119 protein-coding genes, 1 tRNA gene and 1 pseudogene (1 of these 121 running past the window's edge) are annotated in these 108,653 nt (G+C 67.8%); 58 read left to right on the top strand and 63 right to left on the bottom strand.

What is annotated here, in order from left to right; genetic code table 11:
- A partial coding sequence (locus tag ASF25_RS02990; protein ID WP_056303179.1) for a terminase gpA endonuclease subunit occupies positions 1-1,433 on the bottom strand: 1,433 nt, incomplete at its 3' end.
- Positions 1,417-2,019 (bottom strand): hypothetical protein, encoded by a 603-nt coding sequence (locus ASF25_RS02995; RefSeq protein ID WP_056303181.1) that lies wholly within the window; start codon positions 2,017-2,019, stop codon positions 1,417-1,419. The genes ASF25_RS02990 and ASF25_RS02995, both read right to left, overlap by 17 nt.
- Positions 2,020-2,241: 222 nt before the next feature.
- Between ASF25_RS02995 and ASF25_RS03000 the strand changes: the two genes are divergently transcribed.
- The gene (locus ASF25_RS03000) at positions 2,242-2,559 is read left to right on the top strand and encodes a hypothetical protein (RefSeq protein WP_056303182.1); all 318 of its coding nucleotides are present in this window, start codon (positions 2,242-2,244) and stop codon (positions 2,557-2,559) included.
- A gap of 92 nt (positions 2,560-2,651) precedes the next feature.
- Here the strand turns inward: ASF25_RS03000 and ASF25_RS03005 are convergent, their stop codons facing one another.
- Positions 2,652-3,263: a hypothetical protein gene (locus tag ASF25_RS03005; protein WP_056303184.1), complete on the bottom strand. Its 612-nt coding sequence runs from the start codon at positions 3,261-3,263 to the stop codon at positions 2,652-2,654.
- A complete protein-coding gene (locus tag ASF25_RS22500) occupies positions 3,260-3,523 on the bottom strand; it encodes a hypothetical protein (RefSeq protein ID WP_156368842.1) in 264 nt (87 codons plus the stop codon). The genes ASF25_RS03005 and ASF25_RS22500 overlap by 4 nt, the downstream gene beginning before the upstream one ends.
- On the opposite strand from ASF25_RS22500, the gene ASF25_RS03010 reads away from it, so the two are divergent.
- From ASF25_RS03010 to ASF25_RS03020, 3 genes are all read left to right on the top strand, one after another.
- The gene (locus ASF25_RS03010; RefSeq protein ID WP_056303185.1) at positions 3,517-4,377 is read left to right on the top strand and encodes a toll/interleukin-1 receptor domain-containing protein; all 861 of its coding nucleotides are present in this window, start codon (positions 3,517-3,519) and stop codon (positions 4,375-4,377) included. The genes ASF25_RS22500 and ASF25_RS03010 overlap by 7 nt on opposite strands.
- Positions 4,378-5,015: 638 nt before the next feature.
- Complete coding sequence (locus ASF25_RS03015; protein WP_056303187.1) at positions 5,016-5,297, top strand: type II toxin-antitoxin system RelE/ParE family toxin; 282 nt, start codon at positions 5,016-5,018, stop codon at positions 5,295-5,297.
- Positions 5,294-5,602, top strand: coding sequence for a HigA family addiction module antitoxin (locus ASF25_RS03020; protein WP_056303189.1), 309 nt, complete (start codon positions 5,294-5,296; stop codon positions 5,600-5,602). Before ASF25_RS03015 ends, ASF25_RS03020 begins: the two co-directional genes overlap by 4 nt.
- A 254-nt stretch (positions 5,603-5,856) precedes the next feature.
- Here the strand turns inward: ASF25_RS03020 and ASF25_RS03025 are convergent, their stop codons facing one another.
- The 8 genes and pseudogenes from ASF25_RS03025 to ASF25_RS03050 all read right to left on the bottom strand — a co-directional run bounded on the left by ASF25_RS03025 (position 5,857) and on the right by ASF25_RS03050 (position 10,874).
- A complete protein-coding gene (locus tag ASF25_RS03025; RefSeq protein WP_056303191.1) occupies positions 5,857-6,063 on the bottom strand; it encodes a hypothetical protein in 207 nt (68 codons plus the stop codon).
- 354 nt (positions 6,064-6,417) lie between these two features.
- A pseudogene (locus tag ASF25_RS22505) lies at positions 6,418-6,543 on the bottom strand (IS1595 family transposase); the annotation flags it as partial.
- 38 nt (positions 6,544-6,581) lie between these two features.
- Positions 6,582-7,313, bottom strand: a complete 732-nt coding sequence (locus tag ASF25_RS03030; protein ID WP_056303192.1) for a transcription termination/antitermination NusG family protein — start codon at positions 7,311-7,313, stop codon at positions 6,582-6,584.
- A 31-nt stretch (positions 7,314-7,344) separates the two neighbouring features.
- Positions 7,345-8,271 (bottom strand): DUF1376 domain-containing protein, encoded by a 927-nt coding sequence (locus ASF25_RS23160; RefSeq protein ID WP_056303194.1) that lies wholly within the window; start codon positions 8,269-8,271, stop codon positions 7,345-7,347.
- A 5-nt stretch (positions 8,272-8,276) separates the two neighbouring features.
- The gene (locus ASF25_RS03040; protein ID WP_056303197.1) at positions 8,277-9,668 is read right to left on the bottom strand and encodes a DnaB-like helicase C-terminal domain-containing protein; all 1,392 of its coding nucleotides are present in this window, start codon (positions 9,666-9,668) and stop codon (positions 8,277-8,279) included.
- A 53-nt stretch (positions 9,669-9,721) separates the two neighbouring features.
- Positions 9,722-9,913: a hypothetical protein gene (locus ASF25_RS03045; RefSeq protein WP_056303198.1), complete on the bottom strand. Its 192-nt coding sequence runs from the start codon at positions 9,911-9,913 to the stop codon at positions 9,722-9,724.
- A 180-nt stretch (positions 9,914-10,093) separates the two neighbouring features.
- Positions 10,094-10,240 carry a hypothetical protein gene (locus ASF25_RS22510; protein WP_156368843.1) on the bottom strand — a complete coding sequence of 49 codons (147 nt, stop codon included), beginning with the start codon at positions 10,238-10,240 and terminating at the stop codon, positions 10,094-10,096.
- Between the two features lie 409 nt (positions 10,241-10,649).
- Positions 10,650-10,874, bottom strand: a complete 225-nt coding sequence (locus ASF25_RS03050) for a hypothetical protein (RefSeq protein WP_056303200.1) — start codon at positions 10,872-10,874, stop codon at positions 10,650-10,652.
- Between ASF25_RS03050 and ASF25_RS03055 the strand changes: the two genes are divergently transcribed.
- The 3 genes from ASF25_RS03055 to ASF25_RS22515 are packed head-to-tail and all read left to right on the top strand — an operon-like array spanning position 10,873 to position 11,635.
- Positions 10,873-11,115 (top strand): hypothetical protein, encoded by a 243-nt coding sequence (locus tag ASF25_RS03055; RefSeq protein ID WP_156368844.1) that lies wholly within the window; start codon positions 10,873-10,875, stop codon positions 11,113-11,115. The genes ASF25_RS03050 and ASF25_RS03055 overlap by 2 nt on opposite strands.
- A gap of 39 nt (positions 11,116-11,154) precedes the next feature.
- Positions 11,155-11,433, top strand: a complete 279-nt coding sequence (locus ASF25_RS03060; protein WP_056303204.1) for a hypothetical protein — start codon at positions 11,155-11,157, stop codon at positions 11,431-11,433.
- 52 nt (positions 11,434-11,485) lie between these two features.
- A complete protein-coding gene (locus ASF25_RS22515) occupies positions 11,486-11,635 on the top strand; it encodes a hypothetical protein (RefSeq protein ID WP_156368845.1) in 150 nt (49 codons plus the stop codon).
- 295 nt (positions 11,636-11,930) lie between these two features.
- On the opposite strand, the gene ASF25_RS21720 is transcribed toward ASF25_RS22515, so the two are convergent.
- Positions 11,931-12,143: a Cro/CI family transcriptional regulator gene (locus tag ASF25_RS21720; protein WP_348271319.1), complete on the bottom strand. Its 213-nt coding sequence runs from the start codon at positions 12,141-12,143 to the stop codon at positions 11,931-11,933.
- A gap of 93 nt (positions 12,144-12,236) precedes the next feature.
- Here ASF25_RS21720 and ASF25_RS21725 point away from each other — a divergent pair, with 93 nt between their 5' ends.
- From ASF25_RS21725 to ASF25_RS03105, 10 genes are all read left to right on the top strand, one after another.
- Positions 12,237-12,968, top strand: coding sequence for a helix-turn-helix domain-containing protein (locus ASF25_RS21725; RefSeq protein WP_210168818.1), 732 nt, complete (start codon positions 12,237-12,239; stop codon positions 12,966-12,968).
- Positions 12,969-13,134: 166 nt separating this feature from the next.
- Positions 13,135-13,497 (top strand): hypothetical protein, encoded by a 363-nt coding sequence (locus tag ASF25_RS03065; RefSeq protein WP_056303206.1) that lies wholly within the window; start codon positions 13,135-13,137, stop codon positions 13,495-13,497.
- Positions 13,498-13,596: 99 nt separating this feature from the next.
- Positions 13,597-15,528: a hypothetical protein gene (locus ASF25_RS03070; RefSeq protein ID WP_056303209.1), complete on the top strand. Its 1,932-nt coding sequence runs from the start codon at positions 13,597-13,599 to the stop codon at positions 15,526-15,528.
- Positions 15,525-15,989, top strand: a complete 465-nt coding sequence (locus ASF25_RS03075) for a hypothetical protein (RefSeq protein WP_056303210.1) — start codon at positions 15,525-15,527, stop codon at positions 15,987-15,989. The genes ASF25_RS03070 and ASF25_RS03075 overlap by 4 nt, the downstream gene beginning before the upstream one ends.
- Positions 15,986-16,249 (top strand): hypothetical protein, encoded by a 264-nt coding sequence (locus tag ASF25_RS03080; RefSeq protein WP_056303212.1) that lies wholly within the window; start codon positions 15,986-15,988, stop codon positions 16,247-16,249. The genes ASF25_RS03075 and ASF25_RS03080 overlap by 4 nt, the downstream gene beginning before the upstream one ends.
- Positions 16,239-16,856 (top strand): hypothetical protein, encoded by a 618-nt coding sequence (locus ASF25_RS03085; protein WP_056303215.1) that lies wholly within the window; start codon positions 16,239-16,241, stop codon positions 16,854-16,856. The genes ASF25_RS03080 and ASF25_RS03085 overlap by 11 nt, the downstream gene beginning before the upstream one ends.
- Entirely contained in the window at positions 16,853-17,194 is a 342-nt protein-coding gene (locus tag ASF25_RS03090) for a hypothetical protein (protein ID WP_056303217.1), read from the top strand. Before ASF25_RS03085 ends, ASF25_RS03090 begins: the two co-directional genes overlap by 4 nt.
- Positions 17,195-17,235: 41 nt before the next feature.
- Positions 17,236-17,748 (top strand): hypothetical protein, encoded by a 513-nt coding sequence (locus ASF25_RS03095; protein WP_056303219.1) that lies wholly within the window; start codon positions 17,236-17,238, stop codon positions 17,746-17,748.
- Positions 17,748-17,948, top strand: coding sequence for a hypothetical protein (locus ASF25_RS03100; protein WP_056303221.1), 201 nt, complete (start codon positions 17,748-17,750; stop codon positions 17,946-17,948). Before ASF25_RS03095 ends, ASF25_RS03100 begins: the two co-directional genes overlap by 1 nt.
- A 296-nt stretch (positions 17,949-18,244) precedes the next feature.
- Positions 18,245-19,075 (top strand): tyrosine-type recombinase/integrase, encoded by an 831-nt coding sequence (locus ASF25_RS03105; protein WP_244472882.1) that lies wholly within the window; start codon positions 18,245-18,247, stop codon positions 19,073-19,075.
- Here ASF25_RS03105 and ASF25_RS03110 read toward each other — a convergent pair.
- From ASF25_RS03110 to ASF25_RS03120, 3 genes are all read right to left on the bottom strand, one after another.
- A tRNA-Ile gene (locus ASF25_RS03110) sits at positions 19,032-19,107 on the bottom strand. The genes ASF25_RS03105 and ASF25_RS03110 overlap by 44 nt on opposite strands.
- Before the next feature lie 160 nt (positions 19,108-19,267).
- Complete coding sequence (locus ASF25_RS03115) at positions 19,268-20,152, bottom strand: NAD(P)H-hydrate dehydratase (protein ID WP_056303223.1); 885 nt, start codon at positions 20,150-20,152, stop codon at positions 19,268-19,270.
- Between the two features lie 29 nt (positions 20,153-20,181).
- Positions 20,182-20,943: a histidine phosphatase family protein gene (locus ASF25_RS03120; RefSeq protein WP_056174028.1), complete on the bottom strand. Its 762-nt coding sequence runs from the start codon at positions 20,941-20,943 to the stop codon at positions 20,182-20,184.
- Positions 20,944-21,291: 348 nt separating this feature from the next.
- Here ASF25_RS03120 and ASF25_RS03125 point away from each other — a divergent pair, with 348 nt between their 5' ends.
- Positions 21,292-21,801, top strand: coding sequence for a ferritin-like domain-containing protein (locus tag ASF25_RS03125; protein ID WP_056303224.1), 510 nt, complete (start codon positions 21,292-21,294; stop codon positions 21,799-21,801).
- A gap of 307 nt (positions 21,802-22,108) precedes the next feature.
- Here ASF25_RS03125 and ASF25_RS03130 read toward each other — a convergent pair whose 3' ends face one another.
- The 4 genes from ASF25_RS03130 to gntA form a co-directional block, all read right to left on the bottom strand.
- Complete coding sequence (locus ASF25_RS03130; RefSeq protein ID WP_082502457.1) at positions 22,109-23,065, bottom strand: alpha/beta hydrolase; 957 nt, start codon at positions 23,063-23,065, stop codon at positions 22,109-22,111.
- A gap of 1 nt (position 23,066) precedes the next feature.
- Positions 23,067-24,080: an SDR family oxidoreductase gene (locus ASF25_RS03135; protein WP_056174024.1), complete on the bottom strand. Its 1,014-nt coding sequence runs from the start codon at positions 24,078-24,080 to the stop codon at positions 23,067-23,069.
- A gap of 131 nt (positions 24,081-24,211) precedes the next feature.
- Positions 24,212-24,823, bottom strand: coding sequence for an urea carboxylase-associated family protein (locus ASF25_RS03140; RefSeq protein WP_056303226.1), 612 nt, complete (start codon positions 24,821-24,823; stop codon positions 24,212-24,214).
- Positions 24,816-25,517, bottom strand: a complete 702-nt coding sequence (gene gntA / locus ASF25_RS03145; protein ID WP_056174018.1) for a guanitoxin biosynthesis heme-dependent pre-guanitoxin N-hydroxylase GntA — start codon at positions 25,515-25,517, stop codon at positions 24,816-24,818. Before gntA ends, ASF25_RS03140 begins: the two co-directional genes overlap by 8 nt.
- Positions 25,518-25,801: 284 nt before the next feature.
- On the opposite strand from gntA, the gene ASF25_RS03150 reads away from it, so the two are divergent.
- Both ASF25_RS03150 and ASF25_RS03155 read left to right on the top strand, forming a co-directional pair.
- A complete protein-coding gene (locus tag ASF25_RS03150; protein ID WP_056174180.1) occupies positions 25,802-26,170 on the top strand; it encodes a hypothetical protein in 369 nt (122 codons plus the stop codon).
- 146 nt (positions 26,171-26,316) lie between these two features.
- Positions 26,317-26,874 carry a metallophosphoesterase gene (locus tag ASF25_RS03155; protein WP_056174015.1) on the top strand — a complete coding sequence of 186 codons (558 nt, stop codon included), beginning with the start codon at positions 26,317-26,319 and terminating at the stop codon, positions 26,872-26,874.
- Positions 26,875-26,939: 65 nt separating this feature from the next.
- Here ASF25_RS03155 and ASF25_RS03160 read toward each other — a convergent pair whose 3' ends face one another.
- The 3 genes from ASF25_RS03160 to ASF25_RS03170 all read right to left on the bottom strand — a co-directional run bounded on the left by ASF25_RS03160 (position 26,940) and on the right by ASF25_RS03170 (position 28,887).
- Positions 26,940-27,335 carry a hypothetical protein gene (locus ASF25_RS03160; protein WP_056174012.1) on the bottom strand — a complete coding sequence of 132 codons (396 nt, stop codon included), beginning with the start codon at positions 27,333-27,335 and terminating at the stop codon, positions 26,940-26,942.
- 141 nt (positions 27,336-27,476) lie between these two features.
- Positions 27,477-28,136, bottom strand: coding sequence for a 3-oxoacid CoA-transferase subunit B (locus ASF25_RS03165; protein WP_056174007.1), 660 nt, complete (start codon positions 28,134-28,136; stop codon positions 27,477-27,479).
- 22 nt (positions 28,137-28,158) lie between these two features.
- Positions 28,159-28,887 carry a CoA transferase subunit A gene (locus ASF25_RS03170; RefSeq protein WP_056174004.1) on the bottom strand — a complete coding sequence of 243 codons (729 nt, stop codon included), beginning with the start codon at positions 28,885-28,887 and terminating at the stop codon, positions 28,159-28,161.
- Positions 28,888-29,136: 249 nt separating this feature from the next.
- Here ASF25_RS03170 and ASF25_RS03175 point away from each other — a divergent pair, with 249 nt between their 5' ends.
- Positions 29,137-31,086: an AsmA family protein gene (locus ASF25_RS03175; protein ID WP_244472880.1), complete on the top strand. Its 1,950-nt coding sequence runs from the start codon at positions 29,137-29,139 to the stop codon at positions 31,084-31,086.
- A 60-nt stretch (positions 31,087-31,146) separates the two neighbouring features.
- Here the strand turns inward: ASF25_RS03175 and ASF25_RS03180 are convergent, their stop codons facing one another.
- The 4 genes from ASF25_RS03180 to ASF25_RS03195 are packed head-to-tail and all read right to left on the bottom strand — an operon-like array spanning position 31,147 to position 34,620.
- Complete coding sequence (locus tag ASF25_RS03180) at positions 31,147-31,935, bottom strand: ABC transporter permease (protein WP_056303228.1); 789 nt, start codon at positions 31,933-31,935, stop codon at positions 31,147-31,149.
- Positions 31,932-32,828: an ABC transporter permease subunit gene (locus ASF25_RS03185; protein ID WP_056362103.1), complete on the bottom strand. Its 897-nt coding sequence runs from the start codon at positions 32,826-32,828 to the stop codon at positions 31,932-31,934. Before ASF25_RS03185 ends, ASF25_RS03180 begins: the two co-directional genes overlap by 4 nt.
- A 13-nt stretch (positions 32,829-32,841) precedes the next feature.
- On the bottom strand, positions 32,842-33,930 hold the full coding sequence (locus ASF25_RS03190; RefSeq protein WP_056303229.1) for an ABC transporter ATP-binding protein: 1,089 nt from the start codon (positions 33,928-33,930) through the stop codon (positions 32,842-32,844).
- A 3-nt stretch (positions 33,931-33,933) separates the two neighbouring features.
- Positions 33,934-34,620 (bottom strand): Crp/Fnr family transcriptional regulator, encoded by a 687-nt coding sequence (locus ASF25_RS03195; RefSeq protein WP_056092281.1) that lies wholly within the window; start codon positions 34,618-34,620, stop codon positions 33,934-33,936.
- 294 nt (positions 34,621-34,914) lie between these two features.
- Here ASF25_RS03195 and ASF25_RS03200 point away from each other — a divergent pair, with 294 nt between their 5' ends.
- The 3 genes from ASF25_RS03200 to ASF25_RS03210 all read left to right on the top strand — a co-directional run bounded on the left by ASF25_RS03200 (position 34,915) and on the right by ASF25_RS03210 (position 38,379).
- On the top strand, positions 34,915-36,789 hold the full coding sequence (locus tag ASF25_RS03200) for an ABC-F family ATP-binding cassette domain-containing protein (RefSeq protein WP_056173992.1): 1,875 nt from the start codon (positions 34,915-34,917) through the stop codon (positions 36,787-36,789).
- Between the two features lie 265 nt (positions 36,790-37,054).
- A complete protein-coding gene (locus tag ASF25_RS03205) occupies positions 37,055-37,924 on the top strand; it encodes a tetratricopeptide repeat protein (protein WP_056173988.1) in 870 nt (289 codons plus the stop codon).
- A 188-nt stretch (positions 37,925-38,112) separates the two neighbouring features.
- On the top strand, positions 38,113-38,379 hold the full coding sequence (locus tag ASF25_RS03210) for a YARHG domain-containing protein (RefSeq protein WP_056173985.1): 267 nt from the start codon (positions 38,113-38,115) through the stop codon (positions 38,377-38,379).
- An 18-nt stretch (positions 38,380-38,397) separates the two neighbouring features.
- On the opposite strand, the gene glpX is transcribed toward ASF25_RS03210, so the two are convergent.
- The 3 genes from glpX to ASF25_RS03225 all read right to left on the bottom strand — a co-directional run bounded on the left by glpX (position 38,398) and on the right by ASF25_RS03225 (position 41,682).
- Positions 38,398-39,390 (bottom strand): class II fructose-bisphosphatase, encoded by a 993-nt coding sequence (glpX, locus tag ASF25_RS03215; RefSeq protein ID WP_056303231.1) that lies wholly within the window; start codon positions 39,388-39,390, stop codon positions 38,398-38,400.
- A gap of 113 nt (positions 39,391-39,503) precedes the next feature.
- Positions 39,504-40,826: a homoserine dehydrogenase gene (locus ASF25_RS03220; RefSeq protein ID WP_056173980.1), complete on the bottom strand. Its 1,323-nt coding sequence runs from the start codon at positions 40,824-40,826 to the stop codon at positions 39,504-39,506.
- Positions 40,827-40,977: 151 nt separating this feature from the next.
- Positions 40,978-41,682, bottom strand: coding sequence for a ceramidase domain-containing protein (locus ASF25_RS03225; RefSeq protein WP_056303233.1), 705 nt, complete (start codon positions 41,680-41,682; stop codon positions 40,978-40,980).
- A 107-nt stretch (positions 41,683-41,789) separates the two neighbouring features.
- Here ASF25_RS03225 and xth point away from each other — a divergent pair, with 107 nt between their 5' ends.
- Together xth and ASF25_RS03235 are read left to right on the top strand one after the other, a co-directional pair.
- Positions 41,790-42,578, top strand: coding sequence for an exodeoxyribonuclease III (xth, locus tag ASF25_RS03230; protein ID WP_056303236.1), 789 nt, complete (start codon positions 41,790-41,792; stop codon positions 42,576-42,578).
- 90 nt (positions 42,579-42,668) lie between these two features.
- Complete coding sequence (locus tag ASF25_RS03235; RefSeq protein WP_056264214.1) at positions 42,669-43,295, top strand: glutathione S-transferase family protein; 627 nt, start codon at positions 42,669-42,671, stop codon at positions 43,293-43,295.
- Positions 43,296-43,325: 30 nt separating this feature from the next.
- Here ASF25_RS03235 and ASF25_RS03240 read toward each other — a convergent pair whose 3' ends face one another.
- From ASF25_RS03240 to mnmA, 4 genes are all read right to left on the bottom strand, one after another.
- Positions 43,326-44,222, bottom strand: a complete 897-nt coding sequence (locus ASF25_RS03240) for a tetratricopeptide repeat protein (protein ID WP_056303238.1) — start codon at positions 44,220-44,222, stop codon at positions 43,326-43,328.
- A complete protein-coding gene (ilvD, locus tag ASF25_RS03245) occupies positions 44,209-45,939 on the bottom strand; it encodes a dihydroxy-acid dehydratase (protein ID WP_056173966.1) in 1,731 nt (576 codons plus the stop codon). The genes ASF25_RS03240 and ilvD overlap by 14 nt, the downstream gene beginning before the upstream one ends.
- Positions 45,940-46,330: 391 nt before the next feature.
- On the bottom strand, positions 46,331-46,984 hold the full coding sequence (locus ASF25_RS03250) for a class I SAM-dependent methyltransferase (RefSeq protein ID WP_056173964.1): 654 nt from the start codon (positions 46,982-46,984) through the stop codon (positions 46,331-46,333).
- A 37-nt stretch (positions 46,985-47,021) separates the two neighbouring features.
- Positions 47,022-48,170, bottom strand: a complete 1,149-nt coding sequence (gene mnmA / locus ASF25_RS03255) for a tRNA 2-thiouridine(34) synthase MnmA (protein ID WP_056303240.1) — start codon at positions 48,168-48,170, stop codon at positions 47,022-47,024.
- A gap of 334 nt (positions 48,171-48,504) precedes the next feature.
- Here mnmA and ASF25_RS21730 point away from each other — a divergent pair, with 334 nt between their 5' ends.
- From ASF25_RS21730 to ASF25_RS03295, 8 genes are all read left to right on the top strand, one after another.
- Positions 48,505-50,067, top strand: a complete 1,563-nt coding sequence (locus ASF25_RS21730; protein ID WP_082502458.1) for a flagellar hook-length control protein FliK — start codon at positions 48,505-48,507, stop codon at positions 50,065-50,067.
- Between the two features lie 13 nt (positions 50,068-50,080).
- Positions 50,081-50,758 (top strand): flagellar hook capping FlgD N-terminal domain-containing protein, encoded by a 678-nt coding sequence (locus ASF25_RS03265; RefSeq protein WP_056173954.1) that lies wholly within the window; start codon positions 50,081-50,083, stop codon positions 50,756-50,758.
- Positions 50,759-50,859: 101 nt separating this feature from the next.
- Positions 50,860-51,135: a DUF1153 domain-containing protein gene (locus tag ASF25_RS03270; protein WP_018044452.1), complete on the top strand. Its 276-nt coding sequence runs from the start codon at positions 50,860-50,862 to the stop codon at positions 51,133-51,135.
- Positions 51,136-51,366: 231 nt separating this feature from the next.
- Positions 51,367-52,980 (top strand): flagellar basal-body MS-ring/collar protein FliF, encoded by a 1,614-nt coding sequence (gene fliF / locus ASF25_RS03275; RefSeq protein ID WP_056264277.1) that lies wholly within the window; start codon positions 51,367-51,369, stop codon positions 52,978-52,980.
- 44 nt (positions 52,981-53,024) lie between these two features.
- Positions 53,025-54,077 carry a flagellar motor switch protein FliG gene (gene fliG / locus ASF25_RS03280; protein WP_056173951.1) on the top strand — a complete coding sequence of 351 codons (1,053 nt, stop codon included), beginning with the start codon at positions 53,025-53,027 and terminating at the stop codon, positions 54,075-54,077.
- Positions 54,074-54,661 (top strand): FliH/SctL family protein, encoded by a 588-nt coding sequence (locus ASF25_RS03285; RefSeq protein ID WP_056173948.1) that lies wholly within the window; start codon positions 54,074-54,076, stop codon positions 54,659-54,661. The genes fliG and ASF25_RS03285 overlap by 4 nt, the downstream gene beginning before the upstream one ends.
- An 18-nt stretch (positions 54,662-54,679) precedes the next feature.
- Positions 54,680-55,024: a flagellar motor switch protein FliN gene (fliN, locus tag ASF25_RS03290; RefSeq protein ID WP_056173945.1), complete on the top strand. Its 345-nt coding sequence runs from the start codon at positions 54,680-54,682 to the stop codon at positions 55,022-55,024.
- 55 nt (positions 55,025-55,079) lie between these two features.
- Positions 55,080-56,447, top strand: coding sequence for a sigma-54 dependent transcriptional regulator (locus tag ASF25_RS03295; protein WP_056303244.1), 1,368 nt, complete (start codon positions 55,080-55,082; stop codon positions 56,445-56,447).
- A 105-nt stretch (positions 56,448-56,552) separates the two neighbouring features.
- Here the strand turns inward: ASF25_RS03295 and ASF25_RS03300 are convergent, their stop codons facing one another.
- Both ASF25_RS03300 and ASF25_RS03305 read right to left on the bottom strand, forming a co-directional pair.
- On the bottom strand, positions 56,553-56,828 hold the full coding sequence (locus ASF25_RS03300; RefSeq protein WP_056174174.1) for a hypothetical protein: 276 nt from the start codon (positions 56,826-56,828) through the stop codon (positions 56,553-56,555).
- Between the two features lie 109 nt (positions 56,829-56,937).
- Positions 56,938-58,251 carry a hypothetical protein gene (locus tag ASF25_RS03305; protein WP_056174171.1) on the bottom strand — a complete coding sequence of 438 codons (1,314 nt, stop codon included), beginning with the start codon at positions 58,249-58,251 and terminating at the stop codon, positions 56,938-56,940.
- Positions 58,252-58,493: 242 nt separating this feature from the next.
- On the opposite strand from ASF25_RS03305, the gene ASF25_RS03310 reads away from it, so the two are divergent.
- Complete coding sequence (locus tag ASF25_RS03310; RefSeq protein ID WP_200918879.1) at positions 58,494-58,898, top strand: hypothetical protein; 405 nt, start codon at positions 58,494-58,496, stop codon at positions 58,896-58,898.
- 70 nt (positions 58,899-58,968) lie between these two features.
- Entirely contained in the window at positions 58,969-60,015 is a 1,047-nt protein-coding gene (locus ASF25_RS03315) for a lysylphosphatidylglycerol synthase domain-containing protein (RefSeq protein ID WP_056303246.1), read from the top strand.
- A gap of 1 nt (position 60,016) precedes the next feature.
- Here ASF25_RS03315 and gmk read toward each other — a convergent pair whose 3' ends face one another.
- From gmk to ASF25_RS03365, 11 genes are all read right to left on the bottom strand, one after another.
- Positions 60,017-60,661 carry a guanylate kinase gene (gene gmk, locus ASF25_RS03320; protein ID WP_056173937.1) on the bottom strand — a complete coding sequence of 215 codons (645 nt, stop codon included), beginning with the start codon at positions 60,659-60,661 and terminating at the stop codon, positions 60,017-60,019.
- A gap of 11 nt (positions 60,662-60,672) precedes the next feature.
- The gene (locus ASF25_RS03325; RefSeq protein WP_056303248.1) at positions 60,673-61,551 is read right to left on the bottom strand and encodes a YicC/YloC family endoribonuclease; all 879 of its coding nucleotides are present in this window, start codon (positions 61,549-61,551) and stop codon (positions 60,673-60,675) included.
- Positions 61,552-61,819: 268 nt separating this feature from the next.
- Positions 61,820-63,181, bottom strand: coding sequence for an endolytic transglycosylase MltG (gene mltG, locus ASF25_RS03330; RefSeq protein WP_056303250.1), 1,362 nt, complete (start codon positions 63,179-63,181; stop codon positions 61,820-61,822).
- A gap of 149 nt (positions 63,182-63,330) precedes the next feature.
- Positions 63,331-64,965 carry an AAA family ATPase gene (locus tag ASF25_RS21735; protein ID WP_162239244.1) on the bottom strand — a complete coding sequence of 545 codons (1,635 nt, stop codon included), beginning with the start codon at positions 64,963-64,965 and terminating at the stop codon, positions 63,331-63,333.
- A 140-nt stretch (positions 64,966-65,105) separates the two neighbouring features.
- Positions 65,106-66,368, bottom strand: coding sequence for a beta-ketoacyl-ACP synthase II (gene fabF / locus ASF25_RS03335; RefSeq protein WP_056303252.1), 1,263 nt, complete (start codon positions 66,366-66,368; stop codon positions 65,106-65,108).
- Between the two features lie 99 nt (positions 66,369-66,467).
- Positions 66,468-66,704, bottom strand: coding sequence for an acyl carrier protein (locus tag ASF25_RS03340; RefSeq protein WP_018044468.1), 237 nt, complete (start codon positions 66,702-66,704; stop codon positions 66,468-66,470).
- Between the two features lie 309 nt (positions 66,705-67,013).
- Positions 67,014-67,754 (bottom strand): 3-oxoacyl-[acyl-carrier-protein] reductase, encoded by a 741-nt coding sequence (gene fabG, locus ASF25_RS03345; RefSeq protein WP_056261911.1) that lies wholly within the window; start codon positions 67,752-67,754, stop codon positions 67,014-67,016.
- Positions 67,755-67,768: 14 nt separating this feature from the next.
- Positions 67,769-68,707: an ACP S-malonyltransferase gene (gene fabD, locus ASF25_RS03350; protein WP_056261914.1), complete on the bottom strand. Its 939-nt coding sequence runs from the start codon at positions 68,705-68,707 to the stop codon at positions 67,769-67,771.
- Positions 68,708-68,798: 91 nt separating this feature from the next.
- The gene (locus tag ASF25_RS03355; protein ID WP_056303254.1) at positions 68,799-69,515 is read right to left on the bottom strand and encodes a carbonic anhydrase; all 717 of its coding nucleotides are present in this window, start codon (positions 69,513-69,515) and stop codon (positions 68,799-68,801) included.
- Between the two features lie 299 nt (positions 69,516-69,814).
- Complete coding sequence (locus ASF25_RS21740) at positions 69,815-70,969, bottom strand: BLUF domain-containing protein (RefSeq protein ID WP_082502459.1); 1,155 nt, start codon at positions 70,967-70,969, stop codon at positions 69,815-69,817.
- A 33-nt stretch (positions 70,970-71,002) separates the two neighbouring features.
- On the bottom strand, positions 71,003-72,619 hold the full coding sequence (locus ASF25_RS03365; RefSeq protein ID WP_244472881.1) for an EAL domain-containing protein: 1,617 nt from the start codon (positions 72,617-72,619) through the stop codon (positions 71,003-71,005).
- 486 nt (positions 72,620-73,105) lie between these two features.
- Between ASF25_RS03365 and rpoZ the strand changes: the two genes are divergently transcribed.
- From rpoZ to ASF25_RS03385, 4 genes are all read left to right on the top strand, one after another.
- Positions 73,106-73,510 carry a DNA-directed RNA polymerase subunit omega gene (gene rpoZ / locus ASF25_RS03370; RefSeq protein ID WP_056092390.1) on the top strand — a complete coding sequence of 135 codons (405 nt, stop codon included), beginning with the start codon at positions 73,106-73,108 and terminating at the stop codon, positions 73,508-73,510.
- A gap of 250 nt (positions 73,511-73,760) precedes the next feature.
- Positions 73,761-75,998 (top strand): bifunctional (p)ppGpp synthetase/guanosine-3',5'-bis(diphosphate) 3'-pyrophosphohydrolase, encoded by a 2,238-nt coding sequence (locus ASF25_RS03375; RefSeq protein WP_056261919.1) that lies wholly within the window; start codon positions 73,761-73,763, stop codon positions 75,996-75,998.
- Positions 75,999-76,041: 43 nt separating this feature from the next.
- On the top strand, positions 76,042-76,632 hold the full coding sequence (gene pyrE, locus ASF25_RS03380) for an orotate phosphoribosyltransferase (protein WP_056303258.1): 591 nt from the start codon (positions 76,042-76,044) through the stop codon (positions 76,630-76,632).
- 411 nt (positions 76,633-77,043) lie between these two features.
- Positions 77,044-77,721, top strand: coding sequence for an NYN domain-containing protein (locus ASF25_RS03385; protein WP_056262215.1), 678 nt, complete (start codon positions 77,044-77,046; stop codon positions 77,719-77,721).
- Here ASF25_RS03385 and ASF25_RS03390 read toward each other — a convergent pair.
- The 3 genes from ASF25_RS03390 to dapA form a co-directional block, all read right to left on the bottom strand.
- Positions 77,718-78,305 (bottom strand): peroxiredoxin, encoded by a 588-nt coding sequence (locus ASF25_RS03390; RefSeq protein ID WP_056303260.1) that lies wholly within the window; start codon positions 78,303-78,305, stop codon positions 77,718-77,720. The two genes, ASF25_RS03385 and ASF25_RS03390, sit on opposite strands and share 4 nt — an antisense overlap.
- A 71-nt stretch (positions 78,306-78,376) precedes the next feature.
- On the bottom strand, positions 78,377-78,850 hold the full coding sequence (gene smpB / locus ASF25_RS03395) for an SsrA-binding protein SmpB (protein WP_056092401.1): 474 nt from the start codon (positions 78,848-78,850) through the stop codon (positions 78,377-78,379).
- Between the two features lie 81 nt (positions 78,851-78,931).
- Positions 78,932-79,831, bottom strand: a complete 900-nt coding sequence (gene dapA / locus ASF25_RS03400; RefSeq protein ID WP_056303263.1) for a 4-hydroxy-tetrahydrodipicolinate synthase — start codon at positions 79,829-79,831, stop codon at positions 78,932-78,934.
- Positions 79,832-80,014: 183 nt separating this feature from the next.
- Here dapA and ASF25_RS03405 point away from each other — a divergent pair, with 183 nt between their 5' ends.
- Positions 80,015-82,342, top strand: a complete 2,328-nt coding sequence (locus ASF25_RS03405) for a lytic transglycosylase domain-containing protein (protein WP_056303265.1) — start codon at positions 80,015-80,017, stop codon at positions 82,340-82,342.
- Positions 82,343-82,350: 8 nt separating this feature from the next.
- Here ASF25_RS03405 and ASF25_RS03410 read toward each other — a convergent pair whose 3' ends face one another.
- The 6 genes from ASF25_RS03410 to ASF25_RS03435 all read right to left on the bottom strand — a co-directional run bounded on the left by ASF25_RS03410 (position 82,351) and on the right by ASF25_RS03435 (position 87,674).
- A complete protein-coding gene (locus tag ASF25_RS03410) occupies positions 82,351-82,626 on the bottom strand; it encodes a hypothetical protein (protein WP_056303267.1) in 276 nt (91 codons plus the stop codon).
- A 10-nt stretch (positions 82,627-82,636) separates the two neighbouring features.
- The gene (locus ASF25_RS03415) at positions 82,637-84,586 is read right to left on the bottom strand and encodes a hypothetical protein (protein ID WP_082502460.1); all 1,950 of its coding nucleotides are present in this window, start codon (positions 84,584-84,586) and stop codon (positions 82,637-82,639) included.
- Between the two features lie 104 nt (positions 84,587-84,690).
- Complete coding sequence (locus tag ASF25_RS03420) at positions 84,691-86,517, bottom strand: ATP-binding cassette domain-containing protein (protein ID WP_056303324.1); 1,827 nt, start codon at positions 86,515-86,517, stop codon at positions 84,691-84,693.
- A gap of 64 nt (positions 86,518-86,581) precedes the next feature.
- The gene (locus tag ASF25_RS03425; RefSeq protein WP_056303269.1) at positions 86,582-86,791 is read right to left on the bottom strand and encodes a hypothetical protein; all 210 of its coding nucleotides are present in this window, start codon (positions 86,789-86,791) and stop codon (positions 86,582-86,584) included.
- Positions 86,792-86,866: 75 nt separating this feature from the next.
- Positions 86,867-87,181, bottom strand: coding sequence for a polyhydroxyalkanoic acid system family protein (locus ASF25_RS03430; RefSeq protein ID WP_056303271.1), 315 nt, complete (start codon positions 87,179-87,181; stop codon positions 86,867-86,869).
- A gap of 145 nt (positions 87,182-87,326) precedes the next feature.
- Positions 87,327-87,674 (bottom strand): septal ring lytic transglycosylase RlpA family protein, encoded by a 348-nt coding sequence (locus ASF25_RS03435; protein WP_056173892.1) that lies wholly within the window; start codon positions 87,672-87,674, stop codon positions 87,327-87,329.
- Between the two features lie 609 nt (positions 87,675-88,283).
- On the opposite strand from ASF25_RS03435, the gene ASF25_RS03440 reads away from it, so the two are divergent.
- The gene (locus ASF25_RS03440) at positions 88,284-89,477 is read left to right on the top strand and encodes a site-specific DNA-methyltransferase (RefSeq protein ID WP_280137318.1); all 1,194 of its coding nucleotides are present in this window, start codon (positions 88,284-88,286) and stop codon (positions 89,475-89,477) included.
- A 63-nt stretch (positions 89,478-89,540) separates the two neighbouring features.
- Here ASF25_RS03440 and mutY read toward each other — a convergent pair whose 3' ends face one another.
- Positions 89,541-90,839, bottom strand: coding sequence for an A/G-specific adenine glycosylase (mutY, locus tag ASF25_RS03445; protein ID WP_056303328.1), 1,299 nt, complete (start codon positions 90,837-90,839; stop codon positions 89,541-89,543).
- A 195-nt stretch (positions 90,840-91,034) separates the two neighbouring features.
- Between mutY and ASF25_RS03450 the strand changes: the two genes are divergently transcribed.
- The 10 genes from ASF25_RS03450 (at position 91,035) to ASF25_RS03495 (ending at position 98,266) form a co-directional block, all read left to right on the top strand.
- Entirely contained in the window at positions 91,035-91,532 is a 498-nt protein-coding gene (locus ASF25_RS03450) for a DUF721 domain-containing protein (RefSeq protein WP_056303272.1), read from the top strand.
- Between the two features lie 93 nt (positions 91,533-91,625).
- A complete protein-coding gene (locus tag ASF25_RS03455; RefSeq protein WP_056261939.1) occupies positions 91,626-92,282 on the top strand; it encodes a thioredoxin domain-containing protein in 657 nt (218 codons plus the stop codon).
- Positions 92,283-92,454: 172 nt separating this feature from the next.
- Entirely contained in the window at positions 92,455-92,829 is a 375-nt protein-coding gene (locus ASF25_RS03460; RefSeq protein ID WP_056173881.1) for an AtpZ/AtpI family protein, read from the top strand.
- 85 nt (positions 92,830-92,914) lie between these two features.
- The gene (locus tag ASF25_RS03465; protein ID WP_056173877.1) at positions 92,915-93,670 is read left to right on the top strand and encodes a F0F1 ATP synthase subunit A; all 756 of its coding nucleotides are present in this window, start codon (positions 92,915-92,917) and stop codon (positions 93,668-93,670) included.
- A 110-nt stretch (positions 93,671-93,780) separates the two neighbouring features.
- A complete protein-coding gene (locus tag ASF25_RS03470) occupies positions 93,781-94,008 on the top strand; it encodes a F0F1 ATP synthase subunit C (RefSeq protein ID WP_018044493.1) in 228 nt (75 codons plus the stop codon).
- A 130-nt stretch (positions 94,009-94,138) separates the two neighbouring features.
- The gene (locus ASF25_RS03475; protein ID WP_056173874.1) at positions 94,139-94,702 is read left to right on the top strand and encodes an ATP synthase subunit B; all 564 of its coding nucleotides are present in this window, start codon (positions 94,139-94,141) and stop codon (positions 94,700-94,702) included.
- A gap of 111 nt (positions 94,703-94,813) precedes the next feature.
- Positions 94,814-95,299: an ATP F0F1 synthase subunit B gene (locus tag ASF25_RS03480; protein WP_200927267.1), complete on the top strand. Its 486-nt coding sequence runs from the start codon at positions 94,814-94,816 to the stop codon at positions 95,297-95,299.
- Positions 95,300-95,585: 286 nt separating this feature from the next.
- The gene (locus tag ASF25_RS03485) at positions 95,586-96,509 is read left to right on the top strand and encodes an ABC transporter ATP-binding protein (protein ID WP_056303277.1); all 924 of its coding nucleotides are present in this window, start codon (positions 95,586-95,588) and stop codon (positions 96,507-96,509) included.
- Positions 96,506-97,267, top strand: coding sequence for an ABC transporter permease (locus ASF25_RS03490; RefSeq protein ID WP_056303279.1), 762 nt, complete (start codon positions 96,506-96,508; stop codon positions 97,265-97,267). The genes ASF25_RS03485 and ASF25_RS03490 overlap by 4 nt, the downstream gene beginning before the upstream one ends.
- Before the next feature lie 33 nt (positions 97,268-97,300).
- Positions 97,301-98,266, top strand: coding sequence for a hypothetical protein (locus ASF25_RS03495; protein ID WP_056303281.1), 966 nt, complete (start codon positions 97,301-97,303; stop codon positions 98,264-98,266).
- Between the two features lie 10 nt (positions 98,267-98,276).
- Here the strand turns inward: ASF25_RS03495 and ASF25_RS03500 are convergent, their stop codons facing one another.
- A complete protein-coding gene (locus ASF25_RS03500) occupies positions 98,277-99,041 on the bottom strand; it encodes an alpha/beta hydrolase (protein WP_056261962.1) in 765 nt (254 codons plus the stop codon).
- Positions 99,042-99,197: 156 nt separating this feature from the next.
- Between ASF25_RS03500 and ASF25_RS03505 the strand changes: the two genes are divergently transcribed.
- Entirely contained in the window at positions 99,198-100,028 is an 831-nt protein-coding gene (locus ASF25_RS03505; RefSeq protein WP_056173858.1) for an FkbM family methyltransferase, read from the top strand.
- Between the two features lie 104 nt (positions 100,029-100,132).
- Here the strand turns inward: ASF25_RS03505 and sfsA are convergent, their stop codons facing one another.
- Positions 100,133-100,843 (bottom strand): DNA/RNA nuclease SfsA, encoded by a 711-nt coding sequence (gene sfsA / locus ASF25_RS03510; RefSeq protein WP_056261965.1) that lies wholly within the window; start codon positions 100,841-100,843, stop codon positions 100,133-100,135.
- 216 nt (positions 100,844-101,059) lie between these two features.
- Here sfsA and ASF25_RS03515 point away from each other — a divergent pair, with 216 nt between their 5' ends.
- The gene (locus ASF25_RS03515; protein ID WP_056303283.1) at positions 101,060-101,890 is read left to right on the top strand and encodes a DUF937 domain-containing protein; all 831 of its coding nucleotides are present in this window, start codon (positions 101,060-101,062) and stop codon (positions 101,888-101,890) included.
- Between the two features lie 30 nt (positions 101,891-101,920).
- Here the strand turns inward: ASF25_RS03515 and ASF25_RS03520 are convergent, their stop codons facing one another.
- The 3 genes from ASF25_RS03520 to ASF25_RS03530 all read right to left on the bottom strand — a co-directional run bounded on the left by ASF25_RS03520 (position 101,921) and on the right by ASF25_RS03530 (position 103,520).
- Complete coding sequence (locus tag ASF25_RS03520; protein ID WP_056173845.1) at positions 101,921-102,148, bottom strand: Flp family type IVb pilin; 228 nt, start codon at positions 102,146-102,148, stop codon at positions 101,921-101,923.
- 106 nt (positions 102,149-102,254) lie between these two features.
- A complete protein-coding gene (locus tag ASF25_RS03525) occupies positions 102,255-102,509 on the bottom strand; it encodes a DUF3072 domain-containing protein (protein ID WP_056303330.1) in 255 nt (84 codons plus the stop codon).
- Between the two features lie 123 nt (positions 102,510-102,632).
- Positions 102,633-103,520 (bottom strand): branched-chain amino acid aminotransferase, encoded by an 888-nt coding sequence (locus ASF25_RS03530; protein WP_056173844.1) that lies wholly within the window; start codon positions 103,518-103,520, stop codon positions 102,633-102,635.
- A 276-nt stretch (positions 103,521-103,796) separates the two neighbouring features.
- Here ASF25_RS03530 and ASF25_RS03535 point away from each other — a divergent pair, with 276 nt between their 5' ends.
- The 4 genes from ASF25_RS03535 (at position 103,797) to ASF25_RS03550 (ending at position 106,687) form a co-directional block, all read left to right on the top strand.
- On the top strand, positions 103,797-104,255 hold the full coding sequence (locus ASF25_RS03535) for a MarR family transcriptional regulator (RefSeq protein ID WP_244472884.1): 459 nt from the start codon (positions 103,797-103,799) through the stop codon (positions 104,253-104,255).
- Complete coding sequence (locus tag ASF25_RS03540; protein WP_056173838.1) at positions 104,255-104,980, top strand: response regulator; 726 nt, start codon at positions 104,255-104,257, stop codon at positions 104,978-104,980. Before ASF25_RS03535 ends, ASF25_RS03540 begins: the two co-directional genes overlap by 1 nt.
- A gap of 76 nt (positions 104,981-105,056) precedes the next feature.
- The gene (locus tag ASF25_RS03545) at positions 105,057-106,382 is read left to right on the top strand and encodes an ATP-binding protein (protein WP_082479300.1); all 1,326 of its coding nucleotides are present in this window, start codon (positions 105,057-105,059) and stop codon (positions 106,380-106,382) included.
- Between the two features lie 119 nt (positions 106,383-106,501).
- On the top strand, positions 106,502-106,687 hold the full coding sequence (locus ASF25_RS03550) for a hypothetical protein (protein WP_056173834.1): 186 nt from the start codon (positions 106,502-106,504) through the stop codon (positions 106,685-106,687).
- 433 nt (positions 106,688-107,120) lie between these two features.
- Here ASF25_RS03550 and ASF25_RS03555 read toward each other — a convergent pair whose 3' ends face one another.
- On the bottom strand, positions 107,121-108,653 hold the 3' end of the coding sequence (locus ASF25_RS03555; protein WP_056303287.1) for an efflux RND transporter permease subunit. The gene runs 1,605 nt beyond the window's last position; the window shows 1,533 of its 3,138 coding nt (coding positions 1,606-3,138); its start codon lies beyond the right edge, outside the window; its stop codon occupies positions 107,121-107,123.

Here is a 108,653-nt window from a genome sequence, read left to right on the forward strand (position 1 = left end):
CCTGCCGTAGCTTGGCAACGATCTCCTCGGGCTTCGGGTGCTTTGCCATCTTGTCCGTCCTCCAGGCTCAAAAGCCATACCAAAGAGCGGACCACTTCAATGGGGGCTGACCAGAGCTCGCGCCAGGCGTGCCCCTCGTTGGTGTTGCCCCAGATGATGAAGTGGCCGAGCGCGTAGGCGACGCTGTCGCGGTCCCAGCCGTAGATCGAAATTTCCAGGCGGTCCGGCTGGACGTCGACGCCGGCCGTCAGCAGCAGCACCGCCTCGGGGATGGTCAGCATCCGCTTGCCGCCCGGCGCGTCCGGGTCCGGCACTTCGATGTTGAGGCCGAACGCCTCGACCCGGTCGGCCAGGGCGTCAGCGGTGGTCTGGTCGACGCTCTCGGACCAGCCCTCGCCGAGCTTCGTGTTGTGGAACGCGCGCAGCAGGTCGGGCTGGCCGGAGGCCGCAACGTACTCCGCCGCCAGTTCGGCCCAGGACGCGTTGACGTGGGGCGAGATCAGCGCCGACAGGGCGAAGCCCGCGTGGCCCTTCACCTCCGGCCGGAGGGCGCGCCACCGGCCGTTCGCGACCATCTCGGCCTTGCGCCGCTCGGGGATGCAGACCCCGCATTTCGGGCAGGCCCATTTCGCGGTCTCGGTCAGGTGCCGGATAGTTCTGCCCTGCGCATCCTTTTCCTTGTCCCACTCCATGTGGGACCATTTCGGCTCCGAGAACTCGCCGCACTCGACGCACCGCATCTCGTAGATGCGGCGGTCGCTGGCGTCGTACTCCCGGCAGATCGTCGAGGTGTCCTCGTCCTTCGGCGTCGAGCCGCGGACGATCTTGCGGTTGGGGAAGGTCAGCGTCCGGTTGATCGCCAGCGTGAGGGCGTCGCCCTCGGCCGTGACCTCGATCGCGTCCTCTTCATCGATGAGCAGGACGCGCACCGTGTGGGCGCGCAGGTTGCGCGGCGACCGGGCCGCCTTGATCTTAAGCGAGCCGCCAGGGAAGCGGCGGTACATCATGTTGTTGCGGCCGGTCTCATCGGCCTCAGTCGAAAGGAGTTTGGCGACGACGGGGCTCGAATCGAAGATCGGTTCGAGGTCCGACACCACGAAGTCGCGGCAGCTGTCATCGGCGGGCAGCAGCACCATGATCGGCGCCGGCTCATTGACGACGTGGCCCGCGATGGCACCGACCAGGATGGTGGTGTAGCCGACGCGGACGCACTTCTTGACGGTCACCCGCGGGATGGTCGGATCGCCGATGGCGTCCGCGATCTCCCGCTGGAAGGCCCAGAGCCGGACGGGACCGGGATCGGCCACCAGCCCCTCGGGCAGGCACAGGCCTTTCTTCTTACCGCCCTCGATCCACTGCGACAGGGGGAGGCGTGGCGGCGGCCGGACCTTGTCGAGGGCTTTGGCGACGGTGCGGTCAAGCAGCGTCGACATCGTCTCCCGCCGCGTCCGACATTGCGTCCCGCACCACCTGATCGATCTCCTGCACTTCGTGCGGCGTGAGGTGGGTCAGCTTCATGGCGACCTTGCCGGAGATGGCGAGAAGCCGAGCGCGGAGCTTGACCATCTCGTCGGCCCAGCGGCGTTCAGCGGCGCCGGCATCGATCATCCGGCCGGCGGCCTCGGCGTGCGCGCGGTCGCGCTCCCAGGTCTGGACGATCTTCTCGGCCGTCCGCGCCTGGTTGAAGGAAAGCTCCTCGCCGTCGGCGATCACCACGCCTTCAGCGGCGAGGATCTCGCGGATGCGCGTCCGGGCCAGGTGGGCCTCGACATTGGCTTGAGCGGTGGCGGCGACCAGCGCGGCCGGGCGTTCACCGTTCTCCGTTCCGTGAACGCTCGTGAACGCACCCGGCTGTCGGGCAGGGTCGGTGTTGGCGGCGAGGGCCGCGCGAACTTCGGCCTCGTCGAATTTGCCGTCGGCCCCCTTCGGAATCTGCCCGGAGGCCACGAGCTTGTGGAGGCCCGACTTGGCCCGGCCGAGGCGCCGAGCGAGCTCGCTCAGGCTGATGCGTTCGGCCATTTCGTTCTCTCGTTCACCTATAAAATTGGACCTGCAGGGAGGGAGAAATCGGGAGCAACTCTGCCCGCAGTGAGGTCAGATCGGCCGGAGGACCCGTTGCTGCGGTGCGGTGGTGCGGTGCCGCATCGGGGTGGGGTCGGAGGTCCGAGATGCGGTCCTCAGTCCGTAGCTGCCTTGGCCGGCAAGACGCCCTATGGTCGCCCTGCGGAAAAGGAGAGCGCTATGGGTATCGGGTACGCTTGGGAAAAGACGATGGTGGCCGTCACGTCGATGGCCAGTAATCCTGACAGCATCCAAGAGAGGGTGGCTGCCGCTTACGTTGACAGCTTGATGCACATCGAGCCCGAAAGGGATTTGCCGGATGATCTCCGCCCCTTGCTGGCCGAGATCAAAGCGGCTCTGACCGACACCCCTGCCGTCGGGGATGAGGGTCGAGTTGCTGCTTCAGCCCGTGCGATGGGGCGCGAGAAAGCCACTGATGTCGCTCGAAAGATTGTGGATCTCTACGATAAGGTCTGCGTCGCCCGCCCCGAGCGTTGAGCTCAGGATCTCAGGATAAGCGTTGATCGACCTGAGCGCGCCGAGCGGGGCTCTCCCATTCGGCCGCTTCGAGATAGGGCCACTCCAGCTGCTTATAGTCCCGGCATGCTCATCAGCAGCCCGATCTCGTGGGTCACGCGGGCCTCAAGCTCGCTGCCCATGATCCGGTCGAAGGCGGCGGCAGTGGCGCCCTGCAGCATCTCGTCGGGGATGTAGACGCCCGAGTTCTCCAGCCGCACCTTGCCGCGCCAAGCGTGGCCCATGCTCACGTTGGTGAACACGTGGCCGCCCATGACCGGGCCTTTGCGGTTGGGGAAGCGGCCGCCCTTGGTGAAGGTGCCGTGGAACAGCTGGCGGCGACCGCGGGGCGCAGCCGAGACGCCGGCCTTGGTCTCCTTCGGCTCAAAGAACTTGAGGCTGATGTCGCCGCCGGTGGTCGTCAGCGTGTAGGTCAGCCGGTCCGTGTTGCGGGCCTTGAACTGCTCGTTGCCGTGACGCGCGCCCTGGACCTTCACGGCCCGAACGATGGTCGAGCGCTTCAATCCGGTCTGGATCACGAGGCTGCGGATGACCGCTGTCTTGGCCTTGGCGCCGGTGTGGTTGAGGGCGCGGGCCAGGGCGACAGGCGCGCGGGCGCCGAGTTCGCCCAGCTGGTTCGAGAAACGCTGGAGCAGCCCGTCGCCGGAGAATGTCAGGCCGGTCATCGTGCATCCTGCGACGACGTTGGCACTTGAGGCACGACACGCACAATACGAGTCGATCCCGCATCCATGAGTTCGATCTTCAGCCGCGGCGCACTGGCTCCGATATCCGCCGATCGCACCAGCAGCTCCACCTCATCATCGTTCCGGTTCTCAAGGGAACCAATGATGCTGTAGCCTTGCGGCAGCGAAAGAATTGCTAGGGCCAAACCGGCCGCCGGGACGGCCAACACGGCAACACCATGAGCGGGGTCAGATGACATCTTATACGTCCAACATTTCCAGCCTGGAACGGAGCATTGTCGATCTCCAACGTCAGGATGCTACCGAAGCTAAGAAGGAGGCCGATCTCACATCAAAGCATTACAAGGCCGTGGAGGCTGCCGGTCGCGCTTCCAGTACATCGACAATGACTTCAAAGCTTAAGGACGCAGAGCGTGCTTCTCATGACCTTGCGAGCGTTAAAAAGAAAAGGGCGGATCTGAGCAGCCAGATGGCCTCAAAGAGTAAGGACTTGCGCTCATATCTTGAGAAGCAGGCAAAGGAGGATCAATCTGCGCTCAAGAAAGCCGCTGACACACAGAAGAAGATGGCTGACGAGCAAAAGCGCATGATTCGCGAGCGAGAGGACCATGATCGCCGGGTCCGCTCAGACCTTCATCGGCGCGCCATCTCATTCCCAACCTCTGCGACCGACCCGAACACCGAGGGATTCGACTTCTTCATTTCTCATGCGAGCGAGGACAAGGAGAGCTTCGTCCGTTCGCTGGCCCAGGAGCTGACGACTCTAGGAGCGAAGATCTTTTACGACGAGGCAACCCTGCGAGTGGGGGACAGCCTGCGCCGCAAGATCGACGATGGCTTGGCCCGTTCACGCTTCGGCGTTGTCGTTCTCTCCGAGCATTTTTTCCGGAAGGAGTGGCCGCAGCGGGAGCTGGATGGGCTTGTCGCGCGCGAGATTCAGGGCGTGTCTCGCATCCTGCCGATTTGGCACAAAGTTTCTAAAGACGAGGTCGCCGCAAACAGCCCCACCCTTGCCGATAAGGTGGCCCTCAATTCCAGCACGAAGAGCGTCTCAGAGATTGCGAAAGAACTCTACGACATGCTGGGTACGTGAGCTCGGTGATGGATGCACCTTGACTACGTGACCAGCTACGCTTGTACTGACCTCGCGACCGTTGGGAGATCCGAGTTCTCGGCGAATGCCTTTGCGGCCGGGCAACTGCCCGGGAATGGAGGTGATTTCAATGGCGCAGAAGATCGGACGCAACGCGGGGAATGGGCGTTTCACTACGGTGAAGACGGCCAAGTCCAAGCCCAAGACCCACGTGGTAGAGACGATTAAGAAGTGACGGGCAACCGCGCTTCTGGCGACGACCGGCCCCAAACCGGTCGTCGTTTTCTATCAAGGGGTACGCATCTAGTGCGTATCCCTGATGCTCCGCAAAGCAATCTAAGATGGTGAAGTAGTCCACCAGTGGTGGACGATCTTCCGAACCAGCCTACAAAGTGGAGAAAACGGCTAACCCGTCTCCGCAGGGGCTCAACATCGATCCCATGACGGGAGAGTACAGCGCCTACAGTGCTAAGGGAGGAATCTATTACACGACGGCGCTCTCCGCAATACCCGCGCGGCAGCGTCAAGCGTCGGGTAGAGCTAGAAAGTGCGTGTGCTCATCGTTGGTCGCCGCCAAGCCCTATTGTTCGAATATGTAAGGCGTTGACTTACGACCCGTAAGCCGTCACCTTACAATCATGATCCGGTCGTTCCGCAGCAAGGGTCTCGCCCTTTTCGCCCAGACGGGCAATGCCAAGAAGCTGAGCGTCGAGCATGCCGGTCGCGTCGCCCGTGTCCTGAACCAACTGAACGCGGCGACGAAGCCCGAGGACATGAACCTCCCCGGCAACCGCTTCCACGCCCTGACCGGCGACCGTGCCGGAACCTACGCGGTCAATGCCAGCGGCAACTATCGGATCACCTTTCGCTGGGACGGCCCGGATGCCGTCGATGTCGATCTGGAGGACTATCACTCATGAGCGGCAACCCCCTTCTGTCCGGTCTCGCCCCGACCCATCCCGGCGAGATCCTGCGCGAGGACATTCTTCCGGCCATTGGCCTGTCCAAGGCCGACGTTGCGCGCCGCCTCGGCATCTCTCGTCAGACGCTCTACGACATCGAGGGTGAGCGGCTGCCCGTGACGCCGGCCATGGCGCTCCGCTTTGGGCGCCTGTTCGGGAACGCTCCCGAGTTCTGGGTCAATCTTCAGCGCGATTACGACTTGCGCACGCTCGAAGCCGAGATGGCGGAAGAGTTGGCCGCGATCGAGCCTGTGGCGGCTTGAGGGCTCATTGCATTCACCTGCACTCAGCTGCACCGGCCGCGCCCCTCGAGTGTGCCAGACGAAGGGGAAGGACAGCCGGGACCGGCGCTTGCTCACGGACGTGACGCGGCGCGTCGGCTGCGCGCTCAGGAAAATGCGGGCGAGCCGGATGGAAGAGGGAGGGCGAACGCGGGTCGGGCAGGTTTAGCGAGTCCACTAGCAGAAAAGGCGCAGCCTCGCAGCTGCGCCTCTCCAAAGTTACTCAGTCGGGCAAATCAGCGGAGCGCCCGGCGGCGGACAGCTTCGTCGTAGCTGCCGGGGTGCAAACGACCGAATTTCACGTCGGCGATCCGCCCCTGATTCACGTCGAAGGGGGCTGCGATGCGACTGTAGATTTCGCCGTCCATCAGACGGAGATGAACCTGTACGGCCTCCTCAAACGTGAGGCGGTGGCAGGGCGGCTGGTGTCGAGCTTTGGCCATTAGGGCCTCCTTTTGGAGGCCTTGGAAACTTGACACGCCATCAGGCACGCACTTAAGGTGCATGTGTTGAAACTGACAGCCGCAAGCTCCCAAGGTCTTTGCGGTTAAGACACTAGCCGGGGCAGGCACGCCTCGGCTTTTGTCGTTTTTGGGCCGATTCGTTCGACCCAGTGCACATCTTAGCTTTTGCTGACCAAGAGTCAAACGGCCAGCGTTTAAATGCGCCCAGATGCCTCGCCAACGCCGTTTAAGACTTTAAGCCTTCAAACCACGCGAAACCGCTTTTTGGCCGCCCTGGGCCATTTTTAGGCCAACTCAAGCACGTTCTGGATCGGTTCCGAGGGAAGTGTCCACTTAGCTGGCGTGCTGCTGCCAATAACCCTTCCACGACTGACTAACGGGCGAGGCCATCGTCAGACCAATCGTGCGATTGAACGCCTCGCCGTTCGGGTGGCGCCGGTTGTCCTCCTTCCAAGCCGCCTCGGCACCGTAATAGTAGGGGGTCTCGCTGTGCACCCTCACCCCACCTGCACATCCGCGATCCCAAGCTCGACCGGCGAAGGCCGGCCGAACAGGCTGACGGCAACCTTTAGCCGGTCGTTCGGCAGGAGTTCTTCGACGACCGCAGGGAAGGTGGCGAAGGGGCCGGTGGTGACCATCACGCTCTGCCCGGCCTTGATGCCGACCGGCTCCACGATCTCGCCCCTGGCTATGACATCGACGAACCGCTGGAGGCCTTCCGCGTCCAGCCGGGCGGGCTTCAGGACGGGGCCAGCGATGTTGCCCTCCTTGGAGGTGTCCTCGACGGGACGGGAGACGATCTCGGCCACGCCGACGCTGGTCCTCGCGACGTCCAAGTGGGCGAGGTCCCGCACGCCGATGAAGACCGTCCGGATCAGCATGGGCGTCCGGCGGATCACGCGGCGGCCGCGGCGAACCACAACCTCGGTCGAGCGGGGCTGGTAGGTCACTGCCTCGGCGTCCTGCAGGGCCTTGAGCGCCCGGTCGCCCATGCGGGGCATCGTCTTGGCGATGTACCAGCACAGGGCCGGGTCGATGACGGGCGAGGCCACGCCGTAGATCGGATCGGCGATGCTGCGGGCGCTGGGGCCTGCCTGGGCCCCGCTGGACGACACCGGGGTGCCGACGGTTCCGCGGCGCTCTGCACGGCGGAGCTCCCTGCGCTGGCGGCGCTCGCGTTCACGTTGGCGCTTGCCCTTCGCTCGCTGGCTCTTCGCTTGGACGGTCATGGAGGCTCTCGGTACGCGACGGGGGGATCGGTCAGGCGGCGTTGGTCGCCAGCGGGCGTTCCGTCAGGATCCGCTCGGTCGCCACGGCGAGGCGCGCCTCCTCGACGATGTCAGGTGCCGTGGTGCAGCCTGCCGTGCCCGGCCGGTACTGCTCGTCGGTGCCCTGGCGCCACTCGTCGCGGAAATGGTCGATGGCGAGGCGCAGGCGGTGCCGGCGGTCCTGTTCGGGGTTCGGCTTCGCCGCTAGTACGCCCAGCGGCTCGCCGGTCGGCTTGGCGTAGTCGAGCCACCGGCGCTGGTAGAGCCAGCTATCGGCCGATTTCACGTACTCGGTGCCGGATTTGCCGATGCGAAGCTGCTCGGCGGCGTAGGCCTTCGCCCCAGCCTCGATCTCGTCGGGCGTGGCCCCGGCCTTGATCGCCTGGTCGTAGCGTTTCCGGGCCTGGGTCGTCGGGAAGCTGACGTGCTTCGGGGGGAAAGCTGCTCGAAATCTATCGAACCCTACGTCCGTCCCCTTGGGGACTATAGGGGTTTTAATAGGTGTAGGTGTAGGTGCTTTCGGTTCGCTTTCGTTCTGCTTTCCATTTTCAGAACCTGATGCTTCGGTCGGGTCGTTGTTTTCCAACGGCTTAGGTCGTCCGCCTTGCCTGCCAGCTGCACGCTTTTTCTCGACCTTTTCCGACACGAATTGGTGCTCGCGCGTGAGCCGTTTTTGCGTCCAATAGTCGTCGGACAGATGCCAGAACGCCATGACCTCCGGATGAATCCGGGCCCACTTCGCCGGGCTGATGCTGAGCATGCGAGCAATCTTGGCGTCGTCGTTGGGTATCCGACAGCCGGGGGAGCGCCAGGCCAACATCAGCAGCATCACGTAGGCGCCGCGCTGTTCCAGGCTCAAGTGGCCGGTGTCGGCGATGAACGCATCGGTGAACAGCGGAAGGCTGGGAAGCGCACTCATGACCCTCACCGATCCCGGATGGCGTTGAGCGCGGGGTCGACCCAGACCCGCACGGTCTGGTTCGGGCGCCCGGCGCGGTTCTTGTCGATGATGAGTTCGAGGTCGTGCCGGACCCGGTCGAAATCGTCCCGGGCGTTCGGGCAGCCGTCGCGGAAAGCCTGCGTGCGCTCCGCGTAGTAGCCCGGCCGGTAGAGGAAAATCACGGTGTCCGAGTTCTCCTCGAAAGCACCGGCCCCGCGGATGTCGGCGAGGCCGGGCCGCTTGTCCTCGCGCCCCTCGGGGCCACGGTTGCACTGCGCCAGCAGGAAGACCGGGCAGTCGAGGTGCTTGGCCAGCGCCAGGGCGCCATCGGCGACCTCCTTCAGTCCCTCGTCCTCGCGGCGGTAGGCGCGGGCCGGGCGCACGATGTGGGCGTGGTCGATCACCACGCACCCGAGCGGCGTACCCTTGCGGGCGTAGGCGTTGGCGAGGCGGTCCGACGAGGCGGCGATGTCGCCGATGGTGCGGCCGCCGCCGTCCTCGATCATCATCGGCTGCTGGCGCTGCTCGTAGACCACGCCAGCGACCAATTCCGCCTGGCGGTAGTCGAGGCCGCCCCGGCGCATGATCTGCTCGTAGGAGATCCGGATTCCGCGGCGCTGCAACTCGCTTGAGGCGGTGCGCGCCGCGATCTGCCGGCGCGACATCTCGAGGGAATGGTAGAGGGTGGCGCAGTTCTGGTCGGACATCGCCAGGGCGATCTCGGTTCCGAGGATCGACTTGCCCATCGATGTGCGCCCGGCCGCCGTGATGAGGTTCGCGGGCTGCGGTCCACCGCCGATCTCACGGTCCAGCGAAAGGATGCCGCTGCTCGCGAGCTTCACCGACGATCCCTGCAGGTCGGCGGTGATCCCGGCGACCAGCGCCTCGCCGGCCTCGGCTAGCGTCGCGCTCATGGACTTGCGGGACACGAAGCTCGCCCGAACCTTGTCGACCTCGGCGTAGATCCGTTCGAGCGTCGGGCCGGGAATCACGGGGCCACCCTCGCGCACGTCGCTGGTCGCCGCCGCGAGCTGGCGCAGCTGCCAGTACTGCTGCACCGTCCGGGCGTACTCCTCGGCGTTGGCCGGTACGGCGCCGTGGGCGGTGATGCTGGTGAGGTACTGAACGACGGTGCGCCCGCCGAGGTCGCGGCCCGCCGCCGTCGGACCGATAGCGGCGCGGACCTTCATGTAGTTCGGCGTGTCGCCGGCCGCGCTAACCGCCGCGATGGTCTCCCACAGGTAGGTATGGAGCGGCTCGTGGAAGTGCTCCGGCGCAACGAGGTGCTGGACCAGCGGGAAGACGCCGGGCGAGGTCAGCACACAACCGATCAGACCGGCCTCGGTGTCGAGGTCCGCCGGGATCACATCTGCCATGGAGGTATGAGCCTGTAAGCCGCGCGCGCGTACCGGTCCTGCGTGATCCGGCATCAGAGCAAGCCGATCCGCTCACGGGGATCCGGGATGGCGAGGAGGATGAAGCGCTCCCAGGCGCGGGCTGCCGCCAGCATGTCGAGGATGCGCAGCGTCTCGTCGGCCCGGTTCTTCGCCGCTGTGTAGTCAGCGAAAGCACTGTTCATCTGGGCGTCGCGCGCGACGCTGAGATCGATCACCTCACCCATGACGAGGCTCCTTGTGAAGGCGTGAGACAGCAGGCCGGGACGGAGCGAGGACAGCAGGGGGCATCGGCCAAAGCTCCGGGGTTCGGGAGCGCCGTGTTCGGCGTAAACGATTTGGTAACCAGCCTTGGTTAAGAGCCTCTGATTAGACTCAGGGCGGCGGCTGCGCGTGGGTCAGTGGGATCACTCGTCACTCTCCCTGAGCCAGACGCCGAGAGCGGTGAGCGAGAGCCCGAAGCGCATCAGCATCCGGCCCACCGGGTCGCGCAGCCAGACGGGACACGCGTTCCGCAAGCGCTTCAAAATCTGCTGCGAGGCACGCCAACTCATCTGTTCTCTCCCGGCTGCGCGCTGCGCGGGCCGCTCGAATGGCTTCGATCTCGACGGCCTCGACGCGCCTGGCCTTGCGATACCAGAGGTCGAAGGCACGCCAGTACGACAGACCGGCCCGGCGGGCGGCGCGTCCGATCTGCGATTTGACTCGGTCGTCGCAGCCGAGGGGCCGTGCGAGGTCACGCAGCCCCTCGGCTGCTTCAAGGACAAGGGCGGTCAACGACCCCTCCCAAGACTTTTGGGACATCTCCCAATGCTCCTTCGCCACAGTGATGGGCGTGACGAGGAGGTTGGCTTTGCAGTCCCGGAACGATGGAACGAATGAGGACGGACCTGACGGACGCGGTGCTTTGGCGGGCGAACGCGGACGGCAGGGCCGGACCTCGGGGGAAGACAGCGGACACGGTCACGACGATGCCTCCGCAAGCGAACGGCGCGGCTTGGCCGGCTCCAGATCCCGAGCACGGACCTGCCCGGCGGACAGCTCCTCGATCCGGGCGGCAACCCGGACGGAGGGGCCCCGCTCGCGGAACCGGAGCTTGCGGACCATGAACAGGGAGATGTCGCCGATGCGGTCGGCCATCTCGCGGTCGGTCAGGCCCTCGTCGCGCATCCAGGCTTTCAGCAGCATGGCGGGGCTACCCTCCCTGGCCGGCACGGAGGGGCGCGGACCGCCCCTGGTGCAGGTGCTGGGCGACGCCCTGGCAGTGCTGATGGTGGACCTGATCGCGGTGGTGCCGGTGGGCGACCGGCCCGCGGCGCGCGAGCGGCTGGCGAACCGCCTCGACGATCAGAGCCGCATCCCAGGCGCCGGGCCGGCGGCGGCGCTGCTCGGCGCCATCGCCAACGCCCTGATGCGCTTGGAGCGATGACACCCGGACGCGCCCCACCCCGAATCCGAGGAGGCCCCCATGGCGAACGAAGAAGAGCTGTTCGAGATCGAACTGGAGAGCGTCGAGCGCAACTTCGGCCCTGATCTCGGCGACACGAGCTACGACGTCGCGTTCGACTGCACCCGGGGCGCGACCCTGATCCACATCACCGTGAGCCTCGACGCGGACGCGGTGACCACCACGGAGATCATCCCGTTCGCCATGAGCGAGCTGAACCGGGCCTTCGCTGCCCTGGCGGGCCAGACGAAGGCGTGGCGGATCGAGCCGGGACAGGGCCTGCGCCCCGCTGGACAGTGACGGGCCAGCCCCTCCACCATCAGCGACACCGACGAGGCCGAGGGAGCCGGGAATGGACGAGGTGCGGTTTCGAGCCCTGGAGGCGCGCATCGCCGAGTTGGAGAACGAACTGAAACGGGCGCGGAACGACATCCATTGGGCAATCGGCTTGATGTTCGTGGTGCCGGTTGGGTTGCTGATCATCCTGCGGGTCTGGTCGTAAGGATTCTGCAGGCCAATGCCGCTGGCACCACAGAACGGATCGACAGCATGCCCATGAGGTTCGAAGCTCTCCCTCTCCGCCATGCGCACTCGTCGTTCGACCGACTGAGTGATGCGCACGCAGTGCTGACTGTGGACCTCGTCCATTGCCTGCCAATTACCAACCGAGCCAGTGTAACGGATCGGCCTGCGAACAGGCTCGACGATCAGGGCAGAGCACCCAGCAACGGACAGGCCACCGCAGCTTTGGGCGCGGTTGGCTAATTGCAGATGAAGCTGGGAATATGAGGTGCTCATCAGGGGCGAGCCTCGGGTTTTGGGTATAAATCGGGACGCAGTATATGGCGCGATACGTTTAGAGTACGCTCAAGCTGCAGCACTCTGGATGCTGGAGCCCGTCGCCATTGCTCTACTGCTTGACGCGAGATGCCCAACCCTGTGGCTATCGCTTTCGATCCGCCACACGATTGGATAGCTAATTTGAGCGCGCTGTCAGCCATACGCAGCATATGTCACGTATTAATTGCACAGGCAAGCGAAACTTGCATGGACGGGGCCGGTATGGGTGGTTCACTGGGCGGATGATCGGAAACTTGGCACACGTGATACGGCACGCGCGAACCGCAGCTGGCCTGTCGCAGCAAGCCCTCGCCCAAAAGTTGGGCGTATCACGCGCGGCTGTTGGTCAATGGGAAGGTGGTACGCACGAGCCTTCAACCGAAAACCTAATTGCTGTCTGCGCAGTGCTCGGGGTTGATGTAGGAAGCGCTGTTCGCGGTGAAATCAAGCCGGTAAAGCCGGACGATTTCCAAAGGAATGCCTTATCGGCAGCAGATCATTTTAGGCTGCTGGGCGGGCTCGCTAAAACTACTCTATCTCGTCAGTATAGCGATCCTGAAAAACTGGTCGATCTATTTGCTTCTCATACTCTAGATGATAGCGCGCATATATATGTGAGCAAGGATCCATTTTCTCCCTACCCTCGTCCTATAAGTTTAATGGAGAAGGAGGGGTCATATGCTTTGATATTGTCAGATAACTACTTATCTCCAAAATTCGAAGATAGTGATATCGTGTATCTGTGCAGCACCACTCCCGCACAAATCAATGACTATGTGCTGATATACACCAAAGAGACAACAGATTTGCGCCGAGATCTAGAGTCAGAAGGCGTGCCTGTTACTAAATGTTACCTTGGAAGATTAATCAAACGTAGTATTTTTGGCATGGAGATCAGGCATTTCAGTCCCGATCGTATCCTTACAATTAAGCTGGATGCGATCGCCGCCATCCATCGTGTTTATGCGTCGGACGAATTGATAGCTCAGGCGTAGACGCAAGTTTCGCTTGCATATCACTCATAGCAAGTTTAGGTTTCCGCATCGTCGCAAGCGATGGAGCCCATTCGTGCTGCCCAACGCCCCTCCCTACGTTCCTATCATCGACTTGGCCTGCCTCTGGCTGACTGGTCGCCGCGCTTTCCGTATGGAGGGTTGAGCGGTGGCACAGATTGTCCCCTTCCGTCCCCAGGACCTGCATCCGCAGATCGGCCAACCTGAGTGGCGTAGCTCCCTCCTCGCTGCAGCGATCCGGCACACGGCGCACGTCGCCGGGCCGATATGCCCCTTCGCGCTGTTCCGTCACCTTCAGGACTGGCTCGGCCTGCCCGAGGAGGTCTGCGGCGGTGAGATCAACACCATCCTGTTCGCGATGGTCCGCAGCGGCCTCTACACCTCGAACACCCACGACGTGGCGACCGGCACCATAACCCTGGGTGCGGAGACGCGCCTGACCGCCTCGCGAGTCCTGACAGTCTGCCTGCACGGCGAGCCCTGCGGCGATCCCGAGGACGACGACATCTGAGAGGTTTCGGGTAAGCGCGGCGCGCCACCCGACACAAGCGGCCCCCGCCAGTGCTGCAACACCAGCGAGGGCCTTCCCCAAACCGAAGGATCTGAAACCATGGAACAGGGCAACCGCCTTGATAGCACCCCCGTGTCTGCTGTGCAGGCCGTTCGCGACGATGCCGGGGAGGACCGCGCGCTGGACGCGGCCGTCGCCGCGCTCCTCACCCGCCCCGACCCGGAGCGTCGGCCGGCGGACGACCATGAGTTGCTTCAGCTTGGCGCTCAGTTCGATGCCGCCCATCAGCGGTGGCTCGATGCCGTCGAGGCCAATCGTGAGCCTTCTGAGCGCTTATCCGACTTCATCAAGGCAGCAAAGGCAAGAGGCGGCCCGACCCTGAAGGACGTTGAGGCTGCCTGGACGCTTCCGGGGGTAACCGAAGCCGAGGCCCACGAGGACGATGCCTTCGGCATGGTGGCAGACGGTCATGGGCTCAAGATCTTGAAAGTGCCGGCCAAATCTCTTGCCGGTCTCGCTGTGCATGCGCGGGCTGTGATTCCCACCGTTTGGTTGGCTGGCAACTACGAAGAGGATGCTGACCTCGGTGAGAACGAAGACCTTCCGCAGAAGCCGGTCCGCCTGCTGATCCAGTCCGTCTTGAGGCTCGCTGGTGTCGATTGGAAGGGTACGCCGCTCGATGCGGAACGAGTGGCAATCCCCGCGGCGGGTGCATCCTCTCGCAGGCCTGCCGGCTCCGCATCGCCGGAACTGGCTTCCATGGTCGCGGAATGGGTCGCCGCGATCGATACCGAGAACAACGGTTCACAGGATGGGCCGGATGACGAGGAGCGGATCGCTCAGCGAATCACCCTACAACAGGCCATCCTCGCATTTCCTGTCACATCCTTCGCTGACCTCGCTGCCAAGGCGCCGCTGTTCCAGGATGAGGTGGAGGCCGCGAGCCGCTCCGATGCATCGTCGAACACGCTGGAAGCCTTGGCTTGGCAGTGTGTCCTGCGCGACATCGCAAGCTTGAGCGGCGAGCCTGCTCCTCCCCCCGAGCCGAAGGTAAATTGGAACAACCCGCCTGCTGGCTTCATGGCCTTCCCGGCCATTGAACCGACAGGCTTCATTAATATCGTCGATAGGCTGAGGCTTGAAGCCGAGCGACTGCATGAAATCGACAGATCTTCCGATCTCCCCGAGGATCGTCACGACGATGTGCATCCCCCGGCGTTGCTGCGGGAGATCGCCGCCGAGGGTATGTTACTGGCGAATTCGCTCATTGAGTACTTTGGTAAGGAGCCCATCGACAAGGTGCTGACCACCGATATCGCCCTTCGCGATCATGCTCTTCGTGTCCGAGCACTCGGCGGAAACGTTGATTTTGATCTTGATGCCGAATTAGTCAGTATTGGACAAGAATGGCCTGGGCTCGTTGCGGAAATGAAACGGACTTTTGACCGACTAGACGATGCAAATGAAGCCCTCAATGCTCCGGAAATGCCCCGTGAGTTGCGGGTTTATGGCTACGATGTCGCGAGCGGCTTTCCGCTCCCGCACCAAACTGCAAAAGGCTACGCTCCTTATGGTTCCAACCAGATCGAAGAGCTAAGAGCTACTCCGAGGATGGGGGTCTTCATCGGTGGAAAACCTGAGGGCGAGTTGCTCGCAGGCGGCGGCTACCGGAAGGTGGACCAGAATGCCCAAAAGCGCGCCGAGGCGATTATCGCGGCATGGGATGGCTGGCGCGCTGAGGTCGAGCGGAGGGAGCTTGCCCACGACATCCCGGGGCTTCGAATGGCAGCACAGGCGGCTACCCGAGCCCACGATGCAGCAGCTCTCCGCGCCCGGTCCCTCAAAGCACATACGGCCCGTGGCCTGATTGTTAAGGCTGAGATTGCTGCAAGCTTAATCCCCTGGGCGGACCGCGATGCCCAGGCCGAAAAACTCGATGCGGATGACGAAGTAGGCATCCTCTACGCGCTGGTTTCCGACACCCTGAGGGTGCTGGGTAGCAATGCCTCGAAGCAGGCGCCTGCATCATGACCTCTCTTTTCCAACTCCCGACGCCCCCCATCAGGGGCGTCACCACCATCCTTCTGCGCGACGGCACCGAGATCCGCGTGGATGCCATCGAGACGAGCGCGCAGGGACAGGCGATCCTGGCTGAGATCGACGGGGCTATCCTGGCGATCGAGGACCAGATTGCCCTTGGCACCGGGACGGACGATCCGACCTGGCGGACCCGGGCGGAACTTGCGCTCAAGCGCAAGCGCCGAAGCCGACCGGTCCTGCAGGAACGGATCGGTGTCCTGCGCCGTGCCGAGAAGGCAGCAGCGCTTGGCGCCAGTCAGGCGCAGTCGGCATCGAAGGTCGACGCCAAGCGGCAGGCCTTCGTCCAGGCCGCCTACGAACTCTTGGGCCACGAAACCTGCGTCGAGGTATGGGCCCTCGCTCAGGAAAAGCAGCCCCTGCTGTTCGCCGATGCCGGAGGGCCGGACCGATGAGCGTGTCCGATCTCCCCGGCTACCACGACGTTGGCGGACGCGTTTGGCCCACCGCGAAGCTCGATTCCCTGCTCGCCCAGCCGAAGGTAATGCAGACCGTCCGGCAAGGGCTCACGATCAGTCGAGGGCCGCGCGGGGACTTCTGGCCGGCCATTGCCTACACCTGGGCCCGTGATCGGTACCGCCGCACGGAGTGCAGCGACCTCCTCCACATCCTCGTTGTCCGTCTGAGGGACAGGGAGGAGCGAGATGCCGCCTGATCCTATTCACGCGGCCATCGCCCACCACCGGCAGGCCTGGGACACGTTCCAGATCGCGCCGGAGGGCGAGGACAGTGTCAACGCCTGCTGCGAGATGCAGGACGCCCTGGACGCCGTCCTGGCGACGTTCTGTGCGACCCGAGCGGGCGCCACCGCTCTCGTCGAGCATCTGCGCTGGTGGCTCGCGGAGGAGGCCGAGTTCGCGGCGGACTATCAGCCGGCCTATGGCCGCGCCGAGGCCCGCATCGCCGAGATCGTCATGCTTCTGGGAAGCTCGACCTCCGACCCCGGCGTACCGGATCCGATCTACGCCGTCCTCGACGCGGCCAACACCGCCGAGATCGCACACACCGTCGCCTGCGAAACCCGCGACGAGGACGATGAGTCGTCGATGTGCCGGTGCAACGCCGCGGCCGAGCGCGCACATCACGCATGGAAGGCCCTGGATCAGACGCCGCCGGCGACCCTCGGCGGCTTGCGCGCGCTGGTCTGTCACTACGTCCGCCTCGGCGAGAGCATGGCCGAGAGCGCCTTCCTTCACATCGCCCGATCCTTGGAGGGGTGCGACCCCGGCCTGGATCTCCGTTCGCTTGGGAGGCCCGCATGAAGATCCCCGGCCCCGTCGAGATCAACACCGCATGGCGCGACCTGCCAGTCTACCTGCGCGATCATATCGGCTTCATCGCCTTCGACATGGTGTTCCAGGGGTTCCTGTCCGGGCAGGCCTACGCGCTGGAGGATCGCGTTCTGGCATCTGACGACGACCGCGGCGAGGCCTACGACCGCGAGTGCAAGCGGCTGGTCGAGCTCTATCGCGCCGTCGAGGATGCTGTGCCGGATCTGTTCGGACCGGAAGGAGAGAACCCGGATTGGGCCGAGAGCACAGCGAGCCCTTTCCATCCCCGCTCGGACGGACGAGCCCAAGCGTTGGGAGGCGCATCATGATAGCTCGGACCCTAGCTCAGCGCGTCGCCAAACTCGTTCCATTGCTCGCCAGCGACAAGGACGGCGAAGTCATCGCCGCCGCGCGAGCCATCGCCCGTACCCTGACGACGGCCGGCACCGACCTTCACGATCTCGCCGACACCCTCAACCGGATGCAGACCGTAGCCGAGCCTCGGCCGAACCGCGACGCCGCGTCGAATGGGGACGCAGGGTCGGCAGCCCCATGGAACTACGCCAACGAGTTCCGGCAAGCCGAACCTGTCGGGGGTGCTCCAGACCATCCGGACGCCATGACCCGCAAGTTCGGGCTGCCGATCTTTCGACAGGGCGCGATAGGATCCTGGCAGGAGGTCTGCCAGCACTGCTTCACCCTGAACCGGTCGATCGCGAGGAAGCACGGCGGTCGTTTCCTGCGGGACTTTGAGGTCAAGATCCTCACCGACATCATGACAGGCAAACGGTGGCCAACGAACGCGAACGCGTCTTGGATCGAAACCGTCGTGGCGCGGTGCCATCAAGCGCGGGATCTGGCCGCCGAAGCGAAAGTCGGCTGATGCCCCGCCGCGCCGCCGTCGTCACGCAGGCCGATATCGCCAGGGCGATCCGGGCCGTCCAGGCCGCGGGTCTGCCGGTGATGCGGGTCGTCGTTCGCTCCGATGGCGTCGCGGTCGAGACGGTGCTTCCGCCGGACCACGCTGCCGCGCCCCAACTGCCGGACGAGGTTGCCAACGATGAGCGCGTGGTGGTCCTATGACCGCCGACATGCCGCGCCCTCGCCCGCCCCATCTGGTCCGTGAAACCACCCGCCACGGCACCGTGGTTTGGTACGTGCGGGTCGGCCAGGGGCCGCGCACCCGGATGCGCGAGGCCTACGGCAGCCCCGAATTCTGGCGCGACTACCGCCTCGCGGTCGAGGGCAAGCCACTCGCGCCGGTCGCCGGCCCGAAGCCCGGCACGCTATCCTGGCTGATCGCGAAGTATGTCGCCTCGGCCGAATGGTCCGAACTGAAGCCCGCTACCCGCAAGCAGCGGCACGGGTTCTACCGCGCCATGGAGAAAACGGCGGGCGCTGAGCTGCTGTCGGTGATCGATCGCCGCGCGATCCTCGCCGGCCGTGACCGCCGCCGTGACACCCCCTATGCCGCCAACAACTTCCTGAAGTCCCTGCGTGGGCTTTTCCGCTGGGCCCTGGACGCCGAACACGTGAAGGTCGACCCGACCACTGGCATCAAGCTCCTAGCCGGCAACAACGAAGACGGCTTCCACGCCTGGACCGAGGACGAGCTGGAGCGCTTCGAGGCGAAGTGGCCGGTCGGTACCCGCCAGCGGCTCGCCTTCGATCTTCTGCTCTTCACCGGGTTGCGTCGGGGCGATGTGGTGCGCCTTGGCAGGCCCCACATCCGCAACGGCGAATTCACGATCCGCACTGAGAAGACCGGCATGGTGGTGATCGCGCCGATCCTCCCTCCCCTCGCCGCTTCGATCGCCGCCGCAGCCACGGGCGAGCTGACGTTCCTCGCGACGGAACGGGGCCTGCCCTTCGGTAAGGAGTCGTTCGGCAACTGGTTCGGGAAGGCTTGCCGCGAAGCGAAGTGCCCCGGGTCCGCGCATGGGCTGAGGAAGGCCGGCGCGCGCCGGGCCGTCGAAGAGGGCGCGACGGAATCCCAGCTCAACGCGCTGTTCGGATGGGCGGACGGAAGCCGGGAAAGCGCGACCTACACGCGGACGGCGAACCGCGCCAAGCTGGCCCGAGAGGCGAGGACTTCTCCCGCACCATCGGCTCCGGTGCGGGATCGAAAGCGAAAAATCTTTATTTCTCAACGGCTTAAAAAGCCGATGGTGGGCCCGGCAGGACTCGAACCTGCAACCAGACCGTTATGAGCGGTCGGCTCTAACCATTGAGCTACAGGCCCGACTTATCGGTTCAGCCTATGCCTTCCCATCCGCGCGGGGAACGGGGGCCGATGCGTCTGGCTATCGCGAAGTCGGCCGCTCGGCAAGGCTGGATTGCGTCAGACCGCCGAGACTCGATTGCGCTCCGACCGGCAGGCTTCAGCTCCGCCGATCTCCTACCTAAACGAGCACCTCGGCCAGAATGGATGGGATCTCGTTCGGGATTTCCCGGGCGAGGTAGCCGATCCCGCCATAGCGGCGTCCGAGGCGGCGACCGGCTTCGCCGTGAACGTACACGCTCCACAGGGCGGCCGTTTCCGGTCCGGCGCCGCGGGCGAGCAGACCGACGATGATGCCGGCGAGCGTGTCCCCCGATCCGGAGGTCGCCAATCCGACATGTCCCGTCTCGTAGCACCATGCGCGGCCGTCGGGGACGACGATGTGAGTCCGGCCGCCCTTCATGATCGTCACCGTTCCGAAGCGCTCCGTCGCTTGGCGTGCCGCGGCGAGGGGATCGGCCTCGATCGCCTCGCGCTCCAGGCCGAGGAGCTGGGCCATCTCGCCGGCATGCGGGGTGATGATCGCAGGTTCCCTACGCGTGCGGGTCAGGTCGGTTTCGGCACGGAGCGCGATCAGGGCGCCGGCATCGAGGACGATGGCGACGTCCCTCGCCTTGTGAACGAGCGCGGTGGTCACGGCCTCGGTATCCGCGTCCTCGGCCATGCCGGGTCCGATCAGAACCGCATCGCTGGATGCCGCACGCGATGCGAGGCCGTCGGCGCAGGCCCGGCCGATGCCGCCATCCTCGGTCTGTGGCAGGCCGACCACCAAGGCTTCCGGGACGACGAGTCCCATCGGGATCGCGAGATCGCGGCAGACGGCAAGCTGCACCTTTCCGGCGCCGGCGCGCAGGGCCGCATTGGCGGCGAGAAGTACCGCGCCGGGAAGGCCGGTGCAGCCCGCCGTGATCAGCACACGACCGCGACTGTCCTTGCTGTCGCCGTCCGGCTCGGGCGGGGCCATGCTCCGGAGCAGGTGCTCGGTGACTGGCGTGACGGACTGCATGGACCGATCCTCCATCGTCGCCGCGAAAACTATTGCACGGCGTCGGTGTCCGGTTCGGAGGTAACGGGGGCGCCGTCCGCCTCAAGGGGTGCGACGAAGTTGTAGCGCACCAGCGCGAGACCGCTGCCGGGCGCTGCCGACGCCGAGAAGGCGTACTCGGTCACCCCACAATTCGCCACGTCGCCGTCCGCGTCGATGCTGAGGATCCCATCCTCGGTCATCTCCTCGAGAAGATACCGCAAGCACAGCACCACGACCTGATGTGCGACGAGAAGCACCCGGCGGCCATCGTGATGGAGCGAGATCGTATCGAGGGCGCTGCGCAGGCGCAGGATCACGTCGCACCAGCTCTCGCCGCCTGGGGGGCGGTGGTAGAACTTTCCGAGGTCGCTCCGGAGTGCGGCCTGCTCGGGATGGTATCGCTCGATGCCGGCGCGTGTCAGGCGATCGAGGATACCGAATTCCTTCTCCCGCAGGCGCTCGTCGACGAGAAGCGGTGGTGCCGCCGCCGCGAGGCCGCCCGCCCCCCTGATCGCTTCGGCGGTCTCGACCGCACGACGATAGGGCGAGGCGAGGAGCAAATTCGGGCGCTCGTCCTCGGGCAAGGCCGCGAACCAGCGGCCGACGGCACCGGCCTGCCGATGTCCGAGGGCGCTCAAGGGGACGTCGACATCGCGCTCGGGGATGTCGATCCGGGCTGCGCCCGTCGCCTGTGCGGCATCTCGGGCGACGTTGCCGGAGCTCTCGCCGTGGCGGACGATCCAGAGGCGAAGTGGGTGTCCCTGTGGCACGGAAATCTCCGGAGCGCCGATCGGTTAGACCGAGCGCAACGCCCCGCCAGCGGCCACGTTCCGGTTGGGTGCCGCCTCGGTTCCCGGGCCGCCGGCCTCGTCGCCTCGCAGGGTTGCCCATGGCTTGATGCTCGATGCTCGCGTGGCGGCGGGGGCAAAGTGTCACAAGATCACCAACGGGCAAGATCACCAACGGGATGGAAGGTGCGGCTCAGCGTCATCGTGGTTCTGATCGCGCATACGCAACGGGTTGGCATGAGCAGAGTTGTCGAAGAACCACGTGCCATCAAGGCGCAGTTCACCGCAGTAACTTGGCCATAGCCGCCATCGTCGTAAGGAAAGCGTCCGATGACCATCGATGCACGAGCGATCTACGTCACGGCCCTCAAGAATACCCACGCCCTGGAGTTGCAGGCGCTCCAGATCATGGAGCGGCAGGTCGAGCGCCTCGAGAACTATCCGGAGATGGAGGTCGCTCTCCGCCGCCACATCGAGGAAACCCATGGCCAACGCGACCGGTTGGAGGAAGCTCTCTCGTCCCTGTCGGAAACGCCGTCTGTCCTGAAGGAGGGATTCCTTGGATTCGTCGGCAACATGATGGCCATCGCTCACGTGCCGGCCCAGGACGAGATCCTCAAGAACACCTTTGCGAACCAAGCCTTCGAGAATTTCGAGATCGCCGCCTATACGTCGCTTCTCACCATCGGCGAGGCTGCCGGCCAGAGCGCGCACAGGTCGGCTTTCACGTTGTCCCTCCAGCAGGAGGAAGGCATGGCCAAAGCCGTCGCCGCCCTCGTGGCGCCGACGACCCAGCGCTACCTCGAACTGACCCTGAGCGGTGCGACTGCGAGCCGGTAGCGCTCGCGCGTGGGGAAGACAGCCCGGCGGCCCGGGTCGACCCGGCGAGGGTCCGGACGTCTCGGCGCGGTGTCTACCGACGTGGGATAGGCCCCGAGCCTTCGAGGCCTTTCCCGTTTCGGGAAATCCGGGTTCCGTGACGATACGTGATGATAACCGAGCCCCGGCATTCTCGCTGCGAGCCAAGTTGCGTACCGGCTCCTGTTGCGTAAGCACGCCCCGTCGACCCGTGATCCGATCGGGCGGCGGGGCTGTCGCGTGTTTCGACGGTGCCGTTGCGTCTCGGCCCGAGCTTCGTCGGCCGAGATCACCGTGTGCCGAGTTTGGGCGCTGCGCCTGTCCGACCTGTTTGTCCGACGTGGTCACGCTCGATCAGATCTCTCACGGACGCCAGCACGGTGTTCTGGTGAAAATGATGAAGCATATGGCCGGCGCCCGGCACCCAGTCGAAGTGCGCGCGCGGGATCGCTTGCGCCGCCAGAGCGCCGTGGAGGGCGTTGTTGACAACCAGGTCGGCGGTGCCCCCGAGGATATGAACCGGCACCTTGCAGGTTCCGTAAGCGGCCGCGGCGCGGGTCAGCGCCGTCCAGACACTGACGGCATCCTCCCCTTCGGCGATCATCCGCTCCGACCCGCTCGCCAGCGCGAACGGAAAGCGTTCGGCAACCGAGGACGGCATGGCCTGAGGCAGGAAGATCGCGCGCCATAGGAGCGGCAGCAGGGCAGGGTCGGCCGATCCCGCGAGCAATGGCCCCAGAACCTCTCCGAGGCCGGGCGTGAACCGCGGCCCGAAGAGCACCTGTTCCAGACGCATCTCCGGGAAGCACAGCGGCGCGAGGGCGAGGATTCCGGCCGTCTGTTCCGGAAATCGCAGGGCGTGGCACAACGCGACGGTGCCCCCGAAGGAGTGACCGATCAGCAACGGGCGGTCGACGCCGATGGCCGCCATCGCATCCCGAATGATCTCCGCTTGGCGCCAGGGCGAGGCATCGACGAGCCGCCGCCGCGCACTCATCCCATGGCCTGGTCGATCCACCGCGATGACGCGATAGTGCTGGGCCAAGGTCGGCACGAGGGCGAGCCAGGAATCCTCCAGGGCCATCAATGTCCCGTGGATGAGGACGATGGCGGGGCCCTCCCCCGCCTCCGCATAGGCGAGGGTGCGACCCTGGCCCAGGTCGACGGCCCGGCGCGCCACAGCCCGGTCGGCCGTCGAAGGTTGAACGGGTGGCGGGGATGGCAGGCGTTGTGCGGTCGCCCTCATCTCAGGACCGTCGGCCGGTGGAACGCGGCGCCACCAGAGCCGTCGCGGCAAGGCCGAGACCGACTGCGCCGGCGATCAGCGCGACCGGGTGAAGGCTGGCACGGGTATAGGCGCTCGTTCGCATGACGTAGCCGGGCTGATCGCCCCTCGCATGACCGGTGTCGTCCTGCTCCGGTCCGTGGAGCGTGCCCGCCGGACGTCTCGGGCGGCCGGGCCGCTGCTGAAAGGCGACGATGGCCGGGGCGAGGAGATCGAACGCGCCGGGCGCGAATTCCTTGCTGGCCGCGAACACCTTTCCGGCGCCACCGACGAAGACGTCGCGCTGCGGATGCACGGCACAGTGCAGGATTGCGTTTGCGACCTCTTCCGGCGGGTAGACCGGCGGGGGCAGCATCGGTTCGCGGTTCATGTAGTTGCGGGCACGCCGTGGCAGGGGCGTGTCGATGGACGTCGGCTTGATCAAGCTTACCGAGACCGGAGTACCGGCGTGTCGCAATTCCATGCGCAACGCATCGGTAAAGCCTTTCACCGCATGCTTTGTCGCCGAGTACATTCCCTGGAACGGGAAGGCGAGATCGGAGGCGACGCTGCCGACATTGATGAGCGCTCCACCCTGCCGCCCGAGATGCGCGACGGCGACGAGGGAGCCATAGACGGTGCCCCAGAGGTTGGTCTGCACCAGTCGGGCATGATCTGTGTCGGACACCTCCGTCAGCGAACCGTAGATGGTGACGCCGGCGACGTTGACCCAGGTGTCGAAGCCTCCGAACGTCGCGACCGCCATTTCTGCGATCGTCTCGACATCGGACCGCACACCGACATCCGCCACGACGGAGACCGCCCGTCCGCCGCTTGCCTCGATCTCCGACACGATTGCGGCGAGGGCCGTGCCGCTGCGGGCCGCGAGCACGACGCGCGCGCCGCTCTTCACGGCCATGCGGGCGGTCGCGAGGCCGATGCCGGACGAGGCGCCGGTGATGACGATCACCTGATCGCGCAGGGCCTTATGCTTCATCTACCGTTCCTCCGCTTCGGTGGGTGCCAGCGAGGGCCCCTATCGGAAGGCCTACGCGCGGGAGTCGGAGGCGTTGCGGACAATGACGGGCTTGCGCGGATTTCACGCGCGCCGGAATGTCCCCCTTCCGCTCATGCACCTGCTGGAGGATCGATTCGGTAATGGATCGGCTTAAAGCTCCCGTTGTTGGATTGCAGGGCCGAACACGCCGTCAGGCCGATGACGAGGTCGGTCTGAGCTTCGAAGGTGATGTGATCTCCCGCCCGGCTCAGGGGCGCCTCCACGCGGATGACACCGGTCGTCGCATCGATGGGCACATTCATGAAGCAGTTGAACGCGATGGGGATCTGATCCGGCTCGATGCCGTAGGGGGCGAGCGCCGCTGCCAGATTGCCGAAGCAGCCGCGATGCGGGGCGGTGTCGCCATAGATGATCCGGAAGGTATCCTTCGAGCACGGGGTCAGCAGGAAGTCGTGACGCCCGACCGTGTCGGCCACGATGGTGAGCATCACGTTGGAGCGGTTGGAATACAGTGGGTCGCCCGTGGTGAGGTAGATCCGGCTCGCGTAGTCGAGGGTGCGCCCGGAGGACAGAACTTCACCGGTATCGTGCCGGTTGTAGGCCAACAGATCCGCGACCTGCTCGCCCTTCGGGTCGATGACCGTGAGGCGCTGCCCCCTGTCGAGGGTGAAGGCGACGCCTGAGCGCGGCGCGATCTCTTTGAATGCGTGCGCTTCACACATCGTGTGTTCCGCCTGCTCCGGTCCGGCCCTGGAAGGGGCAGCGCCAAGCCTCGGACACCGCCCGCCCACTGTACTGGCGCGCCTCCGACATTTCCCCGTGGCGGGCCAGCATCGGGTTCACGGACCCGGCCAACGCCGCATCGCGTTCGAGGATCGAGGTCCGCAGCTTCTCGTAACGGTTGGCCGCCCGCAGGGCCTCGAACTGGGCGTGAAGATTGAACACGAGCGCCGGAGAGGAGAAGCGCCGGGCGGGTCGGCTCGCGCGTGGATGCAGGCCGACGATGAAGAAGGCCTCGCCGCCGAAACTCAGGGAGAAATGCGGACTCTCGGGATCGTCGGCTACACGCTGGTCCCATGGCTGGCCAAGCCAGCAATCCTTGTCTGCGAGGGATTGGGCGCGGGCCCAGAGATGGCGCTCGAACTGCTCTTCCCCGAGGTCGCCCGGCCCCTCGAACACCACTGCGAAGCTCTGAAACAGATCAGGCGCCCGCTTGTAGCGCGCCGCGAAGGCCAGGAGGGCGGGATAGATCCGCATGTCGTCCCAGCCGGAGGTGATGTCGCGGGCCACCACGATCTTCATCTGCCCCTTGGACAAGGCCGATTTCGCGCCGACACAGGGGAACGGCGGGTCGCGGATGAAGTCGCGGAACGCGTGGGCCAAAGCGTGATCGCGGTCGTCTCTCGGAAACTGCATACGCACTCGTCACTCAGCCACCCGGTTGCGCAGGAGTGCGGCAGCCGGTGGCGTGGATCTGGGCAACAGGGGGCAGGTGCAGGGTGTTCCGAGGTGGACGAGAAGTCGCGGGACTTGCCAACAGGGGATTCGCTCGTCGGTACGACCCCCGCGTTCAGGCCGTCGGCCCGATCCTCGACGGGCAGCGTATTCGAGGGCTCGGAACGACGGCGGAACGAACCTTCGGCGCTGGGCTTCTCCTACCAGCCTTGGATCTCGAGCCTTGGACGAGGGAGAATATCACCGTGGACGACAATCGGGTCTGGTCTTTCGAGAAGAGTCTCTGGGTCGGCGATGCCGATCATTATCGCGAACTGGTCGACGGCGAATGCCTGATGGTCCTGCCGCACCCACCCTTCGTGATGAGTGGCAATCAGGCGATCGAGGCCGTCGCCAATACGCCGCGCTGGTCGCACATCGACATCTCCAACGGCCAGATCTCCCGTCCGCAGGAAGGCCTCATCGTCATCGCCTACAATGCGAAAGCCTCGCGGGACGATGAGACCTACGAAGCCAATTGCACCTCGACGTATCGACGTCTCTCCCACGAGGAGTGGCGTGTCGTGCAGCACCAGCAGACACCCCCGCTCGCCATTCCGGCGGTCAACGACTGACGGCGCCGGTTCGGCCAGGAGGACGACGGTGTCGGCTCGCCTGAGTCAGCACGTCGCCTTGCTGGCCGCTCGGGCCGCGCCATGTCGGGAACCGCGAGCCCTTTCGCCGTTCTCGAGTCCCGGGGGCGCCCCTCCCGGCAGGATGCATGGCAACCTTCTTCACGGCCGACACCCACTTCGGAGACGCGCCCCTCGTCGAGCGGCGCCGGTCCGCCTTCGGCTCCGTCGAGGGCCATGACGAAGCCCTGATCGACCGCTGGAACGCCGTCGTCGGCCCCCACGACGACGTCTGGCACCTCGGGGACTTCGCCGCAGGGGCCAGTCGCGCGCATTGCGCGTGGGTGTTCGCGCGCCTCAACGGCACCAAACGGCTCATCCGGGGCAATCACGACACCAACCGGGTGCTGGACCTGCCATGGGCGGATCCGCCGGAGGCGAGCGCCCGGATCACCGTGGCGGCATCCGACGGCGCGGCGTGGCGCCTGTTCCTGTCGCACTACCCGCACCGGTCCTGGCCGGGCTTCTGGCGTGGGACGCGGCATCTCTACGGACACACGCATGCGTGCCTGCCCGACACGAGCCGTGCCTGCGATGTCGGCATGGACGCATGGGATTACCGCCCCGTCGATCTCGCGACCGCGCTGGCGCGCCAGGACGCCGCCGAACAGGCGCCGGAGGAAATGGCGCTGCGCGGCCTGCGCTGAGCTCGAACGCGAGGATCTTAGCCCCGAGCGCACGGCTCCGCTGGGAACCGCATGATGCCCTCCGCTCAGGCCGGCTGTTCGAACAGGAAGCCGTCGACGGCCGGGATCGAGACGGCGAGACCGGCGCCGTAGCTCGCCTTGGTGACACGCCAGGGGCGTTCGGGCCGGGCGCGGATCGACTCGGAGGGCCGCAGGCGCCGGAGCGCACCGTCGGTGTCGATCTCCTCGATGGTCAGGAAGCCGTAGACCTGGAGACGGGCGGCGATGAGCTTGGTCTCCCGGTCCCCGGCCGCGACCGCCAGAGTGCCGGTGGCGTAGACCGCATCCATCACCGCGCGCTGGTCGCCGCGCCGGGTCGCGTTGGTGGCCTTGCGCGGAACGCTTCCGGCCGGGGGTGGGGTCGTGGGGGCCGCCCGCCGGAACGGCACGACATTGTCCATCCTTGCCGGAACGTGATCCATCAGCCGATCATCCTCGTCTTACGCAACGCAGGCCGGGAACCCCCGGTCCCCGGCCTGCGCCGACATTTCGACGAGTCGGCTTAACGGGCGCTTAGCCATGCGGGCGCCGTGCCCGGCTTCGGCGTCCCGAAACGAGGCGGCTCAGGCGAGACGCGTCGTGAAGGCCCCTTCGGTCTTCGCCCGGATGTCGTCCTCGGTCACGCCGTCGGCGAGCTCGATCAGGGTCATGCCGCCGTTCCCCTTCTTGTCGATGGTGAAGACCCCGAGATCCGTGATCACGAGGTCGACCACCTGCGTTCCCGTCAGCGGCAGGTCGCAGGCCGAGAGAAGCTTGGGGGATTCGGAGCCGTCCTTGTTGCGGGCGACATGCTCCATCACCACCACGACGCGCTTGACGCCGGCCACGAGGTCCATGGCGCCGCCCATGCCCTTCACCATCTTGCCGGGGATCATCCAGTTGGCGAGATCGCCGTTCTGAGCGACCTGCATGGCGCCGAGGATCGACAGGTTGATGTGCCCGCCCCGCACCATTCCGAACGAGTCGGAGGACGAGAAGTAGCTCGTGGTCGGCAGCTCGGTGATGGTCTGCTTGCCGGCGTTGATGAGGTCGGGGTCCTCCTCGCCCTCGAACGGGAACGGGCCCATGCCGAGCATGCCGTTCTCCGATTGCAGCTGTACCGACATGCCGTCGGGAATGTAGTTCGACACCAGCGTCGGAATGCCGATGCCGAGGTTCACGTAGAAGCCGTCGCGCAGCTCCTTGGCGGCGCGCTCCGCCATCTGTTCGCGGGTCCAGGCCATGGGGGTGTCTCCTGCGTTCTCGTCAGACGGCGGCGGGGGGGATGGCGGGCTCGCCGCGCTTGCGCGTCGTGCGCTGCTCGATGCGTTTCTCGCGGGTCGCCACGTGGATCATCCGCTTGATGAAGATGCCCGGCGTGTGGACCGCGTCACCGTCGATCTCGCCCGGCTGCACGAGGTGCTCGACTTGGGCGACGGTGACCTTGGCGGCCGTGGCCATCATCGGATTGAAGTTGCGCGCCGTCTTCCGGTAGACGAGGTTGCCCTCCGTATCGCCCTTCCAGGCGTGGACGATGGACAGATCGGCGAACAGACCGCGCTCCATCACGTAGTTCTCACCCTCGAACTCACGCACCTCCTTGCCCTCGGCGATGAGGGTGCCGACGCCCGTCTTGGTGAAGAAGGCCGGAATGCCGGCACCGCCCGCGCGGATGCGCTCGGCGAGGGTCCCCTGCGGATTGAACTCGATGGCGAGTTCGCCGCCGAGATACTGCCGGGCGAATTCCTTGTTCTCGCCGACGTAGGACGAAATCATCTTGGCGACCTGCCGGGTCTCGAGCAGCTTGCCGAGGCCGACGCCGTCGATGCCGGCGTTGTTCGAGATCACGGTGAGGTTCTTGACCCCCGACGCGCGGATCGCGTCGATGAGTTCGTCGGGGATCCCGCACAGGCCGAAGCCCCCGGCCATCACCGTCATCCCGTCGGTCAGGAGACCGGCCAGGGCCTCCGTCGCATCCTTGCGTACCTTCTTCATCAACGCCCTCCCCAAAGGTCTCCGGCAACAGGTTTTCCGCCCGCCGTCAGCATCGCGCCTCGCTGCGGTTACGCCAAGCAATTCGTGATGACCAGCGGGGGTTTACCATGCGCCCCGACAGGTCCCCACCGGTGTCATCCGATTCGGACGTCCCCTCCCGCGCCGGCATTGGCCGGTGCACGGCCCCGGGCCCTGGGAGACAAACCGCTCCGGAGGGCGTAGGGATTTGAATCGCATCAGTGTTCGTCGATGGGTGGGGGCGCCCGTGACGATCATCGGCTGGACGCGCCGGAAGGGTCCGGCTCGCGTTCCTCCGCACGGAGTGCCCTGTCGCTGCGACGTCTCGCTTCCCTCCTCGGCCTGGGTGTCCTGGCCGCCGGCCTCGCGGCGGGCTGTCTCCCGTGGGCGGTACCGACCGACCGCGCGGTCGCCTTTCTCGGCGGCCCGCTCGCGCGTACCTACGGGATCGTCCTGAGCGCCTCCGGCCCCGCGGAATCGGCTCTCCTTCCCCTGCCCCGCCTCAGCCTCGGCGGCGTGCGCCTCACTTCGATGGGCGGCGAGATCCCCCTCGCCGAAGGCGGAGCCCTCAAGCTCCAGTTCAATCTCTTCGCCCTCCTGACTGGCCGCATCGAGGTCACCACCGCCTCCCTCGAGGGCGGGATGGTGAACCTGCCGACCCGCGACGACGATATGCGGTGGGCCGAACCGAGGGCACGGGCCGCGCGTCTGTTGGAGCCGGGCGCGGCCCATCCCCGTCGCCTGACCCTGAGCCGTGTCACCGTGACCGGGCGCGACTTGCGTGACGGACAGACCCAGACCGCGCAGGATGTCGATCTCAACGTCTCCTGGCCGGCCTGGAGCGCGGAGATCGACATCGCGGGCGCGTTCCGCTGGAACGCGGTTCCGGCCCGCTTCACCGTTTCGGGATTACGGGCGGCCGATCTCGCCGCCGGCGCACGCAGCCCGTTCGCGGCGACGGCCGATTGGCCGGCGGGCAGCCTTTCCATCGAGGGAGATGGGTCTTTCACGGCTCAACCGGCGCTCACCGGCAGCGCCAGTCTGCGGACTCGATCCGTGTCCGAGACCCTGGGGTGGATGGGGGGCGATATGGCTCTCTCCCCGGTGATCGAAGCCCTCGCCCTCTCGGGCCGCTTCGAGGTACGCGAGCGGACCCTTCTTTTGCCGAGCGTGCGCCTGAATATCGGCGAGGACCGTTTCGAGGGCGCCGGCTCCGTTTCCCTGGCAGGTGCGCGTCCGTCGATCCAGGCGACCCTGGCGGCCGACACCCTCAACCTCGCGCCCCTCCTCGCCGAAACCCTGCGCCTCTTCGGCCTCGATGCGGACGACCCGCCGGGTCGGACCGGACGCAGTCTCGCCCTGCGGCCCCTCACGGGGGGAGACCTCGATTTGCGGATCTCGGCCGGCCAAGCCCGCATGGGACCGCTCGCGTTCGAGGACGTGGCCGCGAGCGTCCTGGTGCGCCAGGGCGGTATCGAGGCATCCCTGAATCGCGCGACCCTGCAGGGGGGGCTGGTGAAGGGCCGCCTCGGCCTCACGCCCGGGGTGGACGATCCGGACAAGACCGAGGTCAGGCTCCAGGGCGCGTTCGACCGTCTCGACTTCGGCGCCCTCCTGGTCGATCTCGGCCAGGATCGCTGGGTGTTCGGAGGCGCACGCGGTCAGTTCACCTTCGAGGGCGCTGGAACGACGCCGGACGCCCTCGTGCGCCATATCGATGGACGCGCGAGCGTCGCCATCGACGGTGGTGCCCTGGCGGGGATCGATCTCGCAGATGTCGTCCACCGCAACGGTGCCGTCGCGGCCGGCGCGCTGGCCCGACGCAACGGCCGGACCGCCTTCGAGCATGCAGGCCTGAGCCTGCGGGTCGTCGATGGCATCGGAGAAATCGTCGACGCCACGCTGCGGACATCGGCGCTGACCGGAGCCTTGAGCGGCGCCGTCGTCCTCCCCGAGCGTCGCATCGAGACGCGGGCGCAGATCCTGCCGCGCGCGGCCCCCGATGGAACCACCCGACCGGGGCCGAGCTATGCCATCACCGGCCCGTGGAACGCCGTCGTGGTCCGCAAGGCCGCCCCGGAGGATGGCGACACCGGCTTCACGGCGACCGGTGCCCTGCGCCACCCTGCGGCAGGCGGGAAGCCTGATCTGCCGCCGGCCGCCCGTGCCTACGCGCCCTGATCCTGCTCCGTCGCCCCATCGCCCTAGCGTCAGCCGATGGTCGCCCGCATCGCGCGGCGATCAGACGGATTTCACCGAAGATCGTGCGGGACGTGCCAACAGCCATGAGGCGGTGAGGACGATGGTGGTGACGCCACCGACCAGCAGTGTCGAGGCGGCGTTGATTTCCGGGTTCACCCCGAGGCGGACCTGGCTGTAGAGGCGCATCGGCAGAGTGGTGGCGCCCGGTCCGGTGACGAAGCTCGCAATCACGAGATCGTCGAGGGACAGGGTGAAGGCCAGCAGGAAGCCCGCCGCCACTGCCGGAGCGATGAGCGGCAGGGTGACCGTGGCGAACACACGCAGCGGCCCGGCGCCGAGATCGGCGGCCGCTTCCTCCAGGGCACGGTCGATGCCTTTCAACCGGGCACTGACGATCACCGCGACGAAGCCGAGGCCGAGGGTGGCGTGCGCTACCACGAGAGTGACGAGGCCGCGCTCGAAGCCGGTTCCGACGAACAGCAGCAGCAGGGCGAGCCCGGCGACGACCTCAGGCATGACCATGGGGACGTAGAGAAGGCCGCTGAAGACGGGCCGACCGGGGAAACGTCCGCCGCGATCGAGGGCGAGCGCCGCGAAGGTGCCGAACAGGGTGGCGAGCGCCGCCGCCGCGACGCCGACGTGCAGGGACACGGTTGCGGCGGCGAGCAACGGCCCGTCGGCGAACAGTACGCCGTACCAGCGGGTCGAGAATCCACCCCAGACCGTGACCAGCGCCGAGGCGTTGAACGAGTACGCCACGAGAACGAAGATCGGCCCGTACAGGAAGGCGAGGCCGAGGCTTAAGGAGAGGCGGCCGAAGGCGCTCACCGCCCCGCCTCCCCTGGACGCGCGCCGGAGTCGCGCAGGAGAACCAGGGGGACGACCAGGAGGGCGAGCATGAGGATCGCCACCGCGGACGCCAGCGGCCAGTCGCGATTGGAGAAGAACTCGCTCCACAGAACGCGACCGAGCATCAGGGTGTCGGAGCCGCCGAGCAGATCCGGGATGATGAATTCGCCGACCATCGGCACGAAGCACAGGAGCGCTCCGGCCATGAGGCCCGGCCGCGCCAAGGGCAAGGTCACGCTCCAGAAGACCCGCGCCGGCGAGGCGCCGAGGTCCGCCGCGGCCTCGCGCAGATGCGGGTCGAGGCGCGCCATGACGGCGTAGAGCGGCAGCACCATGAACGGCAGATAGGCGTAGGTCAGCCCGATGAGGATCGCCCCTTGCGTGCCGAGGATCTCCAGGGGGCGGTCGACCAGTCCGAGGCGCAGGAGGGCGCCGCTCAGGAGGCCTTCCGGCTTGAGGATCGCGATCCAGGCGTAGATGCGGATGAGGAAGCTCGTCCAGAACGGCACGATAACGAGGGCGACCAGCAGGGGCTGCGCCCGTTCCGGCGCGCGCGCCATGGCATGGGCGATGGGCGTGCCGATCAGCGCCAGGATCAGTGTCGCGAGCCCTGCCAGCGCCAGGGACGACAGGGCGGCGTCCCGGTAGAGGGTATCGCTCAGGAGGGTTTCGAAATTGGTGAAATCGAGGGCTTCGAGGAAGCTGCTCCACCCCTCCAGGCCCGCACTCCAATCGAGCACGGGCAGGTAGGGCGGCTGGGCCGTGGCCGCAGAGGAGAGGCTGATCTTGAGGATGATCAGGCCCGGCAGGAGCACGAAGGCTCCGAGCCACAGGGCCGGTACCAGGGCCAGGAGGCGGGCGGGTCTGATCATGCCGGCAACCGGATCATGGCGGTAGGATCCGGCAGGCCTCAGGGGCGAGGTCGAGGCGGATCGTGTCGCCTGGGCCATGGAGGTCCCGGGCCTGGAGGCCGAATGCATGGCTCGCCGCCGGCGTACTCACCCGCAGGAGCGTACCGTCGTTCATGCGGACCTGCCTGCGCACGCGCTCGCCGAGGTAGGTCACCTCCGTGATCGTGCCGGCGGGTCCCTCCGAGGCATCCATGCCGATCCGTTCCGGGCGAAGGGCGAGGGTGGCCGCTTCCCCCTCCCCCGGGGCGGATTCGGAGGCAGAGGCGCGCAGCGGGCCGAACCCGGTCTCGACCACGATCCACTCGCCGTCGCGCCCGGTGATTCGGCCGGGAATCAGGTTCACGTCGCCGAGCAGGCCGGCGACGAAGCGGGTCGCGGGACGTTCGTACAGGGTGGCGGCGTCGCCCACCTGCACGAGGCGGCCCCGATCCATCACCCCGATGCGGTCGGCCAGCGCCATCGCCTCGCCGGGATCATGCGTGACCATGACGAAGGTGGTGCCGAGCCGGCGCTGGAGGGCGCGCAACTCCCCTTGCGTCTCCTCGCGAAGGCCCCGATCGAGGGCGCCGAGGGGCTCGTCGAGGAGAAGGACGCCCGGCTCGCGGGCCAGAGCGCGGGCCAAGGCCACGCGCTGACGCTGGCCGCCGGACAGGGTCTCGATCCTGCGGTCTTCGAAGTTCTCCAGGCGCACGCGGGCCAGCAGGGTCTTCACCCGGGCACTCCTGTCCGTCCGGCTCAGACCATCGAGGCCGTAGGCGATGTTGCCCGCGACGGTCTTGTGCGGGAACAGGGCATAGGACTGGAACATCATGTTCACCGGCCGCCGATGCGGCGGCAGGCCTGCCAGATCCAGACCATCGACCCGGATGAGCCCGGTGCTCGGCGTCTCGAAACCCGCGATCAGACGCAGCAACGTGCTCTTGCCGCAGCCCGATGGCCCAAGCAGGCAGAAGAATTCCCCCGCCGCCAGGGCCAGCGACACATCCGCTACGGCGACCCCGTCGCCGAAACGCTTCGTGACTCCCTCCAGACCGAGGCGGGGCACTGAACCGGTATCGCCCAAGGTTCAGCTGTCCTCCCGCAGAGCCTCGGCCACGCGGGCCTCCAGCAGGTCCGGCCGGCGGATCACGAGGGCACCGCGGGTGCGGTCGATGAGACCGTCGGCCGCCATGACGGTGAATTCGCGGGTCACCTGCTCGCGCCGGCAGCCGATGCGGGCGGCGAGCACGTGGTGATAGGGCGGTGGGGTCACGACGCGCGCGCCGTCCCCGCCCGTGCGCGGCACCGAGAGGCGGAGCAGTTCGGCGTAGAGGCGATGACGCAGATCGAGGAGCGCGTGCTCCATGATGCGGGTGTTGAGTTCGCGCACGCGTTTGGCGAGGAGGCGGAACAGCCGGTCGGCGATGGCCTCCGAGGCGAAGATCATCTGGCGGAAGATCGGCGCCGGCACCACGCAGACCTCGCCCCGCGTCAGCGCGGTGACGTTGGCCGAACGGCCGATGCCATCGAGTGCTGCGAGTTCGCCGAAGAACGCGCCGCCGCGCATCTCGCCGAGGATCACCTCCTTGCCGGATTGCGACCGGTTGAGGATGCGAACCTCGCCGGAGGCGAGAAAGTACACGTCGGTTGAGACGTCGTCGTAGTCGACCAGGACCTCGTTCTCGTCGAACCGGCGCCAATGACAGCGCGTCTCGTAGGACGACAACTCGATTCCCGGTTCCTTGAAGAACGGGATTGTCGCCAGCCGACTCATCGAAAAAACTCCTGGTGGCGCCCTGCGCCCGATCCTGACCTCAAGGGGATCGCCGCCGATCCGGCATTCTAGCCCGGCACCTGACAGGTCCTTACCGCGCCGCGATGGTGACCGCCGGGTCTGGAGCGGTCAAGCCGCCGCCTCCCAGATCGGCGTGGATAGGCCCGCCCCGCGCCGATCCCGCCGCCTCGGAACGCGTCCGATCCGGCGCGCCGGCGGGGAAACCGTCCGGGAGGGTTCGAAACCGCGGTGCGACGCTTGCCACGGCCGGGGCACGGCGCCAGAACGCCGTCCATGCTGCGCGTCAACGACCTTACCTATCGCATCGGCGAGCGCCTGATCCTCGACGGCGCCACCTTCGTCATTCCGGACCGGGCCCGGGTCGGGCTCGTCGGCCGCAACGGGGCCGGCAAGACCACCCTGTTCCGGGCGATCCTCGGCGAGTTGCCGACGGAGGGCGGAACCGTGTCGATGCCCAAGGGCATGCGCATCGGCGCCGTCGCCCAGGAGGCCCCGGCCGGCCCCGAGACCCTGCACGCCGTCGTGCTCGCGGCTGACACCGAGCGCGCGCGCCTGATGGCGGACGCCGAACACGCCGACGGCCTGCGCCGGGCCGAGATCGAGACCCGGCTCGTGGACATCGAAGCGCATTCGGCACCCGCCCGCGCGGCGGCGATCCTGCACGGCCTTGGGTTCGATGCCGAGGCGCAGGGCCGCCCGTGCTCCGACTTCTCGGGTGGCTGGCGCATGCGCGTGGCCCTCGCCGCGGTGCTGTTCTCCGAGCCCGACCTGCTTCTGCTCGACGAGCCGACCAACTACCTCGACATCGAAGGCACTATCTGGCTGTACGACTACCTCGAACGCTATCCGCGCACGGCGGTGATCATCTCCCACGACCGGGACCTGCTGGACGAGTGCGTCGACCACATCCTGCACCTCGATCGGGGCAAGCTCGCGATCTACCGGGGCGGCTACACCTCGTTCGCCCGGCAGGTCGCCGAGAAGCGCACGCTCCAGGCCAAGGCCAAGGTGAAGCAGGACGCCGAGCGGGCGCATCTCCAGAGCTTCGTCGATCGGTTCAAGGCCAAGGCGACGAAGGCGCGCCAGGCGCAGTCCCGCGTCAAGCGGCTCGCCAAGATGGAGATCATCGCCTCGGTGATCGAGGACGACGTGCCGGCCTTCCGCCTGCCGAGTCCGGAGCGGCCGCTCTCGCCGCCCATCGTCGCCATGGAGCGGGTCCAGGCCGGCTACCCCGACCGCATCGTGCTGTCGGGGCTCAACCTGTCCCTCGCCCCCGACGACCGCGTGGCCCTGCTCGGGGCGAACGGCAACGGCAAGTCGACCTTCTGCAAGCTCATCGGCGGACGCCTGCCGCCGTTGAGCGGGGAGATGCGCCGCTCGGGCAAGATGGAGGTCGCCTACTTCGCCCAGCACCAGCTCGACGAGTTGCGCCCCGCCGAGAGCGCCTACGCCCATGTCCGAGACCTCATGCCGGACGTGCCGGAATCCAAGGCACGCGCCGCCGCCGCGCGGCTCGGCTTCTCGGGCACGAAATCCGAAACGCCCGTCTCCCAGCTCTCGGGTGGCGAGAAGGCACGTCTCCTCATGGGCCTCGCGGCCTTCAAGGGGCCACACCTGCTCATCCTCGACGAGCCGACGAACCACCTCGATATCGAGAGTCGGCAGGCCCTGGTCGAGGCGATCAACGATTACGAAGGGGCCGTGATCCTCGTGTCCCACGACCGCTTCCTGGTCGAGGCCTGTGCCGATCGGCTCTGGCTCGTCGCCAATGGCAGCGTGAAGGCCTTCGACGGCGACATGGACGATTATCGCCGCTTCGTCCTCGCCGGTCCCGAGCGGCCGGCGGAGAAGGAGGCGTCCGAGGCGGCCGGCGGGGTCAAGGCGGTGGAGCGGCGCTCCAATGCCGAACGCCGGGTGGCCCTCGCTCCCTTGCGCAAGAAGATCGAGGCGGTTGAGGCGCGCATGAAGAAGCTCGCCGAGGCCATGGCCAAGATCGACGCGGCGCTCGCCGATGGTACCGCGTTCCAGGCCAACGCCGCCAAGGCCGGCGAACTCGCGAAGATGCGCTCCGACGCCGCCAGCGCCCTCGAATCGGCCGAGGAGGAGTGGCTCGAACTCAGCGGCGCCATCGAGGCCGCGGAAGCCTGACGGAGGCCTTGACCTGCGGCCCCGGCACCACACGGCCGAAGCGTTTGACCGGCGCCGGGGCTCCCCGGAGCCCATCGGTGTCACGAGCCATACGTTCGCCACATCGCCGGGCTTGAGGGTCGGGAACGGCGCTTTCTTAAGTGTGCGTTCACCGCGATGCGCGACCGTTCCGGCGCGGGCTCGCGGATCGGGGCGGCCTCAGGTTCGGGCACAAGTTGGTTGGGCGGTACCGTGCAGGGCACGGACGCCCGGGGGGAGCGGGTTCATGACGGTTCTGACGCTGCGGGCATCGAAGGCGGGGCTGATCGGGGCCGCCCTCGTGGCGGTCGCGCTCGGTGGGTGCGAGACCTATGGCAATGCCGGTGCGCCGAAGCAGTTCGCCGTCCTCGAGACCGACACCACGGGCGCCACCAACGTGAACATCGCCTCGCTCAGCGAAGTGATCCAGCGCAACCCGAACGATGCCGCCGCCTATGTCACGCGCGGCGCGGCCTATGCGCGCTCGGGCCAGTTCAACGACGCCATCGGCGATTTCACCAAGGCGGTGCAGATCGATCCGAACTCGGCCTCGGCCTACAACAACCGCGCGCTCGCCAACCGCCAGATCGGCCGCAACGACGCTGCGCTCGGAGATTTCTCCAAGGCCATCGCGGCGGACCCGAACTACGGCCCGGCCTATATCGGCCGCGCCAACGTGCTGCGCGCCCAGGGCGACCTCGAAGGCGCCGGCAACGACCTCAACCAGGCGATCCGCCTGACGCCGGAATCAGCCGAGGCCTATCACGCGCGTGGGCTCGTGCGGCAGAAGCAGAACCAGAACACCCAGGCCATCGGTGATTTCGACGCCGCCATCGACCGCAACCCGTTCGTCGCCGCTCCCTACGCCGCCCGCGGCCAGAGCCTGATTGCCACCAACCAGTTCGACAAGGCCATCGAGGACTACAACGCGGCGCTCAACGTCAACAACAAGGACGCGACGTCCTGGGCCTATCGCGGCGTCGCCTACGAGAAGTCCAACCGCCGCAAGGAGGCGATGGAGAGCTACCAGCGCGCCGCGCAGCTCGACCCCGGCAATCCCATCGCCAAGCAGGGCCTCGGGCGCGTCCAGGGCGGTGTGGGTTCGCTCTTCAACTGACGGCAGCCTCCGCTCGATAGCGGGCTCGGCCTGGTCCGGAGCAATCGAGCGGAGTTCTTGGGCCTCGGAGAGCCCCCGCCTGGGAAAGCTTGCCTGCCTCCGGGCAATCTCGGCTCGGAATTTACGGCTGAGGACATGTGCGGCATCGTGAAAACGCGGCAGGATCGCGCATCCATGGGAGCTCTCCGATGCTGCGTCGTCTGATCCTTGTCTGCCTTTTCGTCCCGACTGCCGCACCGGCCTGGGCCGCCTTTCCGTGCGACGCGTTCTGGGGCGAGCGCAATGCCGTCTATGCCGAGGCCGGCTACTGCTTCAAGACGGCCCGCGGCATCAAGGCTTTCGGCAACGCCGATTGCCGCTACGACGAAATCCGCGATGTCCCGCTTTCCGCCCGCGATCGCGCGAAGATTGCCGATATCGTGCGTGAAGAGCAACGGAACGGCTGCCGGGACTGAGTCCCGGCCGTCCCATCGTCAGCCTTCGAAGGGGCGGGTCCGGCGATGCTCGCCGATGATCCGGCGCACGGTGCCGGTGGCCGAGCGATAGACCACCGTCTCGGTCTCGACGTGCCCTTGCTTGAACCGCACGCCTTTCAGGAGGGCTCCGTCCGTGACCCCCGTGGCCGCCACGATGACGTCGCCGCGCGCCATGTCGTGGAGCTCGTACTTCCGGTTCGGGTCGCTGATGCCCATCCGTGCCGCGCGCTCGCGCTTCTCGTGACTGTCGAGGATGAGCCGGCCCTGCATATGGCCGCCGATGCAGCGCAGCACCCCGGCGGCGATGACACCCTCGGGGGCGGCACCGATGCCGAGGTAGATGTCGGCGCCGGTCTCGTCCGGGCTGGTGGTGTGGATGATGGCGGCGATGTCGCCGTCCGAGATCAGGCGGATACCGGCGCCCGTCGCCCGCACGGCGGCGACCAGGGCCATATGCCGTGGCCGGTCGAGGATGATGGCGGTGATCTGGGCGGGGTCGATCCCCTTGTGGCGCGCCAGGGCGGCGATGTTGTCGGCCGGGCTGGCATCGAGATCGACGAGACCCGCCGGATAGCCGGGGCCGATGGCGATCTTCTGCATGTAGACGTCGGGGGCGGCCAGCAAGGACCCGGCCTCGGCCAGCGCCATCACCGCGATGGCGCCGGGCATGTCCTTGGCGCACAGGGTGGTGCCTTCGAGGGGATCGACGGCGATATCGACCTTCGGGCCCGCTCCGGTGCCGAGGCGTTCACTGATGTAGAGCATCGGCGCCTCGTCGCGCTCGCCCTCGCCGATCACCACGGTGCCGTCGATGGGAAGCGTATTCAACTCGACCCGCATGGCATCGACGGCGGCCTGATCCGCCTCCCGCTCCTTGCCCTGGCCGCGCAGATGGGCGGCGGCGATGGCGGCGCGCTCCGTGACCCGTGCCAGTTCCAGGGCCAGGGTACGATCGACGGTACCGCCGGGGGGTGTCTTGCCGTACGCCATGGACCTGTCCGCGCCTCTCGCCGTTCGTGCGCTCTCTATGAACTAAAGTTCGAGAAACACTACTGTTCCGGGCGTTTTCTTCCGGTGTTCCAGCGAAATCTTGCGCCGGGCGCCTATTCCCGCTCGATCCGGATGAGTTGGGGCGCCTCCGCCAGCAGACCATCGGCCGCGATGGCGTCGAGGGCCGCGCGGATGGTTCCTTCGGTGGCCGCGTAGGTGATCAGCACGAGGGGTACGGGCTGGCCCGAGCGGCCGTGCGGGTCCTTGGAGGCCGCGCTCTCCGAACGGCGCTGCAGGATGCTCTCGATGGAGATGTCGCGCTCGGCCATGCGGGTGGCGACACCCGCGGCGACGCCGGGCCGGTCGTGGACCGTGAGGCGGATGTAGTAGCCGCCCTCGTGCCGCTGCATGGCGACGCGCTGGGAGGGGCCGAGATCCGCGTTGGGTCGGCCGAAGGTCGGGCGGTTCACGTTCGCCGCGATGTCGGTGATGTCGGAGACGACCGCCGAGGCCGTGGCCTCGCCGCCGGCACCGGGGCCGATGAGGGTGAGTTCACCGACCGCGTCGGCGTCGATCGTCACCGCGTTGGTGACACCCATCACCTGGGCGATGGCCGAGGATTTCGGCACCATGGTCGGGTGTACGCGCTGCTCGATCCCGCCCTCTGCGACCTGAGCGACCCCAAGCAGCTTGATGCGGTAGCCCAGCTCCTCCGCCATGGTGAGGTCGAGGGGCTGGATCGCCGAGATGCCCTCCACCGACACGCCCTCGGCGTCGATCTCCACGCCGAAGGCGAGGCTCGTGAGGATGGCGAGCTTGTGGGCGGTGTCGAAGCCCTCGACGTCGAAGGTCGGGTCGGCCTCGGCGTAGCCGAGGGCCTGCGCATCCTTGAGGCAGGCCTCGAAGGTCAGGCCCTCGCGCTCCATCCGCGTGAGGATGTAGTTGCAGGTGCCGTTCATGATCCCGTAGACGCGCGACACGGCGTTGCCCGTGAGCCCCTCGCGCAGGGCCTTGATCACCGGGATGCCGCCGGCGACGGACGCCTCGTAGGCGAGGCTGACGCCCTTCGCTTCCGCCGCCCGGGCCAGGGCGGCGCCGTGCCGCGCCAGCAACGCCTTGTTGGCCGTGACCACGTGCTTGCCGGCCGCGAGTGCCGCTTCCACCGTGGCTTTCGCCGGACCCTCGGCGCCACCGATGAGCTCGACCACGCAATCGATGTCCGGGCTCGCGGCAAGTGCCACGGGGTCGTCGAACCAGGTGACGCCCGTCAAGTCGAGACCGCGGTCTCGGCCTCGATCACGCGACGACACGGCGGCGACCCGGACCTCGCGGCCGCTGGCGGCAGCGAGCGCGTCGGCCCGGCGGGCGACCATGCGGACCACGGCGGCACCGACGGTGCCGAGGCCGGCGACTCCGAGGCGGAGGGGCTGTTTCATGGCGCGCGATCCGTCATCTTCCAGTGGCCCGTCCAGGGCTTGCCCGGCACAGGGCGACCGTCCACGGGGCATTCCGTTCGCCCCGGTCGGGAGCGGCGGGCTCTTCTGCAACGAATTTCCAGGGGGTGCAACAAACCCGCCGACGGCGTGCTCAAGCCTTCCGTGCGCCGTGGCGAAGGGCTGTCACGAGGAGCCCGTAGAGGACGCCGACATTGAGGACATGCCATAGGAAATGCGTGCCCAGAGGTACGCTCGCGCACAGGCTCCGGTCGAGGGTCCGGAAAGCCAGGGAGACGCCAAACAGGGCGGCGATGCCGAGGAGCGCCCGCCCGGCCCCGTGCCGCGCCGGTGCTTGAGGGATTCCGTGCGAGCGGGCGAGACCGGCGCCGACACCGAAGAGCGCCAGGATCGCCGGGACGTAACCGATGGAGCCGTTGCTGACGGCATCGACATCGCTGCCGCTCAAGGCCGTCAACGCCGGTTCCAGACCGAAGCCGACCCCGGCGAACAGCAACGTCAGACCCAGGGCCGGCCCCGACCCGAGATCGAAGAAGCGCCGCAAGGCCAGGAAGAAGTAGGCGTGGATGAACAGCGCGATGGGAATGACATCGGCCAGGAGCGACCAGCGTACCGCCAGGGTATGGAACAGGAACGAGCCGAGGCCGACCAGGGCGACGAGTCCGGCCAGCATTCGCACGGGAGCGTCGGGTCGCCTGCCCCTCCCCTCGTGCCGCATCACCGCGAACGCGGCCGCCAGGAAGGCCGCGTTCGAGACCGCGTTGATGGGCTCGGCCCAGAATGTCGCGTCGGTTCGCTCGCAATAGGCCTGGAGCGGCGCGAACCACGTGTCGGGCATATCCTTTTTCCCGGTCCATCTTCGACTTCGCGATCGCCCCGACGGCTTGCCACCGCTGCGCGAAGCCCCGATGACGGGCGACGCCGAGGTTCAGGACATCAAGCCCCATGCGGATGGTCACGTGGAACGTCAATTCCATCAAGCAGCGGGTCGGCCACCTCGTGGCGTTTCTCGACGAGGCCAAGCCCGATGTGGTCTGCCTCCAGGAACTGAAATGCCAGGACGAGGCATTCCCGCGCGCCGAGATCGAAGGGGCGGGGTATGCCGTCGAGACCCTGGGGCAGAAGGCCTATAACGGCGTCGCCCTGCTGGTGCGGGCCCCCCTCGTGCTGAGCGAGGTCCGGCGCGGCTTGCCCGGCGACGAGACCGACGAGCAGGCCCGGTACATCGAAGGCCTGATCACGGGGGACGATACGGCACCCGTGCGGGTCGCCTCGCTCTACCTGCCCAACGGCAATCCCGTCGACAGCCCGAAATACCCCTACAAGCTCGCGTTCCTGGAGCGCCTGCGGCACCACGCCCGCGATCTCCTGACCAGCGAGGAAGCCGTGGTGCTCGCAGGCGACTACAACGTCATCCCAGAGCCCGAGGACGCGTCCGATCCGGCGGCCTGGGTGAATGACGCGCTCTTCCTGCCCCAGACCCGTGCGGCTTTCCGCACGCTCCTGGCCGAGGGCTACACCGAGGCTTTACGGGCCTGCGATCCGAAGCCCGGCCTCTACACGTTCTGGGATTATCAGGCCGGTGCCTGGAACCGGAATGCCGGCATTCGCATCGATCACCTCCTGCTCTCGCCCCGGGCCGCCGATCGCTTGGTCTCGGCCTCGGTACAAAAGCATCTGCGCGGGCTGGAAAAACCGTCCGACCACGTACCGGTGACGGTGGAACTCGCCTGACCTGCATCCCGCTCGGGTCGGTTTTTCCTGAACCAAGGGGCCGGTGGCGGGTTGCCACGCCGCGTCCCTCTGGAACAGGAGCCTTCCCACGTGAAACTCTACGGTACCGGCTACTCCCCTTACGTCCGCAAGGTCCTCGTGGCGCTTGCCGAGAAGGGTCAGAGCGCCGAGCACATTCCCTTGTTCTTCCACGATCCCGATGCCGACTTTCAGTCCGCCAGCCCGCTCGGCAAGATCCCGGCCATGGACGACGACGGTTTCCTCCTCGCGGATTCGTCCGCAATCCTGTTCTACATCGAGGCGAAACATCCGACTCCGCCGCTGTTGCCAACGGAAGCCAAGGCACGCGGCCGGGCGGTCTGGTTCGACAAGTTCGGCGATACGGAAATGTTTCCGGTGATCATCGCCCCCTTCGCCAACCGGGTCGTGAAGCCCAAATTGCTGGGCCAGCCGGGCGACGAAGCCGCTGTCACGAAGGCGCTGAACGAGGATCTGCCGAAGATTTACGATTACCTCGAAGCGCAGATCGACGGGCCGTACCTTGTGGGCGACGCTTTCAGCATCGCGGATATCTCGGTGGTGACCGGCTTCCACAACCTGCACCTGGCCGACGAGAAGGTCGATGCCGTGCGTTGGCCGAAGCTCGCCCGCTACGTCGCCACGACCCTGGAGCGTCCGTCCTTCATCACGGCGCTCGCGGCGCGCACGAACCCGTAGGCCGGACGGCCCGACGCTGCGGCTTGTACCTCAGCGTCGGCGCCGGGCCGATCCGGTGACCTGGGCCTGCGCCTGGAGGGCCTGTGCCTGGGCGGTCAGGCGGTCGTCCTCGCTCGCGGCCGTCCAGGCCTTGTCGTACAGGGTGACGATCCAGTCGTCCTTACGGCCCTGCGCGGCCTCGCGCGCCAGGGAGAGCCACATCAGACCGCGGGCGCGCTGCTTCGGCACGCCCTGGCCGTTGATGAGGAGTTCGCCGAGGAGCGCCTGAGCCGGGGCGTGGCCCTTCTCGGCCGCGAGGTTGAACCACCGCGCGGCCTGGCGCGGATCGGCCTCGACGCCGGTGCCGTCGAGGTAGAGCCGGGCGAGGTTGTACTGGGCGTTCGGGTCGCCGAAATACGACGCCGCGTAGTTGAACATGTCGTAGGCGCGCTCGGGGTTGGGGCGCACGTATGTGCCCTTGATCCCGTCGAGGAAGTAGGCGCCCAAAGCCGTGAAGGCGCTGGCCATCACGCCCGAATTCTGAGCGTCGGGCCCGTCGTCGGTGGTGTCGTCGGCGATGCGCGAGAAGAACTCGAACGCCTTGAGGTCGTCGTGGGGCACGCCGTCGCCCTCGGCGTACATGCGGCCGAGCTTCCACAGGGCGAGGGCGTGGCCCTGGCCGGCGGCGTATTCGAGGGCACGCGCGGCGCCTTCCTTGTCGCCGGCGTTGTAGTCGCGCACGCCCGAGCGCAGGGCCTCGCGGGCGGTGCGATAGCCCGCCGGGGGCACAGGTGTGCGTGCAGTGGCGTCGAGCGCCTCCACGGGCATTCCGCACAGGAACAGGAGCCCGGCCGCCATGGCGACGCGCAGCCGTCCGCGCGTCAGCCGATCCTGGGCGGCCCGGTCCGGCCGCACGGGGCGGCCGAGGGCGGTCCTAGATGTCGGCATAGGTGTGCGTCTCCTCGGCGCCGCCCGGATGGGTCACCGCGCCGTCCACGGCAGGACCGACGGTCTGCATGTACTTCCACAGGTAGCCGGACGTCGCCGAGTTGGTCCGTGGCGTCCAAGCGGCCCGGCGCGTGGCGAACTCCTCGTCGCTCACGGCGACGTCGAGGGTGCCGTTGATCGCATCCAGGGTGATGACGTCGCCGTCCCGGATCAGGCCGATGGGGCCGCCGATGGCGGCTTCCGGGCCGACATGGCCGACGCAGAACCCGCGCGTCGCGCCCGAGAACCGGCCATCGGTGATGAGGGCGACCTTGTCGCCCATGCCCTGGCCGTACAGAGCCGCGGTGGTCGAGAGCATCTCGCGCATGCCGGGGCCGCCCTTCGGGCCCTCGTAGCGGATGACCAGAACCTCGCCTTCCTTGTAGGTGCGCTTCTGGACCGCTTCGAAGCAGGCCTCCTCGCCATCGAACACCCGGGCCGGGCCGGTGAAGACCTGGGCGGATGCCGGCATGCCCGCGACCTTCACGATGGCGCCCTCGGGGGCGAGGTTGCCGCGCAGGCCGACGACGCCGCCCGTGGGTGTGAGGGGCGTGTTGGCGGCCCGCACCACGTCCTGGTCCGGGTTCCAGTGCACCCGCTCCATGTTCTCCGCCATGGTGCGGCCGGTCACCGTCATGCAGTCGCCGTGCATGAAGCCGTGGTCGAGGAGCGTCTTCATGAGAAGCGGGATGCCGCCGACCTCGAACATGTCCTTGGCGACGTAGCGCCCGCCCGGCTTCAGGTCGGCGATGTAGGGCGTGCGCTTGAAGATCTCGGCGACATCGAACAGGTCGAACTTGATGCCGCATTCGTGCGCGATGGCCGGCAGGTGCAGGGCCGCGTTGGTGGAACCGCCCGAAGCGGCCACCGCTGCCGCCGCGTTCTCGAGGCTCTTGCGGGTGACGATGTCGCGCGGACGGATGTTCTTGGCGATGAGCTCCATCACCTTCTCGCCCGCCGTCATGCAGAATCTGTCGCGGATCTCGTAGGGAGCCGGGGCACCGGCCGAGTATGGCAGCGCCAGACCCATGGCCTCGGAGACGGTCGCCATGGTGTTGGCGGTGAACTGGGCGCCGCAGGCGCCGGCCGACGGGCAGGCGACCTGTTCCAGCTCGTCGAGGTCGTCGAGGGACATATCGCCCACCGCGACCTTGCCCACGGCCTCGAACAGGTCCTGCACCGTGACGGGCCGACCCCGGAACGAGCCGGGCAGGATCGAGCCGCCGTAGATGAAGATCGACGGCACGTTGAGGCGCACCATGGCCATCATCATGCCGGGCAGGGACTTGTCGCAGCCGGCCAGCCCCACGAGGGCGTCGTAGGCGTGGCCGCGCATGGTGAGTTCGACGGAATCGGCGATGACTTCGCGGGACGGCAGGGAGGCGCGCATGCCGGCATGCCCCATGGCGATACCGTCGGTGACCGTGATGGTACAGAACTCGCGCGGGGTGCCGTTGGCGGCCGAAACCCCCTTCTTCACGGCCTGGGCCTGACGCATCAGCGAGATGTTGCAGGGCGCCGCCTCGTTCCAGCACGAAGCCACGCCGACGAGCGGCTGATGGATCTGCTCCTTGGTGAGGCCCATGGCATAGAGGTACGAGCGGTGGGGCGCGCGCTCGGGTCCCTCCGTCACGTGACGGCTCGGAAGCTTGGACTTGTCGGTGGTGCGCGCGTCCATGGTCAATCTCGCCGCCCCGGCCTGCTACGCTTGGACATGAGGTCCGGTCCTCCGGTGTGCCGCACGACCCCACGCGGGTGGCGTGCGAACCCACGTGGTTCACTCGTCGAATGACTCGGAACTCTGCGGTAAATCGTTGGGGGGACTACCGTTTACCGCACGGCATGAGGTGGTCCCGGTTTATGGCGGGATCGCGGCGGGGGCTGGCGCCTCCCAAGGCAAAGTCTGGATGGTTTTGGGGTGTTGCGACCTCGCCACAGCCACGCTTTAGTCCGGTGCGACCGCGCGAAGGACCTTCGGAGGAGGATGAAATTCCAAGCCGCAATCATGAAGAAGCCCGGAGCGTGCGGGACGCGCCGGGCCGGATTCAGAGGTTCGCGGGGTTTCGGTGTCAGGCGCGTTTGCGCATCCGCAGGATCTTGAAGAAGCCACCCGGGAAGGTCGGGGCGACGCCGATGAACTCGACGCCGTTGGTGCGGGCCCAGGCCTCGATCCGTGTGGATTTGAAGTCGGACGACCACCCGATCTTGGTGCAGAGCGGGGCGACGATCTCCTCGACCTTGGCCATCGGCCCGTCCGTCTGACCGAAATGGTTGGCGAGCACGATCTCGCCGCCCGGCCGTACCACCCGCAGGAACTCCGACAATGCGCCTTCCGGATCCGGCACCAGGGTGATGAGGAACTGGGCCACCACGGCGTCGAAGCTGGCATCGGCGTAGCCGAGGCGGCAGACGTCCATCACCTGGAGACCGCGCACGTGAGTGAGGCCGCGCCGGAGCACCTTGGCGCGGGCGCGCTTCAGCATGTCCTCGGACAGATCGACTCCGCAGACGAAGCTGGTGCGCGGGTAGTACCCCAGGGAGAGGCCGGTGCCGACGCCGGCTTCGAGGATGCGCGGACCGCAGGCCACGGCCGCTTCCACGGCGTCGCGGGCGGCGGGTTCGGTCAGCTTGTCGTAGACGACGTCGTAGACCGGCGCCCAGCGGGCATAGGCCTTGCGCATCAGGGCGGTGCTCGGACCGGCCTCCCGCGGCTCGCTCAGCATGTCGATCTCGAAGTCCTGTGGGAAGTGGAAGAGTGGGTCAGGCCGCCTGCGCGGCTCCAGCCTGCAACGCGTCGATGCGCCGGATGGTGCCACCGCCGAGCACCCGCGCACGCGGGCCGTCATCCGCGTAGATCACGCAGGCTTGGCCCGGCGAGACGCCGTCCTCGGGCGTCGCCAGAACGACCTCGGCGGTGCCGGCGGCGGTGTCGAGGGTGAGATGGGCCGGGCGCGGCTCCCGCGTCGACCGGACCCGCACGGCCACGGGCAGATCGACCGGCACGTTTTCGGACAGCCAATTCACGTCGGTGAGGCGAATGCGACTGGTGGCCAGGGCCTCGCGCGGGCCGACGACCACGCGGGCGGTGTCGGGCTCCAGGCGCACCACGTAGAGCGGTTCGCCCACGGCGAGGCGCAGGCCCCGGCGCTGGCCGACGGTGTAGTTGACGATCCCCTCGTGGCGACCGAGGACTCGGCCGGTGAGATCGACGATGTCGCCGGCCCGGGCAGCGTCCGGGCGCAGGCGGGCGATGACGTCGGCGTAGCGCCCTTGCGGCACGAAGCAGATGTCCTGACTGTCCGCTTTCTGTGCGACCGACAGGCCGAGCTCATGGGCGAGGCGCCGGGTCTCGTCCTTCGGCAATTCACCCAAGGGAAAGCGCAGGAAATCGAGCTGCTCGCCCGTGGTGGCGTAGAGGAAATAACTCTGGTCGCGGGCGGGATCGAGGGCGCGGTACAGTCCGCGTCCGCCCTGCGGCATGGGCCGGCTCGCGACGTAATGGCCCGTCGCCAGGGCGTCCGCATCGAGGTCGCGCGCCGTGGCGAGGAGATCGCGGAACTTGATGGACCGGTTGCACTCGACGCATGGGATCGGCGTCTCGCCCGCGAGGTAGCTCTCGGCGAACCGGTCGATCACCGATTCCCGGAACCGATCCTCGTAATCGAGGACGTAATGCGGGATCTCGAGGACTTCGGCGACCCGGCGGGCATCGTGAATGTCCTGGCCGGCGCAGCAGGCGCCCTTGCGATGGGTCGCTGCACCATGATCGTAGAGCTGGAGCGTGATGCCGACGACGTCGTAGCCCTGGCGCTTCAGGAGGCCGGCCACGACGGAGGAATCGACGCCGCCGGACATGGCGACGACGACACGCGTCTCGTGCGGGGCCTTGGGAAGATCGAGGGAATTCATCGCGCCAGGTTTCACCGACGGGGCCGGTCCGGTCCCGGTCGCGAGTCTATAGCGTTCCTTGCGCCCGAGTTCCAGGGATAGGGCCGGCAGGGCCGATCGCCACCGGAACGGACTCGGGCCGCGCCTTCGAAGAGCGCGCGTCTATAGGAACGAAACGGCTTACGCGAAGTCGGGCATCCCGCTGCAGACCCGGCAAGTTCTGCCGGGCGACGCGCAGATTTCGCCGGATCGCCTTCGGGCCGAGACGAAAAAATCGCGCCTTTACAGGATATTGACTGGTTCGGGAGGCTGGCGCAGCCCTTGCTCCAGGATCCGACAAGGAGACCTTGGACCCATGGCGCAGACGTTCCTCGAAACGGATTTTCTCCTGCGCCGTGCGACGCCGACCGCCCCCCGTATTTCGGCGCAAGCCCCGGCACGGGCCGCTTTCGTCGTTCGTGATCCCGAACCGTCCCGTGCGACTGTGGCCACCCGGTCCCAGGACGTCCGTACACCGGACGCCCGTACGCAGACCGCCCGGGCCGAGCTTGCCCGCGCGAACATCGCCAGCCGATCCGAGCGAGCCCGGACGCCGGACATCGACACGGGGCAGACCCGGACCACGGAACGGACCAAGGCCGGGCCATTGAGGATCGATTCATCCGGGGCTGAAAGCTCACCGGCGCCCGTTCGAGCCGTGCGTGACGTGCCGGCTCCTCCGGCGAAGGTCTCGACAAAGGCGAATGCCGGCCCATTCGGCGAGGCTGGGGCTGGGACGGACGCCCTGTCGCAGGACCGGGCAGGCGTCGTCGCCCCCGTTCCGGCCGGCGCTGCGGGCTCCCCCGAGGCGGGCATGGCCGGGGCGGTCCTCGCCAGTTCGGATATCGCGGCGATCACCGGCCCCTCGGAAGTGGGTGCCGGCGACGGGACGGAGGAGGACACGGACCCCGCCGGGCTGTCGGCCGACGAGCCGGCCATCTCCCTCATGGGCTTCGGCGTTCTGCCCGCGCCCCCTCCGCCCCAGCCCATGCTCCAAGTAGGACCCGGCCAAGGGGGACAGACATCCGTCGCTGGGGACGCGGTGTCGGGGGGGCAGGATGCGGTGGGTCAGGCCTCAGCCGTGACTGGGCAAGTCTCGTCCTCGACGGGGCAGCTCCAGCTTCCATCCGGGGGCGTCCCGTCGTCCAGGGGCGGGGCGCCCGCCGCCGCTGGGCAGAATACCCTAGCCCGGCCGGACATATCGGCGGCCGGAACGTTCGATCCGGCACTCGGCGGCAAGTCCGATGCGGCGGTGGCCGTGCACGAGGCGTTCGGCAGCGCCGAGCCCGTCGCGGCGTTCGCCATGCCCGAAGGGTTGTCCGCCGTCCGGGAGAATTTCGATGCGCTCGTGCCGGGCTTCTCGGCCGCGCCCGCCGCAACGGCGGCGTCCGGTGCGTCGGTCACGGCCGCCCCCGCGCCGCAAGCCGCCGCGCCCGCCGTACCGTTGGGAGCCGTGCCGATGACCATCGGCCTACGCTCACTTCAGGGTTCGAACCATTTCGAGATCCGGCTCGATCCCGGTGAACTCGGACGCATCGACGTCAGCCTCGACATCGACAAGGAGCGCGGGACGGTGATGGCACATCTCGTCGTCGACCGCATCGAGACCCTCGCCCTGCTCCAGCGCGATGCCGGCAGCCTGCAGCAGGCCCTTTCGCAGGCCGGCCTCGACGCCCCTGAGGCCAACATCAGCCTGTCCCTGCGCAGCGACACGCAGTCCGGCGGCCAGGGCACGGAGAACCAGGGCTCCGACGGGCGCCGCCCCGATGGCCGCTCCGGTGGACCGGGCCTTTCCCACCAGCCCGAGGGCCGCGCCGCCCTCGAAGCCATCCCCGTACGCACCCTGAGGGGCCTGACCGGCCTCGACATCCGAATCTGAAGGGGCATCCGATATGTCATCCGGCATCAGCAGCTTGGCGAACACCGCCGCGTCGGCGAGTTCGACCACCAGGACGTCCGCCCAGGAGATCGCGGGCAACTTCACGCAATTCCTGACGCTGCTGACGACGCAGCTCAAGAATCAGAATCCCCTCGACCCGATGGACACCAACCAGTTCACCCAGCAGCTGGTGCAGTACGCCGGCGTCGAGCAGCAATTGAAGTCCAATGATCGCCTCGACTCGATCCTCACCAACGCCAAGGCGTCGAGTTCGGCTTCCGCCACGGGCTTCATCGGCCAGACCGTGACCGCCGACGGCAAGACCGCCGATCTGGCCGGCGGCTCGGCCACCTGGACCCTGACGCCCTCGCGCGCCGCCACCCAGGCGACCATCACCATCACGGATGCCCAGGGCAACGTGGTGGCGACGCAGAGCAAGGCCATGCCGGCCGGGGCGCAGAGCTATGTATGGGACGGGCGGGCATCCACGGGGATGAGCGCGCCGTCGGGAACCTATTCCATCAAGGTCGATGCCCGCGACGCGACGGGGACCCAGGTGAACGTCGATACGCAGATCACCGGCAAGGTCGACGGGATCGATCTCAGCGGCACCGCACCGGTCCTCCTGATCGACTCTGCACGGGTTCCGATCGGCAGCGTGCGGAGCATCGGAACAGGGTTGTCCACATGAGCGTCGAGACGAATCAGATGCAATCGTTCCGCTTCAACATATTTTAAGTGGAGGCAAGTAGCTTCCAATCTCGACAGGTCAGTCGAGTTGTAGAGCGTATCATGACCGAACCAAGCCGCCCGAGAGTGAAGTATGTGATCGGGCCTGATGGTAGTCCATTAACCATTGCCGATCTTCCCCCGACGACTACCCGCCGTTGGGTGATCCGTCGCAAGGCCGAGGTGGTCGCCGCCGTGAGGGGTGGCCTGCTCAGCCTGGAGGAGGCCTGCCAGCGCTATACCCTCACCACCGAGGAGTTCCTCAGCTGGCAGTTCTCCATCGACCAGCACGGCCTTGCCGGCCTGCGCACCACGCGCATCCAGCATTACCGGCACTGACGAAACGGATCTGACCGGGACCGCCTCGTCCGACGGGGAAAGCGCCCGCCGATCCTCTCGAAAGACCGCGCCCCCCAGGGGACGCGGTTTTTTCGTGTTTTCGGGGGGCGCTCGTTCGGATTCCCGCGATGGTCTCCGCATCGTTAACCGCTCGCTAACCACGGCCTGGGCAAATTTTGCCGGGCGGGGGCGGGGTGTCCGCCACGCTTGTTCGGGTGGGTGCGTCGCGCGGTGAAATCGGTTCTCGAACTGGTGATGAAGTTGGGGCCGGCGCGGTTGGCCGCCATGGCCGCCGTCACCATGACGCTGATCGGTTTCTTCGCCTTCGTGATCCTTCGCGTCTCGAAGCCCGACATGGGCGTGCTGTTCGCCGACCTGTCCATGTCCGACTCCTCCGCGGTGATCCGCGACCTCGATGCGCGGGGCATCAAGTACGAGACCAAGGGCGATGCCGGTCAGACCATCATGGCTCCCCGCGCCGATCTTCCCCGCCTGCGCATGGATCTTGCCGGCAAGGGGCTGCCGGGCCAGGCGGGTGTGGGGTACGAGATTTTCGACAAGGGCGATGCGTTCTCGTCCACCAACTTCGTCCAGAACGTGAACCACCTGCGGGCCCTCGAGGGGGAACTGTCCCGCTCCATCCGCGCCATCGGCCGGGTCCAGGCGGCGCGTGTCCACCTCGTGATCCCCGAGCGGCGCCTGTTCGACCGTGACCGCGAGACGCCGAGCGCCGCCATCGTGCTCAAGCTCATGGGCGACCTGGATCCGTCCCAGGTCCGCGCCATCCGCCACCTCACCGCCTCGGCGGTGGAGGGGCTCAAGCCCGAGCGGGTCTCCATCGTCGACGAGCGCGGCCGACTTCTCGCCGATGGCGCCCGTGACGCGGAGGCCGACAAGGGGCTCGGGCTCGAGGAGAAGCAGGTCGGCCTCGAACGGCGCCTGCGCGCGCAGATCGAGGAGATCGTCGCCGGCATCGTCGGTGCCGGCCGCGCCCGGGTGCAGGTCAGCGCCGAACTCGACGTCAACCGCATCGAGAGCCGCTCCGAGAGCTTCGATCCCGAGAGCCGCGTGGTGCGCTCGACCCAGACCCGCAGCGAGACCTCCCTGACGGGCGGGACCGAGGGAGCCGTCAGCGTCGGCAACGAACTGCCCGGAGCCAATCAGCCGGGCGCCGCCCCGGCCCAGAAGGATTCCACGAACAAGAACGAAGAGACCACCAACTACGAGATCTCGCGGGTGACCAAGACCGAAGTTGTCGAGGGCGGCCGGGTCAAGCGGCTCTCCGTGGCGGTCCTCGTCGACGGAGCCTACGTGCCGGGGGCCGACGGCAAACCCACCTACCAGCCGCGCCCGGCGGCCGAAGTCGAACGCATCACGACCCTGGTGCGCACGGCCATCGGCTTCGACAAGGCGCGCGGCGATCAGGTCGAGGTGGTCAACCTTCGCTTCGCGGAGGCTCCGGCCCCGCCCGAGTTCATCGAGCCGAGCCTCGTCCAGTCCCTGATGTCTCCCTCCAAGGAGGACGTCATGCGCATCGTCGAGCTGACGGTCCTGGCCATGCTGACCCTCATCGTGCTGCTCGCCGTGGTGCGTCCGCTCCTGCGCAGGGTGCTCACCGCCGAGCCCGTCGCCATCGCACTGGTGGCCGGCCCGTCCGCGAGCACCGGCGACCCTGCGCTGGATGCGATGATGGCGCCACGCGACAACCCGACCGCCCGCCTCGTCGATTTCGCCAAGATCAACGGCCAGGTTCAGGCCGAAACCGTGCAACGAGTGGTCGACATGGTCCGTGCCAGCCCCGGCGAGACCGTCGAGGTCCTGCGCAACTGGATCAACGACAACTGAGATCCGCCTAGCCTTTCGCGCGTCGTCCTTAAGGAGTTGAGGCCATGTCCTCGGGTTTGAACATCGCGGCGGAACTGGCCAATGCCGGCGGAGCGGCCTTCGCCGCCATGCCCGGCACCCAGCGCGCCGCCGCCCTCCTCCTGCTGCTCGGCGATACCGAAGGTGCGCCGATCTGGCAGATGCTCGACGAGGACGAGGTCAAGAAGGTCTCGCACGCCATGGTCCAGCTCGGCTCCCTCGAGGCCGAGACCGTGGAGAAACTCATCGTCGATTTCGTTTCGCGCCTGTCGTCGGGCGGCGGCATCACGTCGAACTTCGAGCGGACCGAATCGCTTCTCCTCAAGATCTTTCCGCAGGATCAGGTTTCCTCGATCATGGCCGAGATCAAAGGGGCCTCGGGCAAGCGGGTCTGGGCGAGCCTGACCCAGATCGATCCCGAGATCCTCGCCTCGTTCCTGCGCAACGAGTACCCGCAGACGGTGGCCGTGGTTCTCTCGAAGGTCCGCTCGGAATACGCCGCCAAGGTACTGACCATCCTGCCCGAGGATTTCGCCATCGACGTCCTGAACCGGATGCTGCGCATGGAGACGGTGCAGAAGGAGGCCTTGCGCCACATCGAGGAGACCCTGCGCGTCGAGTTCGTCTCGACCATCGCCCAGACGACGCGGCGCGACGCCCACGAGCTCATGGCCGATGTGTTCAACGCCTTCGACCGCCAGACGGAAGGCCGCTTCCTCGCCGCCCTCGATCAGGCCAACCGTGGGTCGGCGAAGAAGATTCGCCAGCTGATGTTCACCTTCGAGGATCTGCTGAAGCTCGATCCGGGCAGCGTGCAGACCCTCCTGCGCAAGATCGACAACGATACCCTGTGCCGGGCCCTGAAGGGGGCGGAGGAGCGCGTGCGCGGCTTCTTCCTGTCGAACATGTCCACCCGGGCGGCCAAGAACATCACCGACGAGATGGGATCGCTCGGGCCGATCCGCCTCAAGGAGGTCGACGAGGCCCAGGCCAAGATGACCGAACTCGCCAAGGACCTGGCCGAGAAGGGCGAGATCATGATCGCCAAGTCGAGTGGTGAAGAGGAACTGGTCTATTGAACGCCCGTCCCTTCTTGTTCGACACCGACTTCCGGCCCCGCCCCGCCAGCGTCGCCTCGCCCAAGGACGATGCGGCCCTGGCCGAGGCGGTGGCCGACGCCTACGCCCGTGGCGTGCAGGAGGGCCGCGCCCAGGCCGAGATGCAGGCGCAGGGTCGCATGGCCGATGCCCTTACGCGCCTCGGGCTCGCCGCAGCCGGATTGCTCGGCCAGGCGGACGCACGCGACGCCGAGCGCGAGGCGCAGGCCATGGATTTCGCCGTGGCGCTGGCCCGGCGCATCGCCGGCGAGGCCCTCGATGCGCAGCCCCTGGCCGCCATCGGCGATGCGGCCCGTTCCGCCCTACAGCATCTGCGCGGCGTGCCTCACCTCGTGGTCCGCGTCCACGAGAGCCTCGTCGACGAAGCCGAAGCCCTGGTGAAGCGTCTGGCGCGCGAGCGTGGCTTCGAGGGCCGCCTCGTGGTTCTCGGGGAACCCGACCTCGCTCCGGGGGATGCCCGGATGGAATGGGCCGACGGCGGTGTGGTGCGCGACCGCGCCCGCATCGAAGCCGCCGTGCTCGATGCCCTCGGCCTCAACGCCTGATCCTTTGAAAGCCAGACCATGTCGGACGATTTCACCCTGCCGCAGCTCAATGGAATGGATGCGTCCTTCGATGGACTCGGCACCGAATCCATCCGTGAGGCGCCGACCACACCCAAGAGTGCAGCCGACCTCGAACAGGTCTTCGACGTGCCCGTGGTGGTCTCGGCGGTGCTCGGCTCCTCGCGCATGCCCATCGGTGATCTGCTGCGGCTCCAGCCCGGTGCCGTGCTCGAACTCGACCGCAAGGTCGGCGAGGCCATCGACATCTTCGTCAACAACCGCCTCGTCGCCCGTGGCGAGGTCGTCCTCGTGGAGGAGCGCCTCGGCGTGACCATGACCGAGATCATCAAGAACGATCACTGACCATTCCCGGCCCACCGCGCGCCCGCGCGCGGCCCCGACACGGAGACCTTGAGCCATGCGGCTTCTCATCATCGGACGCCTCAACGGCGAACTCGTCACCGCTTCCAAGATCGCCATGAACCGGGGAGCGGCGGTCACCAACGCCGAGAGCTTGCCGCAGGGACTGGCTGTGCTGCGGGCCAAGGGCGCCGACCTCATCATGATCGATGTCGGTCTGCCGATCCGCGAACTCGTCACCGCGCTCACCGACGAACGCATCCGCACGCCCGTGATCGCCTGCGGCATCGCCACCGATGCCAAGGCGGCGGTGGCGGCCATCCAGGCGGGCGCACGCGAATACATTCCCCTGCCCCCCGACCCCGAGCTCATCGCCGCGGTGCTGCAGGCGGTCTCCGAAGACGGGCGTGCCTTCGTCTGGCGGGATGCTTCCATGGAGCGGGTGGTGAAGCTCGCCGAACAGGTCGCCCGCTCGGAGGCGTCCGTGCTCATCACCGGCGAGAGCGGCACCGGCAAGGAGGTGCTGGCCCGTCACGTCCACGTCAAGTCGAACCGCACGGCCAAGCCCTTCGTCTGCGTCAATTGCGCGGCGATCCCCGAGGCGCTCCTCGAATCCGAGCTGTTCGGCCATGAGAAGGGTGCCTTCACCGGCGCGGTCGCCCGCCGCATCGGCCGCTTCGAGGAAGCCAGTGGCGGCACCCTCCTCCTCGACGAGATCTCGGAGATGGACGTACGGCTGCAATCGAAGCTGCTGCGTGCCCTCCAGGAGCGGGTGATCGACCGGGTCGGCGGCTCGGCGCCGGTCAAGGTCGATATCCGGGTGCTCGCGACCTCGAACCGCAATCTCCTCGACGAGGTTCGAAAGGGCACGTTCCGCGAGGATCTATACTACCGCCTCAACGTCGTTCACCTGAAGTTGCCGCCTCTGCGTGAGCGCCCCGCCGATATTCTCGAACTCGCCGGCCACTTCGCCCGGAAATACGCCGAGGTGAACGGCGTGCCCGTGCGACCCCTGAGCCGCGAGGCGCAGGGGCTCGTCCGTGCCAATCCCTGGCGCGGCAACGTGCGGGAACTCGAGAACACCCTTCACCGGGCGGTTCTGCTGGCTTCCGGTCCGGAGATCGGCCCCGACGCGATCCTGACGCCCGAGGGCGAAAGCATCGGTGGTCCCGCCGCCGGTCCGGCCGAGCGTGCCGCGCGCGTCGCCGAAGCCGCCACCCGCGGCCTCGTCGGCCAGACGGTGGCGCAGGTGGAGTGCGACCTGATCCTCGACACCCTCGACCATTGCCTCGGCAACCGGACGCATGCCGCCAAGATCCTCGGCATCTCGATCCGGACCCTGCGGAACAAGCTCAACGAGTATGTCGATGCCGGTCTGAGCGTGGCCGAACCCGGCAGCGCGCGGGCGGCTGCCGCCTACGGCTGACGCCCGGGCGCAGGAGGCGCTCCGACGAGCATTCCAAGGTCCGTCGCTGGCTCTCCGGGATCCCGCTCTGCGGGAGATTGGGCTTCTGCTCACCCCCCATGGCCCTCAGCGGTTCCGCGCGGCCTCGTCGGCGACCTGGGCCGCGTGCGCCCGCTCGAGCTTCTCCAGGGACACGAAGCGGGCGATATCGGCTTCGACGTCGCGGATCGTCTCCTCGACGAGGTGCTGCTGCAGCGCGATGCGTGGGTCGTCCGCCGCCAGTCCATCGCGGGTCTGGAGGCGCTGCACCGCTTCCTTGACCACGCCGTAGACGGATTCCCGTGCCTCGCGCGTCATGGACGGGTTTACGGCGCGAGCGATGAGGTCGGAGAATTCGGACATGTCGTTCCGGCTGTGACGCATGGGCGGGCGGGAATGCCGGCTCGGCGAGATACCACGACGAACCGCTGACCGAGAGCCGCGATCCGATCCGGCCGGATCGGTCGCAGCCTCAGAGACGCTGATCCTTCAGACCGGCGACGATCAGGGCGATGGAACTCCACACCACCAGGAAGCAGAAGAAGCCGACGACGAGGGCATACCCGCGTTGCGGATACAGAGAGGCGATGGGCAAATCCGGCGGCACAAAGGTCGCCAGAAAGATCTGCTGCTTCGTGGCCGCGACGCGGGCCCGATCGACCATGAGATTGGCGGATTCGTTCAGTTTGCCCGCGATGGTCTTCTCGACCTGCAGCCCTTCGTATTCGAGCAGCGCCCGGGTCATGTTGTTCGACGGGTCGGAACCCGAGAGACCTTCCGTCGTCAGCTGATCCTGAAGCCGTTTGGTCTGCTGCTGGATCGCCGCGAGGTTGGCGACCAGGGTCTGGATGCTGCGGGACTTCTCGTCGAGGTTCGAGCCGCGAAGAACCTGGAGATCGGTTTCGGCCTTGAGCTGATCCTTGCGCAGGCTGCCGAGGGTCGTCAGCGTCGCTTCCGCCGCCTTGATCGGATCGATGATGCCCCAGCGGTTGCGGAATTTCTGAAGGGCGAGGTGGGCTTCGCGCAGGCGTGTTTGCGCCCGCACGGCATCGGCTTCGGCATGGGCGACGAGATCGGCCTGGGCCGCGCGCGAGATCTGGTTGATCAGCACCTCGGTGCGCGCGATCACCTCCTTGGAGATCGCGAGCGCATCCTGCGGCGTGAAGGCGCGAACCGTCAGGGTGATCACGCCCGAGATCACGTCGATGCGGGCGATGACATGCTTACGCCAGTATCGAGCCAGGTCCTCGATGGGCTGGGGCGGCCGATAGCGGGTCCAGAAATCGGCCTCGTCACGGGCGAACATCGCCGAGACCTTCAACGTTTCTTCCATCTTGGACACCAGCGTCTGGCTCTGGATATAGTCCTTGACGATGAAACTGTCCTGACTGTTATGCTTCTGGATCAGGTCGGCGAACTGGCCGACCGAAGCCTCCTCCATGGGCTCGACATTGCCCCGGACGGTGAATTGTGCTTCGGCGACGTACTGGTTGGCGGCGAAACCGTAGAGATAGATCGCCAGCATCAGCGTCGGTAGCAGCACGAAGACGCTGAAGTTGCGGATCAGGTCGATGGTGAGGTTCGGCGGCTTGGAGGATGCCGGCCGCAGGCCGGGAAGGCGCCGCCAGTCGAGGCGTTCGCTCGCCCTGCGCAGGAGGGTCGGCGCCCGGCCGGTGGGGATCGGTTCTACGGTCTCGGCGTTGCGCCGCAGATCGGGGACCGCCCGCAGTGCGAGGTCGATGACCCCGCGCAGGCGCTCCGACTGCTTGACCTCGTCGACATTCATCGCATCGGATTCCTGAAGGCTCGGCGCGCGAACGCGACCCCACACCGCGCTTCCGGCACCCATGGCACCGGAGGCGGCGCGGAGCCCTTTCGACCCCATGCCGTTACCCTGGGAAGTCCCGTGTTTTTCGGCCCTTTTTAAGGCGTGGCTTCAGCGGTCGAGCCCGGGTGGCTAGACCCGAGCGGCCGGGTCGAGCGCAGGAACGAATGAACGCCGGGCAGACCGCCCCGCCAAGGAACACGATGACACGAGACCTGACCGATGTGACGCCCGATAAGATCCGGTACGCCCGGGCCAAATTCGGTGATGTCGTTCTCGTTTGCACCAAATGCGCCAAGCGTCAGGGACTGCCCAAGGGCGCCGTGCGCACGATCCTCAAACGCGCCCTGAAGGAGTGCGGCGGGTCGTCGAAGGGGGGCCTCCTCAAGCCCCGCCTCGTCGAGGTCGGGTGCCTCGGTCCATGCCCGAAACGCACCGTGGCGGTGGCGACGACCGCGAGCCTCGCCGAGGGGCGCATCGTCCTCATCGACCCGGCGGGGGACCGTCGGGCGATCCTCGCCGCCCTCCTCCCCGATTTCGGCCCCAAAGCTAAGCTAACGCCGCCCGGCACTCCGGAAGATCCGTGTTCCGGGCCGCGTGCGCCCTGAATTTCCGAGGCTATCCGCCCCCCACGATGATGCAGATCCGAAGCGTTTCGATCCGCCAGGATCGCCCATCATGAAGCCGTCTTCGACCGGCGCCATCGGCCGGGCGCTCCTGCGCCGGCTGCCCTTGATCGGGACGATTCTGGGATTGGGCCTCGGGATCTGGCTCGTGGTGACGCACGATCTGCATGCGGTCGGGGAGGCGTTCGGGCGGATCGGCGCCCTCGGCCTCATCGGCATCGTCCTGGTGCGGGCTGCCATCGTCGCAACCTGTGGTTTCGCCTGGGCGCGGCTCGTTGCGGGGCTCGCTCAGGTTGAGACGGGGGCGTTCCTCATCCTGCGCTTCGTGCGCGAGGGCATCAACGTGCTGCTGCCCGTCGCCTCGGTGGGGGGGGATGTGGTGGGGGGACGCCTGCTGACGTTCTGGGGCGTAGCGGGGTCCCTGGCGGCGGCCTCGATCCTCGTCGACATGCTGATGCAGGTGGCGACCCAGGGGCTGTTCGCGCTCCTCGGCGTGGTGCTGCTCGCGCAGGTGGGCGGCGGCACCGCCGAGGCCTTGGCGACCTGGACGGCGGGGGCGCTCGCCGTGACGGCGGTGATCGTCGCGGCTTTCTTCGCGGTCCAGCGCAGCGGCGCGGCCCGTGACCTCGTGCGCCGTTCCACCGACCGGATGCGCCGCTGGGCTGGCGCGGCCGTGACGCCGCGGAACGGCGCGCCGGGCGGGGTCTACGACGCCCTCGACGCGGTCTGGGCCCCGGATCGGCGCGGTGCGCTCGCGGCCGGATTCGGCCTCCACCTCCTCGCCTGGGGCATGGGCGCCGTCGAGATCTGGATCGCGCTCGCCTGCATCGGCGTCGAGGGGGTGACGTGGACCGAGATCGTGGTGATCGAGGCGCTGAGTCAGGCGATCAAGTCCGCGGCGTTCCCGGTGCCGAGCGGCCTTGGGGTGCAGGAGGGCGGGTTCGTGCTCCTCGGCGGCCTGTTCGGCCTCGATCCCGGGACGGCGCTGGCGTTGTCGCTGGCCAAGCGCGTGCCCGACGTGGTGCTGGGCGTGCCGGCCCTCATCGCGTGGCAGATGCTGGAGGCGCGCCGCGCCACGGTGGTCTCACCGCGGGTGTAGCTCAGTCCGGCTCGGCGAGCAGGCCCTCGACGAACGGCGTCAGGCCGGTGCGACGGTCGCGCTTCAGCCGCTCGGCGATGAGGATGCCTTCGAGCGAGCGGAAGGCGTCGTCGAGGTCGTCGTTGACGATGACGTAGTCGTACTCGCTCCAGCGCTGGATCTCCATCCGGGCGTTGGCGAGGCGCTTCTCGATGGTGTCGGGCGAATCCTCGGCCCGGCGCTCCAGGCGGTGGCGCAGCTCGGCGAGCGAGGGCGGCAGGATGAACACCGTCACCACGTCCTGGGTGAGCTTGGACCGCACCTGCCGGGTGCCCTGATAGTCGATGTCGAAGATCATGTCCCGGCCGGCCCCCAGCACCTTCTCCACGGGGCGGCGCGGGGTGCCGTAGAAATTGCCGTGCACCTCGGCCCATTCGAGGAGGTTGTCGGCGCTGCGCAGGGCGTCGAAGGCCTCGCGGTCGATGAAGTTGTAGTGCTTGCCGTCGATTTCCGAGGGGCGGCGCGCGCGGGTGGTCACCGAGATGGAGAGGTCGAGGCCCCATTTCGGGTCGCCGGCCACGGCCCGCGTCAGGGTGGTCTTGCCCGCGCCCGAGGGCGAGGACAGGATGAGGATGAACCCGCGCCGCTCGATCGCCGTCGCCTGCATCGCAAAAAAACCTACTCGACGTTCTGAACCTGCTCGCGGAATTGCTCCACCACGGCCTTCAAGTCGAGTCCGATCCGCGACAGGGCGATGTCGTTCGCCTTCGCGCACAGGGTATTGGCCTCGCGGCAGAGTTCCTGGGCCAGGAAATCGAGCTTGCGGCCGACGGGACCACCGGCCGCCAGCAGGTCGGCGGCGCTGGCGAGGTGGGCGGCCAGGCGGTCGAGTTCCTCGCGGACATCGGCCTTGGCGGCGAGCAGCACCGCCTCCTGGTACAGGCGGTCGGGGTCGAGGTTGCCGACCGCGATCAGGGTCGAGACCGTGGCGGCGAGGCGGGCGCGCACGGCCTCGGGCTTGCGCGCCGGGCAGTCCTCCGCCGCTCGGGTCAGGCGGCCGATCTCGGCGAGCTGCGCCTCGATGACGGCGCGCAGCTGCCGCCCCTCGGCGCGGCGGGCCTCCACGAGGTCGGTGACGAGGCGCACCACCCCCTCGGCGAGATCGCGGTGGAGGGCCTCCGTATCCGTCGACGCCTCGTCCTCGGCCTCGATGACGCCGCGCAGGGCCAGGAGCCCGTCGAGGGTCGCCGGGGCGACGCCCTCGGGCCGGGGCACCCGCGCCACCGCCGCCGCGAGTTCGGCCAGCAGCCCCTCGTTGATCCTGATGCGCGGGGCCGCGTCGGGTCGGGAGAGGTTGAGGGAGAGCTGGCACTGCCCGCGCGCCAGGGTCTTCTGCAGGGCGGTGCGGGCGACCTCCCCGGCCGCGTCGTAGCCGTTGGGCACGCGCAGGCGGACCTCCAGCCCGCGCCCGTTCACGGCGCGGACCTCCCAGGCCCATTGCACCGCCCCGGTGGTGCCGGCGGCCCGGGCGAACCCTGTCATGCTGGAGAGGATCATTGTTGGACGGGACCGTATTCGAAGGAGAGCCACACCGGTTGCCGCTCCCCTCTCCCCGCCGGGCGGGGAGAGGCCTGCCTGCACCTCGGCGTGCAGGCGGGGAGCGCAGGCGGAGCCGAAGCGAAGATGAGGGGGCCTCTCATCAGCAGGAGGCTCGTTCGGGGCCGCCCCCTCACCCTCGGCTGCCGCCTCGCCGCGCCGACGACGGGGGCGTCGCGGGCCTCTCCCCACAAGCGGGGCGCGGGGACGCGCGCGGCTACCCCGCGTCTCACGGCTGCTTCAGCACCGGGACGCTTTTGGGCGAATTCAGGTCGAAGGTCTTGTTGCGTAGGGGATCGAGGCGTGTGCCCTCGGAGGCGTCGAAGGCCTTCGGACGCGGGGCCGAGGGGTCGGCGCCGCCGGCGAAGTTGGTGCCGTCGGCCGGTGCGTAGGCCGAGGCGCGGCCCGGATCGGGCGTCGGGTTGGGCTCGACCTTGTCGACTGCCGCGTCCGGGGTCGGGGCCTGGCGGGCGCGCTCGACCTGGCGCCAGCGGGCGACGTTGCGCGAGTGGCCCTCCAGGGTCTCGGCGAAGGCGTGGCCGCCGGTGCCGTCGGCCACGAAGAACAGGTCCTTGGTGCGCGACGGGTTGGCGACGGCCTCGAGGGCGGCGCGGCCCGGATTGGCGATGGGGCCGGGCGGCAGGCCCTCGATCACGTAGGTGTTGTAGGGCGTCGCGCGCTCGATCTCGGAGCGCTGGATGCCGCGCCCGAGGGTGCCGCGCCCGCCCACCAGCCCGTACACGATGGTCGGGTCGGATTGCAGCTTCATGCGCTTGTTGAGGCGGTTGACGAACACGCCTGCCACACGGGGCCGCTCGTCGGCCCGCCCCGTCTCCTTCTCGACGATGGAGGCCAGCGTCACCATCTCGGCCGGGGTTTTTACGGGAATCTCGGCGGAGCGGCGCTTCCAGATGTCGGCCAGGACCTCGCGCTGCTTGGCGCGCATGAGGTTGACGATCTGCTGACGGGTGGCGCCGCGCTCGAACTTGTAGGTCTCGGGCAGGAGCGCACCCTCGGCCGGGATCTCGTTGATGTCGCCCGACAGGATGTCGTTGTCGTTGAGCCGCGCCACGATCTGCTCGCTCGTCAGTCCCTCCGGGAAGGTGACGGCGTGCTGGACCTGGCGGCCCGACGACAGGGTCTCGATGGCGTCGTTGATGCTGGCATGGGCCTTGAACGTGTACTCGCCGGCCTTGAGGGCCTTGCCGCTCAGGCGGGCGGCCCACTCGAACAGGGCCGTGTGGGCGATGACGCCCTCGCGGGACAGGGCCTCGGCGATCTCGGAGGTGCCGCTGCGGGGCGAGATGACCACCACCTTGTCGGCGGGCAGCGGCCCCGGCTCCTTCACCTGCCGCTCGAACAGCGTCATGCCGATCATTACCCCGATGGCCAGCACCACCGACAGGGTGAGCAGGCCCGAGATGGTGGCGAGCAGGCCGCCCCGGCGGCGCTCCGGCAGATCGGGCGGCGGCGGCGCGGCGGTGGGCTTGATGGCCTCGCTCGGGCTGCGCGGCGACAGGCGCTGCGGCAAGGCCCGCTCCTCGGAGGCGGCCGGCACGGGCTCGGGATTCGGGCGCTTGCGGAAGAACATGGTGATCCTGTTCGGGCCTCGGGCCCCCTCCCCCGCCGTTTTTCGAGGACGTGGGACAGTCTCGCGCCGCCTCGAATGGGCGCGACGGGCTGGCCGTTAGGCGCGCGAGTTTGGTCGGTTTTGTGGCGAAATGGGGGTTGCTACATTGGCTAATCCGGCTTCGAAGTCTCAAAAATTGCTGACCGCAGAGCTTGATAAGTTTGTGTTTCGGGGGTGATTAAAGGAGCCATAACGTCGCGACAGAATATATCAGCGTTTGTACCGAACTTTTTTCGGGAATCGCGCAAGAAATTTTTAGCAGACAAGTAGATTTGACCCTTACATTTTTTTATATCATCTGAAGCATATCCAATACTCGGCAGATTTTGAATGCAAAGTTTCTTTGCCGCAATAATGTGTTCGAACGCTTCGGGTTGTCCGCACGCTTCACAGAGTTTCGTCAATATTTCATCGGCTAGCAAATAATGCTCAATATGGCGGAGGGGTAAAACCAAGTGCCCTTTTGCCACCGCATCCTTTATTTCTCCCTCTGTTCGCTCGTCACTATCAATTAGAGTTGATATTTTTGATCCGCGGGAAATTTTATTTATAAAGCCCTTGAATACTGTAGCTTTACTCAAGATATCGCTCGATGAGCCAACCGATATAAATAAGTTTTCAGGAAATTCGTTTTCGAATATTCGTTGGTAACATTGAGCGTCGAATTCTGCTTTCTTCGCTCCAGACTCTGCAGACGCACCTTCACATAGTACAATAGTTTTTGGGGAAACAATTTCTGATAAATCTGATAAAGTTGTCCTGAGGTTTCTAGACCAAAACGAAGGATTTACTTTTGCCGGATTCAGAGAAATCTCCCCATCCATGTCCAGATCATGAAAATCAATAAATACAACTTCGTCAGAATTCGCGCTGCTGAGTTCCATCGCTTTTCGAATCATGCCGATCGAATGCGTAGCAACCCACATTTGCGATTTCTCGGGTATAAATTTGAATAATTCTTCAAGTAGAGCCCCATGAAGGTTTGTATTCATGTGTGCTTCTGGCTCGTCTAGACAATAGATTGAGTCTGGGTATGCGCCGGATCGAACGTGAAGATCTAACAGTAAGTCTAATGCCGCCTTTTCGCCGGAAGACAAATTTCCGTATCTGAAATTCTCAATGTCACCTTTGCTAAAGTAGAATGTGCCATCCTCAAGTGGGTTGCCTGGACCTTCGAGTGTCAAGTTGGGGAAGAGCCTATTAAGAGACTCTTGTATGGGTTTGTATCGTTGGTCTCGCCACTCACCTTTCGCAGTATTGTCGTCTGTTTTTTGATGAATATCGTTGACTAACTGGCTAACAATCCGCGAGTAATTTTTTGACACGCTTGTGTCTGACTCCGCCATTGTTTGAGCTCGACGCTCCTCAATGATTGGCCCTACTTTTTCAATACTACTCATTGCAAAAGAGCCCTCAAATCGATAGGCCGTTCTAAAGTAGAAGCTCCGTCTTATTGCATCTGGAGATGTTGGGGTCGAACTATGAAACTCTAGAGACACTTGATTATGAATTATTTGATGTCTACGGTCCCAATTCTGTTTCCCGCGAATATAGTAGTCAAGCTGGCCTTCATGCAGGCCCTCTACCGAGCGAGTTTTCCATTGTAGAAATCCGTCAAAAATAGAGGATTTGCCGCAGCCATTGGGCCCAACCATCATAATAAGACGGGTGGATTCGGGTAAGTTACGTACGGTTAAATTTTTAAAACGTTTAAAGTCTACGAAATTTGCGGATTTGAGCTTCACAGAAATTCTCGCATCATAATTTAATGGCCGAAAGTTTCCTGTGAAGATAAAGAGCGCCTAACAAAATCGATCTTTGTGCCTGCTAAGTGCTGGAAATTTTGGCTTCGAGGCGGTTTGGATAGGTGTCTAATGATTGCCTTTCAATCCACCCGCCGCATCACCAAGCTCGCATTCGTCCCACCGAACCCGAACGAATTCGACAGCACCACGTCCACGCGCTTGCGCTTGGCCTCGTGCGGCACGAGGTCGATGGCGGTGACGACGGAGGGGTTGTCGAGGTTGAGGGTGGGCGGGAGGATGCCGTCGCGGATGGTCAGCACCGAGAAGATGGCTTCCACGGCGCCGGCCGCGCCGAGCAGGTGGCCGATGGCGGATTTGGTGGAGGACATGGCGGCCTTCGGCGCGTGCTCCCCGAGCAGGCGCTCCACGGCCTTCAGCTCCAGCTCGTCGCCCATGGGGGTCGAGGTGCCGTGGGCGTTGATGTAGTCGATGTCGGAGGCCTGGATGCCGGCGCGCTTCACGGCGGCGCTCATGCAGCGGAAGGCGCCGTCGCCGTCCGGGGCCGGCGAGGTGATGTGGTAGGCGTCGCCCGTGAGGCCATAGCCGACCACCTCGGCGTAGATCTTCGCGCCGCGCGCCTTGGCGTGCTCGTACTCCTCCAGCACGACCACCCCGGCGCCCTCGCCCATGACGAAGCCGTCGCGGGCCTTGTCGTAGGGGCGGGACGCGCGGGTCGGGTCGTCGTTGAAGCCCGTGGAGAGGGCGCGGCAGGCGGCGAAGCCCGCGAGCGCCAGGCGGTTCACCGGGGATTCGGCCCCGCCCGCCACCATGACGTCGGCATCGCCGAACTGGATCAGCCGGGCCGCGTCGCCGATGGCGTGGGCGCCCGTGGAGCAGGCGGTGACGACGGAGTGATTCGGGCCCTTGAGGCCGTGGGCGATGGAAACCTGACCGGAGGCCAGGTTGATGATCCGCCCGGGGATGAAGAACGGCGAGATCCGGCGCGGACCCTTGTCGTGCAGGGTCACGGACGCGTCGTAGATGCCGCCGATGCCGCCGATGCCGGAGCCGATCATCACGCCCGTGGCGCACTGATCCTCGTGGCTCTTCGGATGCCAGTCGGCGTCGTCCAGCGCCTGGCCGGCGGCCGCCATGGCGTAGACGATGAACGGATCGACCTTGCGCTGCTCCTTCGCCTCCATCCAGGCATCCGGATCGAAGGTGTCGTTGGAGCCGTCGCCGAACGGCACGGAACAGGCGATGCGGCAGGCAAGATCGTCGACGGGGAAAGCCGTGACCACTTTGGCCGCCGACTCACCCGCGATCAACCGGCTCCAGGTGGCCTCGACCCCGCTGGCCAGCGGCGTCACCATGCCCAAACCCGTCACCACAACCCGACGCATCGCGCTATCCCGAACCGGTCCCATCATGAAACGAATGGCGCGCGGGGTCGGACACGACCCCGCTCATGACTCGCGAGTCAATCGGCGCCTCGTCGTGCCTCAGGCGGAGTTCTTCTCGAGGAACTTCACCGCATCGCCGACCGTCTGGATGGTCTCGGCCGCATCGTCGGGGATCTCGACGTTGAATTCTTCCTCGAACGCCATCACGAGCTCGACGGTGTCGAGGCTGTCGGCGCCGAGATCATCGATGAAGTTCGCGCCCTCGACCACCTTCTCCGGCTCGACACCGAGGTGCTCGACAACGATCTTCTTCACGCGCTCAGCGATATCGCTCATCGTTCTTGGTCCTTAGCTCTTCAAGGTCGTGATGGTGTCGCCGTGGCCGCCGGCCCGTGACCGAAATGGACTGGTCTGGGATACGGCCGGTGTGTTCGATCGCGCGCGTCTCGGGCGGTCCTTAACAAGGTCCGCGTCGTTATGGAAATCTCCGCAACACGCCGAACCGTCAACCCCCCTCGCACGGCAGGCGGGGTGTTAACACAGGGTTCCGGTGCTGGCGAGGCCCGGTTCACAAGCCGTTCATCGCTGTGGCTTTTTCGAGCCGCCCGGGGCTATTCCGGGTGTGCGGTGCAGCAAAGCTTGCGCTCACACCATCGCCATGCCGCCGTTGACGTGGAGCGTCTGGCCCGTGACGTAGCCGGCCTCGTCGGAGGCGAGGTAGAGGGCAGCGGCCGCGATCTCCGCGCCGGTGCCGAGGCGGTTCATGGGCACGCGGGTGAGGATGCCCTCGCGCTGCTTCTCGTTCAGGGCGTCCGTCATCGGCGAGGCGATGAAGCCCGGCGCGATGCAGTTGACCGTGAGGTTGCGGGTGGCGACCTCGGCCGCCATGGCCTTGGTCATGCCGACCAAGCCGGCCTTCGCGGCGGCGTAGTTCACCTGGCCCGGATTGCCCGTGGTGCCGACGACGGAGCCGATGTTGATGATGCGGCCGTGGCGGCGCTTCATCATGCCCCGCACGGCGGCGCGCGACAGGCGGAAGGCGGCGCTGAGGTTGACGGCGATCACCGCATCCCACTCGTCGTCCTTCATCCGCAGGAGGAGGTTGTCGCGGGTGATGCCGGCGTTGTTCACCAGCACGTCGAGGCCGCCCATGGCGCTCTCGGCCGCCGGCACCAGGGCCTCCACCGCCGCCTTGTCGGAGAGGTCGCACTCGGCGATGTGCAGGCGCTCGCCCCCGAGTTCCGCCACCAGGGCTTCGAGGGCCGGGCGCCGGGTGCCCGACACCGTCACGGTGGCGCCCTGCGCGTGCAGGGTCTTGGCGATGGCGCCGCCGAGGCCGCCCGTGGCGCCGGTGACGAGGGCCTTGCGGCCGGAGAGATCGAACATGGCTCGTCCTGTGCTCAGAAGGTGGGGAACGCCGCGATGTCGTCGGGCGTGCCGACGGCGCTGGCCGCGGCCCCGGCGGCGATGCGCTTGACGAGGCCGGTGAGCACCTTGCCGGCGCCGATCTCGTTGAAGCAGTCGATGCCCTCCGCCGCCATGGCGGCGACGCTCTCGCGCCAGCGCACGGTGCCGGTCACCTGGGCGACGAGCGCGTCCCGGATGGCGTCGCGGTCGGTGATCGGGGCGGCCAGGACGTTGGCGTAGATCGGCACCACGGGGGTGTGCATGGCGACCTGCCCGAGGGCCGCCCGCATGGCCTCGGCGGCCGGGGCCATGAGGCGGCAGTGGAACGGCGCCGAGACGTTGAGCATCACCGCGCGCTTGATCCCGCGGGCCTGCGCCAGGGCGACCGCGCGCTCCACGGCGGCGCGATCGCCCGACAGCACCACCTGGCCGCCGCCGTTGTCGTTGGCGACGTCGCACACGCCGCCCTGCGCCGCCTCTTCGGCGATGGCCTGCGCCGCGGCGATCTCGGCACCGATCAGGGCCGCCATGGCGCCCGCCCCCGGGGCGACCGCCGCCTGCATGGCCTCTCCGCGAATCCGCAGCAACCGCGCCGCGTCCGCGATGGAGAAGGTGCCGGCGGCGGCGAGCGCCGTGTATTCGCCGAGGGAGTGGCCGGCGACGCAGGCCACGTCGCGTTTGAGATCGAGGCCGCGCTCGGCCTCCAGCACCCGCAGGGTGGCGAGCGACGCCGCCATGAGGGCCGGCTGGGCATTGGCCGTGAGGGTGAGCTCGTCCACCGGCCCCTCGAACATGAGGCGGGAGAGGTGCTGCCCGAGGGCCGCATCGACCTCCTCGAACACCGCGCGGGCCTGCGGAAAGGCCTCGGCCAGCGCGCGTCCCATGCCAACGGCCTGGCTGCCCTGGCCGGGGAAGATGAGTGCGCGCGCCATTGAGCTGTCCTCGTTCGCGAAGAGGGCGGCGCAGTCGCACCGCCCGCCCCCCGTGTCAACTTTTCCCGTCGAACGCGACGGACGGCGCCGGTCAGGCCTCGTCGAAGAAGTCCACCGTGCCGGTGTCGAGGCTGTAGGAGGCGCCGACGATCCGCAGCATGCCGGCCTTCAGGGGATCGAGCAGGGACGGCTCCGAGGCGGAGCGAAGACGGTTCACCACACGGCTCACATTGGCCCGGACGCAGTTCTCGACGTAATCGCCGGGCTTGTCGCGCTGCGACAGGATTGCGGGGACGATGGGCTCGATCATCCGGCCGATGGAGCCCGGATAGACGGTGTTGTTCTTCACCACATCGATGGCGGCCTCGACGGCGCCGCATCGGCTGTGGCCCATCACCAGAACCAGGGGCACGCCGAGCTGCGAGACGCCGTACTCGATGGAGCCGAGGGCGGCGGTGTCGACGCAATTGCCGGCGTTGCGCACGATGAAGAGTTCGCCGAGGCCCCGGCCGAACAGGATCTCGGGCGAGACGCGGGAATCGGAGCAGCTCACCAGCACCACGAACGGGGTCTGGCCGAGCGCGATCTCGATGCGGCGCTCGCGGCCCTGCACGGCGCGCACGGGGCTGTCGGTCTGGTAGGCGCGGTTTCCCTGCTTCAGGGTCTCCAGGGCCTCGTCGGCGCCGAGCGTCGTCTTCTTCGCGGACGGGCTTGCCGCAAGGGCCGGCAGGCTGGTGGCGGCAAAGCACGCGGCGCCAAGGCCGCAGCCGCAGGCGAGCAGGCCGCGGCGGCTGAGCAGGGTGGTCATCGGTTTGGAGCTCCCCTCGTTCCGGTCTCGGGCGAGCCCCGGACGCGCGACGATAAGGAGTATTCGGCACGGTGTCGCCCGGGCCATTCGCGCAGGGCGGTGCCGGGATGAGGCGGCCCGTTCGGACGTACGGGCCGCCTCATCCCGGGGGGCTTGGCCCCACGACGCCGGATCCTTCCCTACGCCGTCCGGCTCGAATCAAGTGTATTCCGGGGCGGAACTCGGGGGACGCGACCCCTCGTCGTCCCACCGCCGGGGACTCCGACGGCGTGTCCGGTCATCGACGTGGCCCGGCCCTCTCAGGCGACGGCCTTGATCGACGAGCCCGAGCGATCCTCCCGGTGCGCAGGCGCGGTGCCGCGATCCCCGTTTCCGGAACGCCCCGGGACCGCACCCGCTTCTTGGCTCATGGCGCTCGCGAGCAGCTGCGCACGCCCGGCCCAGAGGTCGCGCTCCCGCGAGAGCCGGTCCGACTGTTCCTGCTGGAGTGCGATTGCGATGCGCAGGCCGTCGAGTTCGTTGCGCAGGTCCGTCGTCAACTGACGCTCCTGCGCGAGGGCCGTGCGCAGCACCGTGAGGACGGCATCGGGCTTGGCCGCAAAACGATCCCCGTCGTCCGATGCTGCGCGGGCGGCTTTCGCCTCGCCGGCCTTCGTTTCAGCGGCTTGCGCCGTCCCGCCGTCCTGTCTGCGTCCCGCATCCTGCGCGATGGAAGCACCTCGCTCGGTGCGGGCGCCGTCCCTGTTGGAAGCGTCTTCCCTGTTGGAAGCGTCTTCCCTGTTGGAAGCGTCTTCCCGCACGGGAGCGTCTTCCCCGACGGAAGCGTCTTGCTCGATCGAAGATCCGTGCCTGGCCTGCAAGGCTTGGCCGGGTTGCGGCAACTCGGCTCGGACGCGCGCGACGTCCAGCGTCGCCCTGGATCCGGGAGTGGGAAATCTGCCGGTGGCCGCCGATTTCTCGGCTTCCACCGGCTTATCGGCCCCCGCGGGCGTCCCGGAAGCGGCGAGGCTCGCCGGTGGCAGGCCTTCCTCGTCCAGCACCAGTTCGTGCAGCATGGCGAAAACCGCGTCGCCGTCGAGGCGGGTCAGATCGAATCCGCTCGCGGACGCGATTCCCTCCCAACGGGTTTTGCCGAGTGCGGATTGCCCGACGAAGGCCATGGACCAATTGGTGAAGCTGCGATTCTCGGCCGGGCCGCATTGCAGAACCGTCACGTCGCCGTGGCGCGGATCGCACTGGATGCGCTCGAAGGTGGTTTCGACGCCGCGCTGCGGGCCTTCCAACACCTGCGCGAACGCCCCGGCATTGAACATCAGCGCGCCCGTGACGTCGACGCCGGTGTTGTTGCGCTGCGAGGCCGCAAGGATCTGGGAGACCGCCTGCGCGATCTCGGCGTCCGTGCCTTGAAGAAGATTCTTGCTGGCATAGACCAGTCGGTAAAGGTCGCCCATCATGAAAACTCCGAAATCGAAAATAACCGCAATCTCTTATCTGGGGTTGTCGAGCGTGAGGAACTTGAAGACTTCGGAAGCGGAAATGGGCTTGCTGATGAGGTAGCCCTGCACATCGGTGCACCCCTCCGCCCGGATACGCTCCAACTGGTCGGCGGTCTCGACGCCCTCGGCGACGGTGGTCATCCCGAGGCTTCGCCCCAGGCCCGCGATGGCCCGGATGATCGCTTCGCCGTCGCGCTTGCCCGAAAGGTCGCTGACGAAGGACCGATCGATCTTGATCTTGTCGAACGGGAACGAGCGGAGGTAGCTCAGGGACGAGTACCCGGTCCCGAAATCGTCCATCGACACGCGGACGCCGAGTTCGCGCAGGCGATGCAGGGTCTGCAGGGTCTTCTCGCTCTCGTTCAGGAGGACGCCTTCGGTGATCTCCACTTCCAGGCGCGTCGCAGGGAGGCCCGAGGCCGACAGGGCCGACATGACCATCTCGACCAGACGCTCGCTCTTGAACTGCGCCGGCGAGACGTTCACCGCGACGGAGAGCGGGGCGGGCCAGGTCGCCGCGTCGCGGCAGGCCTGACGCATGACCCATTCGCCGATGGGAACGATGAGGCCGATCTCTTCCGCCAAGGGAATGAAGTCGAGGGGCGAGACCATGCCCCGCACGGGGTGCTGCCAGCGGATCAGGGCCTCGCACCCCACGAGACGGTTGCCTTCCAGCTGGAGCTGCGGCTGGTAGTGCAGGTAGAACTCGCGGCGTGCCAGGGCCTGACGCATGTCGAGTTCGAGCTGACGGCGCGCCTGCATGCGCGCATCCATCTCCGGTTCGAAGAAGCGATAGGTGCCCCGCCCGTCGAGCTTGGATCGATAGAGGGCCAGGTCGGCGTTCTTCAGGAGCCGGTCGGCATCCTCGCCGTCGTTCGGCGCGAGGGCGACGCCGACACTGGCGCCGATGGTGAGGAGCTGCCCTTCGACCATGTAGGTCCGGCCGACCAGATCGACGATGCGCCGTGCGAGGATCTGGGTATCGGAAGCTCCGCGAATCCCGGTTTGCAGGATCACGAACTCGTCGCCGCCGATCCGTGCCACGGTGTCCGTGACCCGCACGGTCGAGCGCAGGCGATCGGCGACCTTCTTCAGGAGGGCATCTCCCATGGGGTGGCCGAGGGTATCGTTGATGGGCTTGAACCGGTCGAGATCGATCAGCAGGACTGCGCAGGCCTCCCCGGTCCGCTGCAACCGTCCCAGGGCGTCCTTCAGGCGCTCGCGCAGGAGCAGGCGGTTCGGCAGGCCCGTGAGCAGATCGTGACGGGCCATCTCCTCGGCTTGCGCTTCGGCGGCGCGCCGCGCCGTGACATCCTCGAACGCGACGGCCCAGCGCCCGCCCGCGACGGGGTGCAGGTGCACCTCCAGCAGGTGCCCGCGAAGGGTCACTTCGAACCGGGACGAGTCCGGCTGCACGAAAGAGCGCGGAAGCTGGGCTCGAACCTGGCTCCAGGTATCCCCCGCATGGTCCCGGACGAGGTACAGCACCTGTCGGAGGGACGATCCCACGGAGATCAAGGCCTTCTCGCTCCCGAGCAGGCGCAAGGTCTGGCCCGACGCGAGGACGATGCGTCCGGTCTCGTCGATCAGCAGGAGGCCGTGGCGCATGGCATCCAGGTACGGCAGCAAACCAGCGACGAAGGATGGGACCTCCGTTTGGGAGCCGGAATTGATATTTGTTATGTCTCGGATGGTTGTATCGATCTGATTGCGCAGTGGAGCGGCCATATCAAAGCAATCCGATGCCGGCGCTGAAATCGCCATGGGCGTGTTATCGAACGGTCTGCCTGGGAACAGCTAAATTTCTACTAAGCCGTGGCTACCATGATCGCGTCTGAGCTCGGCCGCACAACGTCGCACCGCGTCGTCTCGGGGGAGCGCCCTCGCCGGTGCTTTGCAAGTCCGGGATCCCGCGTTTCCGAAGTTTCCGGGATCGACGGCCGTTCGTCGCGTCGGGGCCGAGCCGCGGGCGAGACCGCACGCCCCTGCCCAGGGGCGTCGCTCCATCCCCACCCCTGCCTTGTTGCCAAACGTCAAGGGGTGTAAGAGGCCGGTTCAATTCCCCACACCCTGTTCGAGGAAGGAGCCGTCCCCATGGCTCGCGTCACCGTTGAAGACTGCATCGACAAGGTCGAGAACCGGTTCGAGCTCGTGCTGCTCGCGAGCCACCGCGCCCGCCTGCTCGCCGCCGGCGCACCCCTGACCATCGACCGCGACCGCGACAAGAACCCCGTCTGCGCCTTGCGCGAGATCGGCGACGCGACCATCACGGCCGACGACCTCAAGGAACAGCTCATTCACTCGATGCAGAAATACGTCGAGGTCGACGAGCCCGAGGCCGAGACCGTGCCGCTGCTGTCGAGCTCGCCCGCCGCCGCCGCCGTCGCCCCGCAATCCACCAGCGACGACGTGCAGTTCGACCGCATGAGCGAGGAAGATCTTCTGCGCGGCCTCGAGAACCTGGCGCCCCCGACCGAGACGGACGAAGAGGCCGAGTAATCGGTCCACCCGACGGGACGTTTCGAACAACCCGGCCTCGCGGCCGGGTTTTTTGTTGGATGTCCGCGCCCGAAACCCTGCTCGTCGCGCCTTCGCTGCGGCCTGCGACGTTCTAAAACCAACGGGGGGCCGCATTAATGTCCGCCCGCGCGCCTTGGGGGCTGGCGTGGGCGCGTGCGATGCGGGACAAATCCAGGGGGGGCGCCCGCGCGGTGCGGGACTTCGAAGCCGAAAAGGGTCTGTCTCGCGGATGATGCGCCAATACGAGCTTGTCGAGCGGGTCAAGCGCTACAACCCCGCCACGGACGAAGCCCTGCTCAACCGCGCCTACGTCTACGCCATGCGCGCCCACGGCACCCAGAAGCGGGCGTCCGGCGACCCGTTCTTCGCCCATCCCCTCGAAGTCGCCGCGATCCTCACGGATCTGCGCCTCGACGACGCCACCATCGTGGCCGCCGTGCTGCACGACACCGTGGAGGACACCGCCGCCACCCTGGACGAGATCCGCGCGATCTTCAGCCCCGAGATCGGCGCCCTCGTGGACGGCCTGACCAAGCTGAAGCGCCTCGACCTCGTCTCGAAGCGCGCGGCCCAGGGCGAGAACTTCCGCAAGCTCCTCCTGGCGGTGGCGGCCGATGTCCGCGTACTGCTGGTGAAGCTCGCCGACCGCCTGCACAACATGCGCACCCTCCACCACATGCGCGTCGACAAGCGCGAGCGCATCGCCGAGGAGACCCTCGACATCTACGCGCCCCTCGCGGGTCGCATGGGCATGCAGGAGCTGCGCGAGGAACTGGAGGATCTGGCGCTTCGCAACCTCAAGCCGGAGATCTACGCCACCATCGCGCAGCGCCTCTCCGACCTCACGGCGAAGTCCGAGCGCCTGGTCGAGAGCATCGAGCAGGACCTCACCGCGCGGCTGGCCGCCCAGGGCATCACCGCCGCCGTGACGGGACGGCAGAAGCGCCCCTACTCGATCTCGGCCAAGATGGAGCGCAAATCCGTCGCCTTCGAGCAATTGTCGGACATCTTCGGATTTCGCGTCATCGTCGAGTCCCTGGCCGATTGCTACGGGGCCCTCGGCGTCGTCCACACCACCTGGCCGATGGTGCCGGGGCGCTACAAGGACTACATTTCGACCCCGAAGCAGAACGATTACCGCTCGATCCACACCACGGTGATCGGTCCGAAGAGCCAGCGCGTCGAGCTGCAGATCCGCACCGCCGCCATGGACGAGATCGCCGAGTACGGCATCGCCGCCCACGCCCTCTACAAGGAGGGGGCGGCCCGGGACGACGCGGGCGGCGTCCATCCGCGGCTCGCCACCGAGAGCGGCGCCTACCAGTGGCTGCGCCGCACCATCGAACTCCTGGCCGAGGGCGACAGCCCGGAGGAGTTTTTGGAGCACACCAAGCTCGAGCTGTTCCAGGACCAGGTGTTCTGCTTCACCCCGAAGGGCCGGCTCATCGCCCTGCCGCGCGGGGCGACGCCCATCGACTTCGCCTACGCCGTGCATACGGACGTGGGCAACTCGGCGGTGGGCGCCAAGATCAACGGCCGCATGGCGCCGCTCCTGCACGAACTCGTCAACGGCGACGAGGTCGAGATCGCCCGGGCCGACGGGCAATCGCCCCCGGCCGCCTGGGAATCCCTTGTGGTGACCGGCAAGGCTCGCGCGGCCATCCGCCGGGCGACGCGCTCGGCCGTGCGGCGTCAATATGCCGGCCTCGGCCGCCAGATCCTCGACCGGGCCTTCGAGCGGGCGGCGAAGAGCTTCTCCGAGGACAAGCTGCGCGGCGCCCTGCCGCGCCTCGCCCGCCTCTCGACGGAGGACGTGTTCGCGGCCGTGGGCCGGGGCGAGATGTTCTCGGGCGACGTGGTGCGGGCGGTCTATCCCGACCACAAGGACGAGCGCCGCACCGCGCCCTCCCCCCTGCAGCAGCCCGTCGCCGGCGGGGCCGGACGCCTCAGCCTCTCGAAGGACCAGACCATGCGTCTGACCTTCCCGGAGGGACCGTCCGAGGCCGGGCGCCCCGACGCGATCCCCATCCGGGGCCTCGACACCGACCTGCCCGTGAGCTTCGCGCCCAATGGCGGCGCCGTGCCGGGCGACCGCATCGTTGGCATCCTCACCCCCGGGATCGGGGTGACCATCTACCCGATCCAGTCGGCGGCCCTGGCCGCCTTCGACAACGAGCCCGACCGTTGGCTCGACGTGCGCTGGGACGTGGAGGCCGGCGCCAGCGAACGTTTCCCGGCGCGCCTCGCCCTCCAATCCATCAACGAGCCGGGCGTGCTCGCCTCCATTGCCCAGGTCATCGCCGACCACGACGGCAACATCGACAACCTCTCGATGAAGCGCAAAACCCAGGACTTCACCGAGATCGTCATCGATCTGGCGGTGTGGGACCTGAAGCACCTCAACGCCATCGTGGCGGAGCTGCGCGGCAAGCGCACGGTGGCGCGGGTGGACCGGGTGAACGGCTGAGCCTACATACGCCCGCAATCCCGAACCGACCGGAGCCGAGATCATGACCCCTGAGCAGGTGCTCGCCGAATTCCGAGACGCGAACGCCCTCCTCGACGGGCATTTCGTCCTCAGTTCCGGCCTGCATTCCGGGGTGTTCCTGCAGAAGATGGCGATCTTCTCCGATCCGGTCCGCACCGCGCGCCTGTGCAAGGCCCTGGCGGCGAAGATCACCGAGCGGTTCGGCCCCGTCGACATCGTGGTCTCGCCCGCCATCGGCGGCATCGTGCCGGGCTACGAGACCGCCCGGCACCTCGGCGCCCGCGCGATCTTCGTGGAGCGCGACCCCGGCGGGCCCTTCACCCTGCGGCGCGGCTTCAGCATCCCGGCGGGGATGCGGGCCGTCATCGTCGAGGACATCGTCACCACCGGGCTCTCGGCGCGCGAGTGCCTCGCCTCCCTTGGCGGCGAGGCCGGCGAGATCGTGGGCGCGGCCTGCCTCATCGACCGCTCGGGCGGGCGCGGCGAGATCGGCTTGCCGCTGGTCACCCTCGTCACCCTCGACATCCCGGCCTATCCGGCGGATGCCCTGCCGCCCGAACTCGCCGCCCTGCCGGCGGTCAAGCCCGGCAGCCGGGTCTCACCGAAACCGTGAGAGGCATACGGCGCCGCGCCTCCGGAACTTGCGTCGGGGCCGGCCACTTGTCCGCGTATCGGCCCCAAATCTGGGTCGTCGACATCACCCAAGCAGGCGCGCCAAGCTGGTGCGCCAAGCGATCGACAATTACATCTTCTACATCTTCTGGAAACGCATTGAAACCAGGCCGGGTAATTTCATAAAAAGCCAGTGCCATTATGCTTGAGCTTGACAAAATTCTTATTAACCTGCATTAGTGATCTAGATTGTTTCGGCGCTCGTTTTTGAAGCACGGTCGTTTGTCGAGCTCGCCGATTTGAAGTCAGGTCTTCCGAGGCCGATGCGTACAATTAAACTATCAGATCTTTTGGGTATCGGAGCGCTCAAGGCCGCTACGACCTAAATGCTTATCAGAAAATGGATCATTACATGAGCGCACAGCAGCGCAGCGCCCTCTTCATTGACGGGGCCAACCTCTATGCCGCTACCAAAGCGCTTGGGTTCGATATCGATTACCGGCGTCTGTTGAAGGAATTCCAGGCGCGCGACAATCTCATTCGAGCATTCTACTATACCGCCATGGTCGAGGATCAGGAGTATTCTTCGATCCGCCCGCTGATCGATTGGCTCGACTACAACGGCTACCGGGTCGTGACCAAACCCGCCAAGGAGTTCACGGATTCCGCCGGGCGGCGCAAGATCAAGGGCAACATGGACATCGAGCTCGCCATCGATGCCCTCGAACTCGCCCCCCGCATCGACCATATGGTGCTGTTCTCCGGCGACGGCGATTTCCGCTCCCTCGTCGAGGCGATGCAGCGCAAGGGCGTGCGCGTGACCGTCGTCTCCACGATCCAGACCCAGCCCGCCATGGTGGCCGACGACCTGCGCCGGCAGGCCGACGAGTTCCTCGACCTTGTCCAGCTCATCCCCCGGGTCGGGCGCGATCCGGGCGAGCGGACCATGCGGTCCGCCCCGGACGCCCGCGGCCCCGGCGACACCGCGACCCGCTCGCGCGGCGAGACCCCCGAGCGCTCGGCCCGCCCGAGCCTCGGTCTCGAGACCCGCTACGGCATCCGCCAGGGCGAGGACAATCCGGAGGGTTAGTCCGCCCGCTCGGGCGACGATGCCCCCGCGTCGAGCCAGGCGATCACCTGCGCAGCGCTGCGGTCGGGCGGGAAGACCGGGTAGAACACCTTCGTTACCCGGCCCGCGTCGAGCACCAGGGTGAGGCGACGCAGGAGCGTAAGGCCGCTGGCCGTGAAGGTCGGCAGGCGCATGGCCCGCACGAGAGCGCCGTGCGGATCGGCGAGCAGGCTGAACGGCAGGTGCAGGCGCCCGGCCACTTCGCGCTGGTAGGCGCTCGTCTGCGTCGAGAGCCCGTGCACGTGCGACACGCCGCGCCGGATCAGGTCGGCGTGGTGGTCGCGAAAGTCGCAGGCCTGATGCGTGCAGCCGCGCGCGCCCGGAATCGCGTCCCACTCGGGCACGAGGTTGGGTTGGCCGGGCTCCCTCGTGCGCGGATAGGCATAGATCACCGCACGGCCCGGCAGGCGGCTCAGGGACACCCGCGTTCCGTCCGTCGCCTTGAGGGACACGTCGGGCGCGATCAGGCCTTCGAGGTGGCGCGCGGCGCCGTCATCCTCCGGCACGGGCAGGTCGGCGGGCAGGGACGCGTAGTCGGGGGTCATGACGGCGATCCGGCGGTTGGGGCGGCGTCAGGCTATCCATGCTCCACCCCGGCGGACAAGGTTTCAAAAAATCAGCCGCGGTCGCGCATGATCCGGGCGCGATCGCGCTCCCAATCGCGCTGCTTCGTCGCCTCGCGCTTGTCGTGGAGCTTCTTGCCGCGCCCGAGGCCGAGCTCGATCTTCGCCCGGCCGCGCTCGTTGAAGTAGATCTTCAGCGGCACCACGGTGAAGCCGTCGCGCTGCGTGGCGCCGATGAGCTTGTTGATCTGCTTGCGGTGCAGCAGCAGCCGGCGCGGGCGCTTGGTCTCGTGGTTGAAGCGGTTCGCCTCGACGTATTCCGGGATGTAGGCGTTGAACAGCATCAGGTCGGAGCCCGACGGCCCGGCATAGGCCTCGCCGATGGTCGCCTTGCCCTTGCGCAGGGATTTGACCTCGGTGCCCGTCAGCGCGAGCCCGGCCTCGATGGTGTCGGTGATCTCGTAATGATAGCGGGCGGCGCGGTTGTCGGCGACGACGCGGCGATCGGGATCGGGTTTGGGTGCCATCACATCGTCGGTTCAGGCCGGCCGCCGGAATGCGGCCGGGCCGAGGGATATGGTCTGTCGCGTGCGGTTTCGCCAGCGGTTTCAGCCGTCCAGGAGTCCGGCATGGCGCAGGGCGGCATCGATCGCCGCCTTGCTCTCCTCGCTCACGGGCAGGAGCGGCAGGCGCAGATCCTCGCGCATGTGCCCGAGGCGGGACAGGGCGTACTTCGCCGGCGCCGGGTTCGGCTCGATGAACATGGCCGTGTGCAGGGGCATCAGGATGTCCTGCAGCTGGAGCGCCTTGGCGTAGTCGCCGGAAAGCGTGGCTTCCTGCAGGTCGGCACACAGGCGTGGGGCGACGTTCGACACCACCGAGATGCAGCCGCAGCCGCCCTGGGCGTTGAAGCCCAGGGCCGTCGCGTCCTCGCCGGAGAGCTGGACGAAGTCCGGCCCGATGGCCTGGCGCTGGAGGCTGACCCGGTCGAGCCTGGCCGTCGCGTCCTTCACCCCGACGATGTTCGTCAGCTCGGCAAGGCGTGCCATCGTCTCGACGCTCATGTCGACGATGGAGCGGCCGGGAATGTTGTAGAGGATGATCGGGATGCCGATGGCGTCGTTGACGGCCTTGAAGTGGGCGTAGAGCCCGGCCTGGGACGGCTTGTTGTAGTAGGGCGTCACCACCAGAACCGCATCGGCGCCGGCCTTCTCGGCATGGCGCGCGCGCTCGACCGCCTCGGCGGTGGAGTTCGAGCCGGCGCCCGCGATCACGGGCACGCGCCCGGCGGCCTCGGCGATGCAGATCTCGACCACGCAATCGTGTTCGGCCGGAGTCACCGTCGGGGTCTCCCCCGTGGTGCCGACGGGCACGAGGCCGTGGATGCCCTGCGCGATCTGCCAGTTCACGAAGGCACGGAACGCGGCCTCGTCGAAGGCGCCGTCCCGGAACGGCGTCACGAGGGCGGTCATCGCGCCCTTCAGGCGCCGGGTGGTCGTGCTGGTCATCCTGGCGTTCCCGGCCCTTGGGGCTCGTCATGCGCCGGGGCCAGGACCGGCCCCGTATCAGGCGGGGAGACATAAGGCCTCGGCCGCACGGGCGCAAACGCTGCTTTGACGGGGTTAATGCCTTCTTAACGCCCTTTGGATGAGCTTGAAGGAGGCCCGCTCCCGCAGGGATTCGTAAGATCCATGGTGTTCCGGACGTGTTCGCATCGCGCCGCCCTGGCCCTCTTCCTGGGCGGCACCGCCCTGGCCGGGACGGCCTTCGTCGGTTCGACCCTGCCCCGCCCCCTCGGCTCCGGCGTGCTCGCGGCGGGATCGGACGCGCTGCCGGCGAGTGACGCCGCCGCCCCGTCGAGCGCCCTGACCGATACCAAGACCCTCGATCCCGTGGCGGCCGATGCCCTGAAGGTCGAGGCGCGGACCGCCGAGACCCCACCGGCCGACACCGCCCCGCCCGGGGCCCGGACGGGTCTGCCCGCCACGGTGAAGGCCTACGCCTCGGCCGACCCCGAGGCCGGCATCGCCTTCCCCTTGCCCGACGCCGCCGTCTCGCCCGCGGCTCCGGTGCCCGAGCTGCCCGATCCGGTCCGCGCCGCCCGCATCGCCCCCGACATCGACGTGCCGGCCCTGCGCCAGGCCATCGACGCCTACCGCAAGGGGCGCGTCGGGGACGGCGACCGCCTGCGCGACGGGTTCAAGGACCCGGCCGCCCGCGCGCTCCTCGAATGGGTCGCGATCCGGGCCGGCGCCGGGATCGGGTTCGAGCGCACCATCGCGTTCACCCGCGCCAACCCGGACTGGCCGGCGGGGCCGCTGCTGCGTCGGCGCGCCGAGGAGGCCCTGCTCATCGAGCGCAAGGGACCGGCCATCGTGCGTGCCTATTTCGCGGCCTCCAAGCCCGCGAGCGCGCCGGGCCGGTTCGCCCTGGCGCTGGCGTTCCGGGCCGAGAACCTCGATGCCGACGCCGCCGCCCTGGTGCGCGAGCTGTGGCGCTCGGACACCTTCGGGCGCAGCCTCGAAGCCAAGGTGATGGACGCCTTTCCGGGCGTGCTCACCCGCATCGACCACCGCTTCCGCATGGAGCGCGCCCTCCTCAAGGAGGATTACGAGACCGCCGGCCGCGCCGCCGCGCTCGCGGGCGGGAGCTATGCCAGTCTGGTGCGGGCCCGCCGCGCCGTGGAGGACAAGAGTTCGGGCGCGCCCGGTGCCCTCAACGCGGTGCCGCCGTCCCTGCGCAACGACTCGTCCTACATCCTGTCGCGGGCGCAGCACCTGCGCCGCACCGACAAGTATGCCGAGGCGGCCGCCCTGCTCTCCGTCGCGCCGACGAACCCGGACGTCCTCGTCGACGGCGACGAGTGGTGGGTGGAGCGCCGGATCGTCGCCCGCAAGCTCGTCGATCTCGGCGACGCCCGCACCGCCTACATCGTCGCCGGTCGCCACAGCGCCCGCACGGTGGAGAAGCGCATCGAGGCCGAGTTCCATGCCGGCTGGATCGCCCTGCGCTTCCTCGACGACGCGGGAACCGCCGCCCGTCATTTCGACGCCGCCGCCGCCATCGCCGAGACGCCGATCTCGCAGGCCCGCGCCGCCTACTGGCAGGGCCGCGCCGCCGAGGCCGAGGGGCGGACCGACGTGGCGAAGGCCGCCTACGAGCGCGCCGCCCTTCAGCCCATCGCCTATTACGGCCAGCTCGCCCGGGCGAAGCTCGGCCGCGCCAACCTGTCGCTCCGCTCGATTCCCGAGCTCGACGCACCCGCGCAGGCGGCCTTCTCGGACCGGCTCTACGTCCGGGCCCTGCGCATGCTGGAGGCGGCCTCCCTGAAGGATCTGGCCCTGCCGCTCTACATCGACGCGGCGACGAAGCTCTCCGATCCGGCCGAACTCGATGCCCTCGGCAACATCGCGGCGGATGTCCGCAACGCCCGGGCGCTCGTGGCCATCGGCAAGATCGCCGTGCAGCGCGGTCTGCCGCTGGACGCCCACGCCTACCCGACCATCGGCATCCCGGCCTACGAGGCCTCCGCCGCCGTGCCCCTGGTCGAGAAGGCCATGGTCTTCGCCATCGCCCGGCAGGAGAGCCAGTTCGACCCCCTGGCCCAGTCGAGCGTCGGCGCGCGCGGCCTGATGCAGATGATGCCGGCCACGGCCCAGCGCACGGCCCGCCGGGTCAGCGCCGCCTTCGACCAGGACCGGCTCACCAGCGATCCGGCCTACAACGCCCGCCTCGGCCACGCCCATCTCGGCGAGCTCATGGACGATTGGCGCGGCTCCTACATCCTCGCCTTCGCCTCCTACAATGCCGGCGGCGGCAACGTGAAGAAGTGGATCGACGCCTACGGCGATCCGCGCAAGGCGGGCGTCGACCCCATCGACTGGGTCGAGCGCATCCCCTTCACGGAGACGCGCAACTACGTCCAGCGGGTGATGGAGAACCTGCAGATCTACCGCACCCGCCTCGATACCAAGAGCGCGCTCCTCATCGACGGGGATCTGCAGCGCGGCGCGCGCTGAGGGACAGGTCAGGCCGCCTGTCGCCCGAGCGAGACGGCGCCCACGGCCGCACCCGCGAGGTAGGCCGCGAGGATCAGAGCACCGACCTCGACCCAGAGGCCGGCGCGGCCCGGAACGAGCCCGGCGAGGCTGAGCCCGCCCGCGACGGCCGCCGCGAGCACCAGGGCGAGGGTCCCCGCCAGGGTCGACCCCGTGCGCGGCAGGCCGGCGAAGCGGCCCACCACCGCGCCGAGGAGGAAGCCGAGCACCAGGGCCGGGCCGATCAGCGTCAGCAGGGGGATCACGCGAGACTCCTCATGGACGCAGGGCCAGGCCGATGCCCTCGGCGGGCAGGCGGCTTTGCGCGGCGGGATCGGCGGCGACCCGGTCCGGCGGGAGGCCGGCCTGGAGCAGATACTCGACGAGGGCAAGGGCGCGCTGCCGCGGCAGGTCCGGCTCGGGCTCGGACGGGATGTCCGCTTTGGCGGACGGCTTCTCGGGAGGCGTCTTGGTGGCGGCCTTGGCACTCGCGCCGGTGGCGGGCTTCGCCTTGGTGTCGGCCTTGGCGGTCGCCTTGGCGTCCTTCGGGGGCTCGACGGAGGCCGTGCTGTCCACGGCGGTCTCGACGGCCGGCTTCGGGGCCGGCGGGGCGCCCGCCGGGTCCGTGTGGCCGGTGACCGCGATGCGGCCCGTGGGGCAGGCCTTGGCCCAGGCCGCCACCGAATCGAGGAGGGGATAGAACGCCGCCGTCAGGATGGCGCTGCCGGGCACGAACGTCAGGGCCCGGCCCGGATCGAGGGCGGTGAACCGCGTCGCACAGGCCTTCGTGTCGGGGGCGGTACCCACGCCCGGCACCGCGATGGCCGCACTGCCCTGCCACCCGGCGGGCAGCGCGCGGGGCAGATCCGATTCGATGCGGCGCGCGCTCTCGGCGTAGAGGCTGTCGCCCGTGAGCGTGAGGGCGCGGTCGGCGATGCGGATCTCGCCGCGCGCCAGCACCGCCAGGGTGGCGATGCCCTGATCGAGGGCGCCCGTCAGGCCCTCGGGGGCGCCGTCGGCGAGGCGGCTCCGGTCGACGATCCGCTCGCGGAAGAACTTTGGACGCAGGGCCGCGAGGATGCGCTCGCGGGTTGCCGCGTCCGGCAGGTGGCCGCCCAGGGTCACGCTGTCGGCCTCGCGCCGGAGCTGGACGCGGTAGGGCTTGAGCGGCCGGGTCTCCAGGCGCACCGGCCCGGCCGCGACGCCGGAAGGGCGCCCGTCGCGCAGCAGGGCCGCGATCTCTTCCACCGCCTGCCCGTCGAGGGCGACGCCCGTGACCGACACCGCGCCGCGCGCGAAGGCGACGCCGCCCTCCTGCAGCAAGGCGACGAGGCGCAGGGCGAAGGCGGCGAAGCCGGCGGGATCGATGGCGGGATCGAGGCCGCGTGCCGTGCGGGTCTCGTCGAGGATGCCGGCGCCCTCGGCGATCTCCGTGGCGCGGGCCCGCAGGCTGGCGCGGGCGGCCTCGGAGACCACGTGGCCCGTGAGGGTGATGGCGCCGCCCGGCGCGCGGGCGAGGCCGAAGGCGAAGTCCGGAACGTTGGCCGGCAGGATCTCGATGGTGCCGAGGGTGAACCCCGTGGGCGGCGTCGCGAGGGACGAGCGCAGGCGCGCCTCGTCCTCCGTCGAGATCGCCTCCCCCCGAACCGACAGGCGCGTGTCGGACAGTTCGGCCCGGGCGCCGGGCTGCAGGGCCTTGAGTGCCGAGATCGCTTCCGCGGCGGCCTGCGCGAACTCGGCCGGCGCGCCGTAGGCCGCACGGGCGTCGTCGTCGAGGCGCGTGCACGGCGCGAGGGACGGGGTCAGACGGTCGGCCAGGGCAAGGGGGCCGATCTCGGCCGGGCGGTTCCCCGTGAGCGCGATGCGGTCCGGCCCCGTGCGCGTGGCCGTCCACACGAAGGGAGCGGCGGTCTCGACGAGCCCGAGACTGCCCTCGATCCGGCGCAGGCCCGGCAGGGCGGCGAGGCGGGCCAGGGTGGTGTCGCGGGACACCGCGTCGGGCGCTTCGCCGAACACCACGAGGTCGCGGCCCCGCGCCGTGGCACGCAGCCACGGCTCGGTGCCCGCCCGCGCCGTCTCGCGCACGATCGCGGCGGCCTCCGCGTCGAGGCGCGCCTCCAGGGGCGGCGTCACCAGGGGCACGGCGACGCCGAGGATCACGGCGACGCCGGGCAGGCCGACGAGCCAGCCCGTGCGACGGATCAGGGCGGAAAGAGAGGCGGACACGTTCGATCCCGGTGGAAGGCGGCGTTTCGCGAAGCGGCGCTTGGCGAAGTGGCGCTTGGCGAAGCCAACCCAATCATACGGTTTTCACGGCATCATGAAGGCCGTCACGCGTCGCGCAGCATCTCCAGTTCGAGCCAGCGGTCCTCGGCCTGGCCGAGCTGGGTCTCGGCCTCGCTCAGCAGACCCGAGGCCTTGGCGAAGCGCGCCGGGTCGCGGGCGTAGAGAAGCGGGTCGGCCAGCACCGCACGCAGCTTGCCGATGTCGGATTCGAGCTTCTTGATCCGCTCCGGCAGGGTCTTCAGCTCGTGCTGGTCCTTGAAGTTGAGCTTGCCCTTGGGGGGGGCGGCCTCCGCCTTGGCGGCCTCCTGCGCCTTGCCGCGCTCGCGCTGCTCGGCCCGGCCCGCCCGCGTGGTCGAGGCGACGGTGCGGGCCTGCACGCCCTCGCCGCGCTGGGCGATCATGTCGGTGTAGCCGCCCGCATACTCGATCCAGGCGCCCTCGCCCTCGCTGACGAGGACGCTGCCCACGACCCGGTCGAGGAAGTCGCGGTCGTGGCTGACCAGGATCAGGGTGCCGGAATAGTCGGTGAGCATCTCCTGCAGGAGGTCGAGGGTCTCGAGATCGAGGTCGTTTGTCGGCTCGTCGAGGACCAGCAGGTTGGCGGGCTGGGCGAGTGCCCTGGCGATGAGGAGGCGGTTGCGCTCGCCGCCCGACAGCACGCTCACGGGGGTGCGGGCCTGCTCGGGCGCGAACAGGAAGTCCTTCATGTAGCCGATGACGTGGCGGCTCACCCCGCCGACGGTGACCGAATCGCCGCTGCCGCCGGTGAGCACCTCGGTCACGGTCATCGACGGTTCCAGGACCGCGCGGGTCTGGTCGAGGAGCATCATCTTGAGGTTGGTACCGAGCGCGATGGTCCCGGAATCCGGGGGTTGCTGGCCGGTGAGCAGGTTGATCAGCGTGGTCTTGCCGGCGCCGTTGGGGCCGACGATGCCGAGGCGGTCGCCGCGCATCACCCGGATCGACAGGTCGGCGACGATGGTGCGCTCCCCGTAGGATTTCGCCGCGCCCTTGGCCTCAACCACGAGGGCGCCCGACGGGTCGGCCTCCGTCGAGCTCATGGTGGCGGTGCCGACGGGGCGGCGGTCCTCGCGCCGGTCCTTGCGGAGCTGATGAAGGTTGCCGAGGCGCCGGACGTTGCGCTTGCGCCGGGCCGTGACGCCGTAGCGCAGCCAATGCTCTTCGTCGGCGATCTTGCGCTCGAGCTTGTGCCGGTCGCGCTCCTCCTCCTCGAAGAACGCGTCGCGCCACGCCTCGAAGGTGGTGAATCCCTGCTCGATCCGCCGGGTGGTGCCGCGATCGAGCCAGACCGTGGTCTTCGACAGGGCCGAGAGGAAGCGCCGGTCGTGGCTGATGAGGATGAGCGCGCCGCGCACGCTCTTCAGTTCGGCTTCCAGCCACTCGATGGCCGGCAGGTCGAGGTGGTTGGTCGGCTCGTCGAGGAGCAGAATGTCGGGCTCGGGCGCCAGGGCCTGGGCGAGGGCCACGCGCCGGCCCTCGCCGCCGGACAGGCGCGACGGGTCCTCCTCCCCGGTCATGCCGAGGCTCTCCAGCAGATAGCGGGCGCGGTAGGCCTCGTCGCCGTGGGTGAGCCCGGCTTCTACGAAGTCGAGGGTGGTGGTGAACCCTGAGAAGTCCGGCTCCTGGGCCAGATACCGGATGGTGGTGCCGGGCTGGACGAAGCGTAACCCCTTGTCGGGCTCCACCAATCCGGCGGCGATCTTCATCAGGGTCGACTTGCCCGAGCCGTTGCGGCCGACGAGGCAGGTACGCTCGCCCGGCGAGATCGCGAGCTCGGCCCGTTCGATGAGGGGCGTGCCGCCGAAGGTGAGGGCGACGTCTTGGAGGGTGAGAAGCGGGGGAGCGGCCATGGCCGGGCTTATGGCAGTGCCGGCGCCCGTGAACAAATGGTTCGGGGCGCCGGACGCGGAAACCCTACATGACCGGGTTGGCGGGACCCGTGGGCGCAGGGCCGACATCGGGGCCGACGCCCGGATCGTTCACGGGAATCTCGTCCGGCGTCACGTCGGGCGCTTCCGTCGGCGTCTGGCCGGGAAACTCGGGCGCGGGCAGATCGGGCCCGGGCGGCGGCGTCTGCGGAGCCTCGTAGGGCGTCTCGGGAACGGGAGCACCGGGATTCGACATGGCAGGCCTCGCGAAAAGGTCGGGCGTAAGGAACGGGCGCCCGGCGTGCCGGTTCCGCCTCGTTTCCGGTCCCGCCTACTTCTTCGTCAGAAGGAGGTTGCCCTCCTGGCCGAGCTTCTTCTGGATGCGTTCGGCGAACAGGGCGAGCAGCAGCGGCAGGCGCACTTCGACCCGAACGGTCTGGGGGCCGACATCCACCTGCCCGTTGACCTTCTGGCCCATGGCCGCCATGGCGAAGTCGAGGCGGTCGTCGGTCCAGGCCAACTTGTCGACGGCGACGCCGGTCTTGTCGAGCAGCCCCTGGACCTGACCCATCCCGTCGGCGATGCGCCGGCGGGCTTCGGCCAGGCCGAGCTCATGCGGGATTTCGACGATCAAGGGCTTGGCCATGGGGGTCCTGCGCGGTTGGCTCCGACCCCCGACATGGGGACGGCCGCCGGCGAGACAACGCCGGCGGCCGCGGAAGATGACGTTTTCGAGGGAGGCGACGCGATGCGGGCCTCGGTTTTCACTGAGGCGCGCTGCGATGCGGGCCTCAGTGAACCACGCTCAGCGCCACATGGGTCACGCCGCCCATGCCGATGGCGCGGGCCGGTCCCTTGGCGAGGTCGATGATCCGGCCGCGCACGAACGGCCCCCGGTCGTTGATCCGCACCACCACAGAGCGGCCGTTGCGCTTGTTCTGCACCAGCACCCGTGTGCCGAAGGGCAGGCTGCGATGGGCGGCCGTCATGCCGTTCGGGTTGAAGCGCTCGCCGTTGGCCGTCTGGCGACCGCTTCCGTACCAGGACGCGCCACCGCTCTGGGCGGCGGCCGGCAGGCTGGCGAAGGTCATGACGGTGCCGATGAGGGTGGCGGCCACACGAACGGAATTGATGTTCATTCGGTCTTGCTCGGTTGTTTCGGATGGCCGGCAAAATGAATTCGAACGGGGCCAAAATGAGACCGGGTGAAATGAGGCATTTGCGGTCACATATGAGGCTAGATCAAAGGCATCATCTGTAGTTGTACAACAATGTAGTGTGGATCGATGTGTGAAAGCCGAAAAGACGTTTCATTCCAAGTGAATGCTGCCGTGGGCCGATCCGGCCGCGGGCTCTGCCTGCCCCCGCACCGAGCAGCAAAAAACTGCCCTGCGCGCGACGAAACCCAGCCATGCGCCGCCCTCCCGGGGCCGAAGAAGAAAGATTATTTTCAAGATCGCGGCTTGGGGGCCGGTTGCCGGACGTCCGAGGGTTCAGCAGACCCCGCCCTACCCGTGTTCTGGATCGGTGGAAGTGTTGGCGACATCTCGGGTTATGCCCTCCGACACCCAGGGCAACACTGATGCAGGACCGATCGGTGCTCGCAATTAGCCTGCGGGACGGTCCGGCAACGCACCCGGCAAAAACTGCAGCCCCAAATCGAGACGCATTCGCCTCAACCCGGCAACCCGCCCTTTACGTTAACGGCCGCATGGTCCGCCTTGTCAGTCGCGTAACCGGTGTTTGCCATGGCTCCCCTGCGTACCGCGGTTGCCGATACCGTCGCCCGGAAAAGTGTCTCGCGTACCGGGCGACTCGTGTCGGCGCCGCGGATGGGTCTCGTACCCCCCGTTCAGCGCCTTCCCCTCGATGAGATTCTCGTTGGGGATTGCATCAGCGCCATGAACGCCCTGCCGGCGGGCAGCGTCGACTGCGTGTTCGCCGATCCACCCTACAACCTCCAGCTCGGCGAAGGCTCGCTCCTGCGGCCCGATCAGAGCCGCGTCGACGCCGTCGACGACGCCTGGGACCAGTTCTCGAGCTTTGCCGCCTACGACGCCTTCACCCGCGCCTGGCTCACCGCCGCCCGCCGGGTGATGAAGCCGAACGCGACCCTGTGGGTCATCGGCTCCTACCACAACATTTTTCGCGTCGGCGGCGCGCTCCAGGATCTCGGGTTCTGGATCCTCAATGACATCGTCTGGCGCAAGGCCAACCCGATGCCGAACTTCCGCGGCAAGCGCTTCACCAACGCCCACGAGACCCTGATCTGGGCGTCGCGCTCGGCCGAATCGAAGGGCTACACCTTCCATTACGAGGCGCTGAAGGGCGGCAACGACGACGTTCAGATGCGTTCGGACTGGTTCATCCCCCTCTGCACCGGCGACGAACGCCTGAAGGGCGCCGACGGCCTGAAGGTCCACCCGACCCAGAAGCCGGAGGCCCTGCTCGCCCGCACCATCCTATCGGCCACGAATCCGGGTGACGTGATCCTCGACCCGTTCTTCGGCACCGGCACCACCGGCGCCGTGGCCAAGCGCCTCGGCCGCCGCTTCATCGGCATCGAGCGCGAGACCGTCTATGCCGACGCGGCCCGCGCCCGCATCGACGCCGTCGAGCCCCTGTCGCAGGCCGCCCTCATGGTGGCGCCGACGAAGCGCGCCGAGCCCCGCGTCGCCTTCCTCAGCGTTCTCGAGGCCGGTCACATTCGTGCCGGCGAGACCCTCACGGACGCGCGCGGGCGGCACTCGGCCATCGTGCGCCCCGACGGCACCGTGATGGCCGGCCCGGCCTCGGGCTCGATCCACAAGATCGGCGCCCTCGTGCAGGGCCTGCCGGCCTGCAACGGCTGGGACTTCTGGCACGCCACCCGCGACGGCAAGCCCGTGGTGATCGACGTGTTCCGGGCCCGGATGCGGGCGGCCATGGGTTCGGCCGCCTGAGTTTCTGGTACAGCCCGCCTTCCGCGGAATGCCCTCTCCCGCAGAGTAGGGAGGGGTCGCGCCCTACTGCCCGCGCGTCCTCGGCCGGCCGCGTTTTCGCGGCGGGGCAGGCGCCTCCTCCTCCGGCTCCCCGAAAAACCCCTCCCCGTCCTCGACGGGTGGTGCCACCACAGCACGCGGCGCCGGCTTCGGCACCGGGCGAAAACTCGGCGGTGGCGGCGGAGCCTCCTCCTCCGGCTCGGCGAAGAGCGGCGTGTCGGCGACCGCCCGCAGGGCCTTCGGGCGCCCGCGCTTCACCGGCTCGGGCTTCGGATCGAAGGCGTGGGCCAGCACCTTCTTCATCACGCCGGGCAGTGGCTCGTCGTCGAGATTCCGCCGGGGCGTGAAGCGCATGCCGGCGGGGGCCTGGGTGCTCAAGGCGACGCGGGCGAGGAAGACCGTCAGCTCGAGGGGGAAATGCGTGAAGCCGTGGCGCACGAGCCCCGGCAGACGCTTCCAGCGGGCGTCGAACGGCGCGTCGAGGAGGGCCTGGGCCGGATCGTAATCCGGCTCCCACGGGCTCATGGGCGGCTCGGCCATGGCGCCGAGCAGGCCCTCCGGCGGGCGGGTGCGCAGGAGGATCGCCTCATCGCCGGCCCGGACCGCCACGAAGGCCGCGCCCTTGCGCAGGGTCCCCTTCACCGCCTTCAGTTTTCGCGGAAACGTCTCCTGCGTGCCGGCGGCCCGGGCGCGGCACGGCGCCATCCACGGACACAGGGCGCAGGCCGGGCGCTTGGGTGTGCAGATCGTGGCGCCGAGATCCATCACCGCCTGCGCGAAATCGCCCGGCCGGTCGTGCGGCACCAGGGCTTGTGTCACGGCGCGAACCTCCGTGCGGGCGGCCGGCATCATCGTCTCGATGGCGTAGAGGCGGGTCATCACCCGTTCGACGTTGCCGTCGACGGCGGCCTCCGGGCGGTCGAAGGCGATGGCCGCGATGGCGCCGGCCGTGTAGGCGCCGACGCCGGGAAGCTTCCTCAGGCCCGCGAGGGTGTCGGGAAACGCGCCGGCCTCCGCCACAGCCTTGGCGCAGGCGTGGAGGTTGCGTGCCCGGGAATAGTAGCCGAGCCCGGCCCAGGCCGACATCACCGCCTCCTCGGAGGCGGCCGCCAGGGCATCCACGCTGGGGAAGCGTTCGAGGAACTTGTGGAAGTAGGGTTTCACCGCCGCGATGGTGGTCTGCTGCAGCATCACCTCGGAAAGCCAGATCCGGTACGGGTCCGGCGCCTGCCCCGGCAGGGCGCGCCAGGGCAGGACGCGGCGGTGCCGGTCGTACCAGGTCAGCAGATCGTCCGCCCGGGGGCTTGGTAGATTGCCCGCCAGGGGGCTTGGTAGATCGCCCGCCAGGGGGCTTGGCAGAGATGCGTCGGTCACGGGGCTCGGCACTGGCATGGGGCACCCGTCCTTACCCCGGCCGCTCGACGCCTCCAACCGGGCCTTCGGCGGCACGCAACGCCGTGCTAACCATTCGGGCGCGATACGGTGTGGATCGGCGGCGGGAAACGGAAGCGGTTGCGCATGGCGCGGGTCAAGCCACTCGCCGAACTCCTCGATGCCTGCATCGGCCCGGCCTTCGCCGCGCAGGGCTTCGCCTCCACGGACATCCTCGCCGCCTGGCCCGAGATCGTCGGCGAGCGCCTGGCGCGCTACTGCCAGCCCTCCAAGCTCGAATGGCCGCGCCGGCGCCGGCGCGAGGAGGAGGGTCGCCCCGATCCCGGCACCCTGGTGGTGCGGGTGGAGGGCGTGTTCGCCCTCGAACTCCAGCACCTCGCCCCGATCGTGATCCAGCGGGTCAACGCCCATTACGGCTGGGCCTGCGTCGCCAAGATCGTCATGCGCCAGGGCCGGGTCGACCGTATCGGCCGAAAGGTGCCACCGCCCGTCGTCGACCCCGTCCGCCGCGGCGAAGTGGCACTCGCGGTCCGCACCATCGACGACGACGCCCTGCGCGATGCCCTCGACCGCCTCGGCATGGCGGTGGTCGCGACGGCCCCGAAAGCCGTGCCCGGGCGCTGAGTCGGGCGCCCGCGCGCCTTGTCAGGACGGCCGGCAGATTCTACCGCAGGCGGGAGACGATGCGTTTGTCCGCAAGCGGAGCCTGTCACGACCATGATCACCCGGCGCGACGCCCTCAAAGCCACCGGCCTCGCCATCGGCGCGGCGGCCCTCCTGCCCCGGTTCACCCTGGATGCGTTCGCGCAAGGCGGGGCGAATCTCTCGACCCTGATGGAGCCCGGGCCCTTGGGCGACGTCTGGCTCGGCCCGAAGGACGCGAAGGTGACGATCATCGAGTACGCCTCGATGACCTGTTCCCATTGCGCCGCCTTCCACCGGACGACGTACCCGGTCCTCAAGGAACGCTACATCGACACCGGCAAGGTGCGCTTCACCCTGCGGGAATTCCCCCTCGATCCGCTCGCTACCGCGGCCTTCATGCTGGCGCGCTGCGACGGCGACGCGAAGTACTACCCCATCACCGACCTGCTGTTCGACCAGCAGCAGGGCTGGGCCTACGTGCAGAAGCCGCAATCGCCCGTGGACGCCCTGGAGCAGATGCTGCGCCAAGCCGGTTTCTCGAAGGACAAGTTCGAGGCCTGCCTCAAGGACCAGAAGCTCTACGGGGCCATCAACACGGTCAAGCAGCGTGGCATGGACACCTTCAAGGTGGATTCCACCCCGACCTTCTTCATCAACGGCGAGCGTTACACCGGCGAGATGTCCATCGAGGGCATGGAGAAGGTGATCAAGCCGATTCTCGGCGCCTGACGCATCGCTTTTGCGATGCACGGGCAAAACAGCGAATTCCCGAATGGGCGCAATATGTTAAGTCGTGTCGAGGTCGCCTTGACACCCAAGGTGGGCGAAACTATGTTGCCGCCCGCTTGAAGGAGGCGTCCCGGCCGGTTCTCTCCGCTCTCGCCAATGTGAGTTTTCGCGTATGAGCGGCAACGACGCTGGGGATGGGCGCGGAGCCGAACGGGAGCAAGCGCGGGACGAGGACCTCTCCCAGAGGCTCAAACGTCTCGAGACGCAGATCGAGCGGAAGCGGCCCAGCGCCCCTCCCGGTCCTTCGTCGCGTTCCGGTTCTTCGACCGGGCCCTCTCCTCTCGGCCAAGCGATGCGACTCTCCACGGAGTTCATCGCCGGCGTCCTGGCGGGGGGCATACTCGGCTGGATGTGCGATCATTTCCTGGGGACGAAACCCTGGGGCCTGATCGTCCTGCTGATGCTGGGCTTCCTGACCGGCGTCTATAACGTCATGCGTGTCTCGGGATCGCTCTCGAAGGCGCCGACGAAGGAACGGGATCGCTAGGCGATTTCGTGAGAACGCCGCTCGCGCGGCGATTGGTGGTGGCGGGCCTCCGGCCCGTTCGGTTTCGAAAAGGACGGGAGCGGCAATGGCCGTAAAGATGGATCCGATCCACCAGTTCGAGCTCAAGCCGCTCGTCTCGTTCGGACATATCGGTAACCAGGAGATCGCGTTCACGCAGTCGGCCCTGTACATGTTCGCCGCCGTGGGGATCATCGCGCTGATCACCATCGTGGCCACCGCGCAGCGCTCGGTGGTGCCGGGTCGCATGCAGTCCATGGCCGAGGTGTTCTACGAGTTCATCGGCTCGACCCTGCGCCAGTCCGCCGGCCACGGCTCCGAGCGGTTCATGCCGCTGATCTTCTCGCTGTTCATGTTCGTGCTCGTGCTGAACATGCTCGGCATGATCCCCTACGCCTTCGCGGTGACCAGCCACATCATCGTCACCTTCGCGCTGGCCTTCCTCGTGATCGGCACCGTGATCGTCTACGGCTTCATGGCCCATGGCACGAAGTTCCTGAAGGTGTTCGTGCCCTCCGGCGTGCCCGGCTGGCTCCTGCCGATGATCGTCGCCATCGAGATCGTGTCGTTCATCTCGCGCCCCATCAGCCTCGCGGTGCGTCTGTTCGCCAACGTGCTCGCCGGCCACATCGCCCTCAAGATCTTCGCGGGCTTCGTTCCGGCGCTCCTCGCCGCTGGCGCCTGGGGGGCGATCTCGCCCCTCCCTCTGGCCCTCAGCGTCGCGGTCACGGCCCTCGAGTTCCTCGTGGCCGGCCTGCAGGCCTACGTCTTCGCCACGCTCGCTTCGATCTACCTCAGCGACGCGCTGCATCCCGGCCACTAAGGCCGGTGGATTCCGGCCCTCGCGGCCGGGCACCCCTTCCGTCCCCGGGTCCGCCCTCGCGGCCCGGATTCTCTCCACGCAACGACGACACGGACCCCAGGAGCAATTTGATGGATCCCTTAGCTGCCAAGTACATCGGTGCCGGCCTCGCCTGTCTCGGCATGGCGGGCGCCGCCATCGGCCTCGGCAACCTCTTCGGCCAGTTCTACGCCGGTGCCCTGCGCAACCCGTCGGCCGCCGACGGCCAGCGCGGCAACCTGCTCCTCGGCTTCGCCCTCACGGAAGCGCTCGGCATCTTCTCGCTGCTCGTCGCGCTGCTCCTCCTGTTCGCCGTCTGAGTCCAGCGAACCGATACCGGGCCGGACGCGGCATCCCCGAGGGGATGCGGCGTCCCCAAAGGGATGCAAGGCGCGTCCGGCCCCAGTCTCTGATTTGACCGCAAGTCCCCCGATTTGACCGAAGGACGTCATGGCTCAGCCGGCTCATCCGACCGCAACGCATGAAGGCTTCGCCGCGACGCCGGCCTCCGAGCACGGCGGCGGCTTTCCGCCCTTCGAGAGCCACACCTTCGCGTCCCAGCTCATCTGGCTCGCCCTCGCCTTCGGGCTGCTCTACTACCTCATGGACAAGATCGCCCTGCCGCGCATCCAGTCCATCCTGAACGACCGCGCCAATCGCCTGTCGTCGGACCTCGACGAGGCCCAACGCCTCAAGGCCGAGGCCGACGCCGCCGGCGCCGCCTACGAGAAGTCCTTGAGCGATGCCCAGGCCAAAGCCCAGGCCATCGCACTCGAGACCCGCACGGCCCTGACGCGGGACGCCGAGACCAAGCGCAAGGCGCTCGAAACCGAACTCAACGCCAAGATCGCGGCCTCCGAGGCCACCATCCGCGGCCGCACCGCCGAGGCCATGGGCAATGTCCGCGGCATCGCCGGCGAGACGGCATCCGCCATCGTCGAGCGCCTGACCGGCCGGAGCCCGGACGAGGCGGCCATCGCCAAGGCCCTCGATAGCGTCGCCCTCCCGCACTGAGCGGGCACGCCACCCTACACCTTACCGGCCGGCGGTCCCTCCGGGGGCCGACGGCTCCGCCCAGGACCGATCCTCCGGCCCGGGCGCCATCGAGTTGGGACGACGAGCATGTTGTTGGAAGCCGAATTCTGGGTCGCAGTCGCCTTCGTGCTGTTCATGGCCGTCGTCTGGAAGGTCGGCGGCTTCAACCAGATCACCAACGGTCTCGACGGCCGGGCCAAGCGCGTCCGCTCCGAGCTCGACGAGGCCCGCCGCCTACGTGAAGAAGCCGCCGGTATCCTCGCCGACTACAAGAAGCGCCGGTCCTCCGCCGAGGCCGAGGCCGAGGCCATCGTCTCCGGTGCCCGCGCCGAGGCCCAGCGCATCGCCGACGAGGGCCATGCCCGCCTGAACGAATTCATCGCCCGCCGCACCAAGTCGGCCGAAACCAAGATCGCCCAGGCCGAGGTCCAGGCCACCGCCCAGGTCCGCGCCGCCGCGGCCGACGCCGCCGTGAAGGTCTCGGAGGTCATCCTGCGCGAGCGCATGCAGGGCGACGCGGCCCAGGATCTGGTTCGCCAGAGCCTCGGCGAGGTCCGTACCTGCCTCCGGGCCTGAACGCTCCATCGACCTGACGGGAGAGCCGCCGCGAGGCGGCTTTTTTCGTTTCCCGGATCGTTCGCGGGTCGGGGCTCGGCCGGGATCGGACGATCGCGACAGGCTCCCTCTCCTGGAAGAGGGGGTTGGGGTGAGGTGTGTGACCGATTCGGATGAGCTACACACCTCACCCTGTCCCTCTCCTTTCAGGAGAGAGAGCCCGCGCCGGTCGGCCCCGCCGCCGGGCCGACTCATCTGTCCCGTAGCCCGGCCCCTCGCGCGCAAGCGCCCTCCAAGCGGAGACTCGATGCCGCCGATCATCTCGATTGCCAACCTGTCCAAGGTCTACGGTACGGGGCACAACGCCCTGAAGAACATCTCCCTCGACATCCGCAAGGGCGAGATCTTCGCCCTGCTCGGCCCCAACGGCGCCGGCAAGACCACGCTGATCAGCATCGTCTGCGGCATCGTCACGGCGAGCGCGGGCAGCATCCGCGTCGACGGACATTGCATCGCGACGGACTACAAGGCGGCGCGCCGGGCCATCGGCCTCGTGCCGCAGGAGCTCACCACCGACGCCTTCGAGACCGTGTGGGCCACCAGTGGTTTCAGCCGCGGCCTGTTCGGTCTGCCCCCCGACCCGGCCCATATCGAGCGGGTGCTTCGCGACCTCTCCCTGTGGGACAAGAAAGACAGCCGGATCATGACCCTGTCGGGGGGCATGAAGCGGCGCGTGCTCATCGCCAAGGCGCTCGCCCACGAGCCCCGCATCCTGTTCCTCGACGAGCCCACGGCCGGCGTCGACGTGGCCCTACGCCAGGACATGTGGCGCCTCGTGCGCAAGCTGCGCGACCAGGGCGTCACCATCATCCTCACCACCCACTACATCGACGAGGCCGAGGAGATGGCCGACCGGGTCGGCGTGATCCGCAACGGCGAGATCATCCTCGTCGAGGAGAAGGCCGAGCTCATGCGCAAGCTCGGCAAGAAGCAGCTCACCCTCCACCTCGACGCCCCGCTCGCGGCGTTGCCCCCCGCCCTCTCGGGACACGACCTCGAACTGGCGGAGAACGGGCGCGACCTCGTCTACACCTACAGCACCAAGGGCGACGCGGCCCTGACGGGGTTGCTCGCCGACCTCGCCCGCGCCGGCATCGGTTTTCGCGACCTCGATACCCGCCAATCCTCCCTGGAGGACATCTTCGTCGACCTCGTGAAGGAACGGCCATGAACTGGTACGCGGTCCGCGCGCTCTACCGCTTCGAGATGGCCCGCTTCTGGCGGACCGCCCTGCAGAGCATCGTCGCCCCCGTCATCGCCACGTCCCTGTATTTCGTGGTGTTCGGCGCGGCCATCGGCTCCCGCATGGCCTCCGTCGACGGGGTCGCGTACGGCGCCTTCATCGTCCCCGGCCTGATGATGCTCTCGCTCCTGACGCAGAGCATCGCCAACGCCTCGTTCGGCATCTACTTCCCGCGCTTCGCCGGCACGATCTACGAGATCCTGTCGGCACCGGTCTCGCCCCTGGAGATCGTGCTCGGCTACGTCGGTGCGGCGGCCTCGAAATCGATCCTCATCGCGCTCATCATCCTCGCCACCGCGACGCTGTTCGTGCCGATCCGCATCGAGCATCCGTTCGTGATGGTGGGCTTCCTGCTGCTGACGGCGGTGACGTTCAGCCTGTTCGGCTTCCTCATCGGCCTGTGGGCGGACGGGTTCGAGCGGCTGCAGCTCGTGCCGCTCCTCATCGTCACGCCGCTGACGTTCCTGGGCGGCAGCTTCTATTCCATCGACATGCTGCCGCCGGTATGGCGGACCCTGAGTCTGGCCAATCCGGTGGTCTATCTCATCAGCGGGTTCCGCTGGGCGTTCTTCGGCAATTCCGATGTGGGTATCGGCGTGAGCTTCGCCATGGCCCTCGTCTTCCTCGCCCTGTGCCTCGCCGGCGTCACCTGGATCTTCCGCACGGGGTATCGCCTGAAGAGCTGAGCGGCCGTCGCCGTCGGGATGGAGAAACGAGGCATGTCTACGCGCGTCTACACGGTCGACGAGGCCGATATCCGCCGGGCCTTTCCGCCCAGCCTTGAGCCTCCCGGCCTGCTGATGGAGTTCGGGCAATGGCTCGCGGGCCGGCCCTGGGGCAGCGTCGGCTGCTTCGATCTTGCCGGAAGCTGGGCCGATGATGCGCCCATCGTGGACGGCACACCCCTGCGCCGGGAATTCGCCCTGTTCCTGCATCTGCCGGACGGATCGGAGGCGGGGTTCTGGCTCCCGCCCGGACACGATCCGAACGCGCCGAGCATCGTCGGCCTGGGCTCCGAAGGCGAGGCTGGCGTCATTGCCCCGAGCCTCGAAGCCTTCCTCGCGCGTCTCGCGGTCGGGGCCTTCGACGATGGCGGCACATGGAGCGATTTCGCGCCGTCCGAACTCGTCGTGGAGGACGGCCTCGATGACTTGGCGGAGTGGTTGCGTGGACGGCTGGGTCGATCCGACCTCGAGGCCGTCGCGGTGTCGGGCGACAGCAGCGTGTTCGCGACCCGGATTGCGCGTCGGAGCGAGGAGCGCGAAGCCTATTGGGGCCGGCATCCGGCGCTGGCCGATCTGGCCCATCTCCTGAATGCTCATCGTCCCAAAGGCCGCAACCCCTGGGATTCGACCCGTTTCGAGGTCTCCCTCGTCGGCGACCTGTTTCAAGCGCGTGTCTTCGAACGTGGACCGCAGCCGATTCCCGAAGCAGCCCTCATGGAGCCCATACTCCGGGCTTTGCGCGACGCACAGGCGCTGTCCGAGCCGGGATGCGGCCTGTGGTTCACCATGCACTTCGACATGCACGCGGACGGGACCATCCTGCCGCGGTTCGATTATCAGACCCGCCCGGTCATCGACGGGGCGCCGGCGCCCGTGGATCAGGGGCGTGCCGACCTTGCTCGTGCCCCCCGGCCCGAGCGCTGGGTTCCTGCGTGGCTTTCGGACCCGGACGCCGCGTAGACGTCCGGTCTCAGGCCCGTCCGTCGAGGAACGCGAGGACGCCCTCGCGATGCTGCCGGTCGCCCACCGCCGTGCTGTGGTCGCGATTGGGCAGTTCCAGGGACTGGGCGTTGGGCATCAGGGCGACGAGGGCCGGGCCGGGCCCCGAGACCGTGTCGAGGGTGCCGACGGTGACCAGGGTCGGCGCCCGGATCTCGGCGACCTCGGCCCGCGACAGGGTCTGGCGCGAGCCGCGCATGCAGGCGGCCAGCGCCCTGAGATCGCTCTTCGTCTGTTCGGCGAAGGTGCGGAAGGCCGCGGCGGTGGGGTTGGGAGCGGGAGTGCCGGGCTCTGCCTCCAGGGCCTCGGCGATCCCGCTCGGCAGACCGCGTCCCTCCACGAGATGCAGGCCGAGGCCGCCGAGGAGGAGGGAGCGCACGCGGGGTGCGTCGTCCAGCGCCAGGTAGGCCGCGATGCGCGCGCCCATGGAATAGCCCATGACGTCGGCCCGATCGATGCCGAGATGGTCGAGGAGGCGGGCCGCGTCCCGGGCCATGAGGTCGGACCCGTAGGCCTCCGGATCGTAGAGCTTCTGGCTCTCGCCGTGGCCGCGATTGTCGAGGGCGATCACCCGGCGCCCGGCCTCCGACAGGGTCTTCACCCAGAGGGTGTTGACCCAGTTTACGCGGTGGTTCGAGGCGAAACCATGGATCAGCAGGATCGGGTCGCCGGCCCCGTCGCGCGCGGGCGTGTCGAGGTAGGCGATGCTGACGCCGTCGGAGAGGAAGGTCTGCATGGGAGGCTCGGGGTGATGGGAGGCTCGGGGTGGAGGCTCGGGGTACGGCAGCGGGCGGGGCCGATGCCGTTGTGGTCCGCGCCGGCGATGGAGGGAAGCCCCCCGGATGGCGCCAGCGCTTGCCCCCGCCGGATCGGGCTGGCATCACCCCTGGCGATGAAGGACACGCAGCCCTACGGCACCTACGCCCCCACCGGCCTCGTCGCGCGCATCGCCCGACGCACGGGCCGGCTCTCCTACGGGAGCTGGGGCGCCCGCCGCCTCGCCCTGTTCCTGCGCCGGATCGGCATCGGCCTGCTGCGCGGAAAGCCCCTCGACGTCGAGCGCTACGGCGCCCGGATGCGGCTCTACCCGTACAACAACAATTGCGAGAAGAAGGTGCTCTTCACGCCGCAATTCTTCGATCCCGAGGAGCGTGCGCTTCTCAAAGCGCGCCTGGAACCAGGCTGCACCTTCCTCGACATCGGCGCGAACATCGGCGCGTACGCCCTGTTCGTGGCGGCCTTCGCCGGGCCGCGGGCCCGCATCCTCGCCGTCGAGCCGCAGCCCGACGTGTTCGACCGGCTGACCTACAACATCGGCCAGAACCCGTTCGGCACCGTCAAGGCCGTGGCCTGCGCGGTGGCCGACAAGGCGGGTGCCCTCACCCTGTTCGTCGATCCGCGCAACCGGGGCGAGTCGAGCCTGAAGATCGTCGGCACCAACGAGGGGGCGCAGATCCGCGTGCCGGCCGTCACCCTCCTCGACCTTGCGCAGGGCGAAGGCATCACCCGCATCGACGCGATCAAACTCGACGTCGAGGGCGCCGAGGATCTCATCCTCGAGCCGTTCTTCCGCACTGCCCCGGTCTCGCTCCATCCGCAGCTGCTCCTCGTGGAGAACGGCACCGACCAGTGGCAGATCGACCTGCCCGCCCTGCTGCAGGCCAACGGCTACCGCCTCCTGGCCCGGACCCGGCTGAACCTGATCTTCGAGCGGAGTGCCTGACACTGTTTTCCGGATGATCCATTCGGGGACAGTCTCAGGCAGCCCGCGCGGCGCCTGAGCGAAGCCCAAATCCGCATCGCGAGGCAATCGACCGGCATGAGGCGTCACCCGACCACGGGAATCGCGTCCGCGAGGGCGACGCCCTCGGGGTCGACCCGGCAGCGATGGGCGTGGACCGCGACGCCGGCCGCGCGGGCGGCCTGGAAGGCGGCGTCGAAGGCCGGATCGATGTCGCGGGCGACGTCGAAGCGGGTTGCCCACATCTGCACGACGACGATGAGCATGGCCCGGCCGCCGTTCGCCACCACGTCGGCGAGATCCACCATGTGCCGGGCGCTGCGGGCGGCGACGCAATCGGGGAACTCGGCGAGGCCGGGCGTGCGCAGGAGGTGGCAGTTCTTGACCTCGACGTGGCAGGGCCCGAGCCCCTCCCCCTGCGCCAGAAAATCGACGCGGCTCGCTGCGGCGTAGCGGACCTCCGGCCTCAAGCCCGTATAGTCGGCGAGCTGCGGCAACGCCCCGGCGCGAAACGCTTCGGCCACGAGGGCGTTCGGGCGCTGGGTGTCGATGCCGACCCATTGCGGGCCGCCGGGGAGGTCGGCCTCCACGAGCTCCCACGAGAATCCGAGCTTCCGGGACGGCTTCGTCGATGCGGAGAGCAGGGTCCGGGCGCCGGGCGTCAGCAGGCCCAGCATCGCCCCGGGGTTGGCGCAGTGGGCCGTGACCAGGCTGCCGTCCGCGAGCTCCATATCGGCGAGGAAGCGTTTGTAGCGGCGCACGAGGCGCGCGGGGATGAGGGGCGCGGGAAACCGCATCGGGGCGCCTTGCTGAGGATGTCGGTGGCGAAAACGGGTGGCGCCGTATCGATTCAACGGGGAAACGCCGTCCGGAATCGGCATTCCGGGCCTCCCGCAGGGGGCATCGCCATCGGCGGGCTGGTAAGTCAACCGCCGATGCGACAGACTTGAACCCACGCACGCGAGCATACGACCCGGATCGGCGTCGCCCATCCGTTCACGAGGCCCAGTTCCATGTTCAACCTGTTCGATATCCTCCAGGCGCAGGCCGGTCCAGGCGCTCAGGGCTTCGGACAGCAGTTCGGTCTGTCGCAGGACCAGACCCGGCGGGCCATGGAGGCGCTGCTGCCCGCCCTCACCATGGGGCTCCAGCGCAACGCCGCCAACGATCCGACGGGCTTCGCCCACCTCTTCAGTCTGGCGGGTGCCGGTGCGACGGCGCCGCGCCCATCGGCTTCGCCGCAGATGGACATGCTGGTCCGCCAGCTCTTCGGCTCGCCGCATCTCAGCCAGGCGGTGCTGCAGCAGGCGGCGGGAACGAGCGGCATCGCCACGCCGGTGCTCAAGCAGATGCTGCCGGTGATGGCCGGAATGGTGGTGGCCGGCATCGTCCACGTGATGATCAACCAGACGCCGCAGGCGGCCCCCGCGCCGGCGCCGAACGCGTTCGGCATTCCGCCGAACCCCTACTGGACCGATATGGTGAACGCCTTCATGACGGCCGGGGGTGCCCTCGCGCCCGGAATGCCGGCGCCGAAGGCGCCCCCGGTCCGCACGGCCGCGAAGCCGACCCGGCTGGCACCCCAGCCCGCTCCGGCGCGCGTTCCGCCCGGGCAATCGGCTCCGGCCACCAACGACGCGGCGCCCTTCGAGCTGTTCCAGCAGATGTTCCAGTCCGGCCTCGACGTCCAGCAGGAGAACGCAAAGGCGATGCAACGCCTGTTCGACACATTCTGGCAAGAGGGCCGTCAACAGGAGGGCGGTCGGAACGCGAACCCGTCGGGCGACGCCACCGCGCGCACCGGGTCGGGCAAGGCGGAGTCCGGCAAGTCAGGCGGGCGCTGACGTCCCGTTCCGCCGGCTCCCAGGCCCCTTTCAGGGTGTGGTGATCGCCGTGGCGAGGGTGTTGTAGACGATCACCATCTTGTCGGAATAGGCGCGCATCGCCCCGACCAGAGCAAGACCAATCAGGCCGACGAGGAGCGTGTATTCGACGGCCGTCGCGCCGCTCGCGTCGGCGGCGAACCGTGCCCGCCCGCGCTGGATGTCCTGTGCCGCATCGGGATCACCGCGATGCTCGAAACCGTTCGGAAACCCAGCCATCGTTCGAAAAAATCCCTGCCGGTTCCGAAGCAACGTAACGGTAACCGGTCAGATACTTCCGGGGGCTTAACCCGAACGTAGAATTCGAGCCGGCCCCCGGTGTGGATCAGTTGCCCTTGGTCTCCTTGCGAAGGGCATCGATACGCTGCGAGGCCTCGGCCTTGTCGAGGTCGGGCGAGAAGGCTTCGGGGTCCTTGGCCTGTTCGGACAGGGTCTTGAGGTAGGAGGCCTGGGCGCCGGTCATCGGCTCGCCGCCGGTGGTCCACTCGCTCGGATCCTTGATCTGGTTCGACGTGTCCTTCGGGTCGATCTTCGGATTGGTCTCGTCGGCCGCGACGGCCTTCTCAGCAGCCTTGGTCATCATCGCCTCGCGTTCATGGAATGTTCCCTGTGAACGCATGGTCGGGCTCGCGGTTCCGCATCGCCCGGTCGAGGTTACCGATCCAAGGCCTCCGGGGGGACCTTGGACCGGATGTCGCGGGCCTCAGGCCGCCTCGGCCTTGGGCTGCACCTCGGCGGTGTAGTCGTCCATAAGCGTCTTGGTCAGGCTGGCGGGCACGAACCGGTACGGACCGATCTCGGACACCGGCGTCACCTCGGCCGCCGAGCCGGTGATGAAGCACTCCGAGAAGCCTTCGAGCTCGGCCGGCAGGATGCGCCGCTCCACCACCTGGATGCCGCGGCGCTTGGCCAGCTCGATCACGGTCTGGCGGGTGATGCCGTTGAGGAAGCGGTCGGCAAGGGGGGTGTGGATCACGCCGTCGGCCACGAAGAACACGTTGGCGCCGGTGCATTCGGCGACGTTGTCCTCCCAGTCGAGCATCAGGGCGTCGGCGTAGCCCTTGTTCTCGGCCCGATGCTTGGAGATCGTGCAGATCATGTACAGGCCCGCCGCCTTCGAGGTGGAGGGGGCGGTGCGGGGGTCCGGCCGGCGGTAATCGGCGATGTCGAGGCGGATGCCCTTCATCTTGGTCTCGGGATCGAAGTAGCTCGGCCATTCCCACGCGGCGATGGCGAGGTGGATGGTGTTGTTCTGGGCAGCCACGCCCATCATCTCGGAGCCGCGCCACGCCACCGGGCGCAGATACGCGTCGGCGAGGCCGCTGGTCCGCAGGACGAGCTCCTTGGCCGCCTCGATCTCAGCCGCGCTGTAGGGAATCTTGAAGTCGAGGAGTTCGGCCGAGCGAAGCAGGCGCTCCGCATGCTCGCGGCTCTTGAATATGCGCCCGCCATAGGCCCGCTCGCCCTCGAACACCGACGACCCGTAATGCAGGCCGTGGGACAGCACGTGGATCTTGGCATCCTTCCACGGCACCATCGCGCCATCGTACCAGATGGTGCCCTCGCGCGCGTCGAACGGGATCAGGGACATGGTGGGCTTCCTCGGCACGCGGGCTTGCCCTCGAAGCCGGCGTCAGATGGGAGTCGGGGGTCGGGCGGCGGAACAGGCCAGAAGTTGAAACAGGCCACGGGGTCGTGACGCCCTACCGGAAGGCTTGACGGGTAGCAACGCACCTGAAATATGTCAATAACACTGACATAAAATCAGGCCGCCCCCGACGTGACCTTTCCCGCGACCCAGACGGCCGGCAGCGACGCACACGGTCCGGCGGAGACCGCCTCATCCCAAAGCCCCGGCGACGACCTCATCGAGCTGCTGTTCTTCGCCTATCGCGATTTCGTCGGTGACCCGGACCGCATCCTGGCGCAATACGGGTTCGGCCGGGCGCATCACCGGGTGCTGCACTTCGTCGATCGCTACCCGGGCCTCACCATCGCCGAACTCCTCGATATCCTGCGGATCACGAAGCAGAGTCTGAACCGGGTGCTCAAGGATCTCATCGAGCAGGACTACATCGTCCAGAAGACCGGAACGAGCGACCGGCGCCAGCGGCTGCTGTTCTGTACGGAGCGCGGCACCGCGCTCGCGGGCGACCTCATCCGGGTCCAGACCCACCGGGTGACGCGGGCGCTCGCCGAGCCGGCGCCCGGCGCCGGGGAAGGCGGGGCGCTCTCGGCCCAGAACTTCCTGCTCGCCATGATCGAGCCCGAGGAGCGCGCCGCCGTGCGTCGCCTCATGGCCCGCCGGGCCCGGAGCGCCGCCTGATGTCCCTCCCCGGTCTGAAGGCCAGCGTCGAGCTGGCCGACAACGCGCCCCACATCCTCGTGGTGGACGACGACCGCCGCGTGCGCGAGCTCCTCACCCGCTTCCTCTACGAGCAGGGCTTCCGCGTCACCGCCGCCGCCAACGTCGCCGAGGCGCGCACCAAGGCGCAGTGCTTCGTGTTCGACGCCCTCGTCCTCGACGTGATGATGCCGGGCGAGAGCGGGTTCGACTACGCCCGCCACGTCCGAGAGACCTCGCGGGTGCCGATCCTCATGCTCACGGCCCGCTCCAACCCCAACGACCGGGTCATGGGCCTCGAGATCGGCGCCGACGATTATCTGCCGAAACCCTTCGAGCCGCGCGAACTGATCCTGCGTCTCAACAACATCATCAAGCGGCGCGCCGAGGGCGCCCCGGCGCGCGAGCCCGGCCTCGAGACCGTGACCTTCGGGCCGTTCTCCTACCGCATCGACCGGGGCGAGCTGCGCCGCGCCGACGAGACCATCCGCATCACCGAGCGCGAACGCGAGATCCTCACCGTGCTGGCCCAGGCCGGGGGCGCCAACGTGGAACGCGAGGCGCTCGCCGGGGCCGGCGGCCTCGCCGCCGAGCGCAGCATCGACGTGCAGATCAACCGCCTGCGCCGCAAGACCGAGGTCGACCCGGCGAACCCCCTGTTCCTGCAGACCGTCCGGGGCGTCGGTTACCGCCTCGCCGTCGATTGATCGCCGGGCCGTGCCGCGCACGCACGCGCCGAATCGGCTGCTGACGGCCCTCGCGCGGGTGCCGCCGCCGCGACGGATGTGGCGACTCCTCAGCCGCGCGATCGGCGACCTGCTGCCGAAGGGCCTCTATGCACGGTCGCTGATCATCATCATCGCGCCCGTGGTGCTGCTGCAATCGGTGATCGCCTACACGTTCATGGAGAGGCACTGGCAGCTCGTGACCCGGCGCCTGTCGGCGGCGGTGACGGCGGATGTGGCCGCCCTCATCGACGTCTACGAGAGCTACCCCCAGGACAAGGACGCCGAGACCCTCACGCGCATCGCCGGCACCCGGCTCAACCTCGACCTCGACATCCTGAAGGGGGCGACGCTGCCCGTCGCCGGGCCGCGACCGTTCTTCTCGATCCTCGACGAAGTGCTGTCCGATGAGATCAAGCGCCAGATCCGCCGACCGTACTGGATCGACACGGTGGGCCGCTCCAGCCTCATCGAGATCCGCGTCGCCATTCCCGACGGGGTGCTGCGGGTCACGGCGCGGCGCAGCATGGCCTACGCCTCGAACTCGCACATCTTCCTCCTGTGGATGAGCGGATCGTCCCTGGTGCTCCTCGGCGTCGCGATCCTGTTCCTGCGCAACCAGATCAAGCCGATCCTGCGGCTCGCCGCCGTCGCCGAGAGTTTCGGCAAGGGCCGCGAGATCGAGTTCCGCCCGCGCGGCGCCCGCGAGGTCCGCCAGGCCGGCCACGCCTTCATCGAGATGAAGCGCCGGATCGAGCGGGCGATGGAGCAGCGCACCACCATGCTCAACGGCGTGAGCCACGACCTGCGCACCATCATCACCCGGTTCAAGCTGACCCTGGCGCTCATCGACCAGACGGCCGACGTCGAGGACCTCCAGCGCGACGTCGACGAGATGAGCCGGATGCTGGAAGCCTACCTCGCCTTCGCGCGCGGGGATTCCGGCGAACTCGCCGTGCCCACCGACATGCGTGCGATGCTGGAGGACCTGCGCACGGACATGGAGCGCCTCGGCGCCCACGTGGAGGCCGTCGAGATCGAGGGCGAGGCCAGCGTCACCCTGCGGCCCGACGCCATCCGGCGCTGCCTGTTCAACCTCGCGGCCAATGCCGCCCGCTACGGCGACACCGTCGCGGTGGTCGGCCGGCGCGAGGTTCGCAGCTTTCTCGTCTCCATCGACGACGACGGACCGGGCATTCCCCTCGACCAGCGCGAGGAGGTGTTCAAGCCGTTCGTGCGCCTCGACGACGCACGCCAGGATGCCGGCGGTTCGGGACTCGGCCTCTCCATCGCCCGCGACATCGCCCGGTCGCATGGCGGCGACGTAAGCCTGCACGACTCGCCGCTCGGAGGCTTGCGCGCCACCGTGCGGATTCCGGCCTGACGCGACCCCTTGGCGCCGCGCGACCCTTGGCGCCGCACGGACCGGAGTGCTAAGGGGGTGGACGTAATCGCGATCATACGGGCCGGCACGTCGGGTCCGCGTCGAGGCTGAGTGACCCCATGAACCCGCTGACCCCGATCCTGGCCCTCCTGCTCCTGCCCATCGCCGCCATCGGCCTGCTGCTCTATACGGACGCGGGCATCGAGCCGGCTTTGTTCTATTCCACGGTGAAGACCTTCGTCGTTCTGTTCATCGTCGCCGGCGGCCTCTGCTACGGCGCCAGCCGCCTCGCCGAGCGCGCCTGAGCTTCTTTTCGGTTTCTGCGACGCGATTTTGCGGCCCGGACCTCTCAGGTTCGGGCCGTTTTCGTTTGGGGGCGTCATTACCTGATCGGTTCGGGCATCGGCATGGACCGAGCGCGGGTCCCTCTCCTGGAAAGCAGCCGGATTTACACAACCTCGATCGAACCGCTTCCATGTGGAAGCAGGGTTCCGGACGGCATCCGCATTCCGGCGTAAGGGGCACCGGTGCTCACTCTCCTGTTTGGGAGAGGGTCGGGGTGAGGGTCGTGGATTTTTCCGGAGCGTTCGCACACCTCATCCTGTCCCTCTCCTTCCAGGAGAGGGGACCCGCGCTGTCCGCGAGATCCATGAATGTCGTCACCTGGAAGGAGAGCGAGCGCGTTACGGCTCACGCCGACCTTCCGTCCTTGCGAAAGGAACGCGAACCGAGAAGAAATCACTCCGCCGCGATGCGTGGCGGAAAACCTTTCCGGTCGTTGGCGGACGCGGCCGGCAGGGCGAAGGGGCCGTCCTCCGGTTCGTCCTTCTGGCCGATGAAGCGGGCGAACAGGCGCACGAACAGGCGCGAGAGGTCGTCCACCAGCACGAAGATCGCCGGCACGAAGACCAGCGACAGGCCCGTCGAGACGATGAGGCCGCCGATGACCGCGATGGCCATGGGCGCGCGGAACTCGCCGCCGATGCCGAGTGCCATGGCCGAAGGCACCATGCCGGCCGCCATCGCGATGGTGGTCATCACGATGGGCCGCGCGCGCTTGGCGCCGGCGTCGGTGATGGCGGTGGCCCGGTCGACGCCCTTGGCCATCTCCTCGAGGGCGAAATCCACCAGCATGATGGCGTTCTTCGTCACCACGCCCATGAGCATGAGGATACCGATGACCACCGGCATGGAGATGGGCTTGTTGAAGATGAGCAGCCCGAGGATCGCCCCGCCGATGGAGAGCGGCAGGGAGAACAGGATGGTGAGCGGCTGCAGGAAGTTGCCGAACAGCAGCACGAGGACGCCGAACACCATCATCAGGCCCGCACCCATGGCGAGCGCGAAGCCCTCGAAGACCTCACCCATCACCTCGGCGTCGCCGGTCTGGCGGATGACCACGCCCGGCGGCAGGTTCTTGGCCGCCGGCAGGTCGAGGACCGCGGCGATGAGGGAGCCGAGTGCGTCCGAGCCCTCCATGTTGGCCTCGAGCGCCACCCGGATGGCGCGGTCGTAGCGGTCGATGGCCGTGGGCCCCCGCCCGAGGCTGAGATCGGCCACCGTCGAGAGCGGCACGGAGGCCCCGCCCTTCACCGGCACCTTCAGGGTCTCCAGCTGCGAGAGGTCGCCGCGCAGGCGCTCGGGCAGCATCACGCGGATCGGCACCTGCCGGTCGACGGCGTTGAACTTGGCGAGATTGGCGCCGATGTCCCCGATGGTGCCGACCCGCACGGTCTCGGCGATGAGGTCCGTGGAGACGCCGAGATCGGCCGCGACCCCGGCTTTCGGGCGGATGCGGATCTCGGTGCGGTCCAGCGGCGCGGTGGAGAGCACGTTGACGAGGTGGGGGACTTGCGCCGCCTCGCGCTGGAGTTGGGCCGCCACGTCGGCCACCACGGCCTTGTCCGGCCCCGAGACGATGAGGGTGAGGTCGCGTTGGCCGCTCTCGCGCAGGGCCCAGGAGCGGATGTCGGGCTCCTGGCGTAGGAGGGCGCCGATGGCGACATCGACTTCCTTCTGCGTGCGGTGCCGCGCGTTCTTCGGCGTCAGGTTGATGGTGAAGGTGGCGAGCCGCACCTCCTTCTTGCCCGGCAATTGGCGGCCGCCGTCGACGAAGACGCTGCGGACCTCCGGCAGGGTCTTGATCCGGTCGACGAGGCCGTCGCTGACCCGGGTGGTGTCGGCAAGCCGCGCCCCCGGGGGAAGCTCCACGACGAAGATCGTGCGCGCCGCGTCCTCGGCCGGCAGGAAGCCCGCCGGCAGGAGGCGGGT

This window comes from Methylobacterium sp. Leaf100 (assembly GCF_001422845.1).
GTDB lineage: Bacteria > Pseudomonadota > Alphaproteobacteria > Rhizobiales > Beijerinckiaceae > Methylobacterium.

What these genes read in the sequence shown, in the direction of transcription:
- ASF25_RS03225 (WP_056303233.1), bottom strand. Translation starts at nt 41,682, where the DNA reads ATGCCCGACACGTGGTTCGCGCCGCTCCAGGCCTATTGCGAGCGAACC.
- ASF25_RS03390 (WP_056303260.1), bottom strand. Translation starts at nt 78,305, where the DNA reads ATGACCCCCGACTACGCGTCCCTGCCCGCCGACCTGCCCGTGCCGGAG.
- ASF25_RS03295 (WP_056303244.1), top strand. Translation starts at nt 55,080, where the DNA reads ATGCGGCTTCTCATCATCGGACGCCTCAACGGCGAACTCGTCACCGCT.
- ASF25_RS03505 (WP_056173858.1), top strand. Translation starts at nt 99,198, where the DNA reads ATGAAGGACACGCAGCCCTACGGCACCTACGCCCCCACCGGCCTCGTC.
- ASF25_RS03240 (WP_056303238.1), bottom strand. Translation starts at nt 44,222, where the DNA reads ATGCCGACATCTAGGACCGCCCTCGGCCGCCCCGTGCGGCCGGACCGG.
- ASF25_RS03540 (WP_056173838.1), top strand. Translation starts at nt 104,255, where the DNA reads ATGTCCCTCCCCGGTCTGAAGGCCAGCGTCGAGCTGGCCGACAACGCG.
- ASF25_RS03495 (WP_056303281.1), top strand. Translation starts at nt 97,301, where the DNA reads ATGTCTACGCGCGTCTACACGGTCGACGAGGCCGATATCCGCCGGGCC.
- ASF25_RS03355 (WP_056303254.1), bottom strand. Translation starts at nt 69,515, where the DNA reads ATGACCACCCTGCTCAGCCGCCGCGGCCTGCTCGCCTGCGGCTGCGGC.
- fliN (WP_056173945.1), top strand. Translation starts at nt 54,680, where the DNA reads ATGTCGGACGATTTCACCCTGCCGCAGCTCAATGGAATGGATGCGTCC.
- ASF25_RS03135 (WP_056174024.1), bottom strand. Translation starts at nt 24,080, where the DNA reads ATGAAGCATAAGGCCCTGCGCGATCAGGTGATCGTCATCACCGGCGCC.
- ASF25_RS22500 (WP_156368842.1), bottom strand. Translation starts at nt 3,523, where the DNA reads ATGTCATCTGACCCCGCTCATGGTGTTGCCGTGTTGGCCGTCCCGGCG.
- ASF25_RS21730 (WP_082502458.1), top strand. Translation starts at nt 48,505, where the DNA reads ATGGCGCAGACGTTCCTCGAAACGGATTTTCTCCTGCGCCGTGCGACG.
- ASF25_RS03420 (WP_056303324.1), bottom strand. Translation starts at nt 86,517, where the DNA reads ATGGCCGCTCCCCCGCTTCTCACCCTCCAAGACGTCGCCCTCACCTTC.
- ASF25_RS03315 (WP_056303246.1), top strand. Translation starts at nt 58,969, where the DNA reads ATGAAGCCGTCTTCGACCGGCGCCATCGGCCGGGCGCTCCTGCGCCGG.
- glpX (WP_056303231.1), bottom strand. Translation starts at nt 39,390, where the DNA reads ATGGCGTACGGCAAGACACCCCCCGGCGGTACCGTCGATCGTACCCTG.
- ASF25_RS03270 (WP_018044452.1), top strand. Translation starts at nt 50,860, where the DNA reads ATGACCGAACCAAGCCGCCCGAGAGTGAAGTATGTGATCGGGCCTGAT.
- ASF25_RS03050 (WP_056303200.1), bottom strand. Translation starts at nt 10,874, where the DNA reads ATGCTGCTGAAAGCCTGGATGCGCGACGAGGGCCTGACCGACCGCGAG.
- gmk (WP_056173937.1), bottom strand. Translation starts at nt 60,661, where the DNA reads ATGCAGGCGACGGCGATCGAGCGGCGCGGGTTCATCCTCATCCTGTCC.
- ASF25_RS03140 (WP_056303226.1), bottom strand. Translation starts at nt 24,823, where the DNA reads ATGTGTGAAGCGCACGCATTCAAAGAGATCGCGCCGCGCTCAGGCGTC.
- pyrE (WP_056303258.1), top strand. Translation starts at nt 76,042, where the DNA reads ATGACCCCTGAGCAGGTGCTCGCCGAATTCCGAGACGCGAACGCCCTC.
- ASF25_RS03340 (WP_018044468.1), bottom strand. Translation starts at nt 66,704, where the DNA reads ATGAGCGATATCGCTGAGCGCGTGAAGAAGATCGTTGTCGAGCACCTC.
- ASF25_RS21740 (WP_082502459.1), bottom strand. Translation starts at nt 70,969, where the DNA reads ATGATGGGCGACCTTTACCGACTGGTCTATGCCAGCAAGAATCTTCTT.
- smpB (WP_056092401.1), bottom strand. Translation starts at nt 78,850, where the DNA reads ATGGCACCCAAACCCGATCCCGATCGCCGCGTCGTCGCCGACAACCGC.
- ASF25_RS03210 (WP_056173985.1), top strand. Translation starts at nt 38,113, where the DNA reads ATGCTGCGTCGTCTGATCCTTGTCTGCCTTTTCGTCCCGACTGCCGCA.
- mnmA (WP_056303240.1), bottom strand. Translation starts at nt 48,170, where the DNA reads ATGAATTCCCTCGATCTTCCCAAGGCCCCGCACGAGACGCGTGTCGTC.
- ASF25_RS03000 (WP_056303182.1), top strand. Translation starts at nt 2,242, where the DNA reads ATGGGTATCGGGTACGCTTGGGAAAAGACGATGGTGGCCGTCACGTCG.
- ASF25_RS21720 (WP_348271319.1), bottom strand. Translation starts at nt 12,143, where the DNA reads ATGCTGCGTATGGCTGACAGCGCGCTCAAATTAGCTATCCAATCGTGT.
- ASF25_RS03060 (WP_056303204.1), top strand. Translation starts at nt 11,155, where the DNA reads ATGGCGAACGAAGAAGAGCTGTTCGAGATCGAACTGGAGAGCGTCGAG.
- rpoZ (WP_056092390.1), top strand. Translation starts at nt 73,106, where the DNA reads ATGGCTCGCGTCACCGTTGAAGACTGCATCGACAAGGTCGAGAACCGG.
- fliG (WP_056173951.1), top strand. Translation starts at nt 53,025, where the DNA reads ATGTCCTCGGGTTTGAACATCGCGGCGGAACTGGCCAATGCCGGCGGA.
- ASF25_RS03115 (WP_056303223.1), bottom strand. Translation starts at nt 20,152, where the DNA reads ATGCAGTCCGTCACGCCAGTCACCGAGCACCTGCTCCGGAGCATGGCC.
- ASF25_RS03450 (WP_056303272.1), top strand. Translation starts at nt 91,035, where the DNA reads ATGGCGCGGGTCAAGCCACTCGCCGAACTCCTCGATGCCTGCATCGGC.
- ASF25_RS02995 (WP_056303181.1), bottom strand. Translation starts at nt 2,019, where the DNA reads ATGGCCGAACGCATCAGCCTGAGCGAGCTCGCTCGGCGCCTCGGCCGG.
- ASF25_RS03405 (WP_056303265.1), top strand. Translation starts at nt 80,015, where the DNA reads ATGGTGTTCCGGACGTGTTCGCATCGCGCCGCCCTGGCCCTCTTCCTG.
- ASF25_RS03470 (WP_018044493.1), top strand. Translation starts at nt 93,781, where the DNA reads ATGGATCCCTTAGCTGCCAAGTACATCGGTGCCGGCCTCGCCTGTCTC.
- ASF25_RS03025 (WP_056303191.1), bottom strand. Translation starts at nt 6,063, where the DNA reads ATGGCCAAAGCTCGACACCAGCCGCCCTGCCACCGCCTCACGTTTGAG.
- ASF25_RS03130 (WP_082502457.1), bottom strand. Translation starts at nt 23,065, where the DNA reads ATGAGGGCGACCGCACAACGCCTGCCATCCCCGCCACCCGTTCAACCT.
- ASF25_RS03165 (WP_056174007.1), bottom strand. Translation starts at nt 28,136, where the DNA reads ATGGCCTGGACCCGCGAACAGATGGCGGAGCGCGCCGCCAAGGAGCTG.
- ASF25_RS03100 (WP_056303221.1), top strand. Translation starts at nt 17,748, where the DNA reads ATGCCCCGCCGCGCCGCCGTCGTCACGCAGGCCGATATCGCCAGGGCG.
- mltG (WP_056303250.1), bottom strand. Translation starts at nt 63,181, where the DNA reads ATGTTCTTCCGCAAGCGCCCGAATCCCGAGCCCGTGCCGGCCGCCTCC.
- gntA (WP_056174018.1), bottom strand. Translation starts at nt 25,517, where the DNA reads ATGCAGTTTCCGAGAGACGACCGCGATCACGCTTTGGCCCACGCGTTC.
- ASF25_RS03055 (WP_156368844.1), top strand. Translation starts at nt 10,873, where the DNA reads ATGGCGGGGCTACCCTCCCTGGCCGGCACGGAGGGGCGCGGACCGCCC.
- ASF25_RS03005 (WP_056303184.1), bottom strand. Translation starts at nt 3,263, where the DNA reads ATGACCGGCCTGACATTCTCCGGCGACGGGCTGCTCCAGCGTTTCTCG.
- ASF25_RS23160 (WP_056303194.1), bottom strand. Translation starts at nt 8,271, where the DNA reads ATGAGTGCGCTTCCCAGCCTTCCGCTGTTCACCGATGCGTTCATCGCC.
- dapA (WP_056303263.1), bottom strand. Translation starts at nt 79,831, where the DNA reads ATGACCAGCACGACCACCCGGCGCCTGAAGGGCGCGATGACCGCCCTC.
- ASF25_RS03175 (WP_244472880.1), top strand. Translation starts at nt 29,137, where the DNA reads ATGGGTGGGGGCGCCCGTGACGATCATCGGCTGGACGCGCCGGAAGGG.
- ASF25_RS03440 (WP_280137318.1), top strand. Translation starts at nt 88,284, where the DNA reads ATGGCTCCCCTGCGTACCGCGGTTGCCGATACCGTCGCCCGGAAAAGT.
- ASF25_RS22515 (WP_156368845.1), top strand. Translation starts at nt 11,486, where the DNA reads ATGGACGAGGTGCGGTTTCGAGCCCTGGAGGCGCGCATCGCCGAGTTG.
- fabD (WP_056261914.1), bottom strand. Translation starts at nt 68,707, where the DNA reads ATGGCGCGCGCACTCATCTTCCCCGGCCAGGGCAGCCAGGCCGTTGGC.
- ASF25_RS03030 (WP_056303192.1), bottom strand. Translation starts at nt 7,313, where the DNA reads ATGACCGTCCAAGCGAAGAGCCAGCGAGCGAAGGGCAAGCGCCAACGT.
- ASF25_RS03070 (WP_056303209.1), top strand. Translation starts at nt 13,597, where the DNA reads ATGGAACAGGGCAACCGCCTTGATAGCACCCCCGTGTCTGCTGTGCAG.
- ASF25_RS03085 (WP_056303215.1), top strand. Translation starts at nt 16,239, where the DNA reads ATGCCGCCTGATCCTATTCACGCGGCCATCGCCCACCACCGGCAGGCC.
- ASF25_RS03040 (WP_056303197.1), bottom strand. Translation starts at nt 9,668, where the DNA reads ATGGCAGATGTGATCCCGGCGGACCTCGACACCGAGGCCGGTCTGATC.
- ASF25_RS03475 (WP_056173874.1), top strand. Translation starts at nt 94,139, where the DNA reads ATGGCTCAGCCGGCTCATCCGACCGCAACGCATGAAGGCTTCGCCGCG.
- ASF25_RS03105 (WP_244472882.1), top strand. Translation starts at nt 18,245, where the DNA reads ATGGAGAAAACGGCGGGCGCTGAGCTGCTGTCGGTGATCGATCGCCGC.
- ASF25_RS03080 (WP_056303212.1), top strand. Translation starts at nt 15,986, where the DNA reads ATGAGCGTGTCCGATCTCCCCGGCTACCACGACGTTGGCGGACGCGTT.
- ASF25_RS03485 (WP_056303277.1), top strand. Translation starts at nt 95,586, where the DNA reads ATGCCGCCGATCATCTCGATTGCCAACCTGTCCAAGGTCTACGGTACG.
- ASF25_RS03170 (WP_056174004.1), bottom strand. Translation starts at nt 28,887, where the DNA reads ATGAAGAAGGTACGCAAGGATGCGACGGAGGCCCTGGCCGGTCTCCTG.
- fabF (WP_056303252.1), bottom strand. Translation starts at nt 66,368, where the DNA reads ATGCGTCGGGTTGTGGTGACGGGTTTGGGCATGGTGACGCCGCTGGCC.
- ASF25_RS03435 (WP_056173892.1), bottom strand. Translation starts at nt 87,674, where the DNA reads ATGAACATCAATTCCGTTCGTGTGGCCGCCACCCTCATCGGCACCGTC.
- ASF25_RS03520 (WP_056173845.1), bottom strand. Translation starts at nt 102,148, where the DNA reads ATGGCTGGGTTTCCGAACGGTTTCGAGCATCGCGGTGATCCCGATGCG.
- ASF25_RS03305 (WP_056174171.1), bottom strand. Translation starts at nt 58,251, where the DNA reads ATGAATGTCGACGAGGTCAAGCAGTCGGAGCGCCTGCGCGGGGTCATC.
- ASF25_RS03375 (WP_056261919.1), top strand. Translation starts at nt 73,761, where the DNA reads ATGATGCGCCAATACGAGCTTGTCGAGCGGGTCAAGCGCTACAACCCC.
- ilvD (WP_056173966.1), bottom strand. Translation starts at nt 45,939, where the DNA reads ATGGACGCGCGCACCACCGACAAGTCCAAGCTTCCGAGCCGTCACGTG.
- fabG (WP_056261911.1), bottom strand. Translation starts at nt 67,754, where the DNA reads ATGTTCGATCTCTCCGGCCGCAAGGCCCTCGTCACCGGCGCCACGGGC.
- sfsA (WP_056261965.1), bottom strand. Translation starts at nt 100,843, where the DNA reads ATGCGGTTTCCCGCGCCCCTCATCCCCGCGCGCCTCGTGCGCCGCTAC.
- ASF25_RS03425 (WP_056303269.1), bottom strand. Translation starts at nt 86,791, where the DNA reads ATGTCGAATCCCGGTGCTCCCGTTCCCGAGACGCCCTACGAGGCTCCG.
- ASF25_RS03300 (WP_056174174.1), bottom strand. Translation starts at nt 56,828, where the DNA reads ATGTCCGAATTCTCCGACCTCATCGCTCGCGCCGTAAACCCGTCCATG.
- ASF25_RS03220 (WP_056173980.1), bottom strand. Translation starts at nt 40,826, where the DNA reads ATGAAACAGCCCCTCCGCCTCGGAGTCGCCGGCCTCGGCACCGTCGGT.
- ASF25_RS03200 (WP_056173992.1), top strand. Translation starts at nt 34,915, where the DNA reads ATGCTGCGCGTCAACGACCTTACCTATCGCATCGGCGAGCGCCTGATC.
- ASF25_RS03090 (WP_056303217.1), top strand. Translation starts at nt 16,853, where the DNA reads ATGAAGATCCCCGGCCCCGTCGAGATCAACACCGCATGGCGCGACCTG.
- ASF25_RS22510 (WP_156368843.1), bottom strand. Translation starts at nt 10,240, where the DNA reads ATGAGTTGGCGTGCCTCGCAGCAGATTTTGAAGCGCTTGCGGAACGCG.
- ASF25_RS03045 (WP_056303198.1), bottom strand. Translation starts at nt 9,913, where the DNA reads ATGGGTGAGGTGATCGATCTCAGCGTCGCGCGCGACGCCCAGATGAAC.
- ASF25_RS03020 (WP_056303189.1), top strand. Translation starts at nt 5,294, where the DNA reads ATGAGCGGCAACCCCCTTCTGTCCGGTCTCGCCCCGACCCATCCCGGC.
- ASF25_RS03550 (WP_056173834.1), top strand. Translation starts at nt 106,502, where the DNA reads ATGAACCCGCTGACCCCGATCCTGGCCCTCCTGCTCCTGCCCATCGCC.
- ASF25_RS03385 (WP_056262215.1), top strand. Translation starts at nt 77,044, where the DNA reads ATGAGCGCACAGCAGCGCAGCGCCCTCTTCATTGACGGGGCCAACCTC.
- ASF25_RS03075 (WP_056303210.1), top strand. Translation starts at nt 15,525, where the DNA reads ATGACCTCTCTTTTCCAACTCCCGACGCCCCCCATCAGGGGCGTCACC.
- ASF25_RS03205 (WP_056173988.1), top strand. Translation starts at nt 37,055, where the DNA reads ATGACGGTTCTGACGCTGCGGGCATCGAAGGCGGGGCTGATCGGGGCC.
- xth (WP_056303236.1), top strand. Translation starts at nt 41,790, where the DNA reads ATGCGGATGGTCACGTGGAACGTCAATTCCATCAAGCAGCGGGTCGGC.
- ASF25_RS03325 (WP_056303248.1), bottom strand. Translation starts at nt 61,551, where the DNA reads ATGATCCTCTCCAGCATGACAGGGTTCGCCCGGGCCGCCGGCACCACC.
- ASF25_RS03455 (WP_056261939.1), top strand. Translation starts at nt 91,626, where the DNA reads ATGATCACCCGGCGCGACGCCCTCAAAGCCACCGGCCTCGCCATCGGC.
- ASF25_RS03010 (WP_056303185.1), top strand. Translation starts at nt 3,517, where the DNA reads ATGACATCTTATACGTCCAACATTTCCAGCCTGGAACGGAGCATTGTC.
- ASF25_RS03500 (WP_056261962.1), bottom strand. Translation starts at nt 99,041, where the DNA reads ATGCAGACCTTCCTCTCCGACGGCGTCAGCATCGCCTACCTCGACACG.
- ASF25_RS03460 (WP_056173881.1), top strand. Translation starts at nt 92,455, where the DNA reads ATGAGCGGCAACGACGCTGGGGATGGGCGCGGAGCCGAACGGGAGCAA.
- ASF25_RS03490 (WP_056303279.1), top strand. Translation starts at nt 96,506, where the DNA reads ATGAACTGGTACGCGGTCCGCGCGCTCTACCGCTTCGAGATGGCCCGC.
- ASF25_RS03155 (WP_056174015.1), top strand. Translation starts at nt 26,317, where the DNA reads ATGGCAACCTTCTTCACGGCCGACACCCACTTCGGAGACGCGCCCCTC.
- ASF25_RS03160 (WP_056174012.1), bottom strand. Translation starts at nt 27,335, where the DNA reads ATGGATCACGTTCCGGCAAGGATGGACAATGTCGTGCCGTTCCGGCGG.
- ASF25_RS03195 (WP_056092281.1), bottom strand. Translation starts at nt 34,620, where the DNA reads ATGAGTCGGCTGGCGACAATCCCGTTCTTCAAGGAACCGGGAATCGAG.
- ASF25_RS03365 (WP_244472881.1), bottom strand. Translation starts at nt 72,619, where the DNA reads ATGCGCCACGGCCTCCTGCTGATCGACGAGACCGGACGCATCGTCCTC.
- ASF25_RS03265 (WP_056173954.1), top strand. Translation starts at nt 50,081, where the DNA reads ATGTCATCCGGCATCAGCAGCTTGGCGAACACCGCCGCGTCGGCGAGT.
- ASF25_RS03515 (WP_056303283.1), top strand. Translation starts at nt 101,060, where the DNA reads ATGTTCAACCTGTTCGATATCCTCCAGGCGCAGGCCGGTCCAGGCGCT.
- ASF25_RS03545 (WP_082479300.1), top strand. Translation starts at nt 105,057, where the DNA reads ATGTGGCGACTCCTCAGCCGCGCGATCGGCGACCTGCTGCCGAAGGGC.
- ASF25_RS03525 (WP_056303330.1), bottom strand. Translation starts at nt 102,509, where the DNA reads ATGACCAAGGCTGCTGAGAAGGCCGTCGCGGCCGACGAGACCAATCCG.
- ASF25_RS03015 (WP_056303187.1), top strand. Translation starts at nt 5,016, where the DNA reads ATGATCCGGTCGTTCCGCAGCAAGGGTCTCGCCCTTTTCGCCCAGACG.
- ASF25_RS03125 (WP_056303224.1), top strand. Translation starts at nt 21,292, where the DNA reads ATGACCATCGATGCACGAGCGATCTACGTCACGGCCCTCAAGAATACC.
- ASF25_RS03530 (WP_056173844.1), bottom strand. Translation starts at nt 103,520, where the DNA reads ATGTCCCTGATCCCGTTCGACGCGCGCGAGGGCACCATCTGGTACGAT.
- ASF25_RS03250 (WP_056173964.1), bottom strand. Translation starts at nt 46,984, where the DNA reads ATGCTGAGCGAGCCGCGGGAGGCCGGTCCGAGCACCGCCCTGATGCGC.
- ASF25_RS03185 (WP_056362103.1), bottom strand. Translation starts at nt 32,828, where the DNA reads ATGATCAGACCCGCCCGCCTCCTGGCCCTGGTACCGGCCCTGTGGCTC.
- ASF25_RS03310 (WP_200918879.1), top strand. Translation starts at nt 58,494, where the DNA reads ATGACACGAGACCTGACCGATGTGACGCCCGATAAGATCCGGTACGCC.
- ASF25_RS03465 (WP_056173877.1), top strand. Translation starts at nt 92,915, where the DNA reads ATGGCCGTAAAGATGGATCCGATCCACCAGTTCGAGCTCAAGCCGCTC.
- ASF25_RS03430 (WP_056303271.1), bottom strand. Translation starts at nt 87,181, where the DNA reads ATGGCCAAGCCCTTGATCGTCGAAATCCCGCATGAGCTCGGCCTGGCC.